The sequence below is a fragment of the Microbacterium sp. Leaf320 genome, from assembly GCF_001423485.1.
Taxonomy (GTDB): Bacteria; Actinomycetota; Actinomycetes; order Actinomycetales; family Microbacteriaceae; genus Microbacterium.
The window spans coordinates 392,056-503,342 of record NZ_LMOD01000002.1 but is presented as its reverse complement, the minus strand read 5'-3'; the positions used below and the strand labels follow the sequence as shown (position 1 = coordinate 503,342).

Here is a 111,287-nt window from a genome sequence, read left to right as displayed (position 1 = left end):
TCGACATGGCGCGCTTCAAGGCGACGGGCACGAGCACGATGAACCTGCAGGTGCGCCCCGGTGGCGACCTCGCGCTGATCCGCGGCATGTCGAAGGTGGTCTTCGAGGCCGCCGCTGTTGACCCGTCGGTTCTCGACACCGAGTTCCTCGGTGCCCTGACCCAGGGCGTGGAGGAGTACCGCGCGCTGGTGGAGGCGACGCCGTGGGCAGACCTGGTCACGCAGTCGGGGCTGACGGAGGAGCAGATCCGTGCAGCCGCCGCCGTGTACCTCACCGCGGAGCGCACGATCATCAGCTGGTGCCTCGGCGTCAGTCAGCACGAGCACGGCGTCGACACGGTGCGCGAGATCGTCAACCTGCTGCTTCTGCGGGGCAACATCGGCCGCCAGGGTGCGGGGCCCTCACCGATCCGAGGCCACAGCAATGTGCAGGGCAACCGCACCTGCGGCATCGACCACCGGCCGACGGATGCCTGGCTCGATCGCCTCGCCGAGGTCTGCCGCATCGATCCGCCGCGGCATCCGGGGCTCGACACCGTCCGCACCATCGAGGCGATGCATGACGAACGGGTCAAGGTGTTCGTGGGCATGGGCGGCAACTTCGTGCTCGCGGCCCCCGACACTCCGTTCACGGCACAGGGGCTCGAGAAGTGCCGCCTCACGGTGCAGGTGAGCACCAAGCTCAACCGCAGCCACCTCGTGCACGGCGAGAAGGCGCTGATCCTGCCCTGTCTCGGCCGCACCGAGCGCGACCAGCAGACGGAGGGTCCGCAGGGTGTCACGGTCGAGGATGCGATGAGCATGGTGCACCTCTCGATGGGTCGCAAGCAGCCGGCATCCGCGTACCTGAAGTCGGAGCCCGCGATCATCGCGGGGCTGGCGAAGGCGACCCTGCCGCACACCGCCACTCCGTGGGACTGGTACGTCGGCGACTACGCCCGCATCCGTGACGTGATGGCCGAGGTGCTGCCGGGTTTCGAGGGGTTCAACGAGCTCGTCGGCGACAGGCACGGATTCCGCATTCCCCAGCCGGCGAGGGAACGGGTGTTCCAGACGCCGTCGGGCCGCGCGGAGTTCTCGCACGCGCCACTGCCCGACGTCATCCCCGAATCGCACGACACTCTCGTGCTGCAGACGATGCGCTCGCACGACCAGTGGAACACCACGATCTACTCGAACGACGACCGCTATCGCGGGGTGAAGAACCTGCGTGAGCTCGTCTTCCTGCATGAGGACGACATGCGCGACCGCGGGCTCGTCGAGGGCGATCTGGTCGACATCGTGTCGACCTCGAAAGACGGCTCGACGCGGATGCTGCGCGCGTTCCGGGCCGTGCCGTACGACCTGCCCCGCGGCAGCGCCGCCGGATACATGCCGGAGATGAACGCGCTGATCGGTCGCAAGGACTTCAGCGTGCAGAGCGATCAGCCGCTGATGAAGAGCATCCAGGTGACCGTCGCGCGCAGCGGGTCGTGAACGCGCTCGTCGGCGACTAGAGCCGGTCGCGCACTTCCCGTTGAGGGCCGGGCTCCTCAACCGCGAAGTCGATGGATGCGACGTGCATCTGCCGCACGGACCGATCGGCGTTCCACGCATGGAAAGCGATGCGGTCGCCCCCGTCCGGCCCGATGAAGAGCGAGTTATGACCAGGGCCGATCAACGAGCTGCCCGACTCCAGAAGAGGAGGCGCTGACGACGGTGCAGCGGTCCACGGGCCGAGCGGACTCGCTGACGACGCCCAGGACACCGCGTACCCGGGACCCGTCCATGCGCCGCCGGAGAACGTCATCCAGTACCTCCCCTGCCTGTGCACCACAGCGGGACCTTCGAGAGTGTGCCAATCGAAGGTCCCGTCATACATCGGGCGTGCTCGTTCGTAGATCTGCCAATCGGCGTAGGGCTCGAGGACGCTCCGCGCCTCGGTGAGCTGCGCGGGCGCGGGCAGATGAGCGAGGGCGAGATGCGTGCCGGGCCGCTCCGCGTCGAGCACGTCACGCGCGAAGAACAGGTACCACTGCCCGTCGGCGTCCTGGAACGGGTGCGGGTCGATCGCGAAGGTCTCGTCAGCCGTGAGATTCACGCCCAGATCATGGAACGGGCCCGTCGGCTCAGCCGCGCGGGCGACGCGCAGATGATGGCCGCTGATGCCGTGCCCGACGGAGTAGTACATCCACCACGCGCCGTCGCGGAAGCAGACCTCCGGCGCCCAGTACTCGTCGCCCGTCTCAGGGCTGAGCCGCACCAATGCCAGACCGGCACTGCGCCACGTGTCGAGATCGTTCGACAGCAGGACCTCGAAGACTCCCTCGGTCGACGTCGCCGTCGGATTCGTTCCGTACGCCGCATAAGTGCCGTCGGGTAGGCGAAGAACGAAAGGGTCAGCGAAGTAGCCGGGATGCACGGGACGGTGGCCGGCATCGCCCGTCCTCTCGCGAATCCTCACACCCACGGCTGCGCCCCTCTCGGCCCCACCATGATCGCGCGCAGCTCGTCCACGGGAAGCTTGGGGACCCGGTCGGCTCCGACGAGGCCGTTGGTCTCCTGAAGCGTGTCGGTGAGCTGGGTGTAGCAATACCCCGCAAGGGCGTCGCTGTCGTGGATCGCGGTCATCAGCGAGCTCAGCCGCTCACGGAAGTCTGCGTCGGAGCTGGCGCTCGTATAGCCCCAGGCGTGATCCGTGCGGTGCACGTCGAAGGAGATGCCGCCGAACTCCGTGAGCATCACGGGTGCATCGTCGACGTCACCTGTGAGCACGAGACGCCTGCCCGCCGGTCCGAGGCCCGTGATCATCGCGTCGACGGCACTCCGATCCCTGTAGCGCGCAGCCATCACGTCGCCATCGCCCTCGTAGTCATGGATCGCCACGATGTCGGTGTCGGCTTGCTCCCACCCGTCGTTCGACACGACAGGGCGGGTCGGATCGAGGGTCTTCGTCAGGTGCACGAGCGCCAGAGCATGGTGCAGCATGCGACTGTCGTGCGCGATGTGTTGAACGCCCCAGCTCTCGTTCAGCGGCACCCAGGTGACGATCGAGGGGTGCGAGAAGTCTCGGTGGACGACCTCCAGCCATTCGCGCACCGTGCGCTCGACGGCGGTCGACGTGAAGGCGAAGACGGCGGGCGCCTCAGACCAGATCATGAGCCCGAGCCGGTCCGCCCAGAAGAGGAACCTCGGATCCTCGAACTTCTGGTGCACTCTGGCAGCGTTGAAGCCGAGTTCCTTGATGAGCTCGACCTCTTCGCGCAGGGCGTGCGCCGACGGGGCGGCGAGATGAGTGTCGGGCCAATATCCCTGGCTTAGCACTGAGCGGACGAATCGCGGTCTGTCGTTGAGCAGGAAGTGGCGCCGATCGACGCTGGTCGATCGAAGGCCGAGGTACGACGACACCGCATCGAGTGGCGCTCCGTCGTCCGAGGTCCGGATGACGGCGTCGAGGAGTCGCGGGCTCTCGGGCGACCACAGCAGCTCCTCATAGGCCTGGCCGTTCTCCTGACCGGGCAGCGGGATGTCGATCTCGACCTCGGATTCGCGGGTGAGACTCGAGGCGCACGCCAGCAGGGTGTCGCCATGACGCAGCTCGACCTCGACCACGCACTCGGCCGAGGGCGGACCGGCGAGGCCGATGCGAGCGTGCACGCGCCCGGACGGCAGATCAGCGCGCCAGTGGATCCACTCGATCGCCGGGCCGGAGGGAACGGATTCGAGCCAGACCGGCTGCCAGATGCCGCTCGTGCGGTGGTACCAGATCGCATGGGGCTCGTCACGCCAGTCCTGCTTGCCGCGGGGCTGGGCGACATCCGTCGCCCGATCCTCGACGCGGACCACGACATGGCCCCCGTTCCCGAGCTCGAGAGCGTCGGTGATGTCGACCGAGAACGGCGTGTGTCCTCCCTCATGCGACCCGACACGATGCCCGTCGACCCAGACGACAGCGCGGTAGTCGACTGCTCCGAAGCGCAGGATGAGACGTCGTCCGTCGCGATGGCCCGAGGCCAGAACCTCGTCGCGTGTGAGGACGCGGTGGTACCACAGCGCCGTGTGGGGGCGCGGATCGCCGATGCCCGACGCCGACGACTCGGGCGGGAAGGGCACCACGATCGACGTCTCGAACGCAGGATTCGCGAACCATCTCTCTCGGATGCCGCGGTCGTCGTCGTCGACGGCGAAGCCCCATCGGCCGGTCAGGTCGCTCCATTCGGTGCGGACCAGCTGAGGACGCGGGTAGGTTCCGTCCCCCTGGCTCGCGGTGGGGAGCGGCGGCGCATCGATTCTCAGCATGCAGACCAGCATGCATCAAATATGCAGCGCTGTAAACTAGGCGGAATCCAAGACGGAGGTAGGTGCAGAGTCGGATCCGGGGGCGAAAGGCGCGCTCTCTCGGACCTCCAAGCGGTAGCCGACCAGCTCGTGGCGTCCGGCTGCGGAGAACCCGGAGATCCGCTCCGCGAGCATCTCGACGGCGCGGCGGGCAAGCTCCTGAAGGTCCGGAGCGATGGTCGTGAGACTCGGGAACGTCACTCGGCTCAACTCGATGTCATCCCAGCCAGTTACGGCGACGTCGTGGGGGATCCGTCGGCCGCGCTCGTGCAGGGCGCGCAGGGCGCCGATGGCCGCGAGGTCGTCGCGGCAGACGAGTCCGTCGAATTCGGCGCCACCATCGATCGCGCGCCCGACGCCCTCGACTGCTCCGGAGGGCGAGATCTCTCGGCTGGGGAAGAGCAGCAGCGGGTCAGGTCGCAGTCCTGCATCCTCCAGCGCCTGCTGGTATCCCGCGATGCGCTGCAGAGAAGTCGACGACAGTTCCTGGGTCTCGTGGCCGGCGAATCCGATCCTCCGCCTCCCCAGTGAGACGAGGTGCGCGGTGGCGGTGCGAGCGGCTTCGAAGTTGTCGATCATCACGCGATCGACGGGGAGGGGCGCGGCCCCTTCTCCCAGGATGACCATCGGCAGATCGCTGCGGTGGCGTGAGATCTCGGCGGATGACATCGCCGAGGGTTGGAACAGGATCCCGTCCACCATCCCGGATTCCGAGCCGGTGAGCACGGCCCGTTCGCCCTCCAGCGTCCCATCGGTCTCTTCCAGCAGCACCCGGTAGCCCGCCTCTCCTGCCGCTGCCGAGACAGCGCGCGAGAGTTCTGCGAAGTAGGGCAGCGCGACGTTCGCGAAGGCGAGGGCGAGCAGGCCCGTCCGGCCGGTCGCGAGGCGTCTGCCCATGAGGTTGGGCCGGTAGTCCAGCTCGTCGATCGCGCGCTGCACGCGTTCGCGCGTCGATGCGCTCACGTGCTCGTATCCGCGCACCACATTCGACACGGTCTTCATCGAGACGCCGGCGAGCTCCGCGACATCCTGCAAGCGCACACCCATGCGGTCTCCAATTGGTCGCTACGTCGTCAACCGTGATACTACCTTGACAACAAAATTCCAGCGCTGTAAATTGCGAGCACGGCTGGGGTATCCGGTCATCCCGCTCCGGTTCGCCGGAGTCACTCAAAGGAGAGCAATCACATGAACAGTCCATGGGCTCGCCGAGCGATAGGTGCAGGCATCGCACTCGCCATCGGCATCACAGCATCAGGGTGCGCGGCGTCCGCAGGCACCGGGGGAGGCGGCGTCTCCGGCGACGGTGAGTACACCGGGCCTGATGTCGAGATCACCTTCTGGCACGGCTGGACGGGTGGAGCAGCTCCCAAGATCGTCCCCGAGCTCATCAAAGAGTTCAACGCGGAGCACGACAACATCACCGTGAAGGCCGTCCCGCAGGAGTGGGCAGACATCACCGCGAAGATGCCCCTCGCCATCAAGGCGGGCAAGGGGCCCGATGTCGCTGTGCTGCACGGAGACGACCTGGCCACTTACGCGGCGCAGAACCTGCTGCTCGACTCGGGCGAGATCATCGACGGGCTCGGATACGCGGCGGAGGACTTCCCGCCGACCGTCTTCGACAAGGGCAACTACCAGGACACCCAGTACGCCGTGCCGTGGAGCGTGACGCCGCTGGGCCTGTACACGAACAAGACGGTGCTCGCGAAGGCAGGAATCACCGAGATCCCGACCGACGAGGCGTCCTACCTGGCCGCACTCGACGCGCTGAAGGGCGCTGGGGTGCAGGGTGAGTGGGTCGACGGCTATGTCTTCACCGGCACGTTCGAGTTTCAGAGCCTGATCTGGCAGTTCGGCGGAGACCTCTACAACGAGGATGTCACGGAGGCCACGTTCAACTCGGAGGCCGGTGTGAAGGCCCTCACCTGGATGACCGACATGGTCGACAAGGGGTACAGCCCTGCGAACGTCGCACAGGACGGCAATATCAAGGCGCTCATCGCCGGCGACACCGCGTTCAACTGGAACGGCGTCTGGCAGACGACGAACACCGCCTTCGACGACCTCGACTGGGCGCCGGCACCCGTGCCGCAGATCGGCGACGAGAAGGCCGTGTGGTCGAGCTCGACCCACTGGGTGTTCCCGGCCAACAAGGGCCAGGACGCGAACGAGACGGCGGCCGCATCGGTCTTCGTGAAGTGGATGAACGACAACTCCCTCGGATGGGCCGAGACCGGTGAGCTTCCTGCCGCGAACTCGGTGCGTGAAGACCCCGAGCTGCTGTCGACGTACCCGAACCTCGCCCCCTTCATGGAGCAGCTGGAGTACGCCCACTACGAGACGGTCTCGCCGGGGATCTCCGAGGTCAACGCGCAGATCACCCTCGCACTGAACGAGGCCCTCACCGGCAAGAAGGATCCGAAGACCGCGCTCGACGACGCCGCGGCCAAGGCCGATCAGATCCTCGAGCAGAACCGGGCCAAGTACGGTGACTGAGACAGCCACCCTCGTCGCCCCCCAGCGCCGCAGCGCTGGGGGGCGACACCCGCGCACCCCTGCGGGTTCCGCATCCTCTCGGCGCAAGACGCTCACCGCGTATCTGTTCCTCGCGCCGTTCCTCGTGCTCTTCCTGACGTTCGTCGCGGGTCCCGGGATCTTCGGCATCTGGATGAGCCTCACCAACTGGAGCCCGTTCCGCGACGTGCAGGAGTTCGTCGGATTCCAGAACTACATCGATCTCTTCACCCCGGGCAACGTACTCTCCAGCGACTTCTGGAAGTCGATGAGCGTCACCGGGATCTTCATCGTCATCAGCGTGCCGTTCCTCGTCGTCATCCCCCTTCTCGTGGCGATCCTCCTGAACCAGCGCATCCGCGCCGCGACGACGTTCCGAACGATCTTCTTCGCCCCCTACGTGCTGGGCGTCGCGGTCATCGGCGTGATCTGGGGCTACATCTTCGACACGCAGTCCGGGATCCTGAACCACCTGCTCGGTCTGGTCGGGCTCCCCTCGGACATCCCGTGGACGGTCGACGTCCCCTGGGTCTGGGTCTCCATCGTCGGCGTCACCGTCTGGTGGACCATGGGACTCAACACGATCATCTTCCTCGCCGGCCTCAAAGGGATCAACGGCGACCTCTACGAGGCGGCCGCCCTCGACGGCGCCGGCGCGATGAGGAAGTTCTCCAGCGTCACCCTTCCAGGACTCCGCCCGGTGATGACCTTCATCACCACGACCACGATCCTCGCGTCGGCGAACATGTTCGGCCAGTCCTACCTCCTCACGAAGGGCGGCCCGGGCACCGAGACGCGGACGGTGATCATGTACATCGCCGACCAGGGTCTCTCGCAGAACAACATGGCACCGGCTGCCGCCATGAGCTACATCCTGTTCCTCGCGCTCGCGATCGTCAGCGTGATCAACTTCCGGCTGCAGCGCGAACGAGTCGAGAAGGCATCATGACCACAGCACTGACCCGTCGCCCGTCCGCCCGCCGCACGTGGGGGCGGATCGCCCTCTATGCCGCGCTCATCGCACTGGCTCTGGTGATCGTCCTCCCGCTTCTGTGGATGCTGATCACGTCGTTCAAGACCGATGCCGACGCGATCAGATCGCCGTTCTCCCTGCCGGACCCGTTCTCGATCGAGGCCTACCAGAGCCTGCTCGGCTCGGGAGAGCAGCCGATCTTCCTCTGGCTCTGGAACAGCTTCGCCGCCGCGACCCTGCAGACCGTCCTGATCCTCGTGACGGCGTCGATGGGGGCGTATGCACTGGCTCGGCTCGAGTTCGCAGGCAAGAGGATCATCTTCGGCGTCATCATCGCGACACTCCTCGTGCCCCCGGTGGTCTTCCTCATACCGAACTATCTGATCGTCCAGAACCTCGGCTGGCTCGATACGATCTGGGCCATCACCGTGCCCGGTGCCGCCGGTGCCTTCGGGATCTTCTTCCTGCGACAGTTCTTCGTCGGGCTGCCGCCCGAGATCGAAGAAGCCGCGCGCATCGACGGTGCCGGCGACATCCGCATCTTCGTGCAGGTGGTGCTTCCGCTCGCCCGCCCCGCGCTGGCGACTCTGGCGGTGCTGTCGTTCCTGGGCAACTGGAACGACTTCCTCTGGCCCGTGTATGTGCTGCTGAGCCCCGAGAACCTCACGTTGCAGCCGGGACTCAGCCAGTTGCAGGGCGCCTACTCGACGCACTTCGCGATCGTGATGGCGGGAGCGGTGATCGCATCCGTGCCCGTGCTGATTCTCTTCGCGATCGCGCAGCGACAGATCGTCGAGTCCGTCGCCGGATCGGCGGTCAAGGGGTGACACATGTCGCGAAGAAGCGCGCCTCGGCGGTCGCCGCAGGCATCATGCTCACTCTGGGCGTCGGTGTCGTCGGATGCTCCGCGGAGGCCGAGCCCGAGGTGACCGTGGAACGGGCGCCGTTCCTCATCGACCAGGATTTCGCCGATCCGGACATCGTCGAGGGCGATGGCGGCTACGTCGCCTTCGCCACCGAGAACCAGGGCGCGAACGTGCAGTTCGCCACGTCGGCGGACCTGGCCTCATGGGACGTCTCGACCGATGACGCGCTGCCGGTCCTTCCGGAATGGGCGAGCGCCGGGCGAACCTGGGCGCCGGACGTCTCGGAACGAGCCGACGGGACCTTCGTGATGTACTTCTCGGCTGAGCACGCTGCCTCCGGGAGGCAATGCATCGGATCGGCGACCTCCGCCTCGGTGACTGGCCCCTATGTCGCTGTCGGCGCGGAGCCGATGGTCTGCCCGCTCGAGGAGGGCGGGGCGATCGACCCCGCCGCCTTCGTCGACGACGACGGGTCGCGGTTCCTCCTGTGGAAGAACGACGGCAACTGCTGCGAGCTCGACACGTGGATCCAGATCGCGCCCGTCTCGGCCGACGGCACCCAGCTGGCGGGACCGGCGACTCGATTGGTCATGCAGACCGAGGAATGGGAAGGGCGCCTAGTGGAGGCTCCGGTGCTGGTCAAGCGCGACGGCGCCTACGTGCTGCTCTACTCGGCGAACGACTACGGTTCCGAGGACTACGCGATCGGGGCGGCGACGGCCCCGTCGCTGCTAGGACCGTTCGAGAAGCTGCCGGAGCCCGTCCTCTCCACCTCGTCCGCCGACGACCGCTACCTCGGTCCGGGCGGTCAGGACATCGTCTCGACACCCGACGGCGACGTGCTCGTCTTCCACGGCTGGGACGACCTCTTCATCTATCGGGGCCTCGCCGCCCTGCCTCTCGACTGGGAGGGCGCCACGCCCTCCGTTCGTCTCGCGACCACTGACTGACACCGAAGGAACGGTATCTATGCAAGATCGCACGCAGGCGAATCCGAACACCCCTGACGTGACGACTCTCGACCCGGACACGGCGTCGACGGTCATCGCGCTGTACGAGGCAGGTGTCGACGCGCGCAAGGGTCTGTTCACCAGCGAATGGGCCGACCGCCTGCGAGAGGACATCGAGGTTGCCTACGAAGAGGCACTCGGTCGACCGGGCGGGGCAGTGGGGCGGGGAACGAATCGCCACTATGTCGAGATCCACCCGGAGCAGATGCGCGGGTGGCTCGATCTGGTCGACCACCCCTGGGTCCGCGAGGTCTGCACTGCCGTGCTCGGGCCCGACTACGAGATCGTCGAACTCGGGTTCGACGTCCCCAACCCCGGTGCGAAGGACCAGCCCTGGCACCGAGACTTCCCCATGCCCGCTGAGACCGCCGACGGCGGTCGCCTGACCTCACTGGCGTTCAACGTCACCGCGGTCGACACCGAGCAGGACATGGGGCCGTTCGAGATCGCGCCGACGACCCAGTGGGATCTTCCGATCGACTTCGCACACGAGATGTTCCCCGCGGAGGCGCTGTACCCGCGCTTCCAGAACCTCGCTGTGAGAAAGTACCCGCAGCGCGGGGACGTCTCTGTGCGATCGGCGCTCACGATCCATCGCGGCACGGCGAACTTCTCGGCGAAGGCTCGTCCGGTCCTCGTGCTCGGTGTCGATGCCGCCGGCGCAGGCAACGCCGAGCACCACGACATGGCGGTCACGCGACGGTTCTACGACTCGCTTCCCGCGCGGATTCAGCGCCATCTCGTCTGCCCCGTCGTCGAAGAGCTCACTCCGATCACGCAGCGACACTCCATCGAGGGGTTGATGATGGGCGACGCCTGATCTCAGGCGCTCAGGCGCTCAGGCGCTCAGGCGCTCAGGCGACTAGGCCTCGACCGTCGAACCCTGCAGAGCGTGCACGACCGGCGCGAGCTCGGGCTGGGTCACCGCATCGCTCAGCGCGCGTTCGAGGGTGTCGTCATGGATCGGGTGCGCCTGCTCGTACAGCGACAGGCCAGCCGGGGTGAGCTCGGTGTAGATGCCTCGGCGGTCGTCGGCGCAGAGGATGCGAGTGAGCAGCCCCCGGTCTTCCAGACGCGTCACGAGCCGTGTCGTCGCGCTCGGGCTCAGGGCCGTCGCACGGGCGAGCTGCTGCATGCGCATGTGCCAGCCGTCCTGCCTGCTGAGCGCGTCGAGCACCGTGTACTCGACGACGGAGAGTCCCACCGATGCGCCGAGCGCCTTCTCGAGATCTGCCTCGATGATGCCGTGCAGAGCGGCGAGCGTGCGCCAGCCCCGAGCGCGGATCTCGACAGCGTCGTCTGAGATGCCCACAGTGACCTCCGAAGTAGTTGCTTGCGCGGGATACTTGCGTGTGCAATGATTATCCCTCGGACGCAATATCCCGCGTCTGCAACTACTTTAGCAGAGGACTTCGGAGCGCACCCATGCCACTCGGACTCATCGCACTCGCCATCGGCGCCTTCGGGATCGGACTCACCGAGTTCGTGATCATGGGCCTCCTTCCCGAGGTGGCCACCGACTTCGGGGTCGCAGAGGCCACGGCCGGCTGGCTCATCTCGGGCTACGCGCTGAGCGTCGTCGTCGGCGCGCTCGGCCTCACCGCCGCCACGACGCGACTGCCGCGCAAGCCCGTGCTGCTCGGACTCGTGGTGCTGTTCATCGCGGGCAACGCGCTGACCGCGCTCGCCCCCGACTACACGATCGCCATGATCGGCCGCATCATCGCCGCCCTCTGCCACGGCGCGTTCTTCGGCATCGGGGCAGTCGTCGCAGCCGAGCTCGTCGCCCCCGAGAAGAAGGCGCGGGCGATCGCCATCATGTTCACCGGCCTCACGGCCGCCAACGTGTTCGGCGTTCCTTTCGGTACGTTCCTCGGCCAGCAGTTCGGCTGGCGTTCGACCTTCTGGGTGATCTCGGCCATAGGCGTGGTCGCGTTCGCCGGGATCGCGCTGCTCGTCACTGCCCCGAAGGCCACCGGCCAGCAGGTGAGCCTTCGGAGCGAGCTCCGTGCCTTCCGTTCGGGCCAGGTGTGGCTTTCGCTCATCGTCACCGCACTCGCGTTCGGCGGGATGTTCGGCGCCTTCACCTACATCGCGTACACATTGACCGGCGTCACGGGCTTCGCCGACACCACGGTGCCGTGGCTGCTCGTGCTCTTCGGGGCGGGACTCGTGGCCGGCAACTGGATCGGCGGACGCCTGGCCGATCGCTCGATCGACCGCACTCTCCTGATCTTCATCGCCGCTCTGGCCGTCGTGCTGATCCTGTTCGGCTTCTTCGCATGGTCGCAGCCGGTGACGATCGCGATCCTCGTGCTGATGGGCGCCTTCGGCTTCGGCACGGTGCCGGGGCTGCAGAGCCGCATCATGCACTATGCGGGCGGAGCACCGACCCTCGCCTCGGGAGCGAACATCGGCGCGTTCAACGTCGGCAACGCACTCGGCGCCTGGGCCGGCGGGCTCGGCATCGCCGCAGGCCTCGGCTACACCTCTCCCATCTGGATCGGCGCGGCGATCACGGCATCCGCCCTCATCGTGATGGCGATCGCGATGGTCACCGCCCGTCGGCCAGCGCCGGCCGCCACCGGCACCCTGCAGACCGTCGCCGCCTGACGCTCCGATCCCGAACCGCAGACAGAACAAGAAGGACACAGCAGTGAGCACTCCCACCATCCCCACCGTCACCCTGAACAACGGCATCGAGATGCCGCAGCTCGGCTACGGCGTCTTCCAGGTGCCGGATGCCGAGACGACGGCGGCCGTCGCCGCAGCCCTCGACGCCGGATACCGCAGCATCGACACCGCGGCGATCTACGGCAACGAAGCGGGCGTCGGCCGCGCGCTCAGCCAGTCGGGCATCGACCGCAGCGATCTCTTCGTGACCTCCAAGGTCTGGATCGCCGACCACGGCTACGACGCCGCACTCCGCGCATACGACGAGTCGCTCGAGCGCCTCGGCCTCGACCACCTCGACCTGTATCTGATCCACTGGCCCACGCCCGCGCTCGGAACGTATGCCGAGACGTGGCGGGCCCTCGAGAAGCTCTACGCCGACGGGCGAGTGCGCGCGATCGGGGTGTCGAACTTCGAGCCGCAGCACCTCGAGCGGATCTCGTCCGACGGGGGCATCGTGCCCGTCGTCAACCAGGTCGAGCTGCATCCTGCGTTGCAGAATCGCGCGGTCGCCGCGGCGAACACCGAGCGCGGCATCGTCACGGAGGCCTGGAGCCCGCTCGCGCAGGGCGCCGTGCTCGGTGACGCCTCCGTGGTCGATATCGCCGACCGCCACGGCAAGACTCCCGCACAGGTGGTGCTGCGCTGGCATCTGCAGCAGGGTCGTGTCGTGATCCCGAAATCGGTGACCCCGGCGCGCATCGCGCAGAACCTCGACGTGTTCGACTTCGTGCTGGACGCCGCGGAACTTGCGACGATCGATGCTCTCGAGCGCGACTGCCGGACAGGACCGCACCCGGCCGAGTTCAACGGCTGAGCCGATCGGCCGCTGAGCTGATCGGGTCGTGCGGGCGCGGTGGCTACTGCGCCCGCATGAACTCCTCGGCTGCGGCGACCTGCTCGGGGGTCGGGCGGATGCCGGTGTAGAGCAGGAACTGCTCGAGCGCCTGCAGAGTCGCGACCTCGGCTCCCGTGATCACGGTCTTCCCGGCTGCGCGCCCCGCCTCGATCAGCGGAGTCTCGGCGGGAAGAGCCACGACGTCGAACACGACGGATGCCGCGGCGATCTGCGCACCCGAGAACGACACGGTGTGCTCGTCGGCGCCGCCGGCCATACCGATCGGGGTGATGTTGACGATGACGTCGGCGGTCACGGCATCCGCATCCGCCGTCCAGTCGAACCCGTAGAGGTCGGCGAGCCCGCGACYGCGCTCCTCGTTGCGCGCCGCGATGGTGACGCGCGAGAATCCGGCGTCACGGAAGGCAGCGGCCGTCGCCTTCGCCATACCGCCGGAACCGCGAAGCAGCACGGATGACGACGGGTCGAGAGTGTTCCGCTCGATCAGCTGGGCGATCGCGCTGTAGTCGGTGTTGTAGGCCGTGAGCACGCCGTTGTCGTTCACGATGGTGTTGACCGAGTCGATCGCGGTGGCCGACGGGTCCATGCGGTCGACGAGTGCGATCACGTCCTCTTTGTAGGGCATCGAGATCGCGCATCCGCGGATGCCGAGGCCGCGCACGCCGGCGATCGCCTGTCCGAGGTCGGTCGGTGCGAACGCCTTGTAGATCCAGTTCAACCCCAGCTCCTCGTAGAGGAAGTTATGGAATCGGGTTCCGTTGTTGCTCGGGCGCGCGGACAGCGAGATGCACAGCGTCATGTCTTTGTTCAGCATGGTCACCGACCCAGGCTACTCGCGGAATCTCCGCGCGACCGGGCGAAAGGCCTTCACCGAGATCGCCCGAGGTCAACCCCCATGGCGTCGCGGAGCAGGCTCCCCTAGTGTGAAGGTGCGTGCACAGGGGATTGATCGTCTCCGTCCACCCCAGATGACGGGCTGCCTTCCCCAGAGGCAAAGGCGATCCGTGCACGCGATTGGGCCCTCTCGAGCGGTTCCGTCCCCAACGGGCTGCTCGAGAGGGCCGCTGACCACACGTCATTCAAATTTTTTCCGATTTGTCCCCCATATGGGGGACAAAAGGGTCTCGGAGGGGTTAGGCTGGAATCTGACGCACCCTCCGGTCGTCTTTGGCCCTCATCGCTCCCCCCGCGGTGAGGGCCACACCATTTTTCGGGCACCACTCGTTGTCGAGACGAGTGCCGCGCGTGTGACCGATGATTACCGCTCATGCAACATTTGGGTTACGGGCTGACCTCGGGACTTCCGCTCAGCGCGTGCTCCACTAGCGTGGAGCACGTCGGGGCATCCTGCGTCGGCTTCTTTCCAGCAGAACAGGCAGTACATGAGCACCCAGGGCACGGTTAAGTGGTTCAACTCGGAGAAGGGCTTCGGCTTCATCTCCCCCGACGACGGCGGCGCTGACGTTTTCGCGCACTACTCCGCCATCGAGTCATCCGGCTACCGCTCTCTCGAAGAGAACCAGCGAGTCGAGTTCGACGTGGCGCAGGGCCCCAAGGGCCTGCAGGCTGAGAACATCCGTCCGCTCTGAGAGCGGACGTCCATAGAACTCCCTGACCGGGGATCCGCACTCGCTGCGACCTCCGGCAGGGAGTTCTGTGCTTTCCGGGGGCCGGCCTCGGCGGTCAGCTGAGCAGCAGTGCACGCAACTCGTCGGCAGATGCAGCGCGGAACGCGGCCTCGTCGCCTTCGTGTGCGTCGCTGAAGCCCCACTCGACGAAGATCACGGGCACGCCGTTCGCGTTGCCGCCCTCGACGTCGTGGTGGCGGTCCCCGATGAGCACCGGCCGTGACACGTCCGCACCTCGCTCGGCGAGCCGACGCAGGGCCTCGGCCACGATGTCGGTCTTCGATGCGAGGGTCGACTCGTCGGGAGTCGCACCGACCGTCGTGAGGAAGTACGGGCGCAGTTCGAAGAAGTCGATGATCGCGTCGACCTGGATCTCGGGCTTCGAGCTCGCGGTCGCCTGCGGCACACCGGCGGCGTGCAGGTCGCGGATGATCTCGGGCACGCCGGGGTAGGTGGCGACGTCGGTCGTGTAGCCGTCGGCCTTGCCGAGCGTCCGGTAGAACGCCACGGCCTCGGCGGACTGCTCGGGAGTCATTCCCGCCTGCGCCTGGAACGACTGGAACATCGGCGGGCCGATCCAGTGCACCAGCTCCTCGCGTGTCGGCGCCGGGTGCCCGAAGTGGGTGAGGGCGACATTCAGTCGACGGAGGATGCCGACCGACGCGTCGGCGATAGTGCCGTCGACGTCCCAGAGTACGCAGGAGTAGGGGGAAGAAGCCATGTCTTCCAGCCTATGGGCAATGCACGAGTCGACCGACCGCTATGAACATGTGTGCAGTTCGCCTCAGAAGAGGCGGGGGATGCCGGACTCGATGCCCTTCATGTCGTCGTAGTCGAGCACGAGACAGCGGATGCCGCGGTCCTCGGCCAGCACACGCGCCTGCGGCTTGATCTCCTGCGCGGCGAAGACGCCCTGCACGGGTGCGAGGTGAGGGTCGCGACCCAGCAGCTCGAGGTAGCGGGTGAGCTGCTCGACGCCGTCGATGTCGCCGCGGCGTTTGATCTCGACAGCGATGGCCGCGCCGTCGGCATCCCGCACGAGCAGGTCGACCGGGCCGATCGCCGTCGGGTACTCGCGACGCACCAGTGTCGCGCCGTCGGAGATGCGGTCGACCTGTTCCGCCAGCAGACGCTGCAGGTCGGCTTCGACGCCGTCCTTCTGCAGTCCGGGGTCGATGCCGAGGTCGTGGTTGGTGTCGTGCAGGATCTCGTAGATCTGCACGCGCAGAGCGTCGCCGGTCTTCTTGTGCGTGACGCGCCAGACCTCGGTGACTCCGGCGATGGACTCCTCTTCGCCCGGTTCCTCGGTGGCGAGCGTGCACGGCGGGCTCATCCAGTTCAGCGGCTTGTAGCTGCCGCCGTCGGAGTGCACGAGCAGACTCCCGTCTCCCTTGTGCACGAGCAGACGCGTGGCGAGCGGGAGATGGGCGTTGAGGCGGCCCGTGTAATCCACGGAGCAGCGGGCGATGACGAGACGCACCCGTCGAGCCTACTTCGTCGGGTCGACTCCTTCTGCTGACATCAGCATCAGCGCCGGAGTTTCCACATGCACCGTGGCCTCGCCGCCCGCGCGACTTCGCCGGACTGGATCCTGACATTCTGGGCGAGCAGGCCGAAGATGAGGAGATGAGCGTGTCGATCGAACTGGTGACGATGATCGTGACTGTCGCGTCCACGCTGCTCGGGCTGGCCGCGGGGTTCGGGTGGATGATCAGTCGGACGGATGCGCGTTTCGAGAGGTCCGAGCAACGCATGGATGCGCGGTTCGGCCACCTGGAGACGGATATCGCCGGAGTGAAGGCCGATCTCAGGGAGGTGAAGGCTGATCTCCGGGAGCTGAAGCTCGATGTCGTCCAGGTGAAGGTCGAGCTCGGCGAGGTGAAGCTCGATGTCGCCCAGGTGAAGACGGAGCTCGGAGAGGTGAAGATCGCCATCGCCCGGCTCGAAGGCCCGGCACCGCGCCTCCTCGTCGCCCGTTGATCTACGAGACCGACTTCACGGCGACGGGAGGCGTCGACATCTCGTCCTGGCGCAGCGGGCGGGCGGCGCCCGAGAACAGACCCGAGAGCACGACGAGGCCGACCAGGATGAACAGGGTGTTGAGCAGACCGATGTGCTCGCTGATGAAGCCGAGCACCGGCGGGCCACCCAGGAACGAGATGTAGCCGATCGTCGCCGCGGCGCTCACGCGGGCGGCCGCCTTGGCGGGGTCGTCCGCTGCAGCGGACATGCCGAGCGGGAAGCCGAGCGAAGCGCCGATGCCCCACAGCGCCGCACCCGCGAACACCAGCGGAAGGCTCGGCGCGAGGATGAACAGCAGGATGCCGGATGCCGCGGCGACCGCCAGAATGCGCAGCACCGCCACCCGGCCGAATCGGTCGACCAGTGGCCCACCGAAGACGCGCACGACCGTCATCGCGACCGAGAAGGTGGCGAGGGCGGCCGCGCCGAGTGCGGTTCCGCCACCGTGGTCTTCGGCGACCCCCAGGGCGAGCCAGTCGTTGGCGCCGCCCTCGGCGAAGGACATGCCGAGCATCACGACACCGATCGCATACGTGCGAGGTTCGCGCCAGGCCGACATGGCGACGTGCATCCGCTCGCGCCAGTGCGGCTTCTCGGCGTCGTCCTCGCTCGGGTCGAGCGCCTCCTGACGTCGGGGGACGCTGGCGATGCTGACGACACCGATCGCGGCGATCAGCACCGCGATCACGAGGGTGTGCGTGAAGACGTTGATCTGCAGCTGCGCGGCGAGGGCTCCGAGCCCGGCTCCGATGACCGTGCCGAAGCTGAAGAACGCGTGGAAGAGCGGGAGGATCGTCTTTCCCGAGTGCTGCTCGATCGCCGTGGCCTCGACGTTCATCATGACGTCGACGCATCCGTTGCCGAGGCCGAACAGCACCAGGCCGATGAGCACGACGGCATACGAGCCGAGCACATTGGCTCCGATGCCGATCAGCGCGACGCCGGACGCGAAGGTGAAGATCGACACCATCATGCCGAGGCGTGCGCCGGTGCGCGCCATGATCGCGGGACTGGTCGAGATTCCGATGATCGACGCGATTCCCGCGCCGAGCAGCAGCATGCCGACCTGTGCCTTGTCGACCTCGAGCGCGAGCTTGATGTCGGGGACGCGCGATGCCCAGGTGGCGATCGACAGACCGCTGGCGAGGAAGATCGCGAAGATCGCCGTGCGCCAGCGCACGTACTGCGATCGGGAGAGAGCCGTGTCCATGATCGACAGCATATCGAATCGATTCGATGGGAGGGAACCGGGGGAGCTATCCTCGGAGTATGACGAGTCACGAGACCACGCGCCGCGCGACGATCGCTGACGTCGCACGCGCGGCCGGCGTGGCGACGTCGACCGCATCCGTCGTCTTCAGCGGCAAGGCGAACGTGGCACCGGCCACTCGTGAGCGGGTGCTCGCGGTCGCTGCCGAACTCGGCTACGCCGGACCCGACCCGCGCGCTGCCTCGCTGCGCCGCGGACGCAGCGGCATCGTCGCCGTGGTGCTCGAAGGCCACCTGCGGGCGGCGTTCCTCGATCCGGTGACCACCGCCATGATGGACGGCCTCACAGACGGGATGGCCGACCTGAGCGCGGGCATCCTGCTCATGCGCGACGAGCCCGGCGATGACGGATCATCGCTGTCGAACGCGCCGGTCGATGCCGTCGTACTGATCGGCTGCTCCGGCCGCACCAAGGCCTCGCTCGACATCGTGCGCAGTCGTGGTCTGCCCGTCGTCGTGATCGAGGGCGATGCGGGCGAGGGGATTCCGAGGATCACCCTCGACAACGCCGCGGCGGCCGCCGATGTCGCCCGTCATCTGCGCGATCTGGGGCACCGCGACGTCGCCCTCGTCACTCTGCCGCTCGACACCGGACGCGAGCGAGGCCCCGTCACGCAGGAGCGCATCGACACCGCGACCGTCGACGTGACGATCGATCGCCTCGCCGGCATGCGCGAGATCTTCCCGGACGCACCGGCGATCTCGGCGGGCGGCAGCCTGATCGATGAGGGTCTTCTCGCCGGACGCATTCTGCTGGCGGATGCCGAGTCGCGGCCGACGGCCATCCTTGCCCAGAGCGACCTCATCGCGGTCGGGATCGTCCGCGCGGCGGAGGAAGTCGGACTCCGCGTGCCCGAAGACCTGTCGGTCGCGGGCTTCGACGGAATCGCTGCGGACGGCCTCGGCGATCTTGTGCTCACCACGAGCGTGCAGCCGGCCGTCGAGAAGGGGCGCGCGGCGGGCGAGCAGGTCGCCCGGATGCTCCGAGGCGAGCCCGGCCTGACGCTGCACCTCACCTGTCGGTTCCGCGAGGGCACGACGACGGCACCGCCCGCGCGCTGACCCTCAGCTGTGCGCAGGGCCGAGGGGCAGAGATGCGGCACCGAAGTCGAGGATCGAGTAACGGCCGCAGTCGATGACTCGGTCGGGAACGGCGGATTCCGGGAGGTCCCACTGCACGGTCTGGGAGTCTTCGACGAGGAACGAGACCTCGCCGACCTCGAAGTCGGTGCGATTCACGAGCCACGCGTATCCGTTGAGCCGATGATCGACCTGCACCAGCTGTGACGGATCGTCGAGGTGGAGCTTGGGGAGACGGACTGTCCAGAACTGCCCTGCCCCGATACGCCCGGAGGCATCCACCCACTCGGTGATGCACGCGAGGTCGCTGTCGGACTGCTGCGCGGCATCCGCGAGGCGAGGGATGCTCAGGCAACCGCCGACGAGGAGCAGCGCGCCGGCAGCCGCGGCCGCCCCTCGGCGCAGGCGCACAGGGAAGGTCACCACACGGGGCGCGGCGACGAGGGCGAGCAGCGGTGCGAAGACGACCGGCTGGAGGTAGCGCGCCGCGTGGGTGCCGAGAGCGATGGCGCCGACGACGACCAGCAGCGGCATCACCCAGGCCATGACGGCGACCAACCGCGAGCCGACGTCAGGCGCACGAACGGTGCGGACCACGGCGAGCGCGACGAGAGCCAGAGTCATCAGCGACGCCAGGACGCAGGGCGCTGTCGAGAGACGGTCGGCGAGCAGTCCGCCGTAGTAGGTGATCGATTCGAGCCAGAGCTCTGGCTTTGCGTATCCGGCTCCGGTGTTCGCGATCCATGCCGCGAACGGAATACGTGCGAGGAAGCCGAGTCCGGTCGCCCCGACGAGGATGGCCGACGAGGTGAGGATGCGGACCCGCCGGCCCGCGTCGAGGAGGGCGGCGACGCAGAGGACGAACATCAGTGGCACCGTTGCCCAGACGGCGAAGAGCGGGTTGGTGAGGGTCGAGACCAGAGCGACCGCGCCGAGGGCGACCGCGAGTCCGACGCCGCGTGCTCGTCGATCGAGCATCCGTCGCATGATGCCGACCGCAAGGATCACGGCGACGACCGTCGCCGAGTAGTAGGTGGTGGTCAGCTGCAGTGACGCGAGTTCGAGCGCGTCGCGCGAAGGGGACGTCTCGGTCATCGCCAGAGCGCCGAAAGCAGCGAGAGCGATGAGCGACCAGGCCACCGGAGCGGAACCCGGGCGGGACCGGCCCGCGACCAGGCGGATCGCCCCGTACAGGGCGAGCAGGTTCAGTGCCCCGCTCACCGCGAAGAGGCTGTTCACACCCAGGGGGAGAGCAGCGTCGAGAGCCGCGAAGCCGGCGGATTCGGGGAGGAAGAGCACGCTCGACATCGCCCAGTCGAGCTTCTCTGCGGAGAGCAGTGACCGGGCGACCAACGCGACGATCAGTGAGTCGCCGTCGCGGAACATCAGCTCGGCGCGGCCGGACGCCGCCACCGTGGCTGCGGTGATCAGCGAGACGGCGGCGGCCGCAGTCCACCCGGCCAGCTCTCGCGCCCATGCCCGTGTCACGGAGCTACTCTGCCACGGCCCGCGCACGTTCGAATGGCGTGAACGGCAGCATCCGGACTCGATTCACGACCATCTGCGCGATCCGAAAGGTTCGGTGACCCTGTGGCGTGGTCGGCACGCGGTCAGGACGAGGCCTGAGTCCTCAGATCCCAGATCTGCTCGAGAGGAGCTGTGCCTTCGTCTCCGTCGGCGTCGCGGAAGACCTCGACGAACCGGCCGATGTCGGCCTGCCAGGCGTGGTCGGCGGGGTCGTCCTTCAACGCGGCGACCGCGGCATCCCAGTCGTCGCAGTCGACGAGGTGGAACAGGCGGTGGCCCGACCGCCAGATCGTCCAGTCGTGGATGCCGATGCGAGCGAACGTCGCCGCGAGGGCGTCCGGGATGCGCGCGTGGTTCGTGCGATAGTCGTCGATCGCGCCGTCGCGGATCTCGGAGTGGAGGGCGATGCGCATGAAGAGGCCTCTCGTCAGTCCCGGGGGCGGAAGGAGATCGCGACGGGGGCCGCGGCGTCCGCCACTTCGACCAGGATCCCACCATCCACGCGCTCGGCCGCAACGGTGCGCTCGCCGATGCGGGCCGTGCGCTCGTCGAGGATTCGATCGGGGTCTGGCAGAAGAACGCGACCGCTCTGATCGATGACCGCGTGCACCGCGTCATCCGTGCGGGTCCAGCGGATCCACGGATCGTCCGAGGCCTGCATGCGTGGTTCAGGTCGAGCACCGAACACCGCATGTCCGTACCGGGCGTTCCAGGCGCCGATGCCCTCGAGCGTCCGGCGCTGCAGCTCGGGGATGCGCCCCGACGCCTCGAGTCCGATGTTCAGCAGCAGGTTGCCGCCACGCGATACGACATCGACGAGAAGGCGCACGGCCTCGTGCGCGGAGAGCAGGTGCTCGCTCGTCTCGTTGCGGTTGTGTCCGAACGACAGGCCGATGCCGCGCGTGTTCTCCCACGCCTCGCCGACTTCGACCGCCGTGCCGTGCACGTACTCGCTGGTGCGGAAGTCCCAGTGCGATTCGCCCCAGCGGTCGTTGACCACGCCGTCGGGAACGCGATCGTAGAACGTGCGGAACGCATGCGCGAGGCTCTTCGGCCCCGGTTCGATCCCTGCATCGGGCCAGCGGATGTCGCCCCACAGGATGTCTGGGCGATATCGGTCGATCAGGTCGATCACGTGATCATGTGCGTACTCGGCGTAGGCGAGGTCGTCGGGGGCAGGGTCGTCGTCGCGCTCGATGGGAGGAAGGCCCGAGAAATGCCAGTCGAGCCCGCCCGAGTAATAGACGCCGAAGCGGAGTCCGGCTGCGCGGGTGGCGTCCGCGAAGGCGCCGATCAGGTCCTGTTTCGGGCCGCGGGCGACGGTGTTGCGCCCGTCCGTTCCCGGCGCGTCCCACAGGGTCACGCCGTCGTGGTGCTTGGTCGTCGGGATGAAGTATCCGGCGCCCGTCGCTGCGACCACCGCGAGCACCTCGTCGGGGTCGAAGTCCTCGGCCTTCCATTCGTCGAGGAAGTCGTCATAGGGAGCGCCGCCGTGCACCTGCTCGTGGTGCGCATGCGCCGGGGAGCCTTCGATGCGCATCGTGTTGGCGTACCACTCCGCGTAGGGGTTGTGGGCGTACCACTCCTCCCTCGGCACCGCCCCGAGCTCGCCCGTCGGCTCAGCCCATGCGGGAACGGAATACGGCCCCCAATGCACGAAGATCCCGAGGGCTGCACCGCGGAACCACTCGGGCAGCGGTCGCTCGAACTCGCGATACGCCTCCGGACGAACGGGATCTGTCGTGAACATCGCCATGATCGTTACCTTCCCTCACACCCTTGTGAACTGTTTCGTCTATCACGTATCCTATAGGAAATCTTGAACTCAAAGGAGAGATTCGATGACGGACGCAGGCTTCCGACGGCCCACAGAGCGCATTCCCGGTGGGGAGTGGTTCAGCGGCGCGGGCTTCGGCATCTTCGTGCACTGGGACCAGGCGTCGCAGCAGGGGATCGAGATCTCCTGGCCGCTCGTCGGGCGCTCGATCATCCCGGGCACGGACGAGGTGGAGGACGCCGTGACCGTCGCCGAGTACCAGGCGACTGCGCCGACGTTCGACCCCACGGAGTGGGATGCCGCAGATCTCGCGCGACAGGCGCGCGAGGCCGGCGCCACCTACGTCGTCTTCACCGCCCGCCACCACGCGGGATACAACATGTTCTTCACGGAGCAGTCGGACTTCGGCGTCGAGCACGGCCCCTTCGGCCGCGACATCACGCGGGAGTTCGTCGATGCAGTTCGGGCTGAGGGGCTGAAAGTCGGCATCTATTACAGCCTCCCGGACTGGAACCACCCCGACTACCCGGCCTTCCGCGATGAGGATCTGCCCTACAAGCTCGAGCACTGGCCCGCCGCGGGCCTCGCCGAGTTCGCCGACACCCCCGATGCCACCGACCGCCACCGTCGGTCCTCTCCGGAGGAGTGGTCGCGCTACCTCGACTACGTGCGCGCCCAACTCACCGAACTGCTCACGAACTACGGACAGATCGACCTGCTCTGGTTCGACGGCGACTGGGAGCGCTCCGCCGTCGAGTGGACGGCGCCGGGCCTGCGCCGCCTCATCAAGGAGCTGCAGCCGGACGTCGTCATCAACGACCGCCTCCCCGGGCAGGGCGACTATCGCACCCCCGAGCAGGGCTTTCCCCTGAGCCCGCCCTCCGGGCCCTGGGAGCTGTGCCTCACGATCGGCGATCACTGGGCGTGGCGCAAGGGCCCCGACAACGAGAAGTCTGCACGGTCGCTGCTCGTCACCCTCATCGATGTGGTCGCCCGCGGAGGGAACCTGCTGCTCAACGTGGGCCCCGGGCCCGACGGCACGCTGCCGGCGGTCGAGCAGGAGCGGTTGCAGGAGTTCGCCGACTGGATGCAGGCGCACGCCGAATCCGTGATCGGCGCGGAACCCACCGAGGGCGTCGACTTCCACGGCCCTACGACCGCCCGGGCCGGACGCCTGTATCTGCATCTGACGGCGCTGCCCGTCGACGAGATCATCGTGCGGGGCCTGCCCGTGCGCCGCATCACTCGCGTGCATCGTCTCGCCGACGGCCTCGATCTCGCCCACGATGCGAGCTTCGAGGTGCACGAGGCCTCCACCGCGGGCGACGACCTCGGCGAGCTGCGCATCGTCGCATCCGAACCGAGCGGCGCCCTGATCGACGTGATCGCCATCGACTTCTCCGAGTGACCAGAGCAACCGAACACCAGAGCAATACCCCCTCACCCATCGCATCGAATCAGCATCCAATGAAGGAGGCAGACAGAATGAATGCACTCTCATCCCGACGCGCGAAGCGGGTCATCCTGACCGGCGTCGCGGGCCTCACCGCCATCACCCTCGCCGGCTGTGCCGGCGGATCGGGCGGAGGCGGCGAAGCCGGCGGCCCGCTCGTGCTCTACACCTGGGCCGCCAGCGAGGGCGACCAGGCCCAGTGGGCCGACTTCATCTCGGGTGCGCAGGCCGAGGATCCCGATCTCGACATCACGGTCGAGGGCCCGAGCTTCGCCGACTACTGGACCAAGGTGAAGACCCGCCTGAGCGGATCGAACCCGCCCTGCCTGCTCACCACCCAGGCTGCCCGGGCGCAGGAGCTCGGCGATCTGCTGATGCCCCTCGACGACCTGATCGAGAAGAGCGGCTTCGACATCGAGAACATCGATGCGTCGATGCTCAGCGGCATGACCGTCGACGGCACGATCCGCGCCATCCCCTACGACGCCGAGCCGATCGTGCTCTTCTACAACGTCGAGGCGTTCCAGGCCGCGGGTCTCGAGCTGCCGGGCACCGAGTACAGCCGCGATCAGTTCATCTCCGACGCCAAAGCCCTCACCGACGGAGAGAAGAAGGGCCTCGCGCTCGCTCCCGGCATCTTCATCCCCAACGCCTGGTCACTCGCCGACGGGGTGCCCGCGGTCACCGAAGACGGAGAGCTCGACCTGACGAACTCCGATTTCGTCGACCAGATGCAGAGCTTCTTCGACCTCGTGTCGGTCGAACAGGTCGCCAAGGCGCCTGAGGCCGCCGACGGCTCCGAGGTCTCGCAGCAGGCGTTCACCTCGGGAGAGGTGCCGATGCTGATCGAGGGGCCGTGGATGTACGGCAGCTTCGCCGACGCCGCCGACTTCACACTCGGCGTCACGATCGTCCCGTCGACAAGCGGCGAGGCGGCCGCGATGACGGCAGGGTCGGGCTTCGGCATCGCTGCGAACTGCGACCGCCCAGACGAGGCCTTCGCCGCGATCGAGGCGCTGACGTCGGTGTCGGTGCAGGAGAAGCAGGCCGAGGCCCGCGGCATCGTCCCCGCGCGCATCGAGGCGCTGCCTGCCTGGGCCGAGGGTAAGACAGAGGGCGCCGCCGAGGTGGTCGAGGCTCTGCTCGCCGACGCGACCCCGCAGCGCACGACCCCGACCTGGAACCAGGTCGAGACCCTGATGACCCAGTACGGAGTGCAGGGCTACCGGGGTGAGCTGACGGCTGCGGAGATCATGGAGACGATCCAGAACTCGGTCGCGGGCTGAGCGGATGGCGATCATGAGCGAGCGGAGAGAGGCCACGGCCTCCTCTTCGATGCCCGGCGCGGCGGGGGTGCCCTTCGGCTCTCCCGCCCCGCGGGTTCCGAGGCCGCCGCGCCGACGCGGCAACGGCTGGGTGGCGGTCGCCTTCCTCGCCCCGGGGATGATCGGGTTCGTCCTCTTCACCCTCACGCCGCTGTTCGGGTCGGCATTCATCAGCCTGTTCGACTGGAAGCTGTTCGGCAGCCCCGACTTCATCGGGTTCGAGAACTACATCAAACTGTTCCGCGACCCGACGTTCTACACGGTGCTCGGCAACACGCTGATCTTCGCGATCGTCTACACCGCGCTGAACCTCGTCGTCGCCCTCACCATCTCGCTGTGGCTCAGCACGCGCATGAAGGCGGCAGGGGCCTGGAGGGTCATCTTCTTCCTGCCCGTCATCACTCCGATGGTGGCGAACGCCCTTGTGTGGCGTCTTCTGCTCTCGCAGGACGGCCTCGTCAACTCGATGCTCGCGACGGTCGGCATCGACGGCCCCAACTGGCTGTCCGACTCGGCCTGGGCGCTGCCCTCAGTGATCGCGATGTCGGTGTGGCAGTCGTTCGGCTACAACGTGATCGTCCTGTCGGCAGGTCTCAGCGCCATCCCGAAGGAGCTGCTCGAGGCGTCCCGTATCGACGGCACATCGGCCTGGCAGCGTCTGCGGTTCATCATCCTGCCGCTGCTGTCGCCGTCTCTGTTCTTCTGCTCGACGATGACGATGATCGGCGCCTTCCAGGTGTTCGTGCAGCCGCTGTTCCTCACCCAGGGAGGACCGGGTGAGAGCACCAACACCTTCGTGCTGTACCTCTATCGCAACGGCTTCGTCTTCGATCGGCTCGGCTATGCATCCGCTCTCGCGTGGATCCTCTTCCTCGTGGTGATGCTCATCACCGCCTTGCAGTTCGTCGGCCAGCGCAGGTGGGTGAACTATGAGTGAGGTCGTGAGTCTGCCTCGTCGAGCGAGTCAGCGCCGGGACTCGATCAAGGAGTGGCTGAACACCGCAGCCATCGCCGTGGTCGCGCTGATCTTCGCGTTCCCGTTCATCTGGATGTTCCTCACCGCTCTCAAGCCTGAGAACGAGGTCTTCACGGCGACACCGCAGATCTTCGGCTCGGAGATCCGCTGGGCCAACTTCGTCGAGGCGTGGACGGTCGTGCCCTTCGGCCGGTTCATCCTCAACGGCCTTCTCGTCGCGATCCTCGGCGCCGCGCTCTCGGTGATCGTCGCAGTGCTGTCGGCGTACGCCTTCTCGCGGCTGCGCTTCAAGTACCGCGACAAGCTCTTCCTGCTGTTCGTGCTCACGCTCGTGCTGCCCCAGGAGGTGCTGGTCGTCCCCCTGTTCATCATGATCAACAGCTGGGGGTGGAACGACAGCTATGCGGCCCTCATCATCCCGTTCGCGTTCACCGCGTTCGGCACCTTCCTGATGCGCCAGTTCTTCCTCACCATCCCGATGGAGTACGAGGAAGCGGCGCTGATCGACGGTGCGTCGCGCCTCCGCACCCTGTGGTCGGTGCTGCTTCCGCAGCTCGTCGCGCCGCTGAGCGTGCTCGCGGTGTTCTCGTTCATCGGCTACTGGAACTCGTACCTGTGGCCGCTGATCATCATCAACACGCAGGACATGGCCACCGTGCCCCTCGGGCTCGGCATGTTCACCGGTCAGTTCGGCACGCAGTGGTCGCTGCTGATGGCCGCGTCGACGCTGGCCGTCATCCCCTCGTTGATCCTCGTGCTGCTGCTGCAGAGGCAGCTCATCAAGGGAGTCACCCTGGGCGGACTCGGAGGACGCTGATGACCACGACACACCACACCACCCGGGGCCTCCTCGAGGTCACGGCGGATGCCACGGCAGGCAGCCGCATCGTGCACGCCGAGGCGCAGCTGTGCGACCTGCCGGTCGAGACCGAGCGGACGGATGCTCTGCAGACGTTCGTCAAGCAGGAGACCATCCTCGTGCGGCTGCGCACTGCGGACGGCACCGAGGGCACCGGATACAGCTACACGATCGGCACCGGCGGAGGGGCGGTGCTCAGCCTGCTGCGCGAGACGCTGCTGCCCGCGCTGATCGGGCTCGAGGCCGAGCGCCCCGAAGCACTGTGGCTCGCACTGTTCGGCATCACGCGCGCCACGACGGTGGGGCCGGTCACCGCGCTCGCGCTCGCCGCGGTCGACACCGCGGTGTGGGATGCGAAGACCCGCCGAGCCGGCCTGCCGTTGTGGGTCGCAGCGGGTGGAGCCTCACCGTCCGTCCCGGTGTACGACACCGAGGGCGGGTGGCTGCATTTCCGTACCGACGAGCTGGTCGCGCACGCGGTCGACGCGAAGGAACGCGGCATGGGCGGCGTCAAGATCAAGGTCGGGATGCCGCGTGGCCACCAGGACCTCGAGCGCCTGCGCGCCGTGCGAGACGCCGTCGGACCGGGCATGGACATCATGGTCGATGCGAATCAGTCGTTCACGGTCGCTGAGGCCGTGCGGCGAGCGCGGCTGTTCGAGCAGGTCGATGTCTTCTGGTTCGAGGAGCCGCTGCCGGCGGAGGACATCGAGGGCCACCGTCTGCTCGCCCGCTCGACCTCGGTGCCGATCGCGGTCGGGGAGAGCATGTACTCGCTCGGCCACTTCCGCGAGCACCTGCAACGAGGTGGGGCATCGATCGTGCAGGCCGACGTCGCACGGGTCGGTGGCATCACACCGTGGCTCAAGATCGCACATCTGGCCGAGTCGTTCAACGCCCCCGTCGCCCCGCACTTCCTCATGGAGCTGCACGTGTCACTCGTCTGCGCGATCCCCAACGCGCTGTACCTCGAGCACATCCCGCAGCTGCGGGCGGTCACGACCGGCGAGATCCGCATCGAGGACGGGCGCGGCTGGGCGCCGACCGAGGCAGGGCTCGGAATCGCGTGGGACGACGACGCTCTGGCTCGGCTGATCGTGTCATGAGCGCCGTGGTCTCCGCCGGTTCGCAGCCCGTCGCGATCGGGCGGGCGGGGCTCTCCGCTCCGCCCATCGCGTACGGAGCCGCAGCCCTCGGCAACCTCTACCAGGCGCTCGGCGAGGAGGACTGGCCGACGATCGTGCCCGCAGCGTGGGCGGGCGGTGTGCGGTACTTCGATGTCGCGCCGCACTATGGTCTCGGGCTCGCCGAGCGCCGGCTGGGCGAGGGTCTGCGCGACCTGCCGCGCGACGAGGTCATCGTCTCGACCAAGGTCGGGCGACTGCTGGTGCCGCAGGATGCCGGGGGCCGCACCGACATGGAGAACCTGTTCGACGTTCCCGCCGATCACCGTCGCGTGCGCGACTACTCGCGTGACGGTGTGCTGCGCTCGATCGAGCAGTCTCTCGAGCGTCTCGGCCTCGACCGCATCGACATCGCCCTCGTGCACGACCCGGATGACCACGAGCGGGACGCACTCGAGGGAGCGTTCCCCGCGCTGAGCGAGCTGCGCGACCAAGGCGTCATCCGCTCGTTCGGCGCCGGCATGAATCAGAGCAGGATGCTCTCGCTATTCGTGCGGGAGACGGATGCCGACGTGATGATGATCGCCGGGCGCTGGACGCTGCTGGATCAGTCGGCGGCGGTCGACCTGCTCCCCGCGGCCGAAGAGCGCGACGTCACGGTGCTCGCTGCCGCCGTGTTCAACTCGGGGATCCTCGCGACGGACGCTCCGGGGCAGGACTCCACGTTCGACTACGGCCCCGCGGGCCGCTCGGTGGTCGAACGGGCGCAGGCGATCGCGCGCGTCGCGCATCGCTATGGACGGACGCTCCCGGAGCTGGCCGCCCAGTACCCGTTGACGCACTCGTCAGTCGGGGCCGTCGTGATGGGCGGCGCGAGCGCCGAGCAGGTCGCACGGAACAGCGGGCTCGTCGCTCGACATGTCGGAAACGAGGTGTGGGGCGAACTCCGGGAACGGGGCCTGATCAGCCACGAAGTCGCCCCCGCGCGGCAGGCCGTTGGCCGAGAAGGGCACCCCGTACGATGAGACTCATGTTCGGCGACGACGAGGCACGCGGACCGCGGCCGCTCCCGGCGCGACGCGCCCTCGTCGATGACGTGTACGACGCGGTGCTCGGCCTTCTCATGGACCGGGTCATCGAACCCGGCGCCCGAGTGAACATCGATGCGGTCGCTCGCGATCTCGATGTCTCGCCGACACCTGTGCGAGAGGCCCTCACGCGCCTCGAGTCCGAGGGACTCGTCGCGAAGCGGGCGCTCAAAGGCTACGTCGCGGCCCCTCTGCTCGACGAGGCAGGTCTTCGCGACCTCTACGACATGCGCGAGCTGCTCGAACCGGAGGCCGCGCGTCGCGCGTCGACCCATCTCGACGACGACACCGAGAGCGAACTCGCCGAATCCGTCGTGCAGATGCGTGCCGCATCCGCCCCCGATGAGGACGAGAGCTTCCGCAACTACCGTCGGTTCATCGACGAGGACCTGCACTTCCACCACCTGATCGCCGAGCATGCGCAGAGCCCGCTGCTCTCGGAGGCCATCGTGCGACTGCGCTCGCACATGCACCTCTACCGACTGAACTTCCGCCACGACTTCGAGGACGACACGGTCAACGAGCACGAGGGCATCCTCGACGCCCTGCGCAGACGAGACGCAGACGCTGCTGCCGAGGCGATGCGCGCTCACATCGAGAATTCGTACGACCGGCTCGGCCCCGCGCTCGCGCGGCGGGCGGAGAACGCATCCGAATGATCTGATTTCCGGATTCGGAGCGCGCAAAGTGCCCGAAAATCCGGGGGAAGTCGACCATTTGCGCCATCCGCGACGGACATCATCGGCCCGAAAGCGCGGAATATCAAGGTAAACTCGATATCGACACCCGCCCGCCCGCCTGCGCCGCCCCCCGGCCGACGAGCTTTGAGGAGCCGCGTATATGCTGACGCTCCTCGCCGTGTTCCTCCTCGGGTCGATCCTGATGCCCGTGCTGGTGCGATGGCTGGGGTCTCAGGCATTCGTGATCGCGGCTCTCATTCCCGCAGCGGCATTCGTCCATGCGCTGGTGCTCACCCCCCAGGTGCTCGACGGGCCCACGCCATTCGTGTCGGTCGAGTGGATCCCGCAGCTCGGGCTCAACCTGTCTATGAACATGGACGTGCTCGGCTGGGTGCTCACCCTGATCGTCACGGGCGTCGGTGCTCTCGTTCTGCTCTACTGCCGCTGGTACTTCCACGACGACTCGGCGGGGATCGGCCAGTTCGCGGCCGTCCTGCTCGGGTTCGCCGGCGCGATGTACGGTCTCGTCCTGACCGACGACCTGGTCATGCTCGTCATGTTCTGGGAGGTGACGAGCATCCTCTCGTACCTCCTGATCGGGCACTACCGGCGCCGTGCGGCCAGCCGACGCGCGGCCCTGCAGGCGCTCCTGGTCACCACCCTCGGCGGCCTCGTCATGTTCGTCGGTGTCGTGCTGCTCGTGGTCGATGCCGGCACCTCCAGCATCCGCGAGATCCTCGAGCTCGCCCCCACCGGTCCCATCGTCGACGCCGCAGTGGTGATGCTCCTGGTCGGAGCCATCAGCAAATCGGCGATCTTCCCGTTCCACTTCTGGCTGCCGGGAGCCATGGCTGCGCCGACGCCGGTGAGCGCCTACCTGCACGCGGCGGCCATGGTGAAGGCGGGCATCTACCTGATCGCGCGCTTCGCACCGATCTTCGCGTTCACCGGGCCCTGGCGACCGATCATCATCTCGCTGGGGATCGTGACGATGCTCATCGGCGGCATCCAGGCACTTCGCGAGACCGACCTCAAGCGCATCCTCGCCTTCGGCACCGTGAGCCAGCTCGGGTTCTTCTCGATCGTGATCGGCTACGGCACGCAGGCGAGCGCCCTGGCGGGGCTCGCGCTCGTGATCGGACACGCGCTGTTCAAGTCGGCACTGTTCCTGATCGTCGGCGTGATCGACCGTCAGCTGTCGACCCGTGACATCGATGAGCTGAGCGGTGTGGGTCGTCAGGCCCCTGTCATGGCGACCGCGGCATTCATCTCGGTCGCCTCGATGGCCGGCATCGCTCCGACCATCGGGTTCGTCGCGAAGGAGTCGACGCTCACCGCACTCCTCGACGACGCCATGCACGGATCCCCCTGGGGTCTCGTCGCGATCATCGGCGTCAGCCTCGGTTCCATTCTCACTGCGGCATATGGCATCCGCTTCCTCTGGGGAGCCTTCTGGAAGAAGCGCGATGCCGTCGGCGACCGCCTGCCGGACACCGCCTGGCCCGACCCGCCTGTCGGCTTCCTCTCGGCGCCGATCATCCTCGCCGGAATCACGATCGCCGCCGGTATCGGCGCACCCGCGCTCGACACCGCCCTGCAGGGCTACGCACTCACGGCGACCCCCGGTCTCGATGCGGAGGGCGTGGCCGCGGAGGGGCCCGGACACCTTGCGCTCTGGCACGGGCTGGAGCCCGCGCTCGGCATCTCGATCCTCTCGATCCTCCTCGGCGCGGGGCTCTTCCTGCTCACCGTGCGCACCGGGTGGGACCGCAAGGCGCGCCTCATCCGGTTCACCGCTGCGGACGTCTACTACCTGGTGATGCGCGGCATCGACCGCCTCTCGGTGCTCAGCACGACACTGACCCAGCGAGGCTCCCTCCCCGTCTACGTCGGCACGATCTTCGTCGTGTTCGTGGCGGCCGAGATCACGGCCCTGCTGGCGAGCGACATCGACCGTTTCCAGCTCTCCGCCTGGCATACGCCCGCCCAGGTGGTCGTCGCGCCGATGATGGCGGCAGCCGCCGTCATGGCCGTGCGCGCGCAGAAGCGCTACACCGGTGTCGTGCTCGTCTCCATCACCGGTCTCGGCATGGTCGTGCTGTTCGCGACGAGCGGCGCCCCCGACCTGGCGCTCACGCAGATCCTCGTCGAGACGGTGACCATGGTCACGTTCGCCCTCGTGCTCCGCCGCCTGCCGGCGCGGATGGGTGAGCACAATGCATCCGTCGGTCGCATCCCCCGGGCTCTCCTCGGTGTCGGGGTGGGCCTCACGATGGCTCTGGTCGCGATCGTGGCGACGCAGTCGCGCGTCTCCGACCCCATCTCCGAGGCCTTCCCCAAGCTCGCGTACGAGATCGGCCACGGCAAGAACGTCGTCAACGTCGCGCTCGTCGACCTCCGCGGATGGGACACGATGGGCGAGCTCTCGGTGCTCGTGCTGGCCGCCACCGGAGTCGCCTCTCTGGTCTTCGTCACGCACCGGGCCGACATGCTCTCGGCGACGAAGACGCTGCCGAAGGCCCGCCGTCGTCGCACCCTCAGCCGCCCCCTCGTCGAGACGACCGAGGGCGTGCGCTTCCAGACCTCCGAGAACGAGAGCAGCCCTCGCGCCTGGCTCGTCGGCGGTCAGAAGATGAAGCCCGAGAATCGGTCGATCCTCCTCGAGGTGATCGTCCGCATCCTGTTCCACACCATCATCGTCGTGTCGATCTTCCTGCTGTTCTCCGGGCACAACCTCCCGGGTGGCGGCTTCGCAGGCGGACTCGTCGCCGGAATGGCGCTCGTCATGCGATACGTCGCCGGCGGACGCTGGGAGCTCGGAGCGGCTGCGCCCACGGATGCCGGTCGACTTCTCGGCACCGGCCTCATCCTCGCCGTCGGAACCGCCGTCGTACCGCTGTTCTTCGGCATGGCCCCGCTCACCAGCACGTTCTGGGAGTGGGAGATCCCGGGCATCGGCCACATGGAGTTCGTCACGTCGACGATCTTCGACATCGGCGTCTACCTCGTCGTCATCGGGCTCGTGCTCGATGTGCTGCGCAGCCTCGGCGCCGAGGTCGACCGTCAGGCGCAGGAGTTCCGTGAGCGGGGGGTGACCATCTGATGGATGTCTCCCTGACCCTGATCGTGATCATGGCCGTGCTGTTCGCCTGCGGTGTCTACGCGATGCTCGAGCGCAGCCTCACCCGCGTGCTGATCGGATTCCTCCTGCTCGGCAACGCCACGAACATCCTGCTGCTCATCGTGATGGGCGTCCCGGGCAACGCGCCCTTCTTCGGCACCGAAGGCGAGCTCAGCGATCCGCTCCCGCAGGCGCTCACGCTCACGGCCATCGTCATCACGTTCGCCGTCTCGGCGTTCCTGCTCGCCCTCATCTACCGCTCCTGGCAGCTGGGTCAGGCCGATACCGTCGAGGACGACGAGGCTGACATCGCGCTCCGCGAGCGCACCGATGCCGACGAGGATCTCATGGACGACGAGGCCGACGCCGCCGACGACGAGGCCACCACCGACTTCGTCGGCGTGCAGACCTCGCCGATCACGGTGCTGCACATGCGCGACCACCCTGCGATCCACGATGATGCGCCCACAGACCGTCCGACCGCCCCTCGGTCCGACCCGGAGGCGGAGGCGGATGCGGATGCCGCGGCATCCACTCTCGCCCACGAATCGGCTCCGCCCGAGGACGACGACGAGAACGGTGCTCCAGGCGACACGACAGACGGGGAGGACCGCCCATGAGCGCCCTCGTCCCGCTGCTCGTCGCGCTGCCGTTGCTCGGCGCCGCGGTCACGCTGATCTTCGGCCGCAACCCCCGACTTCAGGCCTTCGTCACGGTCGCGACCCTGGCGATCGTCTCGGTCATCGCCGCGGTGCTGCTGGTGGTCGTCGACGCCGGTGAGCCGCTCGCGGTCTCGGTCGGCGGGTGGCCGGTGCCGTTCGGCATCGTCCTCTACGTCGACCGGCTCGCCGCCCTCCTGGTGCTCATCTCGAGCATCGTGCTGCTCGCCGTGCTGCTCTTCTCGATCGGTCAGGGTGCGGCAGACGGCACCGACGAGACACCGATCTCGATCTTCAACCCGTCGTACCTGATCCTCGCCGCCGGAATCTTCAACGCGTTCATCGCGGGCGACCTCTTCAACCTGTACGTCGGATTCGAGATCCTGCTCGTCGCGTCATACGTGCTGATCACATTGGGCAGCACCGAGTCCCGCATCCGCACCGGCGCCGTCTACATCGTCGTGTCGCTGGTCTCGTCGATCCTGTTCCTCGCCTCGATCGCGATGATCTACGGGGCTCTCGGCACCGTGAACATGGCGCAGATCGCCGAGCGGATGACCGAGCTGCCGCAAGAGACGCAGCTCGTCCTCCACCTCATGCTGGTTGTCGCGTTCGGCATCAAGGCCGCCATCTTCCCCGTGTCCTTCTGGCTGCCCGACTCGTATCCGACGGCCCCGGCTCCGGTCACCGCGGTCTTCGCCGGCTTGCTGACGAAGGTCGGCGTGTACGCGCTGATCCGCACCGAGACGCAGCTGTTCGCCGACAACAGCATCGACACCCTGCTGCTGATCATCGCGCTCGCGACCATGATCGTGGGAGTGCTCGGTGCCGTCGCTCAGGCGGAGCTCAAGCGAATCCTGTCGTTCACGCTGGTGAGTCACGTGGGCTACATGATCTTCGGTCTCGCGATAGCGACGCCTGCAGCGATCGGCGCGACGGTGTACTACATCGTCCACCACATCATCGTGCAGACGACGTTGTTCCTCGCCGTCGGCCTCATCGAGCGTCGCGCAGGCAGCACGTCGATCCTCAGGGTGAAGGGACTGCTCAAGGTCGCGCCCGTGATCGCGGTGCTCTACTTCATCCCGGCGATCAACCTCGGCGGCCTGCCTCCGTTCTCCGGGTTCATCGGCAAGTTCGCGCTGTTCGAGGCCGCGGCATCCGTCGGAACACCGCTGATGATCGTGCTGATCTTCGGGGGAATCGTCACGTCGCTCCTCACTCTCTACGCGCTGATGCGCGCCTGGAACCTCGCGTTCTGGCGCGAGGAGGAGGACTCCGCCGAGACCGAGGGACGCATCTCGTACCTGGGCAACGCCCCGGCGGCGGACGAGCAGCAGGAGCGTCGCCGCATCCCGAGGATCATGACCGTCGCGACAGCCGGCATGGTCGGGGTCACTCTGGCACTGACCGTCTTCGCCGGCCCGCTCTACGCGCTGTGCGACCGCATCGGTGAAGCTCTGCTCGACCCGGTGAGCCTCATCCAGCTGGAAGACGAGGTCGAGGGATGAGCCCCACCGAGACCGGCCGTCACTTCTGGCGTGACATCCGCGTGCAGCTTCCGTTCCTCGCGTGGCTCGTCGTGCTGTGGATGCTGCTGTGGGCGCAGTTCACGGTGCTCGCCTTCCTGTCAGGGCTCGTCGTCGCGGTGTTCGTCACCCGCGTCTTCCGGCTGCCGACGGTCGAGCTCTCCGGGCGGATCAACGTCTGGTACGCCGTGCTCCTGGTCGTGCAGTTCCTGTTCGCGGTGCTGCGGGGAGCGCTCGCGGTGACCGTGCAGGTGTTCGACTTCCGGCGTCAGCCCGGGGCCGCGATCATCGCCGTGCCGCTGAAGTACGCGGACGACCTCATGATGACGCACGTGTCGGTCGTGTCGTCGCTCGTTCCCGGGTCTCTCGTCGTCGAAGCCGATCGCGACCGTCAGGTGCTGTATCTGCACGTGATCGGCGTGCGCAGCCTGGCCGACGTCGAGAAGCAGCGGGAGGGTGTGCTCCGCTGGGAGCGCAGGGTCGTGCGTGCGCTCGGCGCCCCCGAGCAGTACCGTGCCCTCAAGGCCGACGAGCGCGCGGCGCGTGCCGGCGATGCCGGTCCTGCCGGCGGAGCGAAGAAGGGCGGTGTGCGATGACCATCCTGCTTCTGGCGATCATGGTCGTGTTCGGCCTCGCGGCCATCCTGACGATCATCCGGATCGTGCGCGGCCCGTCGATCCTCGACCGTGCGGTCGCCTCCGATGTGCTGCTCACCGAGGTCATGTGCGTGCTCGGCGCCGAGATGGCGATCAACGGGCACACCCGCAACATCCCGGTGCTGCTCATCATCGCCGCGGTGGGCGTCTTCGGGTCGATCTCGGTCGCCCGGTTCGTCGCCAGAAGGGACAACACGACGCCATGAACGTATTCGGCCTCAGCATCCCCGACGGCGTCATCGACGTCGCCGTTCTCGTGCTCATCCTGCTCGGTGCCCTGCTCTGCCTCTCGGCCGCCGTCGGACTGCTGCGCTTCCGCGACGTGCCGTCTCGACTGCATGCCGCCACCAAACCCCAGGTGCTGGGGCTCATCCTGATCTGTCTCGCGATCGCGCTGTCGCTGCGCACGGTGGGCGGGATCCTCGTCGGTCTCGCCCTCGTCGCCCCGATCGTGCTCATGCAGTTCGCCACCGCCCCGTTGTCTGCGCATATCGTGGGACGGCAGGCCTATCGCAACGGCACGACCGACGAGCGCAGCCTCGTCGTCGACGAGCTCGCGGAATCGAAGCAGACTCCTCCCGGCGCGGGCTGAGGGGGTACAGAGGGGGGGACGATGTCAGCACCGCAGGGGTGGTACGACGCGGGTACGCCGGGTCTTCAGCGCTGGTGGGACGGCGTGCAGTGGACCGCGCATGAGCGAGCGGCGGCACCGGCGACGCTGTCGATGGGCTGGTATCCGGTGCCGGGCACGACGGACGTCCGCTGGTGGGACGGCGTGATGTGGACGCCGTATCGCGTTCGCGCCGGCAAGCCGCGGCCCGACTGGCTGGCCGTCGAGCCGCCGGCCATGGGAGTGGTCCTCGGCATCCTGTTCTTCGTGCTCGGGATGCTGCAGCTGTTCGCGGCGCTGGTGACGCAGAATCCCGGAAACTTCATCTTCCCCGCGCTGCTTCTGTCGGTGGCGGTGGTCTGGATCGTCGGCGCCGTGTACTCGCACGGCGTGCGCAAGCTTCCCGCTCCGCAGTCGGCCCCGGTGGTAGACGCGGTCGTGCAGCCGCTGCCCGGTGAGGTCGACGGGCCCGATGCCGGGTGGTATCCGATGACGAGGCAGGTCAGCCGCTGGTGGACCGGTTCCCGGTGGAGCTGGTACATCGGCACGAAGTTCGGGCCTCGACCCGGGCACGCCGGGCCTCGCGGCTACCTCACGTCGATGATCGTCGGATGGTGTGTGGCCGGGCTCGCTGTGATCGGTGCGATCGTCGCGGTGGTGGGAAGCGTCATGGAGCAGAGCCCCATCACTGTGGTCATGATCGTGTTCGGCGTCTTCATCGCCCTGATCATGGGCGGCCTGGGCGCTTTCGCCCTTCTGCTGACGCGGGCGCGCCGCAACGCTCTCCTCCTTCCGGCGACACCTCCGCCGGTGCGCTGAGGCATCCGCCGCGCGGCGGGGTGGGCTGGGGCGAGTGCCGATGCCGGGCCGGGCCGGTGTCGGGCCGCCGCGGTTCACAATTCAGCATGAGCGTGTGGGGATGCACTTGCACGGGGCAATACCACCGCCTGCACGAATTTCATGCTGAATAGTGAACGACGACGAACGGTGCCACTTCTCCTGCACCGAACTCTGCTCCGGCGAGCCGTCCCCCATCGCGGGGAAGGCGCACACAGATGGCCCTCGCCTTCCGCACACTTCTGCGATGGGGAAGAACGACAAGACCGTCGCGCAGCGCACGGACGACACCTATTCGCACACAGTCTTCACTCGATCGGACCTGCTGCAGACGGGGATGACGGGGCGTCAGATAGCCGAGTCGGTCGCGCGAGGAGAGCTCCTGCGCGTGCGTCGCGATCGATACGCACTGGACTCGACGCACCGGGACGTCGTCGACGCGGTCCGCATCGGCGGTCGGGTGTCCTGCTTGTCGCTGCTCGCCCTGCTGGGCGTCTTCGTGTTCCGCTGCCGCGAGCTGCATGTGCTCGTGACTCCCGGCTCGTCTCGACTGCGTGTCACCAAGGACAGACAAGTCGTGCTCCATTGGAAGGTGCTGACGAGCGTGAGCGGCAGCGTGCACGCGGCTCCGTTGATCGATGCCGTCGCGCACTCCGTGCTCTGCCAGGCTCCGCGCGAGGCGCTCGCCACACTCGACAGCGTCGTTCATCAGGGACTCCTGACTCTCGACGAGCTGACCACGATGTTCGCGGCCCTTCCTCTGCGATTCCGCCCTCTGCGCGCACTCGTCGATCCATCTGCCGATTCGGGCCCGGAGACGTTCATGCGACTGCTGCTGCGGACGATGGGCGTCGCATACGTGACGCAGGTCTACCTCGAGGGAGTTGGATACGTCGACTTCGTGGTGGACGGATGGCTGATCATCGAGTGCGACAGCAAGGAGTTCCACGAGGGGTGGGAGAAACAGGTACAGGATCGCGAGCGCGACATCGCCGCGGCCCGGCTCGGCTATGTGACCGTCCGGCCCCTCGCGAAGGACATCCTCAACGACCAGGCGTCCGTGCGGGAGGCGCTCGAGCAGATCATCGCCGTACTCGGACCGAGGTTCAGTGATCTGCGTCGTTCACGACTCAGCACGAACCGCGGCTGAGCGCCCAAGATGCGCGGACTCGGAGACGTTCTGAGTAACCATGCTGAGTTGTGAACGCGCCGGCGAAGAGAGTTCGGGGTCAGAGGTTGTCGGCGAAGCCCTGGATCAGGCGGGCAGCCGGCTCGGAGTCGCTGATCAGCGTGCCGTGACCGTGGTCGGGGATCACCTGCAGGTCGGCGCCGGGGATCTCATCGATGATCTCCTGGCACCAGCTCATCGGCGCGAGCGGGTCGTCCTCGCCGCGCAGCACGAGCACGGGCTGGTCGATGCGCGCGAACGCCTTCTCGGGCTGGTGCACGATGGTCGCGCGGATCTTGCGGATCAGGTGGGGGCCGCCCCGGAGGTACTCCCGGGCACCGCGCCAGATCACCAGCGGGCGTTCGCCGACCAGGTCGGTCAGCAGATAGCTCGCCTGCGCGGCGACATTGCGCGCAGCCTTGTTCACCGTGGGGCCGGCGAGCACGACGCCCTCGACGAGCGACGGATGCCGGGCGGCGAGCTCCGCCGCGATCTGACTGCCCATCGAATGGCCGATCACGACGACCGGACCTTCACCGGCGTGACGCAGGTAGGCGGCGACGAGGTCGGCGTGACGCTCCATGGTGAACGTGCGGGCGGGCTCGGGGGCCTCGCCGAATCCGGGGAGGTCGAGTGCGATGACCCGGCCGCGCAGTCGCTGCACGACGTCGAGGTAGACGCTGCGGCCCATGCCGATGCCGTGCAGCAGCAGGAAGGTGTGCGCGCCTTCTCCGAAGGTCTCCGCGATCAGGGTCGCCCCGGCGTGCTCGAACTCGAGCAGCGTGACGGGTGTGCCCTTCGGGGCGAGATAGCTGGAGACCACCCGTCAACGCTAACCGAGTGAGGGCAGTGGGACTAACCCGGGATCCGCGGATCGCATACCGGTGTCTGATGGGGAGCTGGTCGGAGCCGTGCGAGGATGAAGGGTGTCTTCGCCCGATCCCGATCCCGATCAGATCGAGGCGGGGCGCGAGACAGCAGGCTCTTCGAAGGGCCTCATCGCTCGCATCGCAGACGGTCTGAGCGACCCGGTGCTGCGGGCCCTCGTCGCGGCGACCGCCGTCTCGCGGATCGGCCGTGGTGTCTTCCTCGCCGTCACCGTGCTCTTCTTCACGCAGATCATCGGCCTCTCACCCGCGCTCGCGGCGGTGGTGCTCGCGGTGTCGAGCGGATGCGGTGTGGTGGGCTCGCTCCTCGGCGGCTGGCTCGCCGACCGGTGGAGCGCACGACGCCTCGCATTCGGCTTCGAGATGGCCGGCGGTGTACTGCTCGCCGCATATGCGTTCGTCGGCGATTTCGTGTCGGCTCTTCTGCTCGCGAGCCTCTCGGGCTTCTTCGATTCGCTCGGATACTCGGCCCGGTCCGCGATCATCGCGCGAGGATTCGCGCCGGAGAAGCGGGTGCACGCCCGCGCCGTGCTGCGGACCGTCACGAACCTCGCGATCGCGGCTGGCTCCGGTTTCGGTGCGATCGCCCTGGCATTGGGCACTCCGGAGGCCTACCGGGTCGTCATCGCCTGCGCGGGTGGCGTCTGCGCACTGGGGTCGCTCTCGCTGCTCCGGCTGACGTCGGCGGTCGACGCTCCCGCGCGCAGCCGAGTCACTGCTCAGTTCACCGAGACCGGATCCATCGACACCCATGCCGCCGAGGCGGCATCCGCCGAGCGCAGGGACTGGAACCGCCGCTCGCCGTGGCGCGACCCCAGATATCTGCTGCTGAGCGCGCTATCGGCGATCTTCGGAATGCAGTTCGGAGTCGCCGAGCTCGGGGTGCCGCTGTGGATCAGCGAGTACACGACCGCTCCGGATGCCACCTTCGCGGTGCTGCTGATCGTCAACACGGCGCTGGTCGTGCTGTTCCAGGTGCGCGCATCCCGCGGCACGCACGACCTCCGTATCGCGGGCAGGGTGACGATGATCGCCGGCTGGCTGATGGTCTCCGCCTGCCTGATCTATGCGCTCGCCGCGGGGCTCCCGACGTGGGCGGCGATCGTCATCCTCGTCATCGGCATGATCACGCACACCTTCGCCGAGATCCTGTCACAGGCCGGAGCGTGGGGGCTCAGCTTCGAACTCGCCGATCCGGTGCGGGCGGGCGCGTATCAGGGGGTGTTCGGCATGGGCTTCTCGCTCGGAGCCCTCGCGTCGCCTGTCGTCGTGAACGCCACGGCGATCACGTTCGGATTCGCGGGCTGGGTGATCCTGGCGGGGATCTTCCTCGCCGCTGCGATCGGCATCTGGTTGATCGCGCGCCGTGCCGCCGCATCCGAGCCGACGTCTGCGCCTGCCTGAGAGTCCGGTCGAGGCGCGCCTATCCCGCGGGCGTCAGCACGAGCGTGTGCCGGGCCGCCGCATCCACCGCGTTGTCGGAGAACGCCCACGGCTTCTGCACCCCGGCCGCCCAGTCGGGAGTCTGATCGATGTAGTGCGCATCGAATGCGTGCCCCGAGGCTCCGGTGAGGTGGATCCACGTCGAGGAGTCGAAGTCCGACAGGTCGATCACCATCCGCATCGAGGGCACCGTGGTCGTCGCATACGACGTGCCGAGCTCCCACCCCGTCGCGTTGACCACCGATGCACCGCCGCTCACGGCGAAGGGTCCGCGGTTGAAGAGCATCTCGATCGGGGCGATGCCTGAGGAGCCGAGGGTGTCGCTCGTCAGGGTGATGGCGTGCAGATCGCCCCACCTCCAGGCGCTGACCGTGGTGCCCTGCAGTGCGGAGAGCTCGTCGTAGGCCTCTTCGGCCGAGAGCGCGAGCATCTCGTCCATGCTCGAGACGTCGAGGGCCGGGTTGGTCCAGAGCGGATCGGCGGGGTCGTCGAGCAGGTCGGCGACGACCGTGAACAGACGGCCCTGCCCGTCGATCGGCAGGGGCTCGTCGCGCTCGCCGAACAGGTTCTGCACGAGGTTCGACCACAGCACGTTCGCGTAAGCGGCGGCAGCGGAGGATGCCTCATTCTGCGCATCCCACGAGCGCAGCAGGTCGACGGCATCCGCTGTTCCCGCCCCCTTCACCTCGACCTCGCCCATCGCGGATGCCAGACGCTTGCCGATCCACATCTCGCTGTCCATCTGGATCTCGCGCATGTCCTCAGCGGTGAGCGGCCCAGCTGCGGCCCGTCGTTCGATCAGATGTGCGATGCGTGCCGCCCGGTAGCCGTAGTCCCAGTCCCGCGAGAGGAAGTACGGGTAATCGTCGGTGACGATCGCGTTGTTCGCGGTCACGATGTACCCCGAAGCGGGGTTGTAGGACACCGGCAGCTCGTCGAAGGGGATGAATCCGGTCCAGTCGTAGCTGCTGTCCCACCCGGGCTGCGGCATCCACCCGTCGCCTGCGCCGCGGATCGGCAGGCGTCCGGGCGTCTGGTACCCGATGTTCCCCTCGGTGTCGGCATAGATGAGGTTCTGGGCGGGAACATCGAACAGCGACGCGGCGTGACGGAACTCCTCGAAGTCCTGCGCGGTGGACAGAGCGAAGATCGCCGTCGCCGCGGTGCCCGGGTCCAGTGCCGTCCAGCGCAGGCTGACGGCGTACTCGGAGCCGCCGCCCGTCGGTGCCGGCCCCGCCGCTCCGCCTGCCGCGAGACCGGGCTCGGGGTCATCGGCGATGGACGTGAAGTCGTCGGTCAGTCCCGAGATGATGGGGCCGTGCACCGTCGAGCGGATGGTCAGCTCGATGTCGTCGCCGCCGGCGACCTTGATGGTCTCGGTGCTCTCCTCGAGTGGCACGAGAGCGCCGTCGCGCCAGTACTGGTCTCCCTCGAGCCGCTCGATGTACAGGTCGGTGACGTCGGTGGTCAGATTCGTGAACCCCCAGGCGACGTGCTGGTTGTGCCCGATCACGATGCCGGGGAGCCCCGAGAACGAGAAGCCGCCGACGTCGAACGGGCACTCGTCGGTGACCTCGCTGCACTTGAGCTGCACCTGGTACCAGACCGAGGGCAGGGAGGCCCCGAGATGCGGGTCGTTCGCGAGCAGTGGCATGCCGGTGTCGGTGAGATCGCCCGAGACCACCCAGGAGTTCGAGCCGATCCCCTCGCCGACGTCGCCGACCAGGATGCTGGCCGCCTCGATCACGTCGGACGCCTCCTGCCACTCGATCGTGGTGGTGGCCTGCTGCATCTCTCCGTCGTTCTCGACGTCGTTCTCTTCGGTGGTGAACGCGGCGGGTTCGGCATCCGTCCCGAGTGCCGGCACCGTGGAGATCTCCGGGACGATGACGGGGTGCTCGTCGAACGGATACGCGGGGTAGAGCGTGTCGAGCGTGGCCTGCGTCTCGGCGGCATCCGCGGAACCGGAGGCGAGCTCCGCCGCGAGCAGCGACCGCTCGGTCTCGTCCTCGACGTTGCCACGGAGGTCCCACGCCATCGCCTTCAGCCAGGCGACGGAATCCGCGGGCTCCCAGGGCTCGGGCGAGTACTCGGGATTCTGTATGCCCAGAACGGCATACTCGAGCGACAGCTCAGCGCCGGACCGCGATGAGAGGTAGGCGTTGACGCCGTCGGCGTAGGCCTCGTAGTAGCCGAGGGTCGCCTCGTCCATGGCCTCGACCTCGGCCTCGGCGACCTTGCGCCAGCCGAGGGTGCGAAGGAACGCATCGGTCCCGGCCTGCGACTCCCCGAACATCTCGGCGACACGACCCGCCGTGACGTGGCGGCGGAAGTCCATCTCGAAGAATCGGTCCTGTGCGTGCACGAAGCCCTCGGCGTAGAAGAGATCGTGCGTCGAGTCGGCGGTGATGGTCGGGATGCCGCGGTCGTCGCGCTGCACGGTGACCTCGGCCTCCAGGCCGTCGAGGGGCAGGGTGCCGTCGGTCTGGGGGAAGGAGCGTTGGATCGTCCAGGTGACGAAGAAGGCGGCGGCGACGGCGATCACGACGATCGCAGCCACGACGGGGAAGGCGATGCGGCCGATGCGCGCACCCAGTGAAGGGCGCGCAGGGTCGACGATCTCCAGCGAATCAGTTGTCATCTTCGAGAACTCTTTCGGGAAGGCAGGGTGGGACTCAGTCCCAGAGAGTCCCAGAGTGCGTCCCAAGGACGCACTCTGGGAATACTACCCACAACCCACGGATTCCGGGGCCTGTTCTCGTGCGGCTGCGATCAGCCGATGAGGCTCAGCCGATCAGGCTCGGCTGCAGATCGCGCAGCGTGCGCCGGTGCGTCATCCGCGTCACGCCGATCGCCGCCAGCAGCAGCGCGCCGACCAGCCAGATGCCCAGCACCACCAGGTCCCATCCGGCTCTGCCCAGGTTGCCCCCGTACATGAGCTGCCGCATCGCGTCGACGACGTAGCCGAGCGGGAGCACATGGTGCAGAGCGGCGAGGGGTGCGGGCAGGGTCTGCCACGGGAAGGTTCCGCCGGCGGTGACGAGCTGCAGCACCATGAGCACGAGCCCCAGGAACTGTCCGACAGAACCGAGCCAGACGTTGAGCGCCAGGATGATCGCGGCGAACGTCGCCGACGCGAAGATCATCACCCCGAGCGTGCCGATGGGGTTGTCGAACGTGAAGCCGAGGGTGATCGCGAGGATCCCCATGAGACCGAGCATCTGCACCGCGCCCAGCATGGCCGGGGTCAGCCAGCCCGCGAGCGTGACGCGGATCGGGGAGTGCAGGGCGGTGACCGCTCGACGTGAGATCGGCTTGACGATGAGGAACAGCGCGTAGATGCCGATCCAGGCCGACAGCGCTGCGAAGAAGGGGGCGAGCCCTGCGCCGTAGTCCTCGGCGGATGCGACCTTGTCGCTCGACACCTTCACCGGGTCGGCGATGGTGTCAGCCTGCTGGGTGCGCAGTTCGGGGGTCGACACGGGAATCTGCTCGACCCCGTCGGCCAGCCCGTCGCGCAGCTCGGCCGTGCCGGAGGCGAGGGTGCTGAGTCCGTCGCGCAGCTGGGTCGCGCCGTCGTTCGCCGCTGCCGCTCCCGTGGCGACGGTCTGAGCGCCGCTGGCGACGGTCTGCGCGCCGCTGGCGAGCGTCTGCGTGCCGCTGGCGAGCTGCGAGGCGCCGGATGCCACCGACTCGGCTCCGGCGGCGAGCTGGTCGACCTTGTCGACCGCGTTCTGTACGGTCGAGTTACCCTCCTGCAGTCGGGTCCCGAGCGGATCGAGGGTCGCGAGGACCCGATCGATCTGCTCCTGCGTCAGGCCCTGATCCGTGAGCACCGCCGCGATGTCCTGGCGTGCCTGGGGCAGAGCATCCGTCGCCTGCTGCACAGCCGACCCGGCGCGGTCGGCGACGTCGGCCAGCTGCCGGTTGCCGTCACTGACCTGCTGAGCCCCCGACGCCAGAGTCGCCGCGCCATCGGCGAGCTGAGCAGCGCCGCCGGCCAGCTCCGACGTGCCGCCCGCGAGCTGAGACGTGCCGGCGGCGAGCTGCGACGTTCCATCGGCGAGTGTGGCGCTGCCGGTCGCCGCGGTGTTCGCGCCGTCGGTGAGCTGGTTCGCGCCGTCGACGGCGGTGACGAGGTTGTCGCGCACGTCGCTGAGCCCGGTGAGCAACCGCTCGGCCGCCTCGCTGCCGACCATCTCGGCCACGGAGCTGCGGATCTTCTCGACAGCCTGCGTGCCCATCGACGACGCCAGGTAGTTGTTGGCGTCGTTGGTCTCGAGCTCGATGCGCGCCTGATGCGGGTCGTCGCCCGAGGCGGAGGTCAGTGCCTCGGAGAAGTCGGTGGGGATCGTGACGGTGAAATCGACGGTGCCCTCGCGGAGAGCATCCGCCGCCTCATCGGCCGACATGCGCTGCCAGTCGAACGCGTTGCCCTCGATCAGGTTCTCGGCGACGTCCTCCCCGTAGTTGACGGTCTCGCCGGTCGGAGCATCCGTTCCCGTGGTGGGAGTCGCCGCGCCCTCGTCGTCGACCACCAGGGCGACCGGGACATCGGGGAACTTGGCATAGGGGTCCTGGTTCGCCCAGAGGTAGAGACCGCCGTAGAGGATCGGCACGCACACGAGCGCGATCAGGGCGATGATGCCCATCTTGCTCGCGGTGAGGCGCCGCAGCTCGGCGGCGATCATGGAGGGAACCTTCATCGCTCGGCTCCGTTCTCGGTCGTGTCTGCGGGTGTGTCTGTGTCTGTGGCCGGTGCGTCGGTGGCTGGTGTGTCTGTGTCTGTGTCTGTGGCCGGCGCGTCGTCTCGGTCGGCTTCGCCGTCCTCGCTCAACGACCGGGGCTCCGACGCGGGAAAACCCAGAGCATCGGACGGATCGTCAGCGTGTTCGGCATCGGCGCGCGGTGCGTCGACCGGCTCATCTGGGTTTTCCGGCTCGGATGCCGGGGAGTCGGATGCCGGGGGGTCGGATGCCGGGGAGTCGGATGCCGGGGAGTCGGGTGCCTCGGGGTCGGCGGCGGGCGCGTCGAGCACGAGAGGCTGCACGGGGCCGGAGGCGTTGATGGCTTCGAGCTCGTTCATCCGCTCGAGGGCGACCGCCGCGGATCCGCCGATGATCACGAGCATGGCGTAACCGCGGTCGGCGAACTCCGACGCGATGCGCCACCAGCCGTCGGGGCTGCCGCCATGACGGTCGGGGGAGACGAGCACGATGCCTTCGGTGCCCTCGCGCAGCACGGCGAGCTCGCACAGGATGCGCACGCGGGCCGCCGGATCGACGTTGCCGATCGGCACTCCGGCGAGTTCCCCGAAACCGAGCTGGGTGAGCCAACGGCGGGCATGCAGCGGCGTCGCTCCGACCCCGGCGAACATGAGCTCTTCGCCGACGACACCGGCGAGCGTGATGTCGGCGTGCGGATCGCTGACGTCGGGGGCGTCGACAAGCGCGACCGCGCGGCGCAGCATCCGGTTGTTCGTCGTGCCGTCGACGGTGACGCGACCGGTCTCGGGCTTCATGCGTCCGCTGGCGATCAGGCCGAGCACGCTCGGGCGCTGCTCGGTCTCGGCGAGAGCGAAGCGCACGGCGCCGGTGTGGAACTCGAGGCTCGTCGTCGGCAGTGCCTGACCGCCGCGCCCCTTGCTCACCTCGTGCAGGGTGACTCTCATGCGCTGACCTCTTGTGTGGAGACGATGTCGGGGTGGGCGCTCAGCAGATCGTCGGCTTCGCGCCATGACAGCCCGGCGATGCTGAGGAGCGTACGGACGGCGATGTTGTCTGCGGCGGTGCTCGCGGCATCCGTGCGCGACACGACCGTGCGTGCCACCTCTTCGATGAGCCGCGCGAGCGTGGAGGCGGTCAGGTCGGTGCGGAAGCTGCCGTCGCTCTGACCGCGTTCGGCGAGTGCTGCGACAGTGCGGCGCAGCGGGGCGAGGGCCGCTGCAGTGTGCTCGACGTGCGCCTCGTCGAGGGCGAGAGCGGCGGCGACCTGCACGTGCGAGGCCTCCTGCCAGAGCCTGGCGGCGAGACGCGCGAGCGCGAGGCGAGGATCGGTGTCGGTCACGGATTCCGCGATCGCATTGAAGCGCTGCGCACCGACCGAGATGAGCTCGCGGATCAGAGCTTCGCGGTCGTCGAAGTGGCCGTAGAGGGTGCGGCGCGAAAGGCCAGCGCTGCGGGCGATGACGTCGATCGACGCGCGGGGGTCTGTGGCGAGGGTCGCACGGGCCGCGTCGAGGATGCCGGCGCGGTTCTCGACGGAGTCGCGGCGGGGAGCACGGGTGGTCATGGATCCATCGTACTTAATGTGCACAGCTGTGTGCAAGATAACTCGGCGGACTCACAGGAGCAGAAGGGCGGTCGGTTCACAACTCAGCATGGAATCGCGCTGAGAGCCTCAACAGCGTGGTCCCGCCCACATACTCGGCGTTCATGCTGAACTGCGAACGCAGAACCGCGCACACACAGAGGGAGGGGGCGGATGCCGCAGCATCCGCCCCCTCCCTCTGTGAAGCGACGTGTCAGTCGAGGCCGGAGTCGAAGGCCGCGCCCTCGGAGGCCGTGTCGACGGCGTCGGCCAGGTTCTCGTCGGCCGCGGAGACCGAGCCCTCCACGGCGCCCGTGATCTCACCGGACTCGCCGGCGGTGACGCGGCCGACCAGTTCGCCGGTGGCGCCGCCGATGAGGCCGAGACCCGCGTACTGCTCGAGGCGCGAGCGCGAGTCGGCGATGTCGAGGTTGCGCATGGTCAGCTGGCCGATGCGGTCGACCGGCCCGAAGGCGGCGTCGCCGACGCGCTCCATCGAGAGCTTCTCGGGGCCGTACGACAGGTTCGGCGACGTGGTGTCGAGGATCGTCCAGTCGTCGCCGCGACGCAGGCGGATCGTGACCGAGCCCGAGATCGTGAGGCCGACCCAGCGCTGGATCGACTCGCGCAGCATGAGCGACTGCGGCTCGAGCCAGCGGCCTTCGTACATCAGGCGGCCGAGGCGGCGACCCTGCTCGTGGTAAGTCGCGAGGGTGTCTTCGTTCAGGATGCCGTTGACCAGGCGCTCGTAGGCGATGAACAGCAGCGACATGGCCGGGGCCTCGTAGATGCCGCGCGACTTGGCCTCGATGATGCGGTTCTCGATCTGGTCGCTCATGCCGAGGCCGTGGCGTCCGCCGATCGTGTTCGCCTCCTGCACCAGGGCCACCGGGTCGGTGTACTCGACGCCGTTGATGGCGACGGGGCGCCCTGCCTCGAACGTGACCGTGACGTCTTCGGTCTCGATCGCGACCGAGGGGTCCCAGAACTTGACGCCCATGATCGGGTCGACGGTCTCGAGCGAGACGTCCAGGTGCTCGAGGGTCTTGGCCTCGTGCGTCGCGCCCCAGATGTTGGCGTCGGTCGAGTAGGCCTTCTCAACCGAGTCGCGGTACGGGAAGTCGTGAGCCTGGAGCCACTCGCTCATCTCCTTGCGGCCGCCGAGCTCGGTGACGAAGTCGGCGTCGAGCCACGGCTTGTACACGCGCAGGCGCGGGTTGGCGAGCAGGCCGTAGCGGTAGAACCGCTCGATGTCGTTGCCCTTGTAGGTCGAGCCGTCGCCCCAGATGTCGACGCCGTCTTCCTTCATGGCGCGCACGAGCAGCGTGCCCGTGACGGCGCGGCCGAGAGGAGTGGTGTTGAAGTACGTCTTGCCGCCCGAGCGGATGTGGAAGGCGCCGCACGAGAGGGCGACGAGGCCCTCTTCGACCAGGGCGGTCTTGCAGTCGATCAGTCGCGAGGCCTCGGCGCCGTACTCGAGCGCGCGGCCGGGGATCGACTCGATGTCGTCTTCGTCGTACTGCCCGAGATCGCCGGTGTACGTGTAGGGGACGGCGCCCTTGTCGCGCATCCACGCGACGGCGACGGAGGTGTCGAGTCCTCCGGAGAAGGCGATGCCGACGCGCTCGCCGACGGGAAGTGACTGGAGGACCTTGGACATAGTTCCCAGTCTATCGGCGGCGTGTCGGCTGTTTCGGACGGAGGTGCGACTCAGCGTGCGTCGGCGGCTTCGAGTTCGTCGAGCGGCGTGGATTCGGCTGGCGGCTGTGCCAGCTCGCGCCGCTGGTGCGCGGCGTAGCGACCGCCCCAGTCGGTCAGCGCCTCGACGAGGGGCATCGATCCGCGGCCGAGGTCGCTCAGCCGGTACTCGACCTTGGGCGGGACCTGCCGATAGACCGTGCGGATGAGAAGCCCGTCGTCCTCCAGCTCGCGCAGCTGGCGGGTCAGCACGCGGGCGGTGGGCTCGTCGAGCAGCCTGCTGAGCTCGCCGAACCGCAGCACCTCGTGCTCGCCGAGAAGGCTGAGGATGCTGGGCTTCCAGGCCCCGCCGAGCACCGCGATCGAGACCTCGGCGTCGCACGCGTCTCCCCACTCCCGGACGATGCGCTCCGTCTTCTCCCTCATCGGTCTGCCTTCCGCTGTGTCATAGTATCCAAACGGTCACTATGTACCACCAATGACCGTACTTGTCTGAAGTGTACCCGCGGCGCGAGACTGAGGCGGTGACCTTCCCCATTCCCACGGCAGCCGCTCCACCTCGTGCGGCTCGGCATCCGTGGCTCGCCATGATCCCCCTGCTTCTCGGCATCCTGATCGGCGCGCTCGCGATCAGCAGCATGTCGACCGCACTGCCGGCCATCCGCGGCGACCTCGTCCTGAGCGACAGCGGCGCCCTCTGGCTCGTCGACGTGTATGCGCTCTCTCTGGCTGCGACGCTGATCGTCGCCGCCCGCATCGGCGACGCGTTCGGACGCAAGCGGATCGTGCTCTTCGGCCTCGCCGGTTTCGCGGTGCTCAACGTCGTCGGCGGATTCGCCCAGGACGGGATGCTGCTGATCGTCGTGCGCGCGCTCCTCGGCGTCGCCGAGGCGTTCGTCGTGGCCGGCGTCGTCGCCACGATCGGTGCGCACTATCACGCACGGCAGCGCGTGCTGGCCTACGGGCTGTGGACCGCGACCTTCGGTGCCGGCAGCGCTCTGGGCCCGGTGCTCGGGGGCATCGTCACCGAAGGCCCGGGGTGGCGCTGGCTGCTGCTGGGCAGCGTGCCGCTCGCGGTCGTCGCGGGAGTGCTCGCGATCTGGCTCGTTCCCGACTCTCGCAGCTCGCGGCCCCCGTCGTGGGACATCCTCAGCATCCTGTCGTCGATCGTCGCCCTCGGGGCTCTCGTCTTCGCCCTGCATGAGGTGCTCGCGGCTCCCCTCGCTGCGGGCGTCGCCGGCGTCGTCGCGGTCGGGACGCTGGTGTTCTTCATCCGCCGTCAGCGGACTCTGCGCGACCCCCTCATCGACATGCGACTCTTCCGAGTGCCGGGATTCAGCCCCGCCATCGTGCGCATCGTGGCGAGCAGCGGTGTGTCGACGGCATCCGTGCTCCTGGTGAGCCTGCACCTGCAGGATGCGCGGGGATTCAGCGCTGCCGAGGCCGGCATCGCGATCCTTCCGCAGGCGGTCGCGATCGCGCTCGGCGGGGTGCTCGCCCCGGTGTTCCTCCGGTGGCTCTCGTCTCCCACGCTGACCGTGCTCGCGCTCGTGATCCAAGGCGCCGGCCTCGCCTGGCTGGCGACCGGGGTCGACATCGTCGCGATTCCGCTCGTGCTGGTCGGTGTCGGGTTCGGCATCGCAGCGACCCTCGCCGCGACCACCCTCTTCGACGTGACCACTGAAGACGACGCCGGTCAGGTGGGCGCGATCCAGGAGGTCGGCTTCGCCCTCGGCGGCGGTCTCGGGATCGCCGTGCTCGGCACGATCGCCTCGATCGTCGGGTCGCGCGGCTTTATCGTCGCTCTCCTCGTCGCGACCGGCCTGGTCGTCGCCGCAGCGCTCCTACCGCTCTGGAGGCGCGCTCCGAAGCCTCCCGTCCTCGACCCCCGCTGAAGAAAGGCACTCCGTTGTCCGCACCACGCCCGACCGTCCACTGGATCTACGCCCACCCCCAGAAGAACTCGTTCAACGCGCGACTCTTCCGCGACGGAGTGGAGGCGCTGTCGCGTGACCACGACGTGGAGATCACCGATCTGTACGGTCAGGGCTTCGATCCCGTTCTCGCCGCCCCGGACCTGGGCGAGCCTCTCGGGCGGGAGGGCAGTGTCGTCGACCTCATGGGCGAGGCGTACGCCGCAGGACAGCTGCCGTCGGATGTGACCGAGGAACAGCGCAAGCTCGGGGCCGCCGATCTCGTCGTGCTCCAGTTCCCGCTGTGGTGGTACGGGCCGCCGGCGATCCTCAAGGGGTGGCTCGATCGTGTTCTCACCAACGGATTCGCGTACGGTCCCTCCGACCCCGAGACCGGTCTGCCCCTGCGCTACGGCGAGGGTCCGCTGTCCGGGCGGCGAGCCCTCGTGATCGTCACGGCAGGCGAGGACGACCGGTCGATCGGAGAACGGGGCGTGAGCGGAGACCTGGACTCGCTGCTGTTCCCGCTCACCCACGGCACCCTCTGGTACACCGGCATAGAGCCGCTCGACCTGCACGTCGTCCATGACGCAGACGGCCTGTCGCCCGCGGGCATCGACCAGGAGAGCGCGCGGCTCGTCGATCGACTCGCCGGGATCCGCGACGAATCGCCGAGCAGCCCGTATCGCCGACTCCGCGACGGTGAGTATCACGGCACCCGCGCGCTTCGAGAGGACCTGCTGCCCGGGCGCACCGACCTCGGCATCCATCGCGTCTCGGCCGACTGAACGGCGCACAGAACCGGTCTAGCCCGACGCGCGAAGACCCGTCGGGTTCCTCTGCAGTTTCGGCCCGAGCGGTGGCAGAGTGTCCCTGAAGGAGGCGGCACATGGGCGGAGCGATTCTGTGGGGCATCGTCGCGGCGTCACCTCTGATCATCGGTGCGGCGCTCGCACTGCTGCGCACCTGGCCGCCGCGCTGGCTCGGCATCGTGCTCGGCTTCGGAGCAGGTGCCCTCATGGCGTCCATCGCCTTCGAGCTGTGGGAGGAGGGGCTGGATCTCGCAGGCCCCATCCCGCTCATCGTCGGCGTCGTCGGCGGTGCCTTGGCGTATTTCATCGCCGACCGGATCCTCGACGCACGTGCCGCGAAGACGAAGGACCAGGGCTCGGGGGCCGGGGTTCCTCTCGCCCTCGGGGCGTTGCTCGACGGCATCCCCGAACAGCTGGTGCTCGGCATCGGGCTCGCATCCGGCGAACCGGTGAGCATCGCGCTGGTCGTCGCGATCGTCGTCTCGAACCTTCCCGAGTCGATCGGCTCTGCCGCAGACCTGCTGAAGGGCGGCATGGCGAAGTCGCGTGTGCTGCTGCTCTGGGCGGGCATCTCGGTGATCTGCGCACTGGCGACGGTCGCAGGGTTCGGGCTCGCAAGCGCGACGGGTGACGACTTCCGTGCCGGGGCGAGCGGCTTCGCGGCCGGTGCCCTGCTCGTGATGCTCGTCGACTCGATGGTGCCGGATGCTCAGGAGAAGGCCAAGCAGGTCACGGGACTCGCGACCGTGCTGGGCTTCGCGCTCGCCGCGGGGCTCTCGCTCGCGTCCTAGCTGCACCTAGCGCGAGGCGCGTCTTAGCTGCACCTAGCGCGAGGGCAGCTCGCTCACGTCGAACTGCACCAGTGCGTCTCCGGGGATGTCCGCGACGATGGTCTGCGTGCCCTCGGTGCCGGGGCGCAGGAGCTCCGACGGGAAGGCGGCCTCGATCGTGTACTCGCCGGGGTAGACGAGGTAGAGCAGAGGGGCGTCGGCAGCATCCGGTGCGACGATCTCGTCGATGCCCGCGATGCGGAACGGAGCGGGCTCGAGAACGACCTTGCTCTGCACTGCGGCGATCGACAGAGCGAGCGTCAATGACTGCTCGAGAGTCCATTCGGATGCCTCGTCGTCCCACCGCACCTGCAGTGAGGACTCGTGGGGTTCGCCGTCGAGCACGTAGGAGAACGTCACGCGGCGCAGATCCTCGTCGCCGCCCACCTTCGCTGCCCCAGGCTGCACCTCGACATCCTCGATCCGACTCTCGGCGCCGAGAAGCGCGGCGTCGGTGCGCAGCGTGTCGAAGTCGCCCTCCTCCGCGGTCGTCGAGTCCGCATGCTCGGCTTCGACGGCTGCGCCGTCGAGCGCGGTCGCGGTCGTCGCATCTCCCTCGGCGATGGCAGTGAGATACTCGCTCACGACCTCCGTCGGCTCGGGGCGCTGCCCGCCGACGCACCCGGTCAGCAGCAGCGCTGACGCCACGACGAGAGCGGATGCTGCAACGCCACGACGGCCGTCGGATCTGCGCGAAGTGAGACTCATGCGATCGAGCCTAGATGCCCCAGAGCGGAGAGCCAGGGGTTTCGAAGCGCGCTCCGGGAGGGTCAGATCAGCTGGACGTCCGTCTTCAGCGCCGCATACGTTCCGAGTGCGCGCCGGTCGCAGGTCAGCAGCGTGATCTCGGCGGAGCGTGCCGCGAGCGCCACAAGTCCGTCGTAGACGGCGCCGCCGGCCACTCCTGCTTCGGCCAGCTCGATCACGGCGCGGACGGCCTCGTCGGCGGGCAGGGCGACCGATCTGGGGAACTCCCGGGCGATCACGTGGCTCGCGGCGGCGGGGCTGAGGCGGCTGCCTCCCGGCAGTCTCGTGAGCACGGAGTAGGTCTCGAGCAGTGCGTGACCCGCGAGCCCGAGGACCAGTCCGGCGCAGGCGTCGCGGACCTTGTCGTGAGCTGCGCTGTCTTCGGTGATCAGGGCGACGGCCGCGCTCGTGTCGAGGAGCAGGTCAGCGCTGGTCGGCAAGCCGGAGCTCCCGGATGTCGTCTGACGTGAGCGTGGTGCCGCTGCCGTTGATGACCAGGCGTCCGTCCTTCTCGACGAGATCGTCAGGCGCGGCGACCTCGATGCGGATGCCCGTTCCGTCGATCATGATGTCGACCGGACCCGGAAGGATGCCGAGGCGCTCACGGATCGAGGCAGGGATCACGATCCGCCCCGCTTTGTCGATGGTCGTGTGCATGCCATGACGTTACCATCGGAATGGTAGAGCCGACAGACCTCACTGGAATCCTGGGTAGTCCTTCAACTTCTCCTCGAACTCCGCCTGGTCGCCCTCGCTCAGCACGGCGCTCGCGAGCACGACCATCTGCAGGCCTTCGAGCGGTTCGCCGGTGCGGGCGTTCTGCGCCTCGCGGGTCTTGAGGAAGTCGCCCGTCGGGTCGTTCGAGAGGTCGTAGATGTTGGCGTACAGCCGCATCGGGTCGGGGTAGTTGTCGGTGTAGTACTCCCAGGTGTGCTGCTCGCGGGGGTCTTCGCTGCCGTAGAGCTTCGCGATCATCGACGGGTCGATGCCCGAGAACTCGCCGTTGAACGAGTACAGCGGGGGCAGCCCGTGCTCGGCCACGACCGAGTCGATCGTCGCCATCACGTCGAGCTTCGTGCTGTAGTCCTGGATCGGCTCGGTGGTCGCCCATCCGATCGACGTGTACTCGACGAGCATCGACTCCCCGCCATAGCCGTTGCGCTCCGGACGCAGGTCTTCGTCGCCGACCTGCACCCACTCGTACCCGTACTCCGCGGTGATGCGCTCGCGGATCTCGGCGAACAGGCCGTCGGCCTCCGCTCTCACCTCTTCGAGCGACTGCTGCTGCAGAGCATCCTGCGGATCGGTGCCCTTGATGCCGGGGTAGGCCTCTTCGCGCTTCTGCTCCTCGCTCTTCATGCCGTCGTAGCTGCCTGACGCGGAAGTCTGCAGCGCGCCGATTCCGCCGACCGTGGCGACGTTGAAGACGAGCGTGATCCCGAGGGCGACCGCGGCGAGAATGCGCCCGCGCGCGGTGAACAGAGTGCCGATGATCACGGCGACGACCACGAGCTGCAGAGCGAGCATGGTGACGCCGTACAGGGTGTCGGTCGCGCCGACGGCCAACGTGATGAGCAGGATCACCGCGAACAGGATGCCGACGACCAGGGCGATCCACCCGAGGGCGTTCGCCGGCTTCTTGGTCTCGGATGCAGATGCCGTCGCGGTCGCCGTGGCCGAGGGCGCCGGCGCACCGTACTGCGGCTGCGAGACGGGTCCGGACTGGCGACGTGCATTGCGGTAGCCGCCGGGCGGCGGGACGGGAGGCGCCCCCTCGGTGCCGGCGACGTAGCGCGCCCGCTGCTTCTCGTGATCCATCACCATGGCTTGTCCGTCCCCGAGCCGCCGCCGTCGTCGCCCTGCTGCTGATCGCGCTCCTGAGTGCCCTGCTCGAGCTGCTCCTTGAGCTCCTCGAGCTTGTCCTCTGAGGGCTGCGGCTGCGGCTCCCCCTGCTGCTCCTCGGGAGGAGCTTCCTGCTCGCTCTGCTGCTTCTGCTTCAGGCGGTCCTCGAGGCCCTCCTTGCTCTCCTGCAGGTCGCGGTCGGGGTCGGAGGTCTGCTGCTGCGCCTCTTCGCTGTTGCACTCCTCGGGCATCTCGGTCGTGACCGTGAGAGCCTCGCCGTAGAGCGCGGCCGCGCCTGCACCGTCTCCGTCGGCACGGGCGGCATCGCCCATCCGCTCGATCACCAGGGCGAGGTTGATGCGCACGCTGCAGACCTCGAGGCCGGTCGCGAGGTCGAGCGACTCCTCGAGCTTGCCGCGCGCCTCGGGAAGCATCTCGGCCCCGGCGAGGGCTGTGCCCACGTTGAACGGCGCCTTGTACGGCTCGAACCAGTTGAGGAACTCCTGGCCGCGCGCCGAGGACTCCGAAGCCGAGAAGTCGTCGGCGACGTAGGCCGTGATCGACTGGTGCGCGAAGGCGTACATGCTCAGGATCTTGCCGACGAAGAGGAGCGCTGCGAGCGTGAGCGGCAGGGTGCCGATCGCCACCCAGCGGCGGATGCGACGGCGGCGCCGATTCGACGCGAGCAGCGCCGCCGCGGCGGCCGCCCTCAGGTCGTCCGGGTCGGCGGAGGGCGCCGCGCCCTCGCGGGTCGACAGGTCGGTCACGCGGCACCTCCGTCGGTGGGGTTCTTCTCGCGACGGCCACGGGTGCGGGTGCGGGTGCGGGTGCTCGCGGACGGCGCCCGCAGCAGCCGCAGCCGGGCGACGAGCATGCTGGCCCGCGCGAGTTCGACACCGAGCAGGGCGACGACCACGAGGGCGGCGATCCAGTAGAGCTCGGTGACGTTGCCGACCGACCCGGACTCGGCGTAGTCCGTCGTGGTCGACGGCGCTTCGGGAAGCTCCAGCTCGGTGTCCGCGGTGCGGTGCTGATATTCGATGCCGAGTTCGGCTGCGATCGCCTCGAGGTTGCCCTCGTCGATCACCGACAGGGCGTTCGACCCCTGATACTCGATGTACTCGCCCGAACCCGATCCGTCGAGGCTGCCGGTCGTCAGCTGCATCGGGCCGCCCTCAGTCGTGCCATAGCCGAGCACGGCTCCGGCATCCGTGAAGTTCTCGCTGCCGTCGAACGGCTCGGGCGCCGAGGTGACGGTCTGCTCGCCGTCACCGAAATAGAAGACCATGCGCGAGCGGTCGGGCGAGGATGCCGCCGCGTTCGCGAGGGTGTCGGCGAGCAGCTGGTTCGCGATGCCGATCGAGCTGCCGCGCGACTGGCTCGTCACCTCGGGCTGCAGCACGTCGAGCGACGACACGAGCGAGGTCGTGTCGGTGGTGAGCGGCATCCGCAGGTCGGCCGAGGCGTCGAACGTGATCAACGCGAAGCGGGCTCCGGGGTACTCGTCGACGATGGTCTGCACGTCGGCTCGCACTCCGTCGAGGCGGGGCTCGTCGCCGTTCCAGTCCTCGGCGACGATGCTCGCGGTGGTGTCGACGACGAGCACGATGTCGGTGTCCGTCGCGAGCGTCTGCGTGACCCCGCCGGGGATCCCGGGGCGCAGGAACATGAAGAAGCACGCCAGAAGCATCACGAGCCGCATGACCCACAGCGCCTTGTCGCGGCCCTTCGCCTTCGTCAGGGCGATCACGGCGAGAGCCGCAACGGGCACGCACAGCAGCACCAGGAGGAAGATGTTGAGCACGGGCTGGAAGATCACAGCTTCACCCTCCACAGCACCACGATGAAGGAAAGCATCGAGATCATCAGGATGACGATCCAGAGGTCGGGGGTGTCGGTCCAGACGACCTGCGCCTGGCCCTTCAGCTCGGTCGCCTCCTGCTCCTGCACCTGCTCGACGATGTCGCTCACCGTGGTGGTGTCGCGCAGTCCGTAGGCGGCTCCCCCCGTGGCCTCGGCGGCCTTCGTGAGCTCGGCGCTCACGTCGGCGTCCTTGCCCTGCACGGGGTTGAGCGCGAACACCCGCACGTCGATCGAATCGGCGTAGGCGGCGGCTTCGTCGAGGGTCACGATCGAGGCGCCGTTGATCTCGTTGTCGGTGGCGAAGATGATCGAGCGCGAGCGTTCGTCATCGGGGTGGTCGAACGCCATCGTGCAGGCGGCGAGGCCGTCGCCGATCAGCGATGCGCCGTTGCCGTTGAGCGTGCCGACCCAGTGCTCGGGGATCGACTCGTTGAAGTCGAAGCTCTCGCGGATGCTCTGCAGATGACCGCGGATGAACTCGTAGTCGTCTGTCAGCGGGAAGATCTGCACGGGCGAGCTGTTGAAGATCGTCAGGCCGATGCGCTCGCCCTCGAAGTCCTCGAGGAGTTCTTCGAAGACCGTGAGCACCTCGACGTCGACCTCTCTCATGGATCCCGAGACGTCGAGGCACAGCATGATGTCGCGGCTCGTGTTGACGGGCTGGATCGTCTGTGACGACATCGGTCGCGCCGACACGACGCCGGCGGAGAGGGCCGCGACCACGCCGAGCAGCAGGATGCTCGACAGTGCGAGCACTCGGCGGTTCAGCGCGGTGCGGAACGTCGGCAGCGCGCGCAGGCGCTCGGCGCGGGCGACGCGAGCCCGCTCGTGCTCCTCGGTCTTCGCGCCGCTGCGCAGCCCGACGATCACGCCGACCACGATCGCCACGATCACGACGCCCGCGGCGACGAGGATCAGCCACCAGTTCGCTAGTGCCATGTGCGCACCACCGTTCTCGCGGCCTCGGCACCGGCGACGGGGTCGATCGCCGGACCCTGGCGGAAGATGCTGGGGTAGTAGTGGCGGCCCATCGCATCGATCAGCGCGGGATGCACCCCGCGCGAGACGAGGTCGTCGAGTGCGAGCACCGGAGCCTCGAGCCCGCTGTACTCGTTGACGAAGGTGCGCACCACGCGACTGAACTCGAGGTTCGCGTTGCGTGCCGAGAGGGTGCGGGCGCGGTAGTCGTCCTCGATGCGCTGGATGCGGTCGAGGTACTCCACACGCAGCTGCGACAGCACGTCGGTGGTGAGCAGCTGCGGCCCCTGCGTCTCGCCGGTCAGGGTGAGGTCACGCCGAGGGCGCGTCAACGCGACCAGCAGCCAGGCGCCCGCGATCAGCAGGATCAGGATGCCGAAGGCGAGCAGGATCCACCCCCAGCCGTACTGGGCCGGAGGGTAGAGCTCATCAGAGCCGGGCATTCGACCTCCGATTCAGCAGCTGGAGCAGCTGCGAGACGGCGTCGTCCTGACCGGCCAGAACGCTGTGGCTGATCTCCATACGCTTGAGGACCTCGGCGAGACGGGCGGCATCGGCCTCGGTCTGGGCGGTGAGCTCGCGGATGATGTCGAGGTCGCCCTGCACGAAGTCGGGCACCTCCCACATGCTGTCGACGTCGCTGCGGATCGTGTTCGTGGTGTGGTCGAGCACCGGATCGGCGTCGCTCACGGTGAGCCACAGCACGTCGTGCTGCACGCGCAGTCGGCGCAGCATCCGTTCGGTCTCGTCTGTGACCGGGGCCTCGTCGGTGATGACGCAGACGATCATGCGCCGAGAGATCGTGCGGGTGACGTACGAGAGCAGGGCGTCGCGATCGCTCGGCGCGGTGCTCGAGTCGATCGCCTGGTCGATCGTGCGCAGCGCGTGCTCGAGTGCGCCTTCGCTGCGGCCGGGTGCGCGTCGGCGCACGCGGTCGGAATCGCCGTAGACGAGCGAGAAGTCGTCGCCGTGGCGCAGAGCCAGCACGCCGAGCACGCCCGTCGCGAGGATCGCGAGATCCTTCTTCGACTTCTCGTCGTGCGCGAGGGCGGCCATCGACCTGCCGGTGTCGACCACGAACAGGATCGTGTGCATCCGCATCGCACGGTGTCTCTTGACCAGCGGAGTGCCCAGCCGTGCCGTGGCGCGCCAGTCGATGTCACGCACCTGATCGCCGTACTCGTACTTGCGCAGGTCCTCGAAGTCGAGGCTGCGGCCGTGCAGCAGCGACGCGTAGGCGCCGTCGAGCGCGTGCAGCGACTTGCGCGACGAGTGGATGAAGAGCTTGCTCTTCACCTGGGTGATCAGGCTGGCCATGACGGGATCAGGGCGTGGGGACGGACGCGAAGATCTGGTCGATGATCTCCTCGCTGCGGATGCCCTCGGCGTCGGCCTCGAAGGTGAGCAGCACGCGGTGGCGCAGCACCAGGTGACGGAGCGACCGGATGTCCTCCGGCAGCACGTGAGCGCGACCGTTCAGCAGGGCCAGCGCGCGGGATGCCTGCAGGAAGGCGATGCTCGCACGGGGGCTCGCGCCGTACTTGATGAAGCGGGCGCGGTCCTCGCCGATGTAGGGCGCGGGGTTCCTGGTGACGTAGGCGATCGAGACGATGTAGTTGCGAATCGCGGGGTCGACGTAGATGCGGCTCGCGACGTCCTGCAGCATGTGCACGTCGTCGAGGCTGATCGCACTCGAGACGTGACGGTCGGGGTCGAGCACGCCCGAGTCGATGCGTCCGAGGATCTCGAACTCCTCGGCGGGGCTCGGGTACTCGACGATCTCCTTGAGCAGGAAGCGGTCCATCTGGGCTTCGGGCAGCTCGTACGTGCCCTCCTGCTCGATGGGGTTCTGCGTGGCGATCACGAGGAACGGCTTCGGCAGGTGGTGCACCTCGCCGCCGATCGTGGTCTGGTGCTCCTGCATCGCCTCGAGCATGGCGCTCTGGGTCTTGGCGCTCGATCGGTTGATCTCGTCGAGCAGCACGAAGTTGGCGTGCACGGGGCCGAGGACGGTGCGGAACGATCCGGTCGCCGCGTCGTAGATCTGGTTGCCGGTGATGTCGCTGGGCAGCAGGTCGGGGGTGCACTGGATGCGCTTGAACTGCGCCTTGACGGTGTCGGCCAGCGTGCTCGCGGCGGTGGTCTTCGCGAGCCCCGGGACGCTCTCGAGCAGGATGTGGCCGCCTGCGATCAGCGAGATGAGCAGGCTCATACGCAGTCGCTCCTGGCCGACCATCTTCGCGGAGTACGCGTCGGAGACCGTCTTCAGCACCTCGCTCGCGCGGCGGAGCTCGGCCTCGGTGGGCGCCTCGGACTTCTTCGACGCCGACGACGATGCCGCGGGGGCAGGGGGCGCCGGCGGGGGCGGCGGCGTCGAACCTGCGGAGGGGCCGGGCGCGTAGGGCTCGTTCATCGGTGTGTCTCCTCGTTCCCACGGGGACGCGTCGACGATCCCCCGTCGACCAGCGTAACCGCATCCGGTCTCCCCGCTCCGGCCCGGATCCTTTTGCAGGTCGAGATCGCGGATGCATGCTCAGAACGGCCCGTGCGGCATGCATCCATGATTCCGGTCTGCATCCGTAGCGGACGCGCGCGGCGACGCGCATATCGGCAGGGGCGATGAACCCGTGGTTAGCTGAGTCCTCGATCTTCGGATGATGCGAGAGCGATGAAGCAACCCAGAACGATGCCGCGCAGTGCGCTCGAGTACGCGATCGGACGACCGCTGTGGGTGGCCGTGGTGGTGCTGAACCTGATCCTCGCGGCCGTCACCACTGGGCTGTGCGTCTGGACGTATCTGCAGGACACCGCATCCATGCGTCCGATCCTGGGTGTGCTCATCGCCGTCCCCGCGCTCTGGTGGGTGATCGCGGTGACGCTGTGGCTCACGACCCTGTGTCGCCGACGCGTCAGCGCGGAGGACATCGGTCAGGCGAGCGCGAGCGTCCCCGGGGGGATCCTCCTTCCCGGATCGAAGCTCGTGCCCGCGATGACGCTGGTCGCTGCGCTCGCCGCGGCGTCGACCTTCGCGGTGGCCGCGGTGACCGTCGGCGGTGCGTGGAGTGTGGTCTGGGCGGTGCTCGCCGTTCTGCTGTTCGGTCCGATCGTCAGTCACCTGATCTCGCTGCGGCAGCCTCGGCGGCTGTTCCTGCATCCTCGCGGGCTCGGATCCGCGACTTTCCACCTCGATGCCGAAGTGCACTGGGACGACATCCAGAGCATCGAGGTGGGCGTCGGGATGAACAACTCGATCGTGCTCAAGGTCGCCGTGCGTCCCGGGGCCGTCAGCTATCGGGAGCGGTGGCGTCATCCGTTCTCACGCAGGCGCGGCGTGATCGACGTCGACCCCTCAGCGCTGGGCGTGGACGGGACGCTGCTGTGGCTCGCGCTCCGCCTCTATCGACTCGAACCCTCGACGAGGGAGGAGCTCCGCGGAGACCGGGTCCCCACACGACTTCTCGATCCGCGCGAGGCCGTGGCCACCACCCCGCAGCATGTGAGTGCTCCGGTGCTCTCGGTGTTCAGCCCTGAGGGTGCGATCCGCTAGCTGTGTCCGTCGCGCTGCCGCGCCGGCGGCCGATCCAGACCACGAAGCACGCGACGCCGATGATGGCGATCGCGATGCCGACGATGTACCCCGAGACGCCGAGGTAGCCGCCGGGCACGAGATGCGGGTTGAGGAACGGGTACGGGTACCACCAGGCCTCACCGGTGGCGGGCGCGATGATGAAGTTCGCGCGGATCATCGTGTAGACGACCCAGACGATCGGGAAGATCGCAACGATGGCGACGGCGCTCCAGCCGAGCGCCCGTCGACGCGGGGCGAGCAGCAGGTCGGCCAGGAGGAACAGCGGGATGACGACGTGCAGCACCTCGTTCGACCACGGCACGGTCACGCCCTGGGGCAGCTCGACGCCTCTCAGCAGCGTGTTGTAGACGATGCCGGTGACGATCATGTAGGTGCTCACGCAGGCCAGGACGATCGCGAACCACGTCGGCTCGGGGGAAGTGTCGTGTCGGTGGCGCAGTGCCCAGATCGCGCCGATCGTCAGCACGATCACCGCGAGCACGTTCGACAGGATCGTGAAGAAGCTGAGGAAGTTCGCGGCGACGGTCGGGATGTGCTGGCCCCACTCGGTGGTGGCGTTCAGCGCATTCTCGATGCTGCGGGCGAGCTGAGCGACGATCGCCGCGAGTCCGAGCGCTGCTGCTGCGAGTCGTGCAAAGGGCCACCAGGTCGTCATATTCGCCTCCGCGCACACTTTATCGGTCAGGAAGCGTCCGGACCCTAGACCGATATGTCGGTATGTCGATAGCGTCAGACCACAGCGGACGCGGCCGGGAGGGGGCTTGTATGAGCGAGGGCACGACGGGAACGACAGGCGCGGAGACACGAAAGCGGTCATGGCGGGGGAGGGCGGGCCTCAGCATCCAGTCGAAGCTGCTCATCATGCTGCTGGCGGTGAGTCTCGTCTCGTCCGTGATCGTGGGGACGATCGGCTTCCTCAACGGACGGCAGTCTCTGCACGACTCCGCGGTCGATCAGCTCATCACCATCCGCTCGATGCGCGCCGCCGAGATCACCGATGCCCTCGAGACGGTGAAGCGCGACGCCTCGTTGAATTCGCGCAACCTCAGTGCGCAGAACCTGTCGACCTCGATCAACGAGGGCTTCGCGGAGCTGCAGCAGGAGCAGCCCGAGCCGGGCGAGCGCGAGGAGCTCGAGGCGTACTACGCGGACGTGTTCATCCCGAAGCTCGAGGAGCGTACCGGCGACGAGTACGGTGACAGCGCTTTCATCCCCGATTCGGTGGCCGGTCAGCACCTGCAGTCCCACTTCACGACGCAGAATCAGGACTTCGACGCCGACTACGACACTCTCCTCAACGACAACGATCCGGAAGACGGAACCCTGTACGGCGAGGCTTCCGTGAGGTACGGCGACTACTTCACGCGTCTGGTCGAGGAGGCGGGGTACGAGGATGCACTGCTGATGAACCTCGACGGCGACGTCGTGTTCTCGGCCTACAAAGGGACGGAGCTCGGTACGAACCTGCTGAAGGGTCCGTATCGAGACACGGTTCTCGCCGGCGCCTATTCGGACGCGATCGCGACGAACTCGGTGAACACCGTGATCCTCACCGACTTCGAGCGATGGATCCCCTCGCTCAACATCCCGACAATGTGGGTCGTCTCCCCGGTGGGAAACAGCAGCCGCATCACCGGTGCGATCGCGTTCCAGGTGTCGATCGACACGATCAACGACCTCACCACCGGCTCCGAGGGCTGGAAGGAGCAGGGCCTCGGCGACACCGGCGAGGTCTATCTCGTCGGCCGAGACGACCTGATGCGCAGCAACTCGCGGCGGCTCATCGAGAATCCCGAGAACTACGCCGAGATCGCGATCAACGGTGGAGTTCCGCCGAGCGTCGCCGAGCGCGCCGTCGAGATCAACGGCACAGTGCTGCTGCAGCAGGTCAACACCCAGGCGGTGACGGATGCTCAGGCCGGCCGCACCGGTACGACGATCGGCCGCGACTACCTCGGCCGTGAGAGCGTGACGGCGTACGCGCCGCTCGAGGTCGAGGGGCTCGACTGGGTGATCATCGCGCGGATCGACTCGGAGGAGGCGTTCGCGCCGGTCAGCGACTTCACCCGCACGGTGCTGCTGTCGCTGCTCGGCATCCTTCTGGGCGTCTCGCTGCTGTCGCTGCTGCTCGCCCAGGTGTTCACACGCCCCGTGCACAGACTCGTCGCTGCGGTCCATCGCGTCGCCGAGGGCGACCTCGACGTGCAGGTGCCGCAGGGCGCGCGCGACGAGTTCGGCGATCTCGGCAGTGCGTTCAACGACATGGCGTCGAGCCTGCGCATCAAACAGGAGCTGATCGACGAGCAGCAGGCAGAGAACGAGAAGCTGCTGCTCACGCTGATGCCCGAGAGCGTCGCCGCGAAATACAAGCAGGGTGACGAGGCGATCTCGGAGGCGCACGAGAACGTGTCGGTCGTGTTCGCCGAGCTCGTCGGCTTCGACGACTATGCCCGCGGCCTCACCACCGAGCAGGAGATCGGTCACCTCAACACCCTGATGCGGGGCTTCGACGAGGCGGCTGAGAAGGCGGGCGTCGAGAAGGTCCGCACCCTTCGCGGCGGCTACCTCGCCTCGTCCGGGCTCATCGTCCCGCGCGTCGACAACGTGCGCCGCAGCGTCGACTTCGCGAAGAACCTGCTCGGCGTCATCGAGCGGTTCAACGCGCAGAACGGGTCGACGATCGGGCTGCGTGCGGGTGTCGACACCGGCACCGTGACGAGCGGACTCGTCGCGAGGACGACCCTCGCCTACGACCTCTGGGGCGACGCCGTGAACCTCGCCTACCGGGTGCGCTCGGTGACCGGCGAGCCCGGCGTGTACGTGAGCCAGACCGTCTACGACCGCACGCGCGAGATCTTCACCTTCACCGAGGCGGGCACCGTCGAGGCGCACGGGAAGAGCGAGACCGTCTGGAAGGTGAGCTGACATGCTCGACGACGCGTTCCGCGACGGGTGGGGCTGGTGGGTCATCGCCCTCGCGGTCGGCGTGCCGGTGCTGCTCGTCGTCCTCACCGAGCTGATCAACGGGCTCCGCCGTCACAACAACCCGCTCGCGGGACCCCTGCGTCTGCTGCGCAACGGGGTGATCCCGGTCGGCGCGCTGTTCGCGCTGCTGGCCTTCGCGATCCAGTCGCCCGCCGACCAGGTCTGGACACGCGTCGCCGCGACGATCTTCGGCTTCCTCGTCATCCTGCTGCTCCTGTCGTCGTTCAACGTCGCCCTGTTCGCGAACGCCGCCGAAGACTCGTGGCGCAAGCGGATCCCGACGATCTTCGTCGAGATCGCCCGTCTCGTGCTCGTGGCCCTCGGTCTCGCGCTGCTGTTCTCGTGGGTGTGGGATGCCGACGTGGGCGGCCTGTTCACCGCTCTCGGTGTCGGGTCGATCGTGATCGGCCTCGCGCTGCAGAACGCGGTCGGTGGCGTCGTCTCCGGCCTGCTGCTGCTGTTCGAGCAGCCGTTCAAGATCGGTGACTTCCTCGATGCGGCAGGCGTCAAGGGGCGCGTGGTCGAGGTGAACTGGCGTGCCGTGCACATCGACACGGGCTCCGGCATCCAGATCGTCCCGAACTCGAGTCTCTCGGGTGCGTCGTTCACAAACCTCTCCGAGCCCGACGGTCCGTACTCGGCATCCACCGACGTGAAGTTCGCGACCGATGACCCGCCGCACGAGGTCATGGCGCTGCTCGTCGAGGTGGCCGACGCCCTGCCGATGCTCGCCGATCGGGAGCGCGCCTCCGTCAGCTACTCCGGAGGCGGGGCGTACGGCGTTTCGATTCCGGTCGCGGGGCCCGCGGATGCCGGACGCGCCCTCTCGATGTACCTGTCGTGGGTCTGGTACGCCGCACGGCGGCGTGGATTCGCGCTCGACGGCGATGCGACCGACCCGATCGCCGAGCCCGGCCGCCTCGCCGAGGCGCTCGCCGAGATCGCCGGCACGCTGCATCTGCACGACGACGATCTCGAAGCGATGACGCAGGCTTCCCACCTCGAGCGCTACGGCGTCGGCGAGGTCGTGCTCGCGAGCGGTGTCGTTCCCGACGAGGTGCGGGTGGTCGTATCGGGCAGAGCGGTGCTCGCGATCGAGGTCGACGGCGGACGCATCGAGTTCGCGAGCGCAGAGAAGGGCGACCTGATCGGTCAGACCGCGCTCACCCGCGAGCGCACTCAGGCCGTGACGGTCGCGGGCGAGATCCTGACCGTCGTCGTGCTGCCGCTCGCGACGATCGACGAGCTGATCCGCACGCGCCCGAGGCTCGCCGCCGAGATCGGGGAGTCGCTCGAACTCAAACGCAAGCTCGCGGGTGACATGCTCGCGAGCGTCGAGGCGCAGCGCGGCTCGATCCGTCAGCGCCGGTCGGTGTCGCCGCGCTGAGGTTTGCTCAGCCCGCCTGGGTCAGCGCGCGCGGCGGCCCCACCGCATCCGGGTGACGAGCACGCCGAGCAGGCACAGCGCGCCGCCGACGAACATCAGCAGCGTCGGCACCTCCCCGAGGATCGCCCACGACATCAGGATCGCGATCGCAGGAACGACGTAGGTCGTGGCCGACGTCTGCCCGGCGGTGCTGCGCTGCAACACGTACGCCCAGGTGGTGAACGCGATCGCCGTCGGGAAGATGCCGAGGTAGATGACCCACAGCGTCGAGTCGAGAGGAGCGGTCTGCAGCGCGCCGATCAGACTGCCCGTCCACGGGAGCAGCGCGACGGTGCCCGCGACGGCACCGAGGAAGGTGAGGGTCGTGGCGTCGGACCCGGCGCTCAGCAGATGCTTCTGCAGCAGCGTGCAGCCCGCGTACATCACGGCCGCGAGCAGCGCGAGCAGCAGCCCCGTGATGTCGGGCCCTTCGCTGGTGGACGAGTTCATGCCGATCAGCACCACGCCGAGGAACGCGATCGGGGCTCCGATGATGAGCGGCTTGGGAAAGCCCTCGCGCAGGAACAGTCCGCTGAAGATCACCACCATGAGGGGTGCGAGGTTCACGACCATCGCCGCCGTGCCCGCATCGAGGGTGCGCTCGGCGGCGTTCAGCGCGAGGTTGTAGACGCAGAACCAGCCCACTCCCCACACCGCGACGAGCCACCAGTGGCGGCGCTCGGGAAGACGGATGCCGTGCCGCACCGCGATGATCGCGAGCACGGCGCTGCCCACCGCCATGCGCAGCAGTGCGAGTGCGCCGGGGTCGAAGTGCGGACCCGCACCGCGGATGCCGATGAACGCCGACGCCCACAGCACGACCGTCACGAGGGCGGCGACGAGCACGAGCGGCCCCTGCGTGCGGGGCTTAGCGGGATTCAGGCTGTCGTCGCGCTGCACGCGACCGGTCTTCGGCATCCTTCGATCCTGGCACCGGCCACCGACATCGGCGATGCGCCGGAACGACAGCATCCGACGCTTTTCTGTCAGCTGTCCGTCGTCTCCGCTCGGCAGGGTCCATCCGCAGGACGTGAGCACGGTTGCAGGAGGAGGCGCAGGCTTTCGTCCTGCAACCGTGCATCGGTCCTGCAGACGCACACCCCGTGCCCCGGGGATCGGCATCGGGTCGCAGCACCGGGCCCAGCGCCGGGCCCAGCGCCGGACCCGGCGCCCGGACCCAGCGCCCGTCGGGTGAGCATCCCCGGAGGTCGCCGCTCCACAGCCCGAAACGGCCGCGAAACAGCCCTTCGGTAGGATGGAGTCGCCCGACAAGGGCCAGCTCATCAGCCGGTGCAAACCCGGCGAAAGCAAGGGGGATACCCATGCCAGGAATCGTTATCGTCGGCGTCCAGTGGGGCGATGAGGGCAAGGGCAAGGCCACCGACCTGCTCGGCGAGCGCACCGACTGGGTCGTCAAGTTCAACGGCGGCAACAACGCGGGCCACACCGTCGTGGTCGGCAATGAGAAGTACGCACTGCACCTGCTGCCGTCCGGCATCCTGTCGCCGGGCGTCACGCCGGTGATCGGCAACGGCGTCGTGATCGACCTCGAGGTGCTCTTCAGCGAGCTCGAGGCGCTCGGCGGCCGTGGCATCGACGTCTCCCGTCTGAAGGTGAGCGCCAACGCGCACATCATCACCCAGTACCACCGCACTCTCGACAAGGTCACCGAGCGCTTCCTCGGCAAGCGCATGATCGGCACGACCGGCCGTGGCATCGGCCCCGCCTACGCCGACAAGATCAACCGCGTCGGCATCCGCGTGCAGGACCTCTTCGACGAGAACATCCTGCGCCAGAAGGTCGAAGGCGCCCTCGACCAGAAGAACCACCTGCTGGTGAAGATCTTCAACCGTCGCGCGATCACCGCCGACGAGGTCGTCGAAGACCTGCTCTCGTACGCCGAGCGCCTGCGGCCGATGGTCGCCGACACGGGATACCTGCTCGACGAGGCCCTGCGCCGCGACGAGGTGGTCGTGTTCGAGGGCGGTCAGGCCACCATGCTCGACGTCGACCACGGCACCTACCCGTTCGTCACGTCGTCGTCGGCCACGGCGGGCGGCGCGTCCACCGGATCGGGCGTCGGCCCCGGAGCGCTCGACCGCATCGTCGGCATCGTGAAGGCCTACACGACCCGTGTCGGCTCCGGTCCGTTCCCCACCGAGCTGTTCGACGAGCAGGGCGAGTGGCTGCGGTCGCGCGGCTTCGAGTTCGGCACCACCACGGGCCGTCCGCGCCGGGTCGGCTGGTACGACGCCCCGATCACCCGCTACGCGACGCGTGTGAACGGCATCACCGATCTCGTCCTCACCAAGCTCGACATCCTCACCGGACTCGAGCAGATCCCCGTCTGCGTCGCATACGACGTCGACGGTCGGCGCTTCGACGAGGTGCCGGTCAACCAGACCGACTTCCACCACGCGACGCCGATCCTCGAGTACTTCCCGGGGTGGAGCGAGGACATCTCGACCGCACGCACGTTCGACGACCTGCCGAAGAACGCGCAGGACTACGTCATCGCGCTCGAGGGCATGAGCAATACGCGCATCTCCGTCATCGGCGTCGGCCCCGAGCGCGACCAGGTCATCGTGCGTCACGACCTGCTCGACTGAGGCTGACATGACCCGGTTCTGGCTCGGCGGATACGGCTCCGCGATGGAGGGCTCTGCCGACGGCATCGGCCTGCTGGCGGGCGACGCCGACAGGCAGACCGCCCTCGAGTACCGAGGCGCGGTCACGAAGACCCCGTCGCCCTCGTGGCTGGCGCAGCATCCGTCCCTCGACGTCGTCTACGCGGCGCTCGAGGGGGATGCCGCGGTGCAGGCGTTCTCGCGGAGCGGTGAATCGACGCTGCGGCCGCTGGGGGAACCCGTCGAGGCGGGCGACTCCGTCTGCCATGTGGCGGTCTCCCCCAGCGGATCGTGGCTGATCGCGAGCTGCTACGGCGACGGACGGGTCGTCCGCATCGGCATCGACGCCCAGGGGCACCTCATCCCGGATGCCGTGAACAAGGCCGCCGAGCTGCGCGCGGCGCTCCTCGGCGAGCCGATCGAGACGGCGCCGCCCGCGGGGGTCGCAGCCGCGGCATCCGACCCCTACTCCGGCGAGCTCACGGCAGACGGCGAGGCGCGCGTCTCGCATGCGCACGCCTCGGCGTTCCTGCCCGACGGGCGCATCGCCACGACCGACCTGGGCTTCGACCTCGTGCGGATCTGGCGCCAGACCGCGGGCGGCCTCGCTCTCGATCACGAGGTCGTGCTGCCGCTCGGCACCGGCCCCCGCCACATGGTCGTGCACCCCAGCGGTCACCTGCACGTCGTCACCGAGTACTCGTGCGAGGTGTTCACGCTCGCCGCGAGCCGAGACGGCACGTGGGGGGTGGCGTCGTCGGTGCTGGCGAGCCCGATCGCGGAGATCGGCGTGGACTTCCCCGCCGAGCTCGCCCGCACGCGCGATGCGCAGTTCCTCTACACGGCACTCCGCGGCAGCAACACGATCGCGGCCCTGCGCGTGCGGGGCGGAGGAGAGAGCCTCGAGCCGATCGCGCTCGCCGACTCCGGCGTCGACTGGCCGCGGCATCACCTCGTGCACCAGGGAAAGCTCTTGGTCGCCGGACAGCGCTCCGACACCGTCGCACTGCTCGACCTCGATGAGCGCACGGGGGCGCCGCTCGGCATCCGTCATACCGCCCAGGCGCCGACGCCGACGCACTTCCTTCCGGTCCGCTGACGCGCACTCGCTGACACCGATGCGCCGACCCGGCGTCTGCAAACGCGGGGTCGTGAGATCGGCAGTCGGGGGGGCGATCGCGCGCGTCTGGCATCCTGGTATGGCGTGGATCGACGAGGGGGACTCATGAGCATGCCGGCCGGATGGTACGACGACGGGTCAGGACGCCAGCGGTGGTGGGATGGCGCGCGTTGGACAGAGCACCTCGCCCCTGGTGACGCGACCGTCGCCCCCACGGGGCAGGTGACACCGCACCATATGACCGGCTACGAAAGCGCTGAGATCGGTCGTCCCGAGTCGGCCACGCGCGTCGCACCGGTGCTCGGCTTCGTCGGACTCGGGCTCGCCGTCGTGGGTACGGTCCTCGCCTGCATCCCGTTGACCTTCGTCATCGGCCTGATCGCTCTGGTCGCTGGTTTCGTGGTCTCGCTGATCGGGGTGTTCGCGCGCAACGCCGCGAAGTGGCCGTCGATCGTCGGGATGATCCTCTCGATCGTGGGCGGGGTGGTCGGCACCGTGGTAACCCTCGTCATCGTCGCTGCGACCCTCGCGGGCCCCGGCGGCTCGGCGGGCCCTGCCGACCCCGCGCCGTCGGCCCCCACGACGCAGCCCGCGCCGTCATCGCCCTCGGCCGGTGCGGGCGGCGACCGGCCCGCGCCGGAGGAGATCGCGCTGCAGGTCGAGCAGACCTTTCAGTCGGAAGGCATCACCAACTACGACGACATGCCGGACTTCTACCCCTGCATCGGTGAAGAGCTCTACGCGTCGGACATATCCGACGAGACGCTGCAGCTGGTGATCACGGGCGAGGATCCGCCGGAAGACGAGCGTGATGCCGCGGCGCAGGCGATCGAGGACGCGATCTTCGCCTGCGATCCTGAAGGCGAAGGCGCGTGGGGCTGACGCCCGCGGGGTGATCTCCTTCCCGGCGCACCCGCTGATCCCGCTTGACCTCAACCTTTGTTGAGGTTCTACGGTCGTGCTTATGACCATCGACACGGGTGGGGCGCAGACCGCGAAGGTCGCCGCCCCCGGCATCATGAGCGGCGCCTACCTCTGGATCACGATCGGCGCCTGCGCCCTCGTGTTCCTCGGGGCGTTCGAATCCCTCGCCGTCACCACGGTGATGCCGGCGGTGAGCGCCGACCTCGACGGTGACCGTCTGTATGCGCTCGCCTTCGCGGGGCCGCTCGCCACCGGGGTGATCGGCATGGTCGTGGCGGGCAACTGGGCCGATCGCCGCGGACCCGTCGCCCCGCTCTACGCGTCGGTGGCGCTGTTCGTCGTCGGACTCCTCGTCGCAGGCCTCGCACCGACCATGGAGGTGCTCGTCGCCGGGCGCTTCGCCCAGGGCCTCGGCAACGGCGGGCTGATGGTGGCGCTGTACGTGGTCGTCGCCCGGGTCTACCCGCGCGAGCTGCATCCCGCGATCTTCGCCGGTTTCGCCGCCGCCTGGGTCGTGCCGTCGCTCGTCGGGCCGACCGTCGCCGGGGCCGTCACAGAGCTGTGGAGCTGGCACTGGGTGTTCCTCGGCGTTGTCTTCCTCGTGGTCCCCGCCCTGCTGATGGTCGTCCCCGCGCTCCGCGGACTCTCGGGCGACGGCGATGCCACGATCCCCTGGGCGTTCGGTCGGCTGGGATGGTCGGTGCTCGCCGCGGTCGCGGTGCTCGGACTGAATCTCGTCGGCGACGTCCCCGGCGTCGGCCCCGTGCTCGCGGCGGCAGCAGTCGTCGTGGCGCTCGTCGCGGTCCGGGCGCTGCTGCCCACGGGAACCCTGCGTGCCCGACGCGGTCTGCCCTCGGTGCTGCTCGTGCGCGGACTCGCCGCCGCGGGGTTCTTCGGCGCCCAGGTGTACATCCCGTATCTGCTGACCGATCGATACGAGGTGTCGCCGACCATCGCGGGGCTCTCCCTCACCGGCGGTGCCCTCGCGTGGTCGGCCGCCGCCACCCTGCAGGGGCGCATGGGCGTGCGCCTCTCGAGCGTCACGGCCGTGCGGATCGGCACGCTCCTCGTCGTCGCGGGAGTCGTGCTCGCGCTCGCCGCAGCGGTGCTCACCGCACCGGTCGTCGTCATCATCGTCGCGTGGATCGTCGCAGGGGCGGGCATGGGGCTGATGAGTCCGCGGACCAGCGCTCTGACCCTCGAGATGTCGGCGCCCGAGAACCAGGGCTTCAACAGTGCGGCCATGACGGTGGCCGACTCGTTCGGGAGTGCGCTGGCGCTCGCGGTCACGGGCGTGCTGTTCGCCGGGCTGGCCGCGGCGGGAGACCCGTTCATCGCGGTATTCGCCTTCGCCGGGATCATCGCGCTCGCCGCGGCGGTGCTCGCTCCTCGGGTCATGCCCCGGGTGGGGTGACCGACGCCGGCCGATCGGCGGCAGGTGGCCGGTGGCTGGTGGCAGGGCGGGGTCGTCCGTTTGCAGGACCGTCGCACAGATGCAGGACGAAGAGACGGATCTGGTCCTGCAGGCGTGCCGTGGTCCTGCAGACGTGCCGTGGTCCTGCAGACGTGCCGTGGTCCTGCAGACGTGCCGTGGTCCTGCAGATGGATCGGGTCGGTCCGGTAGACGGGTGGGATCGGGTCGGATCGGCCCCCGCGGAGCCCCCGGGCGAGCCCGGCGACGCGCCCGGAGCGCTCTTGCACAAGCTCCGGCGGAACACCACCCCGTGACTCGGCGTTGCTTCTGAGGAAGACTGGGCGACGGAGAGGTGCACCTCATGACTGCTGAGAAAACCGACGAATACGACCTGATCGTGCTGGGCGGAGGACCGGTGGGCGAGAACGTCGCCGACCGCGCCGTGCAGGACGGACTGACCGCGATCATCGTGGAGAGCGAGCTGGTGGGCGGCGAGTGCTCGTACTGGGCTTGCATGCCGTCGAAGGCGCTGCTGCGCTCGGGTCAGGCACTGCGTGCGGCGCAGAAGGTCAAGGGCGCGGCCGAAGCGGTCACCGGAAAGCTCGACGTGCGAGCGGTGTTCGAGCGCCGGGACTCGTTCACGAGCAACTGGTCGGATGACGGACAGGTGAAGTGGCTCGACTCGGCCGGCATCGACCTGGCGCGCGGCCACGGGCGACTGACGGGCGAGCGCGAAGTGACGGTGACGGATGCCGACGGCGGCACCCGCGTGCTGCGCGCCCGCCATGCGGTCGCGATCAGCACGGGGTCGGATGCAGTGATCCCGCCGATCGAAGGCCTTCGCGAGTCGTCTCCCTGGACCAGCCGCGAGGCGACCAGCGCCGAGGAGCTGCCCGAGTCCCTCGCCGTGATCGGCGGCGGCGTCGTCGCGGTCGAGATGGCGACGGCGTACGCGGCTCTCGGCTCGACGGTGACGATCATCGCCCGCAGCGGTCTGCTCGGCGCGATGGAGCCCTTCGCGGGCGAGCGCGTCGCCGCCGGACTGAAGGAGCTCGGAGTGGATGTGCGCACCGACACAGGCACCACGCGCGTCACGCGGGGTGACGACGGCGTGACGATCGTGCTCGACGACGACTCCACCGTCACTGCGGCAGAGGTCCTCGTCGCCACCGGGCGTTCTCCCCGAAGCGGCGACATCGGCCTCGACGTCGTGGGCCTCGAGCCCGGTCGCTGGATCACGGTCGACGACACGCTGCGCGTCCCCGGATCCGACTGGCTCTACGCCGTTGGCGACGTCAACGGACGCGTGCTGTTGACGCACCAGGGCAAGTACCAGGCGCGGGCGGCCGGAGACGTCATCGCAGCGCGTGCGCAGGGCGGAGACGTCGATGATGCTCCGTGGGGCAAGCACGTGGCGACTGCCGACAAGACCGCCGCCCCCCAGGTCACCTTCTCGTTCCCCGAGGTCGCCTCGGTCGGGCAGACGGAGTCGGAGGCGCGCAAGGCCGGGCATGACGTCGCCGTGGTCGACTACGACCTGGGATCGGTCGCCGGAGCGAGCCTCTACGAGGACGGCTTCGAGGGCCAGGCCCGCATCGTGATCGACAAGGAGCGTGACGTCATCATCGGCGCCACGTTCGTCGGCCCCGAGGTCGCCGAGCTCGTGCAGACCGCGACCGTGGCGATCGTGGGCGAGGTGCCCATCGCGCGCCTCTGGCACGCCGTTCCGGCCTACCCGACGATCAGCGAGGTCTGGCTGCGGCTGCTGGAGGGCTACGGGCGGGATTCGGCATGACCGCCCGAACCATCCGTCCCGGCATCCGCTCCGAACAGACCGTGAGAGGCCGGGTGCGGTCGGCGTGCCCGGAGCAGGATTGTTTCTCACATTGACGCCCCCCAGCGCAAGCCTGGGGCGGATGTCGCACACCTCTTATACGCTCGAATCCACATCCGAGGAGGCAGGACCATGAAGGCTGTACTCGCAGGAACCGTCATCGCCGAAGCAGACGAGAGCGATCTCGCGCGCATCGAGGGCAACTGGTACTTCCCGCCCGCATCGATCACGGAGGGCGCGCTCGTCGAGAGCCCGACCCCGTACACGTGCCCGTGGAAGGGCGCCGCGCAGTACTTCTCGGTGCAGGCGGGCGGCGAACTGCACACCGACTACGCCTGGTCGTACCCGACTCCGTTCCCGAGCGCCTTCGACCGCGTCGGCAAGGACTTCTCGGGCTTCGTCGCCTTCGACCCGAGGGTCGAAGTCTCGGCATGACCTCTGTATGCCGCAGCCGAGGCGCTGACGCCCGTCTCGTCGATCGATCGACCGGAGAGTAATCATGATCGAGTTCCGCAACGTCACCAAGCAGTTCCCCGACGGCACGACCGCCGTGAAGGACTTCAGCCTCGTGTTGCCGTCCCGCAAGACCACCGTCTTCGTCGGGTCGTCCGGCTGCGGAAAGACCACTCTGCTGCGGATGATCAACCGCATGGTCGAACCGACCTCGGGTGAGGTCGAGATCGACGGCGAGAGCGTTCTGGGCGGAGACCCGGTCGCCCTGCGCCGCAGCATCGGCTACGTGATGCAGAACTCGGGCCTGATGCCGCACTTCACCGTGATCGACAATGTGGCCACTGTGCTGCGGCTGACCGGTGTGAAGAAGGGCCCCGCGCACGAGCGTGCGCGTGAGCTGCTGAAGACGGTGGGCCTCGACCAGTCGCTGGCCGAGCGATACCCGAGCCAGCTCTCGGGCGGACAGCAGCAGCGTGTGGGCGTCGCCCGTGGGCTCGCGGCCGATCCGAACATCCTCCTGATGGACGAGCCGTTCGGTGCCGTCGACCCGATCGTGCGCGCCGACCTGCAGCAGGAGACCCTGCGCCTGCAGCACGAGCTCGACAAGACGGTCGTCTTCGTCACGCACGACATCGACGAGGCGTTCCTGCTCGGCGACCAGGTCGTGATCCTCGACAAGGGCGCTCGTATCGTGCAGGTGGGCAGCCCGAGCGAGATCATCGAGAACCCGGCAGACGACTTCGTCGCATCCTTCATCGGCGCCGATCGTGGTCGTCGGGCACTGCATCTCAAGGAGACACCGCACGGCACCGTCGTGGTCGACTCCGAGGGTCGCACCCAGGGTGCGATCGTGGCCGACGCCGAGAAGGCCGACGGCCCTCTCGCAGGACCGGATGCCGCCGCTCTCGGCGCTGTGCGGAGCGAGCGTACGTGAACTGGGTCGTCGACAACCTCGGGTTGATCTTCGAGCTGACGCTGGTGCACCTGCGTCAGAGCATCATCCCGATCGTGCTCGGATTCGTGCTGTCGCTGCCGCTCGGGTGGGTGGCCTGGCGGTTCCGCCTGGTGCGCGGACCGATCATCGTGCTCACCGGGCTGCTGTACACGATCCCGTCGCTCGCACTGCTGATCCTGCTGCCCTCGGTGGCGGGGTACTCGGCCCGAAGCGAGACGAACCTCGTGATCGCGCTCACGATCTACGCGATCGCGATCCTGGTGCGTGCGGTCTCCGACGGGCTCGATTCGGTCGACGACGATGTGCGACAGGCGGCCACCGCCACGGGGTTCGCCTCGTTCCGGCGGTTCTGGGCCGTGGAGTTCCCGCTGGCAGGACCGGTGATCCTCGCGGGCCTGCGTGTGACCGCCGTCAGCACCATCTCGCTCGCGACCGTCGGCATCCTCATCGGCGTGACCAACCTCGGCTATCTGTTCACGAACGGCCTCGACCGACGCATCATCGCCGAGGTCTTCGCGGGTGTCATCGCCGTCGTCATCATCGCGCTCGTGATCGACCTGCTCCTGCTGCTGGCCGGCCGCGCGCTCATGCCGTGGACCCGTGCGGCATCACGCAAGGTGGCCGCTCGGCCCGTCACGGTGGGAGCTCCCGCATGAATCTCTTCGCCGAGGCCTTCGCCTGGATGCTCGCCCCCGCTCAGTGGACGGGCAACTACGCGCTGCCCAAGCTGCTCGCGGAGCACCTCGTGCTCACGGCCGTCTCGGTACTGATCGCCGCAGTGATCGCCGTGCCCATCGGCTGGCTCATCGGCCACACGGGCAAGGGGCGCGAGGTCGCCGTCGCGATCTCTGGTGCGGCGCGCGCGATTCCGGCGTTCGGTCTGATGATCCTGCTGGTGCTGCTGCTCGGCGTGCTCCGCGTTCCCGAAGCAGCGATCATCACGTTCGTGCTGCTCGCGATCCCGTCGCTGCTCGCGGGCGCGTACACAGGGCTCGAGGCGATCGATCGCCGCGTGATCGACTCGGCCAAGGCCATGGGCATGACCGGCTGGCAGATCTTCTGGAAGGTCGAGGTGCCCCTCGGGCTCCCTCTGCTCGTCGGCGGCATCCGCTCGGCCCTCCTGCAGGTGATCGCGACCGTCACGATCGCCGCCTACGTGAACCTCGGCGGCCTCGGATGGCCCATCATCCAGGGCATCCCGTTGCAGAAGTTCGATCAGGTGCTGGCCGGCGCCATCCTCGTGGCCACGCTCGCGTTGCTGGTCGACCTCCTCCTCGCCGCGGCTCAGCATGCCGCTGTGCCGGCCGGGCTTCGCGCCGGCCGCCCGACGCGTCGTCGGTCTCGTGACCTCGCGCCCGCCGCGGCTCCCGCGACCGCCTGACAGCGCCCCGATCTCTCCATCCCGCACAGCAGTTCCACACAGCAGCAGTCCCCCACAGCAGTCCCAGAGAAGAGGAAAGTCCATGTTCACAGCACGAGGCAAGCGCTCTGTCTTCGCCGTCGGTCTTGTCGCCGCGGCGGCACTCGCCCTGTCGGCCTGCTCGTCGAGCAACCCGCTCGACGAGCCGTCCGACTCGAGCGAGGGCTCCGGCAGCGGCGACACGATCGTCGTCGGCTCGCAGGCGTACTACTCCAACGAGATCATCGCCGAGATCTACGCTCAGGCGCTCGAAGCCGCCGGCTTCGACGTCGAGAAGCAGCTCAGCATCGGCCAGCGCGACGCGTACATGCCCGATGTCGAGTCGGGTGCGATCAACGTCTTCCCCGAGTACACGGGCAGCCTGCTCGAGTACATCTCGGACGACGAGATCGATGTCACCAGCCCTGATGACGTCTACGCGGCGCTGCAGGATGCGCTGCCCGAGAGCCTCACGGCCCTCGACTTCGCCGAGGCGACCGACCAGGACTCCTACACGGTGCTCAAGAGCTTCGCCGAGGAGAACGACCTGAAGACGATCGGCGACCTCAGCAAGGTCACCTCGCAGGTCACGATCGGCGCGGCTCCCGAGTTCGAGCAGCGTCCCTACAGCCCGGCTAAGGCCAAGGAGGTCTATGGCGTCGACCTGGCGTTCTCGGCCACCGGCCCGACCACGCTCGAGTCGCTGCTCGCCGGCCAGATCCAGGTCGCCGACATCTACACGGCCGACCCCGCGTTCGAGACCGAGGAGATCGTCGCTCTCGAAGACCCCGAGAACCTGATCATCTCGTCGAACGTCGTGCCGATCGTCTCGAGCGACATCGCTGACGACGTGTCGGACGTGCTCAACGCCATCAGCGCCAAGCTGACCGGCGAGGAGCTCGTCGCACTCAACGTGCTGAGCACGGTCGACCAGCAGTCGTCGGCCGACATCGCCAAGAAGTGGCTCGAGGACAACGACCTCGTCTGACGCCGAGTCGTCTTCACACGAAGGTGCCCGGACCCTCAGCGGTCCGGGCACTTCTGCGTGTGAGCTGCGGGCGTCGGTGTCGGTGTCGCCGAGGGTCTAGACCCGGGCATCCTGCCGGGGTATCAGCACCTGTTTGATGATGATGAGGATGGATGCCGCGACCGGCACCGCGACGAGCGCGCCGAGCAGGCCGAGCAGCGTGCCACCGGCGAGGGCGCCGATCACGACGAGGGCACCCGGAACGGCCACAGCCTTGTTCATGACGCGGGGAGTGATGACGTACGCCTCGATCTGCATGTACACGACATAGATGAGGGCGAACACGAGAGCCGCGACGGGGTCGCTGAAGAGCGCGAGTCCGCTGCCGATGATCCAGAAGATCACCGATCCGACGAGCGGGATCAGGGTGATGCAGAACGCGACGGTCGCCATGAGCGGAGGGAACGGCAGGCCGAGGAGGAGATACAACAGGAATGTGAGGACCGCGTTGCAGAACGCGAGCACCACCATTCCCATGACGTAGGCCCCGACCGAATCGGTGATCTGGTCGGTGATGTCGCTTGCGCGAGCGCGGTCACGGGCAGGAGCGAGGCGGAGCATCCCCGACTTGATCGAGGGCAGAGTCGCGACGAAGTAGAGCGTGAGCACGAGCACCACGATGATGCCCGAGATGGCGTTGGCGATGGAGGCGCCGACCTGCAGTGCGCCGCCGCCGATCGCCGCGATGTTGCCGGGGTCGGTGAGGAACTTCTGCACGTCGACGACGAGCGACTCGAACTGGTCGCCGAACTGATCCTCGAGGGTCGCGTAGACGTCGCTCCGCATGAACTCCTGGATCATGCCGGGCACCGAGCGGATGAAGCTCGCGATCTGCTCGATCACGACCGGCACGACCATCCAGATCACGAGGCCCGCGACGACGATGAGCCCGAGGATCGCGACGACCACGGAGATGGCGCGAGACAGCCCGCGCCGCTCGAGGAAACGCACGGTGGGGTCGAGTCCCAGGGCGGCGAACAGGGCGAGGGCGATGTAGATGAGCACGGTCGACAGGTTCGCCATGGCGAGCCCGAGCACGATGGCGGCGAGGCCGCCGAGCGTCACCAGGAAGCCGAACACGAACGGGCGGTCGATGCGCGTCCAGAACGAGCGGCTCGGCGTCATCGGCTCGACGACCCCGGTGCGCACGCCATGCGATGCGCTCTGATCGAGGCGAGCCGGCGTCGCGACGGTGGGGGATGCGGGGGTTCCGGTCGACACGACGGGGCCGGACGAGCCCTCGGTTCCGGCCGATGCGTCGGGAGTCGAGGTGGGATGCTCGGGCTGCGGGGACGGGTCGGATGCGGCAGCGGACGCGCTCGACGACGGTTCCTGCTCTTCTCGGCTCATGTGCTCACGATAGCGTTCGCCCGAGGTGCGACCCAGGAGTCATCCCCCGTGCCGGGTGGGGTCGTTCTGCCGCGTGTTTCCGTAGAGTAGGGGGCATGACCGCCGCTGAAGACCCCCGGGCTGAACTCCTGCGACTGCGTTCGAGCATCGACAACATCGACGCCGCACTCATCTTCATGCTCGCAGAGCGCTTCCGCGCCACGCAGCAGGTCGGACAGCTCAAAGCCGAGCACCAGATGCCGGCATCCGATCCGGGCCGTGAGGAGCAGCAGGTCTCGCGCCTGAAGGCCCTCGCTGAGGATGCGCACCTCGACCCCGAGTTCGCCGAGAAGTGGTTCAACTTCGTGGTGGCCGAGGTGATCCGCCATCACACGGAAGCCGCCGAAGGGCGATGATCCGGCCTTCCGGGCGAGTGACAGTGTGTGCAGCACTCACCCGCCCGGGGACCGAACTAAGTTTATTGAATAAACTATGACCGAGGGTACGCAGAACCCACTGGTCTGTCAATCGATTCGGACAACGGGACCGGCTCCATGCTGAACGGCGACGACGCACTCGACACGCAGGCGTCGGTCCGCCGCGCCAACCTGCGTCGGGCGCTGCAGCTCGTGTTCCGCAGCCCCGGTGCCCAGACGAGGGCAGGCATCGCTCGGGCCACCGGGCTCACCGCGGCGACGGCCTCGTCTCTGGTCGCCGAGCTCATCGAACTGCAGCTGATCGCGGAGGGGGCCCAGGCTGCCAGCACCGGCGGCAAGCGGGCCACGACCCTCAGCATCGACGCCACCCATCACCTCATCCTCGTGCTGGTGGTCCGGCCGACCGACGCGCACATCGCGCTGGTCGGTCTCGACGGCGCAGAGGTCGAGACGCGCAGGGTCGGGTACTCGTCGGAGTCGCGGGACCGACTGCTCGACGGCGCACTCGCCGAGATCGCGACCGCACACCGCGGCCGACTGCTCGTCGCGGGGGTGCAGCTGCCCGGCACGACCGATGGTCGCCGCGTCTTCGAGAGCGTGCAGCTCGGCTGGACCGACGTCGCTCTCGCGGATCGCTTCGAGGCGCTGCTCGGCGTTCCGGTGCTGCTCGTGAACGACGTGGATGCCGAGGCGATCGCGGAGTCCGCAATCGAGGACGAGTCGGCGGGGTATCGGCTGTTCATCCACATCGGCACCGGAATCGGTGCGGCGGTGACCCTCGATGGCGAACTCGCCCCGGGCCCTCGCGACCGTGCAGGGGAGATCGGTCACGTGCAGGTGCAGTTCGGCGGCGACGCGCGGGCGTGCCGGTGCGGGCGGCAGGGGTGCCTGGAATCCGTGGCATCGATGACCGCCATGCTCGGCGACGACTTCGACGATGCGATGGATGCCGAGGCGATCGAAGGCCTCGCCACGACGGCCGACGCGGATCGGCTGGCCGACGGGGCGCGGTCGCTGGCTCGCACGATCAAGCTCATCGCGGCGGTGCTCGACGCCGCCGAGGTCGTGATCGGCGGCCCTGCTCGTGCGCTCGGCGATCAGTTCCTCCAGCTCGTGCAGGCCGAGATCGGCTACATCGCCACGGGAACGGCGAACGTGCCCGTGCGCTACGCCGACGCGGACGCCTCGATCTCCACCGGCGTCGCTCAGGTCGCGTTGTCGAGCGCGCTGGGCGTGCGCTGGAGCCCGGCGCAGCTGCGCGCGGCATCCGCTCCGGCGTCCTGATCGAGGGACCGGGGGCGCGATCAGCGCGTGGCGATCCCGACGAGCGCGGCGACGAGTCCGGCGATCACCAGGACGACGATCGCGAGGATGTGCACGATCTTGCCCGCGACGAGCATCGGCAGGTCGGGCCCGTCGTATGACGCGGGGTTGAAGAGCACGCCGCGTGCGCGGAAGCTCCAGCGCATGCCGAACCCGATGCGCCGCAGCGCGTGCGACGGCGCGGCGAACGTCCGTCCGCGCTGTTCGCGTGACGCCTTCCATGCCGCCTGCGCCGCGTACCAGGCGATGACGAAGAAGGGCATCGCGAGAGACACCGCCCAGGCGATGAGAGCGACGCCGATCAGAGTACCCATCCCGGGGTCGAGCTCTCGGATGAAGAACAGCCCGAGAGCCGCGAGTCCGACCGCCACGGGCACGAGCACCACGCCCCAGCCCCACCCGGGGTGAGCGTCGTCCATCGGTCGCCTCTCGACGCGCCCCGCATCCTGCCAGGTCATGTGATCCCCCCTGTCTCACCGCACCGGATGGCGGAGTCGACCATGCCAGCGTATCCGGGCGGGTGGACCCGGTCAGCCGCCGAACACTCTCGACGACCGCCGGACTTCTCCTGAGACGACGATGCGGGGCGCCACGACGGTGGCGCCCCGCATCCGTTCCGACGGTTCTACTTGACGCTGCCGGCGGTGAGCCCGCCGACGAGACGCTTCTCGATGAGCATGAACAGGATGACGACGGGCAGGATCGCGACGATCGAGACGCCGAACACGTACTGCCAGCTGGTCTCGTACTGACCGACGAACTTGGTCAGCGCGACCGAGAGCGGCTGGTTCTTGTCGGTGGAGAGGATGACCAGCGAGGCGGCGAACTCGTTCCAGCAGGCGACGAACGTGAACACGATCGCGGTCACGATGCCCGGCCAGACGAGCGGCAGGTTGATCTTGAAGAGCACGGTGAAGCGACCGGCGCCGTCGATCTGGGCGGCCTCGTCGATCTCCTTGGGGATGCCGGCGAAGAACGAGTGCATGATCCACACCGCGAACGACAGGTTGAATGCGGCGTTGATGAAGATCATCGCAGCCCACGTGTCGCTGAGCCCGAGCACCGTGAACTGGCGGAACAGGCCGGAGGTGAGGACGGCCGGCTGAAGCATCTGCGTCACGATCACCAGGAACAGGAAGACCATGCGCCCGGGGAACTTGAACCGCGCGGTGTAGTAGGCCGCGGGCAGTGACACCAGCAGCACGAGCAGCGTCGCGAACACGGCGATGATGATCGTCGAGATCAGGTTGTACGGCAGCGGCGTCTCGGGGGTCGACCACATCGAGATGTAGTTCTCCCAGTGCCACTCGATCGGCAGGTAGGTCGGGTCGACCGAGCGGATCTGCGACTTCGTCTTCACAGATCCTGCGAACATGATCAGATACGGGAGCACGAAGATCGCGAGCACGAGGATGCCGGCGGCCATGCGCAGGATGACGCGGGGCAGCGTCACCTGGTCTTCGGTGTAGCGGCGCTTGCGTCCGGGGATGCGGGGAGCGGCGTCGTCTCCGGCGGTCGTGACGAGGGCGGTCTCGGTCAGGGTCATGATCAGACCTCCTTCATGGGCTTGACGGCCTTGACGTAGATCGCGACGATCACGATCACGATGAGGAAGGCCACGACCGACAGCGCGCTGGCGACGTCGACCTTCTTCTGCAGCTCGATGTATTTGAAGATCATCGTCATGATCGTGTCGGCGCCGTAGCCCGGGATCGACCCGGTCATCACCTTCAGGATCGGCAGCGAGTTGAACACGTTGATGATGTTGATGAGGATCGCGACAGCGAGAGCGCTGCGCAGCTGCGGCACGACGACGGTCCAATAGGTGCGGGTGGCTCCGGCGCCGTCCATCTTCGCGGCCTCGAGGGTGTCGGCCGGAACCGTCTGCAGCCCCGCGAGGATCGTGTACGTCGTGAAGGGCAGCGAGACGAAGATCGCGATCACGATCGACCAGGCGAACGCGGTGGCCGGGTTCTTGGTCCAGCCGTAGCCCACCGCATCGTCGGACAGTCCGATGTCGTACAGGAACTTGTTGAAGACCCCGAAGTACGGCTCGAGGCTGTAGTAGAAGACCATGGTGGTCATCACGACGGATGCCGCCCACGGCACGATGACGGCCATGCGCACGATCTGCCGGCCGGGGAAGGCCTTGTTCAGGATCTGCGCGAGGCCGAGCGAGATCAGCACCGTGAAGGTCACGACCGCGACGACCCAGATGATCGTGCGGAACATGATCGGCCAGAACTCCGCGAACGTGAACACGGTCACGAAGTTGTCGAACCCGACCGACCCCTTGTCGAGGCCCGACAGCGAGATGTCACGGGTGGAGTTGAAGAACATCACCCCGGCGGGGAACAGGACCACGCCGATGATGAGGAGCAGGGCCGGTGCGATCCAGGGCAGCGCCTGGAGCAGGTCCTTCCCACCGGGCCTGCCGCGGGCGGCACCCGATCGGCGGCCCGGGGTGCGGGGGCGGCCGGTGGCCGCCCCCGCGAGGTTCGGGGATTCTGTCGTCTGGCTCATGGAATATCCGAACCTCTCCGTCTCTTGTGTGGGCAGGGTCGGCGGGGATCAGCCCGCGTCGACCTGTGCCTGGATCTCGGTCAGGACATCCTGCGCGGACTTCGTCTGCAGCTGGCCGAACAGCGACTTGAAGGCGCCGTCGGTGGCCGACCACTTCTCGTTCGTCGACGGGTAGAACTGCGCGTCGGGCAGCACGTCGAGGAACGGCTTGAGAGCCTCCTCGCCGGAGAGCTGCTCGGCACCCGACTTGGTGACGGGAAGGAAGCCCTCCGCCTGCACCCACGGCACGTACACGTCTGCCGAGTAGTAGTAGTCGAAGAACTTGGTGATCGCCTCCTGCTTGTCACCGTCGTTCTGGAACGCCATCAGCTGGTCCATGACGCCGAGCGTGAACGGCGAGCCGTCCTTCGTAGGGATCGGGACGATGGAGTAGTCGAGCTCGGGGTTGCCCTCCTCGATCTGGCCCACTGTCGGGGGCAGACCCACCTGCATGCCGATCTTGCCCTGGATGAAGATGTCCATCAGGGGCGAGCGCTGCGTCGAGCCGGGGTCGGCCTGCGTGGCGCCTGCGTCGATCATCTTCTTGATCTGCTCGGCACCTTCGAGGTTCTCGGGGGTGTCGATCGTGATCTCGGACGCGTCGCCGAACGAGCCGCCGCCGCCCCAGAGCCAGACGGCCGCCTCGGCCTGCGCCTCTTCGGAGCCGAGCGGCATGCCGTAGCCGGCCATACCGCCGCCGAGTGCCGACACCTTGGTCGCGGCATCCAGTAGTTCGTCCCAGGTGGTCGGCGCCTCGACACCGGCCTGCTCGAGGAGTGCGTTGTTGACGAACAGCGCACGGGCCGACGCGATCAGCGGCAGGGCGTAGGCGGTGCCGTCGACCTCGGCGTTCGCGAGGAACGCGTCCTGGAAGTCGGAGTAGGTCTCCTCCGAGACGACATCCTCGACCGGGTAGAGCAGCTCGTCGCCGACGAATCCGGCGAACGGGCCGCCGTTGTAGATGTCAGGGGCCTCGCCGGCCTGGATCTTGGTGGAGACGACCTTCTCGAGGTTGTCCCACGACTGCACCTCGAGGTCGACCGTGATGTCGGGATTCTCCTTCTCGAATCCCTCGATCACGTCTTCCCAGAGGCCCTTGGTGGCGTCGGAGTAGCTGGGGACGAGGAGGTTGAGCGTGGTCTCGCCCTCGGCATCTCCGCCGCCTCCGGTCGATCCGCCGAACCCGCACGAAGCGAGCGTGAGAGTGGCGGTTGCCGCCAGGGCAACGGCGCCGAATCGCAGTGACTTCTTCATGTGTATTGCATTCCTCACTGTGTGGGTGGTGCACAGTCGCAAGCGCAACTCACGCGACGGTGCGTGTGATCGCCTTCCCTTGGTGGCTGGGCGATCGGTCAAGCCGGGTCGGCTCGGGTAACCCTCCATGGACCGGGTCGCCGGAGGGGCGGTGGAACTTGTTCGATTATTTGTCAGGAGAATAAACAAATCAAGAGGAACCTTGCGAGATTTCCTTGTGTCGAAATACTATGATCGAATTAGCACCTAAACAATCACAAACTTGCAACATCTGGTCCGGAGGCCGACATGACCGAACTTCTGCCCGGCGCACACATGCGCGAAGAACTGAACTCACAGCCCGAGACCTGGGCGCGAGCCGCCGATCTCCGTGACATGCAGGCGCTGCTGCCGGCTTCCGGAGCCCGCATCGCCGTCGTCGGATGCGGCACCTCGTGGTTCATGGCCCAGTCGTACGCGTTCCTGCGCGAGACCTCGGGTCAGGGAGAGACCGACGCGTTCGCGGCATCCGAGTCGTTCGTCGACCGCGGCTACGACGCCGTCGTCGCTCTCACGCGTTCCGGTACGACGACAGAGGTGCTCGAACTGGTCGACCGCATCAAGGGCCGCGTCCCCACTGTCGGCGTGATCGGCGACCAGACCTCGCCGCTCGTCTCTCTTGTCGACGAGGCCGTGCTGCTGCCCTTCGCCGATGAGAAGTCGGTCGTGCAGACCCGCTTCGCGACGACGGCTCTGGCCCTGTTCCGCGCCTCGCTCGGAGAAGACCTCACCGGCGCGATCGAGGATGCCGCTGCCGTGCTCGAAGCGGATTACGACGACGAGCTCCGCGACGCCGAGCAGTACTCGTTCCTCGGCCGTGGCTGGACCGTGGGCCTCGCGCACGAGGCCGCACTGAAGATGCGCGAGTCGTCGCAGTCGTGGACCGAGTCCTACCCGTCGATGGAGTACCGCCACGGCCCGATCGCGATCGCCGCGCCCGGCCGCGTGACCTGGCAGTTCGGCGAGGCGCCCGAGGGGCTGGCCGCGCAGGTCGAGGCCACGGGTGCGCGCTTCGTGCAGCATCCGGTCGACCCCCTGGCCGACCTCGTGCGTCTGCACCGCGTGGCACTCGACCGCGCCGTTGCCCGCGGACTCGACCCCGACCAGCCGCGCAACCTCACGCGATCCGTCATCCTGGATGCATGACCCGACCCACCCGCGGAGCAGTCGATGACCAGGCCTGAGGATGCGGAGCGCATCGCCGATGTCGTGAGTGATGTCGTGAGTGATGTCGTGAGTGATGTCGTGAGTGATGTCGTGAGCGACGCGTCGGGTGAGCGTCTCGCCGCAGCGCGGACGATCGGCGAGGGCGCACCCGTGCTCGCGTTCGACGTCGGGGGCACCGACATCAAATCGGCGCTGTTCGACGCCGACGGCACGGCCCTGGGCCTGCGGCGCACGCCGACTCCGGTCGCTGACGGCGACCGCACCGGGGTGCTCATCGAGCGCCTCGGTGTGCTCGCCGCCGAACTGCGGGCCGATCACCCCGGCGTCGTGCCGCAGGCGGTCGGGCTGGTGGTGCCAGGGATCGTCGACGCGGATGCCGGCCTCGGCGTGTTCGCCAGCAACCTCGGCTGGCACGACTCGCCGTTGCGCGATCTCGCCTCGACGAAGCTCGGCCTCCCCGTGGCGTTCGACCACGACGTGCGCGCCGCGAGCTGGGCAGAGCATCGCCTCGGAGGTGCTCGCGCCTACTCGAACTCGGTCGTGCTCGTCATCGGCACCGGCATCGCGGGCGCTCTGCTCGTGGGTGGGGAACCCTATACGGCGGGCGGCTACGCGGGCGAGATCGGCCACTCGCCGATCGCCGACGGACCCGTGTGCGCCTGCGGTGCGCGTGGATGCCTCGAGATGGTGGCATCGGCGGGTGCCATCGCGCGCCGCTATCGCGAGGCCACCGGCATCACCCCCGACGGCGCGAAGGACGTGATCGCGCGCGCAGCCGCCGGTGACCGGATCGCCTCCGAGGTCTGGAACTCGGCACTCGATGCGCTGACGCTCTCCCTCGCCCAGCTCACTGCGGTCGTCGCACCGGAGGCCATCGTGATCGGCGGCGGCCTCTCCCGCGCGGGCGGCGCGCTCTTCGACGAGCTGCGCGCCCGGCTGGCTGAACGCCTGAGCTTCCACCGCATCCCCGAACTCGTCCCCGCCGAGCTGTCGGGCAACGCCGGCATCCTCGGGGCCGCGCTGCGCGCGAGGGAGCTCGCATGATCCTCACCGTCACCCCCCACCCGGCGCTCGATCTCACCTGGCACGTCGATCGACTCACTCTCGGCGAGACGCACAGAGCGGATGCCGGTGCCAGCCGTGCCGGCGGCAAGGGCCTCAACGTCGCCAGGGTCGCGCACGCCCAGGGCGCGTCGGTGCTCGCCGTGTCGACGGCCGGCGGACGCAGCGGTGTCGAACTCGCTGCCGAGCTCGGGGCCAGCGGTGTCCCGCACCGGCTCGTGCCCGTCGTCGGCGCCACTCGACAGAGCATCGCGATCGTCGACCAGGAGCTCGGCGACACCACGATCGTGAACGAGCGCGGGGTGAACCCGACCGACCCCGAGTGGGCGGCCCTGCTCGGCGAGGTCGTCGACGCCCTCCCCGGCGCGCAGGTGCTGGTGATCTCCGGCAGTCTTCCGCCCGGAGCGCCCGAGACGCTGCTGCCCCTGCTCATCGGCACGGCGCGGGATGCGGGCGTGCCCGTGATAGTCGACACGTCCGGCCCCGCCCTGCTGCTCGCGGCGGATGCCGGAGCATCCGTCCTGAAGCCCAACGCCGCCGAGCTCGTCGAGGCGACCGGTCTCACCGACCCCGTCGAAGGCGCCCGGTCGCTGATCGAGCGCGGTGTCGGCCTCGTGCTGCTGTCGCTCGGTGCCGCCGGCATGCTCGCGGTCACGGCATCCGACGTGCTGCACGCTCGCCTCGATGCCCCGCTCGCGGGCAACCCGACCGGGGCGGGGGATGCCGCAGTGGCAGCCTGCGCGGTGCTCTACGCCGACGGCATCCGCGACCCCGAGGCGATCCTTCGCCGAGCGACCGCCTGGTCGGCCGCCGCCGTGCTCGTGCCGCTCGCCGGCGAGATCTCCGACGGCTGGGAGGCGCTCGAAGCGCGTCTCGTCGTCGCCCCCTTCACCCCCACCGTTCGAGAGGAACGTCTGTGACCCTGGTCTCCGCCCGCGAGCTGGTGACGGATGCCGCGACACGCGGCACCGGCATCGGCGCGTTCAACGTGATCCACCTCGAGACCGCCGAGGGGCTGGTGCGTGCATCCGCCGAGTCGGGGCTGCCGGTGATCCTGCAGATCTCGCAGAACTGCGCCGACTATCACGGTGGTCTCGAGCCCATCGCACTGGCGACCCTCGCGATCGCCCGTCGGGCAGCGACGCCCGTCGCGGTGCACCTCGATCACGCCGAGCGGCCAGAGCTCGTCGACGAGGCCATCGCCCTCGGATTCGGCTCGGTCATGTTCGACGGCGGTGCGCTGCCCTACGACGAGAACGTGGCGATCACCGCGGCCGTCGCCGAGCGCGCGCACGCCGCCGGTGTCTACATCGAGGGCGAATTGGGAGAGGTCGGCGGCAAAGACGGAGCCCATGCGCCGGGAGTGCGCACCGACCCCGACGAGGCGCGGGCTTTCGTCACCGCGACCGGCGTCGACGCGCTCGCCGTGGCAGTGGGATCGTCGCATGCCATGACCGACCGCACGGCATCCCTCGACCTCGAGCTCATCGCCCGCCTGCGTGAGGCGCTGCCCGTGCCCCTCGTGCTGCACGGCTCATCGGGCGTCGCAGATTCCGTGATCGCCGACGCGGTGCGGGCGGGCATGACCAAGATCAACGTCTCGACGCACCTGAACGGCTTCTTCACCCGGGCTGTCCGTTCGACGCTCGACGCCGATGAGAAGCTGGTCGACTCGCGGAAGTACCTGACCCCGGCCCGTGACGCGCTCGCCGGAGAGGCCGCACGGATGCTGCGGCTGTTCGCCCTCGAGACCGCCGAGGTGGCGGGGTGAGCTGCGCGAACCGGGCAGGATGGTGACATGAAGCGCGCCGCTCGCCTGAACGCGATCCTCGACATCCTGGCCGCCGACGGCGAGGTCAACGTCGACGCCCTCGTCGAGCGCTTCGGCGCGTCGGCCGCCACGACCCGCCGTGACCTCGACTCGCTCGCCGAGCAGCGCCTGCTCACTCGCACGCACGGCGGTGCGGTCGCCCACTCCGTCGCCTATGAGCTGCCGATCCGCTACAAGAGCCACCAGCGCACGCAGCAGAAGGAGAGCATCGCCCAGGCCGCGGCGGCACTCGTCGCCCCGGGCATGGTGGTCGGGCTCTCCGGAGGAACCACCACCACGGCGATCGCGGCGGCGCTCGCCGCGAGGGACGACCTCGCGGCCGGCCCCGGCATCACGGTCGTCACCAACGCGGTGAACATCGCGGCGCAGCTCGCGACGCGCCCCGACATCAAGGTCGTCGTGACGGGCGGGGTGATCCACTCGCGCAGCTACGAACTCGTCGGCCCGTTCGTCGAGCAGCTGCTGCGAGGCGTGCGCCTCGACATCGCCTTCATCGGCGTCAACGGGATGGATGCCGACGCCGGCGCCACCACGCAGGATGAACGCGAGGCCGCCGTGAACCGGATGATGGCCGAGCGTGCGCGTCGAGCGGTGGTCGTCACCGACAGCAGCAAGCTCGGCACCGTCGCGTTCGCGGCCGTCGGCGGTGCGGAGCTGTTCCCCGTTCTCCTCACCGACGACGGCGCGGACGCCGCATCTCTCGCCGACCTGCGAGCCGCCGGCTACGAGGTGCTGACCGCCTGATCCCGCGGTCTCCCACTCCTGCTGAACTCCTTGCGGGGATGCCGCGACCCCTCTCGCGACATCCCCGGAGCAGATGGTGTCCTGTCGTTCCCTCACACTCCCCAGTGCACGAGGGTTTCCCCAGTTCGACTGCGCCTCCCTCGCGCTTCGTTCCCGAAGCCCTTCGCGTGGCACCTTCTGCAGATAAGGAGCGAGGCGTCGAGGTTCTGATACATCGAGTGGAGAAAACTTTCAGAGGCCGCTTCCGTGGCACTGGAACGGGGATTTGACCCCGGTGGACTCGGATGCCGCGGCCAGGGCGACGGCGGGAGCGACACCGTTAGCGAGCTCGGTGTGCACGGCTCCGAGAAGCTCGCACGCGACGTCGTCGGGCACGACCACCGGGGCCGCGATCACGCACCGGGTGCCCGCGTGCAGCCAGACCCGGGTCATGCCGAGCGCCTCTTCTCCCCAGCGCACCGAGGACCGCCCGAGCTCGCAGGCCGACAGGACGACCGTGTCGGGAGCCCGCGGGATCAGGTCGACGTCGTAGCCGAACAGGGTGCCGTCGACGAGTTCGAAACCCGAGAAGAGCGGGTTGTCGACCGCATGGCGTCCGTGCGCGGCGATGTGCAGCACGTCGACGTGCGCGGCGAGTTCGGTGACCGCCGTGACGCAGGCATCGTCTCCCGTCAGGATCGTCGCGTCGCTCCACGCAGCCGCCGCCCGGCGCACCTCCTCCTCGGCGCGCGCGACGCGGGGACCGGTGGCGAAGCCCGCCTGCCTCCTCGGTGCGGAGGTGAGGGGTCGGTCGGAGTCGCCCAGCCAACGTGAGACGGAGGTCGCGAGGGTGAACGGCGTGCCGGCCATGCCCGGGAGCATCGCCCAGGGGATGCCGCCGAGGATGCCGGGCACGGTGAGCGTGAGACGAACCGCCCCACCTGTCGCCGCGCGTGCCGGCGCGAGGAGGGCATCGTCGAGCAGGCGCAGCCTCTCGTCGAGCGACCTCTGCACGACGGATGCCATCGGGCCCGCATGCGTGAGTGCCGCGACATCGAGATCGGCGCGGAGTCCGTCGAGTGCGGCCTCGATGCGCGGCAGCGACAGCTCGACGATCGACGAACCGGATGCCGTCACCACGACGCACAGCAGCTCTTCGCGGGTGAACACGTAGGCGAGGATCGCCGTGTCGTCGCCGAGCCGCGCACGCGTCTCGAGCAGACCGAGACGCTCGCGGCTGCCGCCAGCCCCGGTCGAGGACCACTGCCGGTCGCGCACCCGGTCGCGCAGCTCGCGCACCCGGGCGTCGGTGGTCCAGTCGGACCCTGCGAGGTCGGCGCGGAGCATCCGCAGCTCGGCCAGATCGGACGACAGGTCTGCGTCGTGCGGGGGACGCACGGGTGCGACCTGCTGGCTCAGGTGCCGGGCGCGCTCCGACCACTCGAACAGCACCTCGGGGTCGCGCGATCGTGCGGCGGCGGCGAGCCCGGTGAACATCAGCTCGGTGCCGTGCATCGCCAGCGACGCCTGCAGGTCGAGAGCGCCGAACGACTGCTGCCAGGCGGTGAGCAGGTCGAGACCCTCCGCGGCGAAGCGGCGGGCGTCGGCATCCCTGCCCGCGGCGGATGCTCTCGCGGCCCGCACCTCATGGGCCCGCAGTCGCAGGGGAGTCGGGGCGTCGGCGGTGAGTCGCGGGATCCGTCCTCCGTCGGCCAGCCGTGCCGTCAACGACAGGGCTGCGGCCTCGGTGCGGAAGCCGCCCCGAGTGAGCGCTGCGGCGGTGCGCGCGAAGTCCGCGGCGACGGGCGGCGACTGCGGACGGGCGCGCAGTCGGGCCTCGAGGCGGACGGCCTCGGCGCGAGCGGCCCAGCCCTCGCTTCCCAGCGCGGCGAATCGGCGGGATGCCGTTGCGGCGGCGCGTTCGGCGGAGGGCGCGTCATGCCGCAGGAGCGATCGGGCGAGGTGGAACTCGGCCTCGCCGCGAGCCTGCCGCATGCGCTGCGCACCGAACTGCGCGGCGACGGCGCCGAGCAGTTCCTCAGCTTCCGTCGTGAGGCCCGCATCGCGCAGCACCTCGGCGCGGTCGAGGTCGCTGATCGCTGCGGCGAGGTCGCTGGTGGCCGCGAGGATCGGGCGCGAGCTCGTCATCAGTCCCAGCGCGGTGACGAGGTCGCCGCCCAGTAGCGCGGCGTAGCCGAGGTTGTGGCGCGCCTCGGCGAGCGGTTCCTGCTGGTCGTGCGCCTCGTAGGCGGCGATCGCGCGCTGAAGATCGGCGGTGCAGTCGTCGAGGCGGTGGCGCTGCATGCTGACGATCGCTCTGCTCATCAGCAGGTTCGCGCTCTCGATCGACCCGTCGTCGAGACCGTCGATCGCCCGCGTCAGGAACTCGTCCGCCTCATCGAGGCGCCCGCCGTGCATGAGCAGAGTGCCGAGCTGTCCGTTCGCGAGGGCGACGGTCTCGGCGCTGAGTCCCGGTCGCGACAGCGCCGCGCGCGACAGCCGCTCGGCCTCGGCGGGCTCGCCCGTCTGCGCGAGCACGTACGCCAGTGTTCCGTCGATGCGGGCGCGCAGGTCGTCGTCGTCGGTGCGGGCGGATGCCGCGGCCAGAGCGCGCCGCGCCTGAGCGAACCGTCGGGAGTTGGCCGCATCGACACCGCGCCGGTGCAGCTCTCGCGCAGACAGGGGCATCCAACCAGAATGCCGGTCGGTTCCGTCTCAGGGAAGGTCTGCGACCGCATCCGAGGTTCTTTCCGCCGGTCGGGGCTGGGCTGCGGGAATGATCATTCTGCTTGGAGGCCAGAACGGGGCGCGGCCCAGCCGAACCGTTCGTTGACCTGCGGGTCGTACAGGCGATACCCGAGCGGATGCATCACGTCGATGATCGCGTTGAAGTGTTCTCCGTCTTCGATGCCGATACCGGTGAACTCGACGATCCTTTCGCCGACGTGCAGTTCGAACACGGGCGCGGAACCTACTTCGACCCCGGGAGGGTGGAAGTGGATGTCGTCGCGTGTCCATCCGGGGAGTCCGACCACGAGCGCACGATCAAGCTCGGCGCTGTCGACAACGCGCACCGCCTCGATGGGTTCCACATCGAGATTGCGATATGTCTCCAACGGGTCGAGGTCGTCGCCTCCGGACCAAAAGGCCAGCGTGTAACTCATACGACCATCCTGCCGGTTGCTGCCGACATGCCTGCAGGGCTACGCGCGTACTCGTGTGAGCTCTTCCCAGTGGGTCGTCGCGCGGGGTGTGAGCATTCCGCGTTTCATCTGCCAGGAGGGCCCGGGGCGGAATCCGCCGTATCCGAGGCCGAGGGCGTCTTTGCCGGTCTTCTTCTGGACGCCGTCGACGAGCGCGGCGATCCCGGCGTCCTCGTGAGGCTGTCGGAAGGGCTCGAGGGGGAGATGCACCCCTGCGGGGAGGAGGTCGGTGAGCATGAGGCCAGCGCGGGCGTACCGGTGTCCGTCTTCGATTTGGGGGAGGAGCTGGTGCGCTGCTCGGGTGAGCTCGACCGGGATCCGCAGTCGGGAACGGTAGCCGGATCCGTACCGCCGGGTAGTGCTTCTGCTCTGTCCAGTGGCTCGTGCCCGCGAACGCATCGATCCGTCGGGCGACCTGTGAGTGCTTCATGAGGCGCGCGGCTGCCTGCTGCGCATACACCGACAATGCTTGCCGGATCCCGTCACGGGTGGTGACCTTCTCCGAGAAGGACCGTGACACGATCAGCTGATCCTTCTTCCCGGTGCGGTCTTCCTCGGGACCGATGCACGCGACTTCGCGCAGCTCGAGCGCGGCCCGCATCACGACGACGTTGAACCACTTCCGTACCTGCACAGGATCCGCGGTCGCGAGATCCCAGATGGAACGCACCCCGCACCCACCGAGGTGCTTCTCAAGCCTGCCCGCGATACCCCATACCTCCGACACCGGCAGCGCCTCCATCAGTTGCTGCCGCCACGCTGGACGTGTTGCCGGCCACACGCACACCCCGTCGAACACGGGAACCTTCTTCGCCGTCCTGTTCGCCAGCTTCGCGAGGGTCCGCGTCGGTGCGATCCCCACGCACACCGGCACCCCAAGCAGACGCCACAGGGTGTCCTTGATCTCCCGGCCCAGGCGGTTCATGGCGTCGACGTCGGTCGCCGTGCGTCGATCGATCGTCAGGAACGCCTCATCGATCGAGTACACGTCCAGCTCGTGCGTGAACCGCTCCAGCACGTCCATCACCCGCCGAGACATGTCGCCGTACAGCTCGTAGTTAGACGACACCGCCGAGACGCCCAGCCGGGCCGCGTGCGGGCGCAGCTCGAACCAGGGCTTGCCGAGATCCAGCCCGAGGGCTTTCGCCTCCCTCGAGGCGGCGACCACCATCCCGTCGTTGTTGCTAAGTACCACCAGGGGCACGTCCGCGAGACGCGGGTTGAAGACCCGTTCGAACGAGGCGTAGGCGGAGTTGACGTCGACGTGCGCGAGCATGGCCGGCTACCGCAAGTGGTGCAGGCAGTACGTGGCCACACCCCACACCTGCAGGTCGCTGAGCTCCGCGACGACGATGTCCGGGTGCGCGGTGTTCTCCGAGCGGAGGACGACGCCGGCGGGGGAGAGCTCGAGGCGCTTCACCGTGAGCTCTCCGTCGAGGACCGCGACGACGATGTCCCCGTGCTTCGGTGTCTTGGACCGGTCAACGAGCAGCTCGTCCCCGTCGCTGATCCCGGCGCCGGTCATCGAGTGGCCGGAGGCGCGGACGATGAAGGTGGCGGCCTGGTCGTCGACCAGCATGTCTGTGAGATCGATTGGGCCGTCGTAGTAGTCCTGCGCGGGGGAGGGGAACCCGCACGCGACTGCCGTCGGGGCCGAGAGGAGTCGGGCCACCGAGGGGGCATCAAGAGCCCGCGGAGCAGTCGCGAACACCCGAACCTCCAAATCTGAACAGATAGACGATACTCAAGTATGCAACCAGCAGTGCACATTCGAACATTTGCAATCCACCCGAGGGTGTGTACTCGGCGGCGCGGCCGCCACCTCCCCGCCGGAAGTGGCGACAGTGACGGACGTGGCGAAAGTGGCGTCATAGATCTCGGGGATCCTCGACTCACTGATGGTGATCCGGAGCTCGGGGACTATCCCGCCCCCGGCCGATCGCAGGCTGGTCTCCAAGGGAGCCGAGCCCGGGGGAGAAGTACTCGCAGGTGCGCGCCGCCTGAGGTGAGCCGATAGTGGTCTACGTACTGCGGATCACTCACAGAACGGACGTCTATCAACCGCTCTGAATTGTCCTCACGGCTACAGCCGGAAGCATCCGTTGTCGTCGATCTGCCGACTGATAACGGTTCGTCCCTCGTCAATTCACTCAGCCGACCCCTTTGGATTCTCGACGTGGTTCGGTGGGCAGAGGGTGCGGTGAGAACCGGGAGACCGGGTATCGCCGAGGGTTCCCGGAATCGAGAGGGTGAGTTATGGAGCATGTGGAGAGAGCAGCAGCGACGGACCCTGTTGGCGGGGTTGGTCGGACCGCGCCAGCTCAGCGAGTTACTACTCTTGCCGTTCACTCGCTGATCAGTGCCATCGTTGCCGCTGGGCTCCTCGGGGCGGCGACCTTCGCCTTCAACGGCGGTGCGCTTGCTCCGAGCACGATCTTTATCGTCTTCCTCCTTCTGCTCCTCAGCGCGGGCGCGATACTCACCTCGCTCGTCACCGGGGTCAGTGCGTTCATCCGTATCCGACGGCACGCACATCTTCGGGGTACTGCCCTGACGATCGCCAGTCTCGTCATCGCTGTTCTCATGGTCGGCCTCGGTGCCTACCTGTACCCTTGGCTGTTCTTCGGTGGGGCATGAGCAGCCCACGACCGCCGTCGGTGTCGAGGACGGCGCCACTCGCCACTGTTTCGGTGGTACTCGCTAGCCTCGGAGTCGCGACCATCGGGTTCTCGCTTCTGCTCGCTCTCGCACGGGGAGGCGATACCCCGCCGTTCTTCTCCTTCATCTGGCTCCTAGTCGTTCCGATCACCATGATCGGCGCCCTCGTCACTGGGCTTTGTGCGCTTAGGAAGAATCGCGCGCGCGGGGGCAGGAGCAGAGTGCTCGCCATTATCGGCACCACGATCGGGGGTGTCGGAATAGCTCTCTTCGTCTTTTCGAGCGCTGCCGCGTACTCCTTCTTCTTCATGTTCCTCGGCCTTCTCCGTTCCGTTCTCACTGGTCATCCTGTCGGTATGTGACTAGCCGCCGACCTGCCAGGAGGACCTGACGTCGGTGTTATTGCACGCTCACATCCCCGCGCCGAATAGCGAAAGTCCATGACCACAATGAATCGACGCGAAACCACGAGCGTGAGCAGCCCGCCCAAGCCGTGCGTCCGGCTGACTGCCGCGGTCATCAACTCCACGGAGGACTACGTCTGCGGCATCTACTAGACCGCAGGTCGGCACGATTGGGCAGCGCCGTCACAGTGACGTCAGGGCCGGACCCGCCCAACGACCAGGGGGACGTCTGTGAGACGCGGGTTGAAGACTCGTTCGAATGAGGCGTAGGCGGAGTTGACGTCGACGTGCGCGAGCATGGTCGGCTACCGCAAGTGGTGCAGGCCGTACGTGGCCACGCCCCACACCTGCAGGTCACTCAGCTCCGCGACCACAATGTCTGGGTGCGCCGTGTTCTCCGAGCGCAGCACCACGCCGGCGGGGGAGAGCTCGAGGCGCTTCACCGTCAGTTCGCCGTCGAGCACGGCGACGATAATGTCCCCGTGCTTCGGTGTCTTGGAGCGGTCAACGAGCAGCTCGTCACCGTCGCTGATCCCCGCACCTGTCATCGAGTGCCCGGATGCGCGGACGATGAACGTCGCGGCTTGGTCGTCGACGAGCATGTCCGTCAGATCGATCGGACCGTCGTAGTAGTCCTGCGCGGGGAGGGGAACCCACACGCGACCGCGACCGGCGCCGCCAGGAGCAATGCGGCCGCCGTCGCATCGAGCAGTCGCAAGCACGCACACCCCCAACAAATAGAGAACAAATACTCGATACTTCAGTATGCGCTATCGCGCGAGTTTCGAATCTCTGATAATAGACAGGTTAGGTGCGGCGGGCGGACAGCAGCTTCCAGCCGTCGGGCACCTGCTCGAGGATGGCGCCCATGTCGTCGCCGGTGATCTCGATCACGTCACCGAGCAGACTGCCAGCGTCCGCCGTCAGAACCTTGACCGTCTGCACGGACGCTGGTGACGGGCCGACGCCCGGCAAGTAGAGGCGCCTGAGCGGCCGGTCCGCCGGATCCTCCAGCGTCGTGCCCGCGCTCTCGGGGTCCGCGGTGCGAAGGCGGCGGATTCGCGCGGTCAGCATCAGGCCGGCCCCGCCTCAACCGGCCCGCCTACGCGATACTGCTCGGCGGCGCGCGCGAGAAGGTCGTACGCCTCGCGCACGGCCGCTGGTGGCGCCTCAATCGGCTCGTAGTAGTGGGTGAACCCGCGCTCATCCTGCGCGACGATGGACACGGTCATCAAGCCGGCAGGAGGTGCGGACAGCGAGATAGAAGGACGGGGCATTCAGGATCCAAGACTCAACAGGGGGAAGGGAGGGGCAGTCAGAACTGCTGCCTCTTATGAGACGAGTGCCCGGCCCACTTATTACGCGCCCGCGTTGGCAGAATCTGCTCGGATGCTACGTCGAGCCACTATCACGGTCTTCACACCCGAGACGGGGGAGCGCCGGGGCGGTCTCCTGTGGTTCCGGCTGGTTCGGTGTCCGCGACGATAACTCCGCTCTGTCCCTGCGTGCCGGTCTCCGGGAGAACTGCTGCGACGCGGTCGCTGCGCTCCCATATTTCGCCGCACCACTTCTCCCTCCATCCGCCACTGCGCTCCGCCACTGCGTTCTCTGTGCTTCCACACCGACCACACGGAACCACAGGAGCAGCACCATGGACACCACCACCCACAACGCGCAGCTGTACATCACGCGAGACGAGCACGCGGCACTCCTCGCCCACATCCCCGGCTCCGCGTACTGCATCGACGGACCCTACCTGCAGCTCACACCCGAGAACATGACCACCATCCTCAGCGTGATCGATGCCGAAGGCGGCACGGCCCCCGAGGGGCTCGAGGGCGTCATCACTGCGGTGGAGAGCACCTGGCTCGCGCACCAGGGCGTGGAGGCGGTCGCCGCCTGAGAGCAGCGGTCTGGGGTCGGGGCGCGGTGCGCCCCGACCCCATTGTCATGGGTGCAGATGCGCCCACGGGGGAGCAAGGGGTCTTCACGGATGCGACTCGCGCTGGGGGAGTGGCAGGGTTCTTTCGGCTGAAGACGAGGGAGTGGATCTGGGGAGATAGCCAGGTCGTGAGCCTCGGGGCGATCGCGGATGGTGAGGTCGCGTCCGCACTCCGGAGATCTCGTCGACGAGGATGCGGGTACGGGGGCGTGGATCGTGCGTTGCGCCACGGGGATTCCCAGCGCGATTGATTCCCAGAAGCCCCAGCGCTCACGAACCATGAAATACCAGTTCAGAGCAAAGAAAACACTTCATTTTCGGGGCCAAATTCGGTAAACTGAAGGTACGGAAACGGCATACGGAACTAGGGAAAACATCATGAACGCGATCGCCACACTCACCATCTACACGAAGCCCTCGTGCGTGCAGTGCAACGCCACCTACCGGGCTCTCGACGCCGCTGGTATCGAGTACGAGATCCGCGATCTGACCCTGGACCCGTCCGCGCTCGAGCAGGTCAAAGCCCTCGGCCACCTCCAGGCACCCGTCGTCATCACGGGGGAGGGGGATCACTGGGCGGGGTTCCGCCCCGACAAGATCGCCGAACTCGCCGCCACCCGGGCCGCGTGACCCGCCATGAGCACCACCGCGGCGCCGACGCCCCTCGTCGAGCACCCGCACATTTCCTGGGCCACCTTCGAGTACATGCGCCAGAAGATCGCCGACCTCGAGGCCGAGAAGGCGCAGCTGCAGGCCGATGTCGCCCACTGGGAACAGCAGACTAACCACTGGTATCTGAAGGCCACCTACACCGACCTCGAGCTGCAGCTCATGTACCGCCGGCGCTCCCGCGGCGCCAACGAACTCACCGGCGAGTGGAACCCGGCGACCGAGCAGCAGGGCGCCGTCGCATGAACCGCCTGGCTGGGGGAGTAGCCATCCTCACCGTCGTCGGATTGACCGGCTGCACGCCGATCGTCGCAGCCTCGTCAACCGCGCCCGTTGCCACAACGGCGGAGTGGTCGCGGTCGTCGACGGGGACACGATCGACGTGGCAACGGATGACGGGACCGCGCGGGTGCGCCTGATCGGGATTGATACTCCGGAGATCGGCCGCGGGGGAGAGGCGAGCGAATGCTACGCCGACGAAGCGCGCGCGTTCCTTGACGAGCTGCTCTACGGGCAAGAGGTAGAACTGGCCGGCGACCCCAGCCAAGCCGACGTCGACAAGTACGGGCGGCTGTTGCGGTACGTGTACATCGACGGGCAGTCCGCGGCCGAGCTCGCGATCACCGCCGGCGCCGGCTACGAGTACACGTTCGACGTCGGGTACATTCACCGGGAATCTCACCAGGCTGCGGAACGGGACGCGATCGAATCCGCGGTTGGTCTCTGGGGTGCGTGCGGGTGACGTCAGGCCGTGTGGTGTGGCTGCGGCGGTGCCTGGGGAGGCGGACCGCCGCAGCCGGTGTGTTTTGCGGAGCGTGGCGAACGGGGAGGATCACCAGCCGCCTGCGTCCCGGCCCTCCCCAGGGGGAACGCACCGAACAACCCGGCACCTTCTAGACGAGGTGGCGGGTGGATTCTGACGCAGCTCCGCGAGCCGCCACGATGAATGGATCGTATGTCCCCCGAAGAGAGGACATACACGGCCCGCGACCGGTCCCTAGCGTGGGCTCCACCGCAGTCCGCGGGTGAAGGGAATCAGAACCGCCTGTGAGTGACCGGATGCAGATAGGTTCAACGCACGAGCAAAGATCAGAGCAATGAGGGGGCAACGGTGGAAGGGCAGGCGCAGCGCGACGAGTCGTCCGCACAATTCTCGGCATCAGAGACATGGGCGCCACCGGTTGAGATGCTCGACGACGGCATGCCCGTATATCCGGTACCCGATCGCCGAGCTCGAAGCCGAGAAGGCGCAGCTGCAGGCCGACGTCGCCCACTGGGAACGTGAGACGAACCACTGGTACCTGAAAGCCAACTACACCGACCTCGAGCTGCAGCTCATGTACCGCCGGCGCTCCCGCGGCGCCGACGAACTCACCGGCGAATGGCAGCCCGCCGCGCAGCAGCAGAACGCCGTCGCATGAACCACGTCGACCACACGCCAAAGGAGCAGAGCACGAGCGCGAACAGTCGGCGGGCCCGTCGGATCCAGGGCGCGGGAGCTCGACCGAAGAGCAGCGCTTCAATGGCGCGTTCGATCTGCTCATCACAGGCCGATGGGTTGACCCTGCGGCCGTGGAAAACTTCTACCGCTACCTCGACGGGCAGATCAGTCGGGCCGAGGCCGAAAGGCTCCTGCAGTGACCGACAACGCTCGACGACGGCAACCGCCTCAGCCTGGCCGCACGTCAGTCGTCTCCCGTGCAGCAAAGCTCCATCGCATGTCCGGGCCGAGGCATAAGGGACCTCGGCCACCAGGGGAGCAGACTCGGGTTCTGCTCCCGCCGTCCCCACCCCAGGGGACTCCAGACAAGATCGCGCGAGGGGGAGCACAGTCTTGTCTGCGTACGAGACGAGGGCACGCACGAAATCGGTCGGAGCCATCCCCGGGCAAGGCCCGTCGTCGACCGGGTCGAAGATCTTTGCTGCAGTTTTTCGCCTGTCGGGTGATCGCCGGACGCGACCACCTGACAGAGTTGTCTCATGGCGGAGCACGAGTTCACGGCGCCTTCCAGGCCTTCCGTCAACGAGGCCTTGCGCGCTTTGTTTGTACGCCCGGGAATGTACGTCGGCGAGGTCGACTACATCAAGGTGGTCGCGTTCCTGAATGGCATGTCTCACGGCCTCTGGCTGCTTGGCAGGGACGAAGTTCTTGGTCCCGACGATAATTCCCCGACGTTCTACGACTGGATGTGTGACCGAGTGGGCGTAGCCTCGAGCCCCGCTCTGGGTTGGCACCACCTCCCACTGTTTCTGCTCGGTGGACTGGTCCCCAACGAATTCGGACAGCCGACCCTCCCACCAGAGCGTGATGGCGAAGCGATCAAGATGCTCGGCGAACTCCTGTTTCAGTGGCGTAGCGAGACGAAGTCTCGTCAACTTAGGCTGACATAATAGCTATTATCGGTGAATCTATATTAACTCAATGGGTAGCGGATGGACTTAGTCTTCGCTGCTGTTGAGGCCCAAGTCGTGCCAGCGCCGGAACGGCGGCCAGTCGGGTCTGTGAGGCGTTACGGATCTCCATGCTCTGATGACACCGTCTGTGACGAGATCGATCTCGTCGGCCAGCCGATTGACGTCGCTGGCCGTCATGGCTTGCTCCTCGAAGCTTCGCCGTTGACGGTCACGTGCAACCCAGAAAGTACGTTCGCTGGTTGTATCCCCCCACGGCCTGTGCAGGGGATCCTCGGCATAACTAGCGTTGCTCCAGGTTCCATGGATGACCCGGTTTCGTAAGTTTCGCAGATCGCTCGCGCGGCTGAGCTGCTGGCGGAGGGCCTTATGGAACTCGTCCGGATATCTAGTCCTCTGAGGGTCGAGTGTGGTCTCTAGAAGGACCCGACACGTCTGAATCAACCAGTCAGTGCTTTGCCCTGACACGAACACCCAAGTGTTGGTGCTGTCAGTGAGATACTCGGCGAACTCACCCAACATTGCATCGAGAAGTGCGGTCGAATGAGCGACGCGCCCCATGGCTGCGTAGAGCTCGTGAGGGAGTTCCGAGTTCCAAACGATCGCGTCCGACTCCGTGGTCATGATGCGAGGGTATCGGCCTGTTCGGTATGGGATCGGCCGACGTGACGAATCAGATTGTAGGCGGACGCTAGTTCAGGACTCGATGCTCTCCAAAGTGGCTGCGATGTCGGCCATGCTAATGAGGTAGGTCTTCTCGTCGCCGGGCAGATTCGTGAAGCCGAAGCGTTCGTAGAAAGGCCGGGCCTTTGGGTCGACGACATGGGCGATGACTGCTGCAGAACCGACGGCTTTGGCCGCGGTAATGGCACGAGCCACCGCATCTTGAAGCATCGCAAACCCCAGGCCCTTGCCCTGGTGATCAAGATGCACAGCGAGTCGTCCGATGAGTGTCACGGGAACGACACGAGGCAAGCGTCCCCAATCATCTCCTAGCGCCTCCCGCTCGACGGTGAAGGCGCTCAGACTGTAGTAGGCAGCCACCGCGCCTTCACCGTCGAAAGAGACGAACGTTCGGGACGCCCCTCGTCGCTCGTTTTCTCGAGCACTTTGGCGAAGCCAGTTATCGAGTGTTGTCGTGCCGCAGCGGAATGCTGAGAGCGGGTCTCCCGGAGCGATCGGCCGGGGCTGACTGAAGCTCAACCGAAGACGGATTTCCGCGTGAGCAGCTCAGCAAGTCCCGCTACCGGTACGCCAGGAGCGTCGATGGCTGCACTGAAACGTTCCCAGGCCTCAGAGTTGAGGCGGATCTCCCGTTCAGCGCGGATAACCTCTTGGGTGCGCTCGATCACAGCGTCGCGCACGAAGGCCGAGGTTGTCATGCCGCGCAGCGCTGCCGCGTGCTCGACCTGCGACTTCTGTTCTCCGGGGATACGCAGTTCAAGGCGCTCGGTGGTGGTGGTCATGCGGTCAAGTGTACGGCAAAAAACCGTACTTGTCACTGGGTGGCAGTGGGTCGGTTGCTATCCCAGTGAGAGCTTATGGTCGCCAGCTGCAAACCGTGGCGATCTCCTTAGGCGTTCGTAAGGGGATCGCTTTGCGGCACTCGTCCTACTCGCGCGCACCGAAGCCGCACAGTCCTAATTCGCGACCGATAGTTGCTTCAGAGCAGTTGGGGCCAGATCCAGGTGAGGTCGTGGAGGGTCGGGGTAGGCGAGTTTTCGAGGCCGGGCAGGGCGGACGTGAGCATGAGCGTGGAAGCGATCTGCGTGATCAATGCGGCGGAGGAGTTGAGCTCTTGCGGGGATCGGTCGGGGGCGAGATCGTTGAGTTTGAGCGTGATGATGCTTTGCACCTCGTCTGCCAGGGGTCGCATCCGCAGCGCCTGCCGTTCGGCGAGAGCGGGCGATGTGGAGAGGAGGGCGATCCGGGCCAGGAGGAGTTCGTGATCGCTGTCCCCTGGTGTTGGGAGTTGCACAAGGTTCAGGGCGCCGGCGAGCACCCCGATGGTCGTGGAGCTCAGGTACTCCCGGGCGCGCTGCTCATCGATCCAAGGGAGATCCTTGCCGAGAAGCGCGTCTTCCTTTGTGTCGAAGTGGTTGAAGAACGTGCGCTGGGCGATGCCGGCGTCCGCGCAGATCTGATCGACGGTCACCGCCGCCACGCCGTGCTCTGTGGCTAGGCGCACCGCGGCAGACTCGATGGCGCGCGCGGTGGCTCGCCCTCTGGCGTTGCTTCCCCCGCGCGCGCTCATCGTTTCCCTCATGTTCTATTCGTACCGTAGGGCGTCGATTGGGTTCTTCTTTGCTGCCCTTCGTGCGGGGAGTGTTCCGGCGAGGAAGGCGATGACGACGATGAGTGCGATGACGCCAATGATTCCGCTGGGCTGGAAGAGCAGCAGGTTGAGGCCGGAGAGGCCGGAGAGAGGCCCGCTGGCGAGTGCACCGTTGAGGGGCAGCCCGACGGCGATCGCAACGAGTACGCCGAGGGCGCTGCCGAGGAAACCGATCACGGCAGCTTCGAGGCTGAAGAGGGTGAATATGCGGCCGCTGCCCATCCCCATCGCCTTCATCAGGCCGATCTCCCTCGTTCGTTCCTGCACGCTCATCAGGAGTGTATTCACAATGCCGAACGCTGCGGCCAAGAGTGCGATGATCGCGAAGGCGTTAAGCACACCTGTGATTCCGGTGATGATCGTCTGCACGACTCCGAGTTGATCCTCGATGGTCTGGGCAGACATCCCGGCGTCGGCAATCTCCTCTTTCAGTTGCGTGATCTGAGCGCCGGAGGCATCCGCGTCAAAGTAGGCCACCGCCACCTGGTACCGATCGGGTGCGCTCGAGCCGGCTTTCTGCTCCTCGGCGATCGCCGCGACCAGCGCCGAGTTCGCGCCGGCTCCCGCGCTGAGCAAACTCGTGTTCGAGACCCCCACGATCGTGGCTGTCTCGGTGTGCTGGACTCCGGTGAGGTCTGTGAATCCGAGAGTGAGAGTCGCACCCACGGCTTCTTCGTTGCCATCCAAGCCGAGAGGATCGACGTAGTCCTCCGGCAAAATCACCTGATAGGCGGATCTCGAGGAGTCCAGTTGCTCGCCGGCGGCGAGGTCCGCTTGGGCGATCGAAGAAGTCGGAGCGATCGTGAACTGGTACTTGTCGCTGCCGCCGATCTCCACGTAGTCGATGGCGACAGTTGAGACGGGATTCACGTCACGGAGACCATCGATGCTGGCGAGAGTCAGGATGTCGGAATCGGTCAGGGTGCCCGCCTGGCCCGTGAGTGGGTTGCTGGTGCCGGTCCCAGGGCTCGAAGTGGCGGGGTCGTATTCTTGGGGGCCGCTGTCGGTCGCCGTCGCGGTTGATGCCTTTGAGATGAGGAATACGTCATTCGCGCCTAGGGAAGCGACTTGCTTGGTTACATAGTCGGACACCCCCGCGCCGAGCGCCGTCGTAAGGGTGAGGGTGAACGCGCCGATGAACAGCGCTAGTACGGTAAGGGTCGTGCGCAGCTTGTTGCGGAAAGTGTTCGCGAACGCGGTGCGGATCAGGTCGGTGGTTTTCATGCCGCCACCTCCGCGGTGTCGACGATTCGACCGTCGCGCACGAGAATCTGCCGGTCGCAGCGAGCGGCCAAATCCTCGTCGTGCGTGACGATCACGAGAGTGATCCCCTGCTCCCGGTTGAGTTGAAACAGCTCTTCCTCCACCAGGCTCCCCGTCGCGGAATCCAGGTTCCCAGTGGGTTCGTCCGCGAAGATCACCGCCGGCTCGCCGACGAGCGCGCGGGTGAGGACCACTCGCTGCTTCTGGCCGCCGGAGAGGTCGCTGGCCCGATTCTTCGCTTTGTCGTCCAACCCGAACTTTCGCAGCGCCGCAATGCCGCGTGCGCGACGCTCCCGGGCCGGGACGCCGGCAATCTTGAGGGGCAGTGTCACGTTGTCGAGAACCGACGTGTTGGCGGTGAGAAAGAACTGCTGGAAGACGAAGCCGAACCGGCGGTTGCGAAGCTCGTTCAACTGCCGCTGCCCCATACCCGCCGCGTCACGCCCCTCTACGGCGACAGCCCCCTCGTCCGGCGCATCCAGAAGGGCGAGCAGATGCATGAGCGTCGACTTGCCCGATCCGCTCTTACCCACGATCGCGACCGATTCCCCCTTTCCGATCCGCACCGTGACGTTATCAAGGGCTCGGAACCGACTCTCGCCCTTCCCATACCACTTAGACAGCCCAAGCGCCTCGAGAAGCGGCGCGGTCTCCTGATGTTGTTTCATACAGCTACTGTAACAAGTTTAGGCAGCGACTGCCATATAGTTCAGGTCCGGCTGCTGGGCAGGCTCTCTTGGAGACTTGTTGAAGGTGTCCGTTTGGGGATCGTCTCGTGAGATCCCACGCCGGTGCATCGCATCCCTCTCACACTGGTGTCCCACGTCTCACAAAGGGTGTTCGTAGGCAGTCTCTCTAGAGGGTGCCTATATGAGAAGCCCTTTCACCTACCCTCGCTCGACCGGAGACGGCAGCGTCTTGAGCACGGCGGCGACGGCCTTGGTCGCAGCATCCGCTGTCACGCCCTGCGGAGGCACCGTGCCGAGCTGGGCGGCGATCCGCCCCGCGACGTAGGGAGCCGCGAACGACGTGCCGCTCCAGATCGCGAAGCCGCCGCGGTAGTCGTCGGGGTCGATCGTCTCGCGGCGGAGCCCGTCGACATCGGCCCTCGTGGTCGCCTGCTCGCCGCCGACGAACCCCGGCGAGGTGCTGACCACCGCAGCTCCCGGCGCATACACCTGCACCCAGGGTCCGACGTTCGAGAACAGTGCGACAGAGCGAGCCGAGGGGTTGAGGGCGCCGACCGACACGTGCGGGGCATCCTTGTCGCGCGGGATGCCGTTGTCGGCACCGGGCCACGGCCAGAGCGATGCCGGGAACGACGGCCGATCGATCGCGTCGTTGCCCGCCGAGCACACGACCACGCATCCGAGCTCCCGTGCCGTGGCGAGCAGTGCGTTGAGGGTCGTGCTGAACTGACCGTCGACCGGAGTCTCGTGGTAGTACCCGAGCGACAGATTCAGCACGTCGATCGGATGCCCGGTCTTCGGGTCCTCGCGGTGGCGACGCAGCAGTTCGACCACCTGCGCGACCGTCGTCAGGAAGGTGCTCTCGTCGATCACGCCGAGAGCGCCGGCCATGCGGATCGACAGGATGTCCGCCTCCGGAGCTGCCTGCCGGATGATGCCGGCGATGAAGGTGCCGTGACCCGCGACCGCGTCGATCTCGCCGTCGAGCTGTCCGTAGAGATCGGGGTAGCGCTCGGGATCCGCCTCGTCGGTGAGCCCGACCGGCACGCCGTCGAGCTCGATGTGGCGGGTGACGATGTCGTCGGGCAGCCAGTCATGCGCGCCGCATCCGGTGTCGAGCACCGCCACCACCGGGCGACGGCCGCGTTTCGGAGCGGCGGTGCGCTGGGGTGCGGGCCCGAGCCACGCGACCGGCTGACGCGCGCCGCGTCCTGGTTCGAGGTAGTCATCGCTGCCTCCCGCGCCCCCTCCGGCGCCGCGGACCGGGTTGGTGCGGCTGAACGGGTTCGTGCGGCTGAAGGGATTCGTGCGGCTGAACGGATTGAGACCCACGGGGTCGATCGACAGCACGTGCTCGAGGCTGGTCCGGGGCATCGGCGTTCCCGAACTGCGTCGCGCGCGCTGCAGCACGCGCCAGGCGTCGGGTGGCACGGGTGATTCACCGCGCGTGGGTTCATCGGGGGTCGTCAGATGGGCCCGGAGGAAACCGGGAACGCCGGGGACCAGCGGGTCGGCGGCGCGGAGAGCATCCGGAGACTCGATGTCGAGATTCCAACCGAACGATCCGGCGGCTTCGCGCAGCTCGCGGATCTCCCGGTCGTATGCTTCCTGGCCGTTGTCGACCTGGTCCTGCGTGATCAGCAGGCGCTCCTGCAGATACGCGGTCGGGAACGCGCGGACTCCGTCGACCGGCTCTACGGACGGATCCAGTGCTGTCCCTCGACGGATCGATCCTTCCGCTCGGTCCTGCCAGCTCCACCCTTTGGGCTGCTCCATCGTCGGTCCTCTCCTCGCGGGCGGACCCGCGTCCTGTGCGGGCGGGCCCGCGATCTATGCGGGGAATCCTGCGAGGTGCGGGACTGGCCCTGCGGTGTGAGCGGGTCGCCCCGCGGTGTGAGCGGGTCGCCCCGCGGTCGATCACAACTCGAACTGCGGGGTCGACAGGATGCGCTGCTCGTCGCCGACCGCCGTCGTGAGGCGCACGAGCGTCAGCCCGTCTGGTACATCGTCGAACACGAAGCGGCCCGTGTCGCTCGCGGTCGTGGTGCGGGTCCGCTCGCCCTGGGCGAGCTCGATCAGGCCTGCCGCCGTGTCCACCCAGCCGTCGATGCGATGCGCGCCGCTCGCGGTACCCGTGACGTGCAGGAGGATGCTCGTCGTGCCGTCGCTGAACTGCAGGGTCAGCGCGTCCGCGTCTCCACGCACCGCGCCGAGCGGCTGCTCGACCAGGGTCAGCAGCGCGTACTCCGCCGACAGACCCTCGGTCGCGACGGCCGCGATCATGCGATCGATCAGCGCTGCGGGCATCGGATCGACGTCGCGCCACAGCGACCGGAGGTGCGCGAAGAGCTCGGCATCCTCATGGTTGTCGCCGCCGTTGTTGCCGTCGTTCTCGCTCATGAGGTGCCTCCCGTCTGCGGTGTCGGGGCATCGAGCAGGTCTCGCAGCTTCGCCAGGCAACGCTGTCTCGTCGGCCCGATGCTGCCCACGGCCATCCCGAGGTCGGCGGCGAGCCGCGCGTAATCCGGGCGTTCCTCGAACGCGATCACGCGCAACAGACGCTGACATCTCTCGGCGAGACGCTGCACGGCAGACCAGAGCCGGCGGTTCTCGTCGCCGGTCGCGGCACGCTCTTCGGCGGAGGCCTGCTCGGGCAGCAGGGCGTCGAGAGCATCGGCCTCTGTCGTGTCGAGTCGGTTATGAGCCTTGCCCGCACGCCAGGCCTCGCGGCGGGCGGTGGTCGTCAGCCAGGCCGAGACCGCCTTCGGATCGGCGATCGATCGGTGTCCGCGCACCAGCTGCAACCAGGTCGTCTGGATCACATCTTCGGCGAGCGTCCGCTCGAGGCCGTAGGCGCGCACCACATGCCAGAGCACAGGCGTCATCAGCCGCACGAGGTCGTCCATCGCGCGGCTGTCGCCGTCCCGCCATGCGTCGAAGAAGTCGGCGGCTCGCCTCCAGCGTGCCGCGCCGTCGTCCGGTGCAGGATCGAGGGCGGCGCCGTCGGGTGCGCCGTCGATCATGAGTCCCATTGTGATCACACCAGTAAGGAGCACGGCAAGGGTTCGGTGATACATGGACTCGGTCGGTTTTCCGGAATATCGGTGGGATTGAGTCCGAGGGTCATCTCAGGTGCCGTCTGCAGGACCGATGAGCGTCTGCGGGAACAGGGCTGCGGTCTAGTCCTGCAGGCGTGCGGTGGTCCTGCAAACGGTGGATGAGAGACGGCGGGAGACGGCGGGAGACGGCGGGAGACGGATACCGGGAGACGGATACCGGGTGACGGGGTGGCCGGGGATTCGTGCCGCGGGCGTTAGCGTGGAGGGGTGATCGCCCTCGCTGTCGTCCTGTTCCTCAACGCCGCTTTCAACGTGCTGGTGTGGCCCCGCTTCTACAAGCGCGTCGCGACCGACCCGCGGGCTCGGGATGCCGACGGCAAGGCCACGACCTTCCTCAAGGTGCACGCTGTGCTGATCGCGATCGCCCTGGTGCTCGCACTGGTCTCGGTGCTGGTCGGCGTCGCGGCACTCACCGGCGCACTCTGACCGTCAGTCGGTCGACGCCTCGGCCGCTCGAGACGTTCCCCTCATAGAGGCGGCCGCACGTCTCGCTGCGACGGCTGCTCGCCTGATAGAGACGGCTGCTCAGCTCGCTGCGACCGGTTGCTGCAGCTCGGTGATCCAGTCGGCCTGGTCTTCGGACTCCGACTGCAGGTAGACCTCGCGGCACGGCCCCACGGCCGTGGCGCCCCGCTCGGTGATCGCGGTGTTCACTGCGCCCCAGCTCTCGTCGATCGTCGCCATGGATCCATGGTGGGTGGCGGTGAACGCCGACTCGACGGCGGGCAGCTCGATGATCACGAGGCCGTCGATGGCGGGCCCGTCGTAGGTGAAGCCGACGGTGATGCGCACGCCGTGCCGGTCCATGTCGTACTCGGCGATCGGCAGGCCCGGGTTCGCACCTGATGCCAGAAGCGCATCGGCCACGCGGTCGAACAGCGGCCCGACGACCGCGGCGACCTCGGGCTGCGTGCCGACCTTCTCGGTCAGTGTCGCAAGTCGGACATAGGGAAGAGGCTTCTCGCTGATCTCCAGGGCTGACATCGTCGTCTCCTCAGGTAGGGATGTTCGGTGCGGCCGATCCTACGCATCGACACCGACATCCGACAGCATCACCGACATCCGACAGCATCACCGGCATCCGACATGCCTCATGGGCGCTCGAGGGCTGGCGGCTTCCACGCCTCGTCCGGTCCGATCGCGGTGGAGATCCTCTGACTGATCGCGCCGAGCTGGCGCGTCTGCGCGACCGTCAGGCTGTCGAAGATCACCCGCCTCACCAGCGCGTGATGCGCGGGAGTGGATTCGACGACCTTGTCGTGCCCGCTCGGCGTGAGGATGCCGAGCGTGAACCGGCCGTCGGCGGAGTCGGTCTCGCGGCGGACCCATCCTTTCGCCTCCAGGCGAGAGACAGCGCGGGAGAGCCGCGAGAGGGTGCAGCTGGCGTAGCTCGCGAGCACGCTGAGGCGCAGTGATCGATCGGGCGCGGAGTCGAGGGCGAACAGGATGCCGTGTTCGAAATGGGTGAGCCCGCTGTCTCGTTGCAGCTGGGCGTCGAGAGCGGTCGGGAGGCGCTCGATCAACGTGGCGACGGTCGCCCAGATCTCCAGTTCGTCCGCGCTCAGTGGATCGTCGATCGATTGCTCAGGCATGTCATGACACTACTTCATCTGCTCGGTCGTCACTTGCTCAGGCAAGTCAATCCACATAGAGTTACTTGCTCAGGCAAGTCAATGCGTCGCTCGGCGGCGCGAGGAGGAGTAGTCATGGATCTGCGACTGCATGACGAGAGGGCGTTCGTCAGCGGCTCTACCCAGGGCATCGGATACGCCATCGCGGCCCAGCTCGCCGCAGAGGGTGCGGAGGTGACGCTCAACGGGCGCACCGCAGAACGCGTCGACGCGGCGGTCGAGCGCCTGCGCGGCGAGCAGCCGGGGGCCCGGGTGTCGGGACTCGCGGCCGACTTCTCGGATGCCGGCGAGGTGGCGCGGCTCACGGACGCACTGGGTGATGTGGACATCCTCGTGAACAATGTCGGGCTCTTCGGTCTCGCCGACTTCGCGTCGATCAGCGACGAGGACTGGGCGCGGTACTTCGATGTCAACGTCATGAGCGGCGTGCGACTGTCGCGGGCGGTGCTCGGCGGAATGCTCGCGCGGGGTTCGGGGCGCATCATCTTCATCAGCAGCGAATCCGGGGTTAACGTACCGGCCGACATGGTGCATTACGGCATGACGAAAGCGGCGATGATCGCGCTGGGGAACGGGCTGGCGAAACTCACCCGAGGCACCGCAGTCACGGTCAACACCGTGCTCGGCGGTCCCACCTACTCGGATGGAGTGGCCGCGTCGGTCGCAGCCGTGGCCGAGGCCCAATCCCTCCCCGCGGAGGCGATGAAGGATGCGATCATCGGCCGGAACCACACGACCCTGCTGGAGCGATTCATCGATCCGACGGAGATCGCGAGCCTGGTCGCGTATCTGTCGAGCCCGCTGTCGTCGGCGACGAACGGCGCGGCGCTCCGCGCCGATGGGGGCGTGCTCACCGGGATGCTCTGACGGCCTCGGGCATCCGGCGTCTGCGGCCAGCCCCCGGGCGGAGACCAGGACATCGACGGGAGTGGGGCTCAGGCGTTCTCGTACTGCTTCGCGTGCTCGGCCCAGCGGGACTCGATCGGCAACGCGCGCAATGCACGGTTGCCCAGGGCGAGCGCGACCGCGATGGCGCAGAGCGCCGCGCAGACGAGGATCGTCCATTCGCGGCCGATCCAGGTGAGTCCGAAGCCGGCGATCAGCGGAGCGAGCGGCAGCGCGCCCATGCCCAGCACGCCGGCCGCGCTGTTCGCCCTGCCGAGCAGCTGCGTCGGCGTCGCGACCATGAAGTAGCCCATCATCCCCGCGTTGAGGGCCGGAAGCAGCAGCACCGAGGCTCCCAGAACGACCACGATCGCCCACGGTTCGGTGACCATCGAGAGCACGATCGTGCCGACGGCGACCACCGAGAGCCCGCTGATCGCGATCACGCCGGCGCGGATGCGGGGAACGAGCGTCGGCGCGACGATCGCCCCCACGAGCATGACGGCACCCACGGCCGCGCTGAGCGAACCGATCAGCAGTTCGGAATAGCCCTCCTGCTGCAGCGCGTAGATCGTGGTCGTGATCGCGGCGTTGAAGCCCAGGTTGATGACCGTGATGATGAGCAGCACGCCGCCGAGATCGGGTCGCGAGAGCAGCCACGTGAAGCCCTCGC

Annotated in this window: 113 protein-coding genes and 2 pseudogenes (2 of these 115 only partly in view); 59 read left to right on the top strand and 56 right to left on the bottom strand. The window is 67.8% G+C overall.

Annotated features, from left to right (window positions below; genetic code table 11):
* On the top strand, positions 1–1,475 hold the 3' portion of the coding sequence (locus ASF63_RS07225) for an FdhF/YdeP family oxidoreductase (protein WP_200933985.1). 871 nt of this gene lie to the left of the window's left edge; 1,475 of the gene's 2,346 nt are visible here — the last part of the coding sequence; its start codon lies off the left edge, out of view; its stop codon occupies positions 1,473–1,475.
* A gap of 16 nt (positions 1,476–1,491) precedes the next feature.
* Here the strand turns inward: ASF63_RS07225 and ASF63_RS07220 are convergent, their stop codons facing one another.
* The 3 genes from ASF63_RS07220 to ASF63_RS07210 are packed head-to-tail and all read right to left on the bottom strand — an operon-like array spanning position 1,492 to position 5,363.
* Positions 1,492–2,448 carry a glycoside hydrolase family 43 protein gene (locus ASF63_RS07220; RefSeq protein WP_235560729.1) on the bottom strand — a complete coding sequence of 319 codons (957 nt, stop codon included), beginning with the start codon at positions 2,446–2,448 and terminating at the stop codon, positions 1,492–1,494.
* Complete coding sequence (locus tag ASF63_RS07215; protein WP_235560728.1) at positions 2,439–4,277, bottom strand: glycoside hydrolase family 2 protein; 1,839 nt, start codon at positions 4,275–4,277, stop codon at positions 2,439–2,441. The genes ASF63_RS07220 and ASF63_RS07215 overlap by 10 nt, the downstream gene beginning before the upstream one ends.
* A gap of 36 nt (positions 4,278–4,313) precedes the next feature.
* Entirely contained in the window at positions 4,314–5,363 is a 1,050-nt protein-coding gene (locus tag ASF63_RS07210; protein WP_056511385.1) for a LacI family DNA-binding transcriptional regulator, read from the bottom strand.
* A gap of 141 nt (positions 5,364–5,504) precedes the next feature.
* On the opposite strand from ASF63_RS07210, the gene ASF63_RS07205 reads away from it, so the two are divergent.
* Genes ASF63_RS07205 through ASF63_RS07185 form a run of 5 tightly spaced genes read left to right on the top strand, consistent with a single transcriptional unit; the run spans position 5,505 to position 10,502 of the window.
* Entirely contained in the window at positions 5,505–6,815 is a 1,311-nt protein-coding gene (locus ASF63_RS07205) for an ABC transporter substrate-binding protein (protein ID WP_056511381.1), read from the top strand.
* On the top strand, positions 6,808–7,782 hold the full coding sequence (locus tag ASF63_RS07200; RefSeq protein WP_056511379.1) for a carbohydrate ABC transporter permease: 975 nt from the start codon (positions 6,808–6,810) through the stop codon (positions 7,780–7,782). The genes ASF63_RS07205 and ASF63_RS07200 overlap by 8 nt, the downstream gene beginning before the upstream one ends.
* Entirely contained in the window at positions 7,779–8,633 is an 855-nt protein-coding gene (locus ASF63_RS07195) for a carbohydrate ABC transporter permease (RefSeq protein WP_056511374.1), read from the top strand. Before ASF63_RS07200 ends, ASF63_RS07195 begins: the two co-directional genes overlap by 4 nt.
* Positions 8,630–9,622: a glycoside hydrolase family 43 protein gene (locus ASF63_RS07190; protein WP_235560727.1), complete on the top strand. Its 993-nt coding sequence runs from the start codon at positions 8,630–8,632 to the stop codon at positions 9,620–9,622. Before ASF63_RS07195 ends, ASF63_RS07190 begins: the two co-directional genes overlap by 4 nt.
* 19 nt (positions 9,623–9,641) lie before the next feature.
* A complete protein-coding gene (locus ASF63_RS07185; protein WP_056511369.1) occupies positions 9,642–10,502 on the top strand; it encodes a phytanoyl-CoA dioxygenase family protein in 861 nt (286 codons plus the stop codon).
* Positions 10,503–10,544: 42 nt separating this feature from the next.
* Here the strand turns inward: ASF63_RS07185 and ASF63_RS07180 are convergent, their stop codons facing one another.
* Positions 10,545–10,994 carry a MarR family winged helix-turn-helix transcriptional regulator gene (locus tag ASF63_RS07180; protein ID WP_056511366.1) on the bottom strand — a complete coding sequence of 150 codons (450 nt, stop codon included), beginning with the start codon at positions 10,992–10,994 and terminating at the stop codon, positions 10,545–10,547.
* A 113-nt stretch (positions 10,995–11,107) separates the two neighbouring features.
* Here ASF63_RS07180 and ASF63_RS07175 point away from each other — a divergent pair, with 113 nt between their 5' ends.
* Together ASF63_RS07175 and ASF63_RS07170 are read left to right on the top strand one after the other, a co-directional pair.
* On the top strand, positions 11,108–12,295 hold the full coding sequence (locus tag ASF63_RS07175) for an MFS transporter (protein WP_056511362.1): 1,188 nt from the start codon (positions 11,108–11,110) through the stop codon (positions 12,293–12,295).
* Positions 12,296–12,386: 91 nt separating this feature from the next.
* Complete coding sequence (locus ASF63_RS07170) at positions 12,387–13,172, top strand: aldo/keto reductase (protein WP_056512830.1); 786 nt, start codon at positions 12,387–12,389, stop codon at positions 13,170–13,172.
* A 43-nt stretch (positions 13,173–13,215) separates the two neighbouring features.
* Here the strand turns inward: ASF63_RS07170 and ASF63_RS07165 are convergent, their stop codons facing one another.
* Positions 13,216–14,034, bottom strand: a complete 819-nt coding sequence (locus ASF63_RS07165; protein ID WP_200933984.1) for a shikimate 5-dehydrogenase — start codon at positions 14,032–14,034, stop codon at positions 13,216–13,218.
* A gap of 562 nt (positions 14,035–14,596) precedes the next feature.
* Between ASF63_RS07165 and ASF63_RS07160 the strand changes: the two genes are divergently transcribed.
* Complete coding sequence (locus ASF63_RS07160; protein ID WP_042540947.1) at positions 14,597–14,803, top strand: cold-shock protein; 207 nt, start codon at positions 14,597–14,599, stop codon at positions 14,801–14,803.
* Between the two features lie 94 nt (positions 14,804–14,897).
* Here the strand turns inward: ASF63_RS07160 and ASF63_RS07155 are convergent, their stop codons facing one another.
* Together ASF63_RS07155 and nucS are read right to left on the bottom strand one after the other, a co-directional pair.
* Positions 14,898–15,563: an HAD hydrolase-like protein gene (locus ASF63_RS07155; RefSeq protein ID WP_056511361.1), complete on the bottom strand. Its 666-nt coding sequence runs from the start codon at positions 15,561–15,563 to the stop codon at positions 14,898–14,900.
* A gap of 63 nt (positions 15,564–15,626) precedes the next feature.
* The gene (nucS, locus tag ASF63_RS07150; protein WP_056511357.1) at positions 15,627–16,322 is read right to left on the bottom strand and encodes an endonuclease NucS; all 696 of its coding nucleotides are present in this window, start codon (positions 16,320–16,322) and stop codon (positions 15,627–15,629) included.
* A 152-nt stretch (positions 16,323–16,474) separates the two neighbouring features.
* On the opposite strand from nucS, the gene ASF63_RS07145 reads away from it, so the two are divergent.
* Positions 16,475–16,822, top strand: a complete 348-nt coding sequence (locus ASF63_RS07145; protein WP_157534265.1) for a hypothetical protein — start codon at positions 16,475–16,477, stop codon at positions 16,820–16,822.
* A gap of 1 nt (position 16,823) precedes the next feature.
* Here the strand turns inward: ASF63_RS07145 and ASF63_RS07140 are convergent, their stop codons facing one another.
* Positions 16,824–18,074: an MFS transporter gene (locus tag ASF63_RS07140; protein WP_082478005.1), complete on the bottom strand. Its 1,251-nt coding sequence runs from the start codon at positions 18,072–18,074 to the stop codon at positions 16,824–16,826.
* A 59-nt stretch (positions 18,075–18,133) separates the two neighbouring features.
* On the opposite strand from ASF63_RS07140, the gene ASF63_RS07135 reads away from it, so the two are divergent.
* Positions 18,134–19,195 carry a LacI family DNA-binding transcriptional regulator gene (locus tag ASF63_RS07135; protein ID WP_056511352.1) on the top strand — a complete coding sequence of 354 codons (1,062 nt, stop codon included), beginning with the start codon at positions 18,134–18,136 and terminating at the stop codon, positions 19,193–19,195.
* Between the two features lie 3 nt (positions 19,196–19,198).
* Here the strand turns inward: ASF63_RS07135 and ASF63_RS07130 are convergent, their stop codons facing one another.
* The 3 genes from ASF63_RS07130 to ASF63_RS07120 all read right to left on the bottom strand — a co-directional run bounded on the left by ASF63_RS07130 (position 19,199) and on the right by ASF63_RS07120 (position 22,496).
* Positions 19,199–20,701, bottom strand: coding sequence for a hypothetical protein (locus ASF63_RS07130; RefSeq protein ID WP_056511347.1), 1,503 nt, complete (start codon positions 20,699–20,701; stop codon positions 19,199–19,201).
* 122 nt (positions 20,702–20,823) lie between these two features.
* On the bottom strand, positions 20,824–21,153 hold the full coding sequence (locus tag ASF63_RS07125) for an L-rhamnose mutarotase (protein WP_056511344.1): 330 nt from the start codon (positions 21,151–21,153) through the stop codon (positions 20,824–20,826).
* Between the two features lie 14 nt (positions 21,154–21,167).
* Positions 21,168–22,496: an alpha-L-fucosidase gene (locus ASF63_RS07120; protein ID WP_056511341.1), complete on the bottom strand. Its 1,329-nt coding sequence runs from the start codon at positions 22,494–22,496 to the stop codon at positions 21,168–21,170.
* A gap of 85 nt (positions 22,497–22,581) precedes the next feature.
* Here ASF63_RS07120 and ASF63_RS07115 point away from each other — a divergent pair, with 85 nt between their 5' ends.
* The 15 genes from ASF63_RS07115 to ASF63_RS07045 all read left to right on the top strand — a co-directional run bounded on the left by ASF63_RS07115 (position 22,582) and on the right by ASF63_RS07045 (position 38,584).
* Positions 22,582–23,925, top strand: a complete 1,344-nt coding sequence (locus ASF63_RS07115) for an alpha-L-fucosidase (RefSeq protein WP_056511337.1) — start codon at positions 22,582–22,584, stop codon at positions 23,923–23,925.
* A gap of 77 nt (positions 23,926–24,002) precedes the next feature.
* On the top strand, positions 24,003–25,256 hold the full coding sequence (locus tag ASF63_RS07110; protein WP_235560726.1) for an ABC transporter substrate-binding protein: 1,254 nt from the start codon (positions 24,003–24,005) through the stop codon (positions 25,254–25,256).
* Between the two features lie 13 nt (positions 25,257–25,269).
* Positions 25,270–26,232: a carbohydrate ABC transporter permease gene (locus tag ASF63_RS07105; RefSeq protein WP_235560725.1), complete on the top strand. Its 963-nt coding sequence runs from the start codon at positions 25,270–25,272 to the stop codon at positions 26,230–26,232.
* Entirely contained in the window at positions 26,225–27,088 is an 864-nt protein-coding gene (locus tag ASF63_RS07100; RefSeq protein WP_056511331.1) for a carbohydrate ABC transporter permease, read from the top strand. Before ASF63_RS07105 ends, ASF63_RS07100 begins: the two co-directional genes overlap by 8 nt.
* Complete coding sequence (locus ASF63_RS07095) at positions 27,088–28,236, top strand: mandelate racemase/muconate lactonizing enzyme family protein (protein ID WP_082477909.1); 1,149 nt, start codon at positions 27,088–27,090, stop codon at positions 28,234–28,236. Before ASF63_RS07100 ends, ASF63_RS07095 begins: the two co-directional genes overlap by 1 nt.
* On the top strand, positions 28,233–29,279 hold the full coding sequence (locus tag ASF63_RS07090) for an aldo/keto reductase (RefSeq protein WP_056511329.1): 1,047 nt from the start codon (positions 28,233–28,235) through the stop codon (positions 29,277–29,279). The genes ASF63_RS07095 and ASF63_RS07090 overlap by 4 nt, the downstream gene beginning before the upstream one ends.
* Before the next feature lie 5 nt (positions 29,280–29,284).
* Complete coding sequence (locus ASF63_RS07085) at positions 29,285–30,001, top strand: GntR family transcriptional regulator (protein ID WP_056511326.1); 717 nt, start codon at positions 29,285–29,287, stop codon at positions 29,999–30,001.
* 181 nt (positions 30,002–30,182) lie between these two features.
* On the top strand, positions 30,183–33,125 hold the full coding sequence (locus ASF63_RS07080) for a Na+/H+ antiporter subunit A (RefSeq protein WP_056511323.1): 2,943 nt from the start codon (positions 30,183–30,185) through the stop codon (positions 33,123–33,125).
* Positions 33,125–33,763, top strand: coding sequence for a Na(+)/H(+) antiporter subunit C (locus ASF63_RS07075; protein WP_082477907.1), 639 nt, complete (start codon positions 33,125–33,127; stop codon positions 33,761–33,763). The genes ASF63_RS07080 and ASF63_RS07075 overlap by 1 nt, the downstream gene beginning before the upstream one ends.
* The gene (locus tag ASF63_RS07070; RefSeq protein ID WP_056511320.1) at positions 33,760–35,313 is read left to right on the top strand and encodes a Na+/H+ antiporter subunit D; all 1,554 of its coding nucleotides are present in this window, start codon (positions 33,760–33,762) and stop codon (positions 35,311–35,313) included. Before ASF63_RS07075 ends, ASF63_RS07070 begins: the two co-directional genes overlap by 4 nt.
* A complete protein-coding gene (locus ASF63_RS07065) occupies positions 35,310–35,927 on the top strand; it encodes a Na+/H+ antiporter subunit E (protein WP_056511316.1) in 618 nt (205 codons plus the stop codon). Before ASF63_RS07070 ends, ASF63_RS07065 begins: the two co-directional genes overlap by 4 nt.
* Positions 35,924–36,193: a monovalent cation/H+ antiporter complex subunit F gene (locus tag ASF63_RS07060; protein ID WP_056511313.1), complete on the top strand. Its 270-nt coding sequence runs from the start codon at positions 35,924–35,926 to the stop codon at positions 36,191–36,193. Before ASF63_RS07065 ends, ASF63_RS07060 begins: the two co-directional genes overlap by 4 nt.
* Positions 36,190–36,579, top strand: a complete 390-nt coding sequence (mnhG, locus tag ASF63_RS07055; protein ID WP_056511310.1) for a monovalent cation/H(+) antiporter subunit G — start codon at positions 36,190–36,192, stop codon at positions 36,577–36,579. Before ASF63_RS07060 ends, mnhG begins: the two co-directional genes overlap by 4 nt.
* 21 nt (positions 36,580–36,600) lie before the next feature.
* Positions 36,601–37,416, top strand: a complete 816-nt coding sequence (locus ASF63_RS19315; RefSeq protein WP_056511307.1) for a DUF2510 domain-containing protein — start codon at positions 36,601–36,603, stop codon at positions 37,414–37,416.
* A 265-nt stretch (positions 37,417–37,681) separates the two neighbouring features.
* The gene (locus ASF63_RS07045) at positions 37,682–38,584 is read left to right on the top strand and encodes a hypothetical protein (RefSeq protein WP_056511302.1); all 903 of its coding nucleotides are present in this window, start codon (positions 37,682–37,684) and stop codon (positions 38,582–38,584) included.
* Between the two features lie 79 nt (positions 38,585–38,663).
* Here ASF63_RS07045 and ASF63_RS07040 read toward each other — a convergent pair whose 3' ends face one another.
* Positions 38,664–39,425 carry an alpha/beta fold hydrolase gene (locus tag ASF63_RS07040; RefSeq protein ID WP_056511299.1) on the bottom strand — a complete coding sequence of 254 codons (762 nt, stop codon included), beginning with the start codon at positions 39,423–39,425 and terminating at the stop codon, positions 38,664–38,666.
* A gap of 103 nt (positions 39,426–39,528) precedes the next feature.
* On the opposite strand from ASF63_RS07040, the gene ASF63_RS07035 reads away from it, so the two are divergent.
* On the top strand, positions 39,529–40,893 hold the full coding sequence (locus ASF63_RS07035; protein ID WP_056511296.1) for an MFS transporter: 1,365 nt from the start codon (positions 39,529–39,531) through the stop codon (positions 40,891–40,893).
* Between the two features lie 19 nt (positions 40,894–40,912).
* Here ASF63_RS07035 and ASF63_RS07030 read toward each other — a convergent pair whose 3' ends face one another.
* The 6 genes from ASF63_RS07030 to ASF63_RS07005 form a co-directional block, all read right to left on the bottom strand.
* Positions 40,913–43,573 (bottom strand): penicillin acylase family protein, encoded by a 2,661-nt coding sequence (locus ASF63_RS07030; RefSeq protein ID WP_056511294.1) that lies wholly within the window; start codon positions 43,571–43,573, stop codon positions 40,913–40,915.
* A 145-nt stretch (positions 43,574–43,718) separates the two neighbouring features.
* Complete coding sequence (locus ASF63_RS07025; RefSeq protein WP_056511291.1) at positions 43,719–45,638, bottom strand: YhgE/Pip domain-containing protein; 1,920 nt, start codon at positions 45,636–45,638, stop codon at positions 43,719–43,721.
* Positions 45,635–46,603: a hypothetical protein gene (locus tag ASF63_RS19310; RefSeq protein ID WP_200933983.1), complete on the bottom strand. Its 969-nt coding sequence runs from the start codon at positions 46,601–46,603 to the stop codon at positions 45,635–45,637. The genes ASF63_RS07025 and ASF63_RS19310 overlap by 4 nt, the downstream gene beginning before the upstream one ends.
* The gene (locus ASF63_RS07015) at positions 46,600–47,223 is read right to left on the bottom strand and encodes a TetR/AcrR family transcriptional regulator (RefSeq protein ID WP_056511288.1); all 624 of its coding nucleotides are present in this window, start codon (positions 47,221–47,223) and stop codon (positions 46,600–46,602) included. Before ASF63_RS07015 ends, ASF63_RS19310 begins: the two co-directional genes overlap by 4 nt.
* A gap of 232 nt (positions 47,224–47,455) precedes the next feature.
* Positions 47,456–48,901, bottom strand: coding sequence for an argininosuccinate synthase (gene argG, locus ASF63_RS07010; RefSeq protein ID WP_056511284.1), 1,446 nt, complete (start codon positions 48,899–48,901; stop codon positions 47,456–47,458).
* A gap of 50 nt (positions 48,902–48,951) precedes the next feature.
* Positions 48,952–49,365 (bottom strand): winged helix-turn-helix transcriptional regulator, encoded by a 414-nt coding sequence (locus ASF63_RS07005; RefSeq protein ID WP_056511281.1) that lies wholly within the window; start codon positions 49,363–49,365, stop codon positions 48,952–48,954.
* Positions 49,366–49,463: 98 nt separating this feature from the next.
* Between ASF63_RS07005 and ASF63_RS07000 the strand changes: the two genes are divergently transcribed.
* From ASF63_RS07000 to ASF63_RS06990, 3 genes are all read left to right on the top strand, one after another.
* Positions 49,464–50,834: an MFS transporter gene (locus tag ASF63_RS07000; RefSeq protein WP_157534264.1), complete on the top strand. Its 1,371-nt coding sequence runs from the start codon at positions 49,464–49,466 to the stop codon at positions 50,832–50,834.
* A gap of 14 nt (positions 50,835–50,848) precedes the next feature.
* Complete coding sequence (locus tag ASF63_RS06995; RefSeq protein WP_056511274.1) at positions 50,849–51,640, top strand: NAD(P)H-dependent oxidoreductase; 792 nt, start codon at positions 50,849–50,851, stop codon at positions 51,638–51,640.
* A 101-nt stretch (positions 51,641–51,741) separates the two neighbouring features.
* Complete coding sequence (locus ASF63_RS06990; protein WP_056511271.1) at positions 51,742–52,455, top strand: ZIP family metal transporter; 714 nt, start codon at positions 51,742–51,744, stop codon at positions 52,453–52,455.
* Positions 52,456–52,488: 33 nt separating this feature from the next.
* Here the strand turns inward: ASF63_RS06990 and ASF63_RS06985 are convergent, their stop codons facing one another.
* From ASF63_RS06985 to ASF63_RS06940, 10 genes are all read right to left on the bottom strand, one after another.
* Positions 52,489–53,202, bottom strand: coding sequence for a hypothetical protein (locus ASF63_RS06985; RefSeq protein WP_056511270.1), 714 nt, complete (start codon positions 53,200–53,202; stop codon positions 52,489–52,491).
* Between the two features lie 62 nt (positions 53,203–53,264).
* Positions 53,265–53,681, bottom strand: a complete 417-nt coding sequence (locus tag ASF63_RS06980) for a PIN domain-containing protein (RefSeq protein ID WP_056511268.1) — start codon at positions 53,679–53,681, stop codon at positions 53,265–53,267.
* The gene (locus ASF63_RS06975; protein ID WP_082477905.1) at positions 53,665–53,898 is read right to left on the bottom strand and encodes an AbrB/MazE/SpoVT family DNA-binding domain-containing protein; all 234 of its coding nucleotides are present in this window, start codon (positions 53,896–53,898) and stop codon (positions 53,665–53,667) included. The genes ASF63_RS06980 and ASF63_RS06975 overlap by 17 nt, the downstream gene beginning before the upstream one ends.
* A 39-nt stretch (positions 53,899–53,937) precedes the next feature.
* Positions 53,938–55,065, bottom strand: a complete 1,128-nt coding sequence (locus ASF63_RS06970) for a hypothetical protein (RefSeq protein WP_056511264.1) — start codon at positions 55,063–55,065, stop codon at positions 53,938–53,940.
* The gene (locus tag ASF63_RS06965; RefSeq protein WP_056511261.1) at positions 55,059–55,850 is read right to left on the bottom strand and encodes a hypothetical protein; all 792 of its coding nucleotides are present in this window, start codon (positions 55,848–55,850) and stop codon (positions 55,059–55,061) included. Before ASF63_RS06965 ends, ASF63_RS06970 begins: the two co-directional genes overlap by 7 nt.
* The gene (locus ASF63_RS06960) at positions 55,847–56,917 is read right to left on the bottom strand and encodes a vWA domain-containing protein (RefSeq protein WP_235560724.1); all 1,071 of its coding nucleotides are present in this window, start codon (positions 56,915–56,917) and stop codon (positions 55,847–55,849) included. Before ASF63_RS06960 ends, ASF63_RS06965 begins: the two co-directional genes overlap by 4 nt.
* The gene (locus ASF63_RS06955; RefSeq protein WP_235560723.1) at positions 56,899–57,885 is read right to left on the bottom strand and encodes a vWA domain-containing protein; all 987 of its coding nucleotides are present in this window, start codon (positions 57,883–57,885) and stop codon (positions 56,899–56,901) included. The genes ASF63_RS06960 and ASF63_RS06955 overlap by 19 nt, the downstream gene beginning before the upstream one ends.
* Positions 57,876–58,367 (bottom strand): hypothetical protein, encoded by a 492-nt coding sequence (locus ASF63_RS06950; RefSeq protein ID WP_056511254.1) that lies wholly within the window; start codon positions 58,365–58,367, stop codon positions 57,876–57,878. The genes ASF63_RS06955 and ASF63_RS06950 overlap by 10 nt, the downstream gene beginning before the upstream one ends.
* Complete coding sequence (locus ASF63_RS06945; RefSeq protein ID WP_056511251.1) at positions 58,354–59,241, bottom strand: DUF58 domain-containing protein; 888 nt, start codon at positions 59,239–59,241, stop codon at positions 58,354–58,356. The genes ASF63_RS06950 and ASF63_RS06945 overlap by 14 nt, the downstream gene beginning before the upstream one ends.
* Before the next feature lie 7 nt (positions 59,242–59,248).
* Positions 59,249–60,337: an AAA family ATPase gene (locus ASF63_RS06940; protein WP_200933982.1), complete on the bottom strand. Its 1,089-nt coding sequence runs from the start codon at positions 60,335–60,337 to the stop codon at positions 59,249–59,251.
* A gap of 255 nt (positions 60,338–60,592) precedes the next feature.
* On the opposite strand from ASF63_RS06940, the gene ASF63_RS06935 reads away from it, so the two are divergent.
* A complete protein-coding gene (locus ASF63_RS06935) occupies positions 60,593–61,471 on the top strand; it encodes a hypothetical protein (RefSeq protein WP_157534263.1) in 879 nt (292 codons plus the stop codon).
* On the opposite strand, the gene ASF63_RS06930 is transcribed toward ASF63_RS06935, so the two are convergent.
* Positions 61,446–62,168, bottom strand: coding sequence for a Pr6Pr family membrane protein (locus tag ASF63_RS06930; protein WP_056511245.1), 723 nt, complete (start codon positions 62,166–62,168; stop codon positions 61,446–61,448). The two genes, ASF63_RS06935 and ASF63_RS06930, sit on opposite strands and share 26 nt — an antisense overlap.
* Before the next feature lie 110 nt (positions 62,169–62,278).
* Here ASF63_RS06930 and ASF63_RS06925 point away from each other — a divergent pair, with 110 nt between their 5' ends.
* Together ASF63_RS06925 and ASF63_RS06920 are read left to right on the top strand one after the other, a co-directional pair.
* Positions 62,279–64,438, top strand: coding sequence for an adenylate/guanylate cyclase domain-containing protein (locus ASF63_RS06925; protein WP_162238878.1), 2,160 nt, complete (start codon positions 62,279–62,281; stop codon positions 64,436–64,438).
* A gap of 1 nt (position 64,439) precedes the next feature.
* The gene (locus ASF63_RS06920; RefSeq protein WP_056511241.1) at positions 64,440–65,885 is read left to right on the top strand and encodes a mechanosensitive ion channel family protein; all 1,446 of its coding nucleotides are present in this window, start codon (positions 64,440–64,442) and stop codon (positions 65,883–65,885) included.
* A 21-nt stretch (positions 65,886–65,906) separates the two neighbouring features.
* On the opposite strand, the gene ASF63_RS06915 is transcribed toward ASF63_RS06920, so the two are convergent.
* Positions 65,907–66,842, bottom strand: a complete 936-nt coding sequence (locus ASF63_RS06915; RefSeq protein WP_056512812.1) for a DMT family transporter — start codon at positions 66,840–66,842, stop codon at positions 65,907–65,909.
* 404 nt (positions 66,843–67,246) lie between these two features.
* On the opposite strand from ASF63_RS06915, the gene ASF63_RS06910 reads away from it, so the two are divergent.
* The 10 genes from ASF63_RS06910 to ASF63_RS06865 all read left to right on the top strand — a co-directional run bounded on the left by ASF63_RS06910 (position 67,247) and on the right by ASF63_RS06865 (position 77,638).
* Positions 67,247–68,533, top strand: coding sequence for an adenylosuccinate synthase (locus ASF63_RS06910; protein ID WP_056275880.1), 1,287 nt, complete (start codon positions 67,247–67,249; stop codon positions 68,531–68,533).
* Positions 68,534–68,540: 7 nt separating this feature from the next.
* Entirely contained in the window at positions 68,541–69,650 is a 1,110-nt protein-coding gene (locus tag ASF63_RS06905; protein WP_056511238.1) for a lactonase family protein, read from the top strand.
* A 126-nt stretch (positions 69,651–69,776) separates the two neighbouring features.
* Positions 69,777–70,553 carry a DUF2510 domain-containing protein gene (locus tag ASF63_RS19305; RefSeq protein WP_200933981.1) on the top strand — a complete coding sequence of 259 codons (777 nt, stop codon included), beginning with the start codon at positions 69,777–69,779 and terminating at the stop codon, positions 70,551–70,553.
* Between the two features lie 82 nt (positions 70,554–70,635).
* Positions 70,636–72,009, top strand: a complete 1,374-nt coding sequence (locus ASF63_RS06895) for an MFS transporter (protein ID WP_056511231.1) — start codon at positions 70,636–70,638, stop codon at positions 72,007–72,009.
* A 361-nt stretch (positions 72,010–72,370) separates the two neighbouring features.
* Entirely contained in the window at positions 72,371–73,804 is a 1,434-nt protein-coding gene (locus ASF63_RS06890; RefSeq protein ID WP_056511228.1) for a dihydrolipoyl dehydrogenase family protein, read from the top strand.
* A gap of 171 nt (positions 73,805–73,975) precedes the next feature.
* Positions 73,976–74,278, top strand: coding sequence for a DUF427 domain-containing protein (locus tag ASF63_RS06885; protein WP_056511225.1), 303 nt, complete (start codon positions 73,976–73,978; stop codon positions 74,276–74,278).
* 64 nt (positions 74,279–74,342) lie between these two features.
* Positions 74,343–75,230, top strand: a complete 888-nt coding sequence (locus tag ASF63_RS06880) for an ABC transporter ATP-binding protein (protein ID WP_082477901.1) — start codon at positions 74,343–74,345, stop codon at positions 75,228–75,230.
* Complete coding sequence (locus ASF63_RS06875) at positions 75,227–75,907, top strand: ABC transporter permease (protein ID WP_056511220.1); 681 nt, start codon at positions 75,227–75,229, stop codon at positions 75,905–75,907. The genes ASF63_RS06880 and ASF63_RS06875 overlap by 4 nt, the downstream gene beginning before the upstream one ends.
* Positions 75,904–76,632, top strand: coding sequence for an ABC transporter permease (locus ASF63_RS06870; RefSeq protein WP_056511217.1), 729 nt, complete (start codon positions 75,904–75,906; stop codon positions 76,630–76,632). Before ASF63_RS06875 ends, ASF63_RS06870 begins: the two co-directional genes overlap by 4 nt.
* Before the next feature lie 82 nt (positions 76,633–76,714).
* A complete protein-coding gene (locus tag ASF63_RS06865; protein WP_056511215.1) occupies positions 76,715–77,638 on the top strand; it encodes an ABC transporter substrate-binding protein in 924 nt (307 codons plus the stop codon).
* A 96-nt stretch (positions 77,639–77,734) separates the two neighbouring features.
* Here ASF63_RS06865 and ASF63_RS06860 read toward each other — a convergent pair whose 3' ends face one another.
* Positions 77,735–79,027: an AI-2E family transporter gene (locus ASF63_RS06860; protein ID WP_056511213.1), complete on the bottom strand. Its 1,293-nt coding sequence runs from the start codon at positions 79,025–79,027 to the stop codon at positions 77,735–77,737.
* A gap of 95 nt (positions 79,028–79,122) precedes the next feature.
* On the opposite strand from ASF63_RS06860, the gene ASF63_RS06855 reads away from it, so the two are divergent.
* Complete coding sequence (locus tag ASF63_RS06855; protein ID WP_056511210.1) at positions 79,123–79,422, top strand: chorismate mutase; 300 nt, start codon at positions 79,123–79,125, stop codon at positions 79,420–79,422.
* A 138-nt stretch (positions 79,423–79,560) separates the two neighbouring features.
* Complete coding sequence (locus ASF63_RS06850) at positions 79,561–80,727, top strand: ROK family protein (protein ID WP_056511206.1); 1,167 nt, start codon at positions 79,561–79,563, stop codon at positions 80,725–80,727.
* A 20-nt stretch (positions 80,728–80,747) separates the two neighbouring features.
* Here ASF63_RS06850 and ASF63_RS06845 read toward each other — a convergent pair whose 3' ends face one another.
* The 4 genes from ASF63_RS06845 to ASF63_RS06830 form a co-directional block, all read right to left on the bottom strand.
* Positions 80,748–81,224 carry a hypothetical protein gene (locus ASF63_RS06845; RefSeq protein ID WP_157534262.1) on the bottom strand — a complete coding sequence of 159 codons (477 nt, stop codon included), beginning with the start codon at positions 81,222–81,224 and terminating at the stop codon, positions 80,748–80,750.
* 167 nt (positions 81,225–81,391) lie between these two features.
* On the bottom strand, positions 81,392–82,312 hold the full coding sequence (locus ASF63_RS06840; RefSeq protein ID WP_200933980.1) for a carbohydrate ABC transporter permease: 921 nt from the start codon (positions 82,310–82,312) through the stop codon (positions 81,392–81,394).
* A 2-nt stretch (positions 82,313–82,314) separates the two neighbouring features.
* Positions 82,315–83,289 (bottom strand): carbohydrate ABC transporter permease, encoded by a 975-nt coding sequence (locus tag ASF63_RS06835; protein WP_056511201.1) that lies wholly within the window; start codon positions 83,287–83,289, stop codon positions 82,315–82,317.
* A gap of 48 nt (positions 83,290–83,337) precedes the next feature.
* Positions 83,338–84,582, bottom strand: coding sequence for an extracellular solute-binding protein (locus ASF63_RS06830; RefSeq protein ID WP_056511199.1), 1,245 nt, complete (start codon positions 84,580–84,582; stop codon positions 83,338–83,340).
* A gap of 288 nt (positions 84,583–84,870) precedes the next feature.
* Between ASF63_RS06830 and ASF63_RS06825 the strand changes: the two genes are divergently transcribed.
* From ASF63_RS06825 to ASF63_RS06805, 5 genes are read left to right on the top strand one after another with little or no spacing between them, the layout of a single operon-like run.
* Complete coding sequence (locus ASF63_RS06825; RefSeq protein ID WP_056511195.1) at positions 84,871–85,767, top strand: SIS domain-containing protein; 897 nt, start codon at positions 84,871–84,873, stop codon at positions 85,765–85,767.
* Between the two features lie 24 nt (positions 85,768–85,791).
* Positions 85,792–86,832 carry an ROK family protein gene (locus ASF63_RS06820; protein ID WP_082477899.1) on the top strand — a complete coding sequence of 347 codons (1,041 nt, stop codon included), beginning with the start codon at positions 85,792–85,794 and terminating at the stop codon, positions 86,830–86,832.
* Complete coding sequence (locus ASF63_RS06815; protein ID WP_056511192.1) at positions 86,829–87,770, top strand: 1-phosphofructokinase family hexose kinase; 942 nt, start codon at positions 86,829–86,831, stop codon at positions 87,768–87,770. The genes ASF63_RS06820 and ASF63_RS06815 overlap by 4 nt, the downstream gene beginning before the upstream one ends.
* Positions 87,767–88,621, top strand: coding sequence for a class II fructose-bisphosphate aldolase (locus ASF63_RS06810; RefSeq protein WP_056511190.1), 855 nt, complete (start codon positions 87,767–87,769; stop codon positions 88,619–88,621). Before ASF63_RS06815 ends, ASF63_RS06810 begins: the two co-directional genes overlap by 4 nt.
* A gap of 27 nt (positions 88,622–88,648) precedes the next feature.
* Positions 88,649–89,425: a DeoR/GlpR family DNA-binding transcription regulator gene (locus ASF63_RS06805; protein WP_056511187.1), complete on the top strand. Its 777-nt coding sequence runs from the start codon at positions 88,649–88,651 to the stop codon at positions 89,423–89,425.
* 231 nt (positions 89,426–89,656) lie between these two features.
* Here the strand turns inward: ASF63_RS06805 and ASF63_RS06800 are convergent, their stop codons facing one another.
* From ASF63_RS06800 to ASF63_RS19010, 6 genes and pseudogenes are all read right to left on the bottom strand, one after another.
* Positions 89,657–92,092, bottom strand: coding sequence for a CHAT domain-containing protein (locus tag ASF63_RS06800; protein ID WP_056511183.1), 2,436 nt, complete (start codon positions 92,090–92,092; stop codon positions 89,657–89,659).
* A 92-nt stretch (positions 92,093–92,184) separates the two neighbouring features.
* Positions 92,185–92,568: a hypothetical protein gene (locus tag ASF63_RS06795; RefSeq protein WP_056511180.1), complete on the bottom strand. Its 384-nt coding sequence runs from the start codon at positions 92,566–92,568 to the stop codon at positions 92,185–92,187.
* A 39-nt stretch (positions 92,569–92,607) separates the two neighbouring features.
* Complete coding sequence (locus ASF63_RS19585) at positions 92,608–92,844, bottom strand: DUF4113 domain-containing protein (RefSeq protein ID WP_321163151.1); 237 nt, start codon at positions 92,842–92,844, stop codon at positions 92,608–92,610.
* A gap of 136 nt (positions 92,845–92,980) precedes the next feature.
* Positions 92,981–93,883: pseudogene (locus tag ASF63_RS19635) on the bottom strand (Y-family DNA polymerase); the annotation flags it as partial.
* Positions 93,884–93,889: 6 nt separating this feature from the next.
* A complete protein-coding gene (locus ASF63_RS06785; protein ID WP_056511177.1) occupies positions 93,890–94,318 on the bottom strand; it encodes a LexA family protein in 429 nt (142 codons plus the stop codon).
* 634 nt (positions 94,319–94,952) lie between these two features.
* Positions 94,953–95,120: a hypothetical protein gene (locus ASF63_RS19010; protein WP_157534261.1), complete on the bottom strand. Its 168-nt coding sequence runs from the start codon at positions 95,118–95,120 to the stop codon at positions 94,953–94,955.
* A 120-nt stretch (positions 95,121–95,240) separates the two neighbouring features.
* Here ASF63_RS19010 and ASF63_RS06775 point away from each other — a divergent pair, with 120 nt between their 5' ends.
* The gene (locus ASF63_RS06775) at positions 95,241–95,627 is read left to right on the top strand and encodes a hypothetical protein (RefSeq protein WP_157534260.1); all 387 of its coding nucleotides are present in this window, start codon (positions 95,241–95,243) and stop codon (positions 95,625–95,627) included.
* Between the two features lie 347 nt (positions 95,628–95,974).
* On the opposite strand, the pseudogene ASF63_RS06770 reads toward ASF63_RS06775, so the two are convergent.
* From ASF63_RS06770 to ASF63_RS06760, 3 genes and pseudogenes are all read right to left on the bottom strand, one after another.
* Positions 95,975–96,387, bottom strand: a pseudogene (locus tag ASF63_RS06770) (LexA family protein).
* Between the two features lie 89 nt (positions 96,388–96,476).
* Complete coding sequence (locus ASF63_RS06765; protein WP_056511168.1) at positions 96,477–96,743, bottom strand: hypothetical protein; 267 nt, start codon at positions 96,741–96,743, stop codon at positions 96,477–96,479.
* Complete coding sequence (locus ASF63_RS06760) at positions 96,743–96,946, bottom strand: hypothetical protein (RefSeq protein ID WP_056511165.1); 204 nt, start codon at positions 96,944–96,946, stop codon at positions 96,743–96,745. The genes ASF63_RS06765 and ASF63_RS06760 overlap by 1 nt, the downstream gene beginning before the upstream one ends.
* A 374-nt stretch (positions 96,947–97,320) precedes the next feature.
* On the opposite strand from ASF63_RS06760, the gene ASF63_RS06755 reads away from it, so the two are divergent.
* From ASF63_RS06755 to ASF63_RS06730, 6 genes are all read left to right on the top strand, one after another.
* On the top strand, positions 97,321–97,572 hold the full coding sequence (locus ASF63_RS06755; RefSeq protein ID WP_056511163.1) for a hypothetical protein: 252 nt from the start codon (positions 97,321–97,323) through the stop codon (positions 97,570–97,572).
* A gap of 417 nt (positions 97,573–97,989) precedes the next feature.
* Positions 97,990–98,241, top strand: a complete 252-nt coding sequence (nrdH, locus tag ASF63_RS06750; RefSeq protein ID WP_056511160.1) for a glutaredoxin-like protein NrdH — start codon at positions 97,990–97,992, stop codon at positions 98,239–98,241.
* A 6-nt stretch (positions 98,242–98,247) separates the two neighbouring features.
* Positions 98,248–98,526 (top strand): hypothetical protein, encoded by a 279-nt coding sequence (locus ASF63_RS06745; protein WP_056511157.1) that lies wholly within the window; start codon positions 98,248–98,250, stop codon positions 98,524–98,526.
* Between the two features lie 103 nt (positions 98,527–98,629).
* Positions 98,630–99,022 (top strand): thermonuclease family protein, encoded by a 393-nt coding sequence (locus tag ASF63_RS06740; protein ID WP_056511153.1) that lies wholly within the window; start codon positions 98,630–98,632, stop codon positions 99,020–99,022.
* Positions 99,023–99,461: 439 nt separating this feature from the next.
* A complete protein-coding gene (locus tag ASF63_RS06735; protein WP_056511151.1) occupies positions 99,462–99,701 on the top strand; it encodes a hypothetical protein in 240 nt (79 codons plus the stop codon).
* A 559-nt stretch (positions 99,702–100,260) separates the two neighbouring features.
* Positions 100,261–100,671 (top strand): hypothetical protein, encoded by a 411-nt coding sequence (locus ASF63_RS06730; RefSeq protein ID WP_056511148.1) that lies wholly within the window; start codon positions 100,261–100,263, stop codon positions 100,669–100,671.
* Between the two features lie 48 nt (positions 100,672–100,719).
* Here ASF63_RS06730 and ASF63_RS06725 read toward each other — a convergent pair whose 3' ends face one another.
* The 9 genes from ASF63_RS06725 to ASF63_RS06685 all read right to left on the bottom strand — a co-directional run bounded on the left by ASF63_RS06725 (position 100,720) and on the right by ASF63_RS06685 (position 108,002).
* Positions 100,720–101,316: a hypothetical protein gene (locus tag ASF63_RS06725; protein ID WP_056511144.1), complete on the bottom strand. Its 597-nt coding sequence runs from the start codon at positions 101,314–101,316 to the stop codon at positions 100,720–100,722.
* A gap of 72 nt (positions 101,317–101,388) precedes the next feature.
* Complete coding sequence (locus tag ASF63_RS18790; RefSeq protein ID WP_082477895.1) at positions 101,389–101,895, bottom strand: GNAT family N-acetyltransferase; 507 nt, start codon at positions 101,893–101,895, stop codon at positions 101,389–101,391.
* A complete protein-coding gene (locus tag ASF63_RS06715) occupies positions 101,892–102,158 on the bottom strand; it encodes a DUF1778 domain-containing protein (RefSeq protein ID WP_056511138.1) in 267 nt (88 codons plus the stop codon). Before ASF63_RS06715 ends, ASF63_RS18790 begins: the two co-directional genes overlap by 4 nt.
* A gap of 197 nt (positions 102,159–102,355) precedes the next feature.
* On the bottom strand, positions 102,356–102,958 hold the full coding sequence (locus ASF63_RS06710; RefSeq protein WP_056511135.1) for a TetR/AcrR family transcriptional regulator: 603 nt from the start codon (positions 102,956–102,958) through the stop codon (positions 102,356–102,358).
* 3 nt (positions 102,959–102,961) lie between these two features.
* Positions 102,962–104,251 carry an ABC transporter permease gene (locus ASF63_RS06705; RefSeq protein ID WP_056511132.1) on the bottom strand — a complete coding sequence of 430 codons (1,290 nt, stop codon included), beginning with the start codon at positions 104,249–104,251 and terminating at the stop codon, positions 102,962–102,964.
* On the bottom strand, positions 104,248–104,958 hold the full coding sequence (locus ASF63_RS06700; protein ID WP_056511129.1) for an ABC transporter ATP-binding protein: 711 nt from the start codon (positions 104,956–104,958) through the stop codon (positions 104,248–104,250). Before ASF63_RS06700 ends, ASF63_RS06705 begins: the two co-directional genes overlap by 4 nt.
* 219 nt (positions 104,959–105,177) lie before the next feature.
* Positions 105,178–106,755, bottom strand: a complete 1,578-nt coding sequence (locus ASF63_RS06695) for a S8 family peptidase (protein WP_056511125.1) — start codon at positions 106,753–106,755, stop codon at positions 105,178–105,180.
* 141 nt (positions 106,756–106,896) lie between these two features.
* Positions 106,897–107,379 carry a hypothetical protein gene (locus ASF63_RS06690; protein WP_056511122.1) on the bottom strand — a complete coding sequence of 161 codons (483 nt, stop codon included), beginning with the start codon at positions 107,377–107,379 and terminating at the stop codon, positions 106,897–106,899.
* On the bottom strand, positions 107,376–108,002 hold the full coding sequence (locus ASF63_RS06685) for an RNA polymerase sigma factor (protein ID WP_235560722.1): 627 nt from the start codon (positions 108,000–108,002) through the stop codon (positions 107,376–107,378). Before ASF63_RS06685 ends, ASF63_RS06690 begins: the two co-directional genes overlap by 4 nt.
* A 303-nt stretch (positions 108,003–108,305) precedes the next feature.
* On the opposite strand from ASF63_RS06685, the gene ASF63_RS06680 reads away from it, so the two are divergent.
* Positions 108,306–108,524, top strand: coding sequence for an SCO4848 family membrane protein (locus ASF63_RS06680; protein ID WP_056511117.1), 219 nt, complete (start codon positions 108,306–108,308; stop codon positions 108,522–108,524).
* A gap of 99 nt (positions 108,525–108,623) precedes the next feature.
* Here the strand turns inward: ASF63_RS06680 and ASF63_RS06675 are convergent, their stop codons facing one another.
* Entirely contained in the window at positions 108,624–109,082 is a 459-nt protein-coding gene (locus ASF63_RS06675; protein WP_056511113.1) for a GyrI-like domain-containing protein, read from the bottom strand.
* A gap of 107 nt (positions 109,083–109,189) precedes the next feature.
* Positions 109,190–109,690 carry a MarR family winged helix-turn-helix transcriptional regulator gene (locus ASF63_RS06670; protein ID WP_056511110.1) on the bottom strand — a complete coding sequence of 167 codons (501 nt, stop codon included), beginning with the start codon at positions 109,688–109,690 and terminating at the stop codon, positions 109,190–109,192.
* Positions 109,691–109,804: 114 nt separating this feature from the next.
* Here ASF63_RS06670 and ASF63_RS06665 point away from each other — a divergent pair, with 114 nt between their 5' ends.
* The gene (locus ASF63_RS06665) at positions 109,805–110,596 is read left to right on the top strand and encodes an SDR family NAD(P)-dependent oxidoreductase (RefSeq protein ID WP_056511106.1); all 792 of its coding nucleotides are present in this window, start codon (positions 109,805–109,807) and stop codon (positions 110,594–110,596) included.
* A 68-nt stretch (positions 110,597–110,664) separates the two neighbouring features.
* Here the strand turns inward: ASF63_RS06665 and ASF63_RS06660 are convergent, their stop codons facing one another.
* Positions 110,665–111,287, bottom strand: the final stretch of a protein-coding gene (locus tag ASF63_RS06660) for an MFS transporter (RefSeq protein WP_056511103.1). It continues 784 nt past the right edge of the window; the window shows 623 of its 1,407 coding nt (coding positions 785–1,407); the start codon falls outside the window, past its right edge; the stop codon is at positions 110,665–110,667.

What these genes read in the sequence shown, in the direction of transcription:
- ASF63_RS06730 (WP_056511148.1), top strand. Translation starts at nt 100,261, where the DNA reads ATGGCGGAGCACGAGTTCACGGCGCCTTCCAGGCCTTCCGTCAACGAG.
- ASF63_RS06835 (WP_056511201.1), bottom strand. Translation starts at nt 83,289, where the DNA reads ATGAGCCAGACGACAGAATCCCCGAACCTCGCGGGGGCGGCCACCGGC.
- ASF63_RS06815 (WP_056511192.1), top strand. Translation starts at nt 86,829, where the DNA reads ATGATCCTCACCGTCACCCCCCACCCGGCGCTCGATCTCACCTGGCAC.
- ASF63_RS07215 (WP_235560728.1), bottom strand. Translation starts at nt 4,277, where the DNA reads ATGCTGAGAATCGATGCGCCGCCGCTCCCCACCGCGAGCCAGGGGGAC.
- ASF63_RS07155 (WP_056511361.1), bottom strand. Translation starts at nt 15,563, where the DNA reads ATGGCTTCTTCCCCCTACTCCTGCGTACTCTGGGACGTCGACGGCACT.
- ASF63_RS06690 (WP_056511122.1), bottom strand. Translation starts at nt 107,379, where the DNA reads ATGAGCGAGAACGACGGCAACAACGGCGGCGACAACCATGAGGATGCC.
- ASF63_RS06855 (WP_056511210.1), top strand. Translation starts at nt 79,123, where the DNA reads ATGACCGCCGCTGAAGACCCCCGGGCTGAACTCCTGCGACTGCGTTCG.
- ASF63_RS06920 (WP_056511241.1), top strand. Translation starts at nt 64,440, where the DNA reads ATGCTCGACGACGCGTTCCGCGACGGGTGGGGCTGGTGGGTCATCGCC.
- ASF63_RS06940 (WP_200933982.1), bottom strand. Translation starts at nt 60,337, where the DNA reads ATGAACGAGCCCTACGCGCCCGGCCCCTCCGCAGGTTCGACGCCGCCG.
- ASF63_RS06985 (WP_056511270.1), bottom strand. Translation starts at nt 53,202, where the DNA reads ATGAGTCTCACTTCGCGCAGATCCGACGGCCGTCGTGGCGTTGCAGCA.
- argG (WP_056511284.1), bottom strand. Translation starts at nt 48,901, where the DNA reads ATGTCCAAGGTCCTCCAGTCACTTCCCGTCGGCGAGCGCGTCGGCATC.
- ASF63_RS07015 (WP_056511288.1), bottom strand. Translation starts at nt 47,223, where the DNA reads ATGACCACCCGTGCTCCCCGCCGCGACTCCGTCGAGAACCGCGCCGGC.
- ASF63_RS07060 (WP_056511313.1), top strand. Translation starts at nt 35,924, where the DNA reads ATGACCATCCTGCTTCTGGCGATCATGGTCGTGTTCGGCCTCGCGGCC.
- ASF63_RS06935 (WP_157534263.1), top strand. Translation starts at nt 60,593, where the DNA reads ATGAAGCAACCCAGAACGATGCCGCGCAGTGCGCTCGAGTACGCGATC.
- ASF63_RS07095 (WP_082477909.1), top strand. Translation starts at nt 27,088, where the DNA reads ATGACCACGACACACCACACCACCCGGGGCCTCCTCGAGGTCACGGCG.
- ASF63_RS06845 (WP_157534262.1), bottom strand. Translation starts at nt 81,224, where the DNA reads ATGACCTGGCAGGATGCGGGGCGCGTCGAGAGGCGACCGATGGACGAC.
- ASF63_RS06905 (WP_056511238.1), top strand. Translation starts at nt 68,541, where the DNA reads ATGACCCGGTTCTGGCTCGGCGGATACGGCTCCGCGATGGAGGGCTCT.
- ASF63_RS06805 (WP_056511187.1), top strand. Translation starts at nt 88,649, where the DNA reads ATGAAGCGCGCCGCTCGCCTGAACGCGATCCTCGACATCCTGGCCGCC.
- ASF63_RS07100 (WP_056511331.1), top strand. Translation starts at nt 26,225, where the DNA reads ATGAGTGAGGTCGTGAGTCTGCCTCGTCGAGCGAGTCAGCGCCGGGAC.
- ASF63_RS07135 (WP_056511352.1), top strand. Translation starts at nt 18,134, where the DNA reads ATGACGAGTCACGAGACCACGCGCCGCGCGACGATCGCTGACGTCGCA.
- ASF63_RS07105 (WP_235560725.1), top strand. Translation starts at nt 25,270, where the DNA reads ATGAGCGAGCGGAGAGAGGCCACGGCCTCCTCTTCGATGCCCGGCGCG.
- ASF63_RS07205 (WP_056511381.1), top strand. Translation starts at nt 5,505, where the DNA reads ATGAACAGTCCATGGGCTCGCCGAGCGATAGGTGCAGGCATCGCACTC.
- ASF63_RS06915 (WP_056512812.1), bottom strand. Translation starts at nt 66,842, where the DNA reads ATGCCGAAGACCGGTCGCGTGCAGCGCGACGACAGCCTGAATCCCGCT.
- ASF63_RS07090 (WP_056511329.1), top strand. Translation starts at nt 28,233, where the DNA reads ATGAGCGCCGTGGTCTCCGCCGGTTCGCAGCCCGTCGCGATCGGGCGG.
- ASF63_RS06950 (WP_056511254.1), bottom strand. Translation starts at nt 58,367, where the DNA reads ATGCCCGGCTCTGATGAGCTCTACCCTCCGGCCCAGTACGGCTGGGGG.
- ASF63_RS06700 (WP_056511129.1), bottom strand. Translation starts at nt 104,958, where the DNA reads ATGAAACAACATCAGGAGACCGCGCCGCTTCTCGAGGCGCTTGGGCTG.
- ASF63_RS06830 (WP_056511199.1), bottom strand. Translation starts at nt 84,582, where the DNA reads ATGAAGAAGTCACTGCGATTCGGCGCCGTTGCCCTGGCGGCAACCGCC.
- ASF63_RS07005 (WP_056511281.1), bottom strand. Translation starts at nt 49,365, where the DNA reads ATGAGGGAGAAGACGGAGCGCATCGTCCGGGAGTGGGGAGACGCGTGC.
- ASF63_RS06725 (WP_056511144.1), bottom strand. Translation starts at nt 101,316, where the DNA reads ATGACCACGGAGTCGGACGCGATCGTTTGGAACTCGGAACTCCCTCAC.
- ASF63_RS19305 (WP_200933981.1), top strand. Translation starts at nt 69,777, where the DNA reads ATGAGCATGCCGGCCGGATGGTACGACGACGGGTCAGGACGCCAGCGG.
- ASF63_RS06885 (WP_056511225.1), top strand. Translation starts at nt 73,976, where the DNA reads ATGAAGGCTGTACTCGCAGGAACCGTCATCGCCGAAGCAGACGAGAGC.
- ASF63_RS06745 (WP_056511157.1), top strand. Translation starts at nt 98,248, where the DNA reads ATGAGCACCACCGCGGCGCCGACGCCCCTCGTCGAGCACCCGCACATT.
- ASF63_RS19585 (WP_321163151.1), bottom strand. Translation starts at nt 92,844, where the DNA reads ATGCTCACCGACCTCCTCCCCGCAGGGGTGCATCTCCCCCTCGAGCCC.
- ASF63_RS07085 (WP_056511326.1), top strand. Translation starts at nt 29,285, where the DNA reads ATGTTCGGCGACGACGAGGCACGCGGACCGCGGCCGCTCCCGGCGCGA.
- ASF63_RS07030 (WP_056511294.1), bottom strand. Translation starts at nt 43,573, where the DNA reads ATGACAACTGATTCGCTGGAGATCGTCGACCCTGCGCGCCCTTCACTG.
- ASF63_RS06860 (WP_056511213.1), bottom strand. Translation starts at nt 79,027, where the DNA reads ATGAGCCGAGAAGAGCAGGAACCGTCGTCGAGCGCGTCCGCTGCCGCA.
- ASF63_RS19310 (WP_200933983.1), bottom strand. Translation starts at nt 46,603, where the DNA reads ATGAGAGTCACCCTGCACGAGGTGAGCAAGGGGCGCGGCGGTCAGGCA.
- ASF63_RS06795 (WP_056511180.1), bottom strand. Translation starts at nt 92,568, where the DNA reads ATGAGTTACACGCTGGCCTTTTGGTCCGGAGGCGACGACCTCGACCCG.
- ASF63_RS06895 (WP_056511231.1), top strand. Translation starts at nt 70,636, where the DNA reads ATGACCATCGACACGGGTGGGGCGCAGACCGCGAAGGTCGCCGCCCCC.
- ASF63_RS06715 (WP_056511138.1), bottom strand. Translation starts at nt 102,158, where the DNA reads ATGACCACCACCACCGAGCGCCTTGAACTGCGTATCCCCGGAGAACAG.
- ASF63_RS06665 (WP_056511106.1), top strand. Translation starts at nt 109,805, where the DNA reads ATGGATCTGCGACTGCATGACGAGAGGGCGTTCGTCAGCGGCTCTACC.
- ASF63_RS07045 (WP_056511302.1), top strand. Translation starts at nt 37,682, where the DNA reads ATGGGGAAGAACGACAAGACCGTCGCGCAGCGCACGGACGACACCTAT.
- ASF63_RS07080 (WP_056511323.1), top strand. Translation starts at nt 30,183, where the DNA reads ATGCTGACGCTCCTCGCCGTGTTCCTCCTCGGGTCGATCCTGATGCCC.
- ASF63_RS07120 (WP_056511341.1), bottom strand. Translation starts at nt 22,496, where the DNA reads ATGGCGATGTTCACGACAGATCCCGTTCGTCCGGAGGCGTATCGCGAG.
- ASF63_RS06910 (WP_056275880.1), top strand. Translation starts at nt 67,247, where the DNA reads ATGCCAGGAATCGTTATCGTCGGCGTCCAGTGGGGCGATGAGGGCAAG.
- ASF63_RS19315 (WP_056511307.1), top strand. Translation starts at nt 36,601, where the DNA reads ATGTCAGCACCGCAGGGGTGGTACGACGCGGGTACGCCGGGTCTTCAG.
- ASF63_RS07110 (WP_235560726.1), top strand. Translation starts at nt 24,003, where the DNA reads ATGAATGCACTCTCATCCCGACGCGCGAAGCGGGTCATCCTGACCGGC.
- ASF63_RS06760 (WP_056511165.1), bottom strand. Translation starts at nt 96,946, where the DNA reads ATGCCCCGTCCTTCTATCTCGCTGTCCGCACCTCCTGCCGGCTTGATG.
- ASF63_RS06670 (WP_056511110.1), bottom strand. Translation starts at nt 109,690, where the DNA reads ATGCCTGAGCAATCGATCGACGATCCACTGAGCGCGGACGAACTGGAG.
- ASF63_RS19010 (WP_157534261.1), bottom strand. Translation starts at nt 95,120, where the DNA reads ATGAACGCACTGACCCCGGTGACGAGCGAGGTGAGTATCGCGCCCGCG.
- ASF63_RS06925 (WP_162238878.1), top strand. Translation starts at nt 62,279, where the DNA reads ATGAGCGAGGGCACGACGGGAACGACAGGCGCGGAGACACGAAAGCGG.
- ASF63_RS07065 (WP_056511316.1), top strand. Translation starts at nt 35,310, where the DNA reads ATGAGCCCCACCGAGACCGGCCGTCACTTCTGGCGTGACATCCGCGTG.
- ASF63_RS06800 (WP_056511183.1), bottom strand. Translation starts at nt 92,092, where the DNA reads ATGCCCCTGTCTGCGCGAGAGCTGCACCGGCGCGGTGTCGATGCGGCC.
- ASF63_RS06840 (WP_200933980.1), bottom strand. Translation starts at nt 82,312, where the DNA reads ATGACCCTGACCGAGACCGCCCTCGTCACGACCGCCGGAGACGACGCC.
- ASF63_RS06850 (WP_056511206.1), top strand. Translation starts at nt 79,561, where the DNA reads ATGCTGAACGGCGACGACGCACTCGACACGCAGGCGTCGGTCCGCCGC.
- ASF63_RS07175 (WP_056511362.1), top strand. Translation starts at nt 11,108, where the DNA reads ATGCCACTCGGACTCATCGCACTCGCCATCGGCGCCTTCGGGATCGGA.
- ASF63_RS06755 (WP_056511163.1), top strand. Translation starts at nt 97,321, where the DNA reads ATGGACACCACCACCCACAACGCGCAGCTGTACATCACGCGAGACGAG.
- ASF63_RS06880 (WP_082477901.1), top strand. Translation starts at nt 74,343, where the DNA reads ATGATCGAGTTCCGCAACGTCACCAAGCAGTTCCCCGACGGCACGACC.
- ASF63_RS07075 (WP_082477907.1), top strand. Translation starts at nt 33,125, where the DNA reads ATGGATGTCTCCCTGACCCTGATCGTGATCATGGCCGTGCTGTTCGCC.
- ASF63_RS07170 (WP_056512830.1), top strand. Translation starts at nt 12,387, where the DNA reads ATGCCGCAGCTCGGCTACGGCGTCTTCCAGGTGCCGGATGCCGAGACG.
- ASF63_RS06890 (WP_056511228.1), top strand. Translation starts at nt 72,371, where the DNA reads ATGACTGCTGAGAAAACCGACGAATACGACCTGATCGTGCTGGGCGGA.
- ASF63_RS06710 (WP_056511135.1), bottom strand. Translation starts at nt 102,958, where the DNA reads ATGAGGGAAACGATGAGCGCGCGCGGGGGAAGCAACGCCAGAGGGCGA.
- ASF63_RS07185 (WP_056511369.1), top strand. Translation starts at nt 9,642, where the DNA reads ATGCAAGATCGCACGCAGGCGAATCCGAACACCCCTGACGTGACGACT.
- ASF63_RS06955 (WP_235560723.1), bottom strand. Translation starts at nt 57,885, where the DNA reads ATGGCACTAGCGAACTGGTGGCTGATCCTCGTCGCCGCGGGCGTCGTG.
- ASF63_RS07160 (WP_042540947.1), top strand. Translation starts at nt 14,597, where the DNA reads ATGAGCACCCAGGGCACGGTTAAGTGGTTCAACTCGGAGAAGGGCTTC.
- ASF63_RS06865 (WP_056511215.1), top strand. Translation starts at nt 76,715, where the DNA reads ATGTTCACAGCACGAGGCAAGCGCTCTGTCTTCGCCGTCGGTCTTGTC.
- ASF63_RS06870 (WP_056511217.1), top strand. Translation starts at nt 75,904, where the DNA reads ATGAATCTCTTCGCCGAGGCCTTCGCCTGGATGCTCGCCCCCGCTCAG.
- ASF63_RS06685 (WP_235560722.1), bottom strand. Translation starts at nt 108,002, where the DNA reads ATGATCGACGGCGCACCCGACGGCGCCGCCCTCGATCCTGCACCGGAC.
- ASF63_RS07210 (WP_056511385.1), bottom strand. Translation starts at nt 5,363, where the DNA reads ATGGGTGTGCGCTTGCAGGATGTCGCGGAGCTCGCCGGCGTCTCGATG.
- ASF63_RS06775 (WP_157534260.1), top strand. Translation starts at nt 95,241, where the DNA reads ATGAGCAGCCCACGACCGCCGTCGGTGTCGAGGACGGCGCCACTCGCC.
- ASF63_RS06765 (WP_056511168.1), bottom strand. Translation starts at nt 96,743, where the DNA reads ATGCTGACCGCGCGAATCCGCCGCCTTCGCACCGCGGACCCCGAGAGC.
- ASF63_RS07070 (WP_056511320.1), top strand. Translation starts at nt 33,760, where the DNA reads ATGAGCGCCCTCGTCCCGCTGCTCGTCGCGCTGCCGTTGCTCGGCGCC.
- mnhG (WP_056511310.1), top strand. Translation starts at nt 36,190, where the DNA reads ATGAACGTATTCGGCCTCAGCATCCCCGACGGCGTCATCGACGTCGCC.
- ASF63_RS07195 (WP_056511374.1), top strand. Translation starts at nt 7,779, where the DNA reads ATGACCACAGCACTGACCCGTCGCCCGTCCGCCCGCCGCACGTGGGGG.
- nrdH (WP_056511160.1), top strand. Translation starts at nt 97,990, where the DNA reads ATGAACGCGATCGCCACACTCACCATCTACACGAAGCCCTCGTGCGTG.
- ASF63_RS06675 (WP_056511113.1), bottom strand. Translation starts at nt 109,082, where the DNA reads ATGTCAGCCCTGGAGATCAGCGAGAAGCCTCTTCCCTATGTCCGACTT.
- ASF63_RS06970 (WP_056511264.1), bottom strand. Translation starts at nt 55,065, where the DNA reads ATGGTGATGGATCACGAGAAGCAGCGGGCGCGCTACGTCGCCGGCACC.
- ASF63_RS06930 (WP_056511245.1), bottom strand. Translation starts at nt 62,168, where the DNA reads ATGACGACCTGGTGGCCCTTTGCACGACTCGCAGCAGCAGCGCTCGGA.
- ASF63_RS07115 (WP_056511337.1), top strand. Translation starts at nt 22,582, where the DNA reads ATGACGGACGCAGGCTTCCGACGGCCCACAGAGCGCATTCCCGGTGGG.
- ASF63_RS06705 (WP_056511132.1), bottom strand. Translation starts at nt 104,251, where the DNA reads ATGAAAACCACCGACCTGATCCGCACCGCGTTCGCGAACACTTTCCGC.
- ASF63_RS06820 (WP_082477899.1), top strand. Translation starts at nt 85,792, where the DNA reads ATGACCAGGCCTGAGGATGCGGAGCGCATCGCCGATGTCGTGAGTGAT.
- ASF63_RS06695 (WP_056511125.1), bottom strand. Translation starts at nt 106,755, where the DNA reads ATGGAGCAGCCCAAAGGGTGGAGCTGGCAGGACCGAGCGGAAGGATCG.
- ASF63_RS07140 (WP_082478005.1), bottom strand. Translation starts at nt 18,074, where the DNA reads ATGGACACGGCTCTCTCCCGATCGCAGTACGTGCGCTGGCGCACGGCG.
- ASF63_RS06825 (WP_056511195.1), top strand. Translation starts at nt 84,871, where the DNA reads ATGACCGAACTTCTGCCCGGCGCACACATGCGCGAAGAACTGAACTCA.
- ASF63_RS06975 (WP_082477905.1), bottom strand. Translation starts at nt 53,898, where the DNA reads ATGCACACGACCATCGACAAAGCGGGGCGGATCGTGATCCCTGCCTCG.
- ASF63_RS06990 (WP_056511271.1), top strand. Translation starts at nt 51,742, where the DNA reads ATGGGCGGAGCGATTCTGTGGGGCATCGTCGCGGCGTCACCTCTGATC.
- ASF63_RS07125 (WP_056511344.1), bottom strand. Translation starts at nt 21,153, where the DNA reads ATGCGCATCGCCCTCCACTCCGAGATCCGCGACGGCGCGATCGACGAC.
- ASF63_RS06945 (WP_056511251.1), bottom strand. Translation starts at nt 59,241, where the DNA reads ATGGCCAGCCTGATCACCCAGGTGAAGAGCAAGCTCTTCATCCACTCG.
- ASF63_RS07025 (WP_056511291.1), bottom strand. Translation starts at nt 45,638, where the DNA reads ATGAAGGTTCCCTCCATGATCGCCGCCGAGCTGCGGCGCCTCACCGCG.